Raw genomic sequence first — 115,343 nt, forward strand, 5'->3', positions numbered from 1 at the left:
TGGCAACGTGGTCGGCCGTGCGGCCGTGGCAGGGATCGAGGTGGTGGTGGCCGTCACTTGCCCGTCACCGATCGCAGGGCCGCAACGATGTCGGCGGGCGTGGGCGGGCATCCCGCGATCTCGACATCGACGGGCACCACCTCACCCACCGAACCGGCGACAGCATAGACGTCCTTGAACACGCCTCGGTTCAGGGCGCAATCCCCGCACGCAATCACCACGCGCGGGCGCGGGGTCGCCTCTAGGGTGTTGTGCAGCGGCTCGGCCATGTTGCGCGTCACCACACCGGTGACCAGCAGCGCATCGGCGTGCCGCGGCGACGCTACGAGCCGGGCACCGAACCGCTCGGCGTCGTACACGGGCCCGAACACGCCCGAGATCTCCACCTCACATCCGTTGCATGAACCTGCGTCGACGTGGCGGATCTGCAGGGAACCCCGCACTCCCCCCGGCGGTGGAATTGCCGGCGCCGGAGCCGCGGTCGCGGGCTCGACGACGCGACCGACGTGAAAGATCTTGGCAAGCCAGCCCATTGCGCTAACTCACGCTCCGGTCGGCACGCAGGTCCTCCAACACCGCCACCCGGTCGGCGAGCACTCTGGCGAGAACCGTGCGAGCTACCGCGAGCAGCTCGGCGATATCGGGCGAGGCAATCGAATACGTCACGACGTTGCCCTCGCGGTGCGCGATGACAACCCCCGCGCGACGCAGCACGGCCAGTTGCTGGGAGAGGTTGGACGCCTCGAGTCCGACGTCGGACACCAACAACTCCCCGACGGAGCGGTCCCGCTCTACCAGCAGCTCCAGAATCCTGATCCGCGCCGGATGCCCCAGGGTCTTGAAGAATTCAGCTTTGAGCTTGTAGAGGGGTTTTGATTCCACCTGAGCGCTCCCGAGGACTTCATCGTTGCCGCACTTTAACAATTGAAGAATTCATCATACCGCCGCCCGGCGTCGGGGGAGCACCGCTATCGAGCCAGCCCGCGCCGCTCTCGATAACCTGTCCCAATGCGACGCAGATGCGGTCTGGCGTGATCCGATTCCTGGCGCGCCGCTTCCTCAATTACGTCGTGCTGTTGGTGCTGGCGTCGTTCCTGACCTTCTGCCTGACGTCGGTGACGTTTCACCCGCTGGACAGCTTCGTGCAGCGCCACCCGCAGCCGCCGGCGGAGGCCATCCACGCCAAGGCCGCCTCGCTGGGCCTGGATAAACCGATACCCGTCCGGTACGCGAACTGGATTTCCGGCGCCGTCGCCGGTGACTTCGGCAAAACGGTGACCGGTCACCCCGTCTCGCAGGAGCTGTGGCGGCGGATCGGCGTCAGCCTGCGCCTGGTGGTGATCGGTTCGGTGCTGGGCACGCTGATCGGTGTTCTCGTCGGTGCGTGGGGAGCCGTCCGGCAATACCGGCTGAGCGACCGGGTGATCACCGTGTTGTCCCTGACCGTCCTGAGCATCCCGTCGTTCGTGTTGGCCAGCCTGCTGATACTGGTCGCGCTGCGTGTCAACATGTTCGCCGGGGTGGGAATCTTCCAGTACACCGGTGAGACCGCGCCGATTCCCCCGACGGGATGGTGGGATCAGCTTGTCGAGCGCCTGCAGCACATCGTGTTGCCCAGCGCGACGTTGGCGTTAGGCGCCATCGCGAGTTTCAGCCGGTACCAACGCAATGCGATGCTGGACGTGCTGAGCGAGGATTTCATCCGCACTGCCCGCGCCAAGGGCCTGACCCGGCGGCGCGCGTTGTTCAAGCACGGCCTGCGCACCGCGCTGATCCCGATGGCGACCCTGTTCGCCTACGGCGTCAGCGGACTGGTCGTCGGGGCGGTGTTCGTGGAGAAGATCTTTGGCTGGCACGGCATGGGCGAGTGGGTCGTGCTCGGCATTTCGACCCAGGACACCAACGTCGTCGCGGCGATCACCTTGTTCTCCGGGGCCGCCGTCCTGATCGGCGGATTGCTCTCCGACGTCATCTACGCCGCGCTGGATCCCCGGGTGCGGGTGTCATGACCACCCACGCCGGCGAGGAAGCAGAGCGCAGCGACGAGGAGCGGCGCCGATGACGCAGGACACCACCCAGACGGCGGCCAGATCGCGGGTCGACCAGGCGGGCTTCACGTCGCGCCGGGATCTGGTGCTGCGGCGGTTCATTCGCAACAAACCCGCGCTGGTCGCGTTGACCCTGCTGATGCTGGGCTTCGTCGGTTGCTACGCGCTGCCGCCGCTGCTCCCCTATGGCTACACCGAACTCGACTACACCGCGTTGCTGCAGCCACCGTCGCTTCGGCACTGGTTCGGCACCAACGCGCTCGGCCAGGATCTGTTGGCCCGAACGCTGCGCGGCATGCAGAAGTCGATGCTGATCGGGATCTGCGTCGCAGGGATCTCGACGACGATCGCCGCGACCGTCGGATCGGTCGCCGGGTACTTCGGCGGGTGGCGCGACCGGGCCCTGATGTGGTTGGTGGACCTGCTGTTGGTGGTGCCCAGCTTCCTGTTGATCGCGATCGTCACCCCACGCACCAAGCAGTCGAACAGCATCCTGTGGCTGATCGTGCTACTTGCCGCGTTCGGCTGGATGGTCAGCTCGCGAATGGTGCGCGGTCTGACAATGAGCCTGCGAGACCGCGAATTCGTCCGTGCGGCAAGGTATATGGGAGTGAGCAGCCGCCAGGTGATCATGCGCCACGTCGTGCCGAACGTTGCGTCGATCCTAATCATCGACGCAACGCTCAACGTCGGCTATGCGATTCTGGCCGAAACCGGATTGAGCTTCCTGGGGTTCGGCGTCCAGCCGCCCGACGTGTCGTTGGGCACGCTGATCGCGGACGGCACCCCGTCGGCCACCACCTTTGCGTGGGTGTTCCTGTTTCCGGCCGGCGCGCTGGTGCTGATCGTGTTGTGCGCCAACCTGACCGGCGACGGCCTGCGCGACGCGTTCGATCCCGGCAGCCGGCAAGGACGCCGCAGGAAGCGACGGACATGACCGCCCTGCTGGAAGTCAAGGACCTCGACGTCACTTTCGAGACATCGGACGTTGCCGTGCCCGCCGTGCGGAGCATGAACTACCGCATCGACGCCGGCGAAGTAGTCGCTCTGGTGGGCGAATCGGGTTCGGGCAAAAGCACTGCCGCGATGGCCGTGGTGGGCCTGCTGCCCGAATACACCGACGTGTCGGGATCGGTGCGGCTGCACGGCGAGGAACTGCTCGGGCTGCCCGACCAGGCGATGTCACGGATTCGCGGCAAGTCGATCGGCACCGTGTTCCAAGACCCGATGTCGGCGCTGACGCCCGTCTACACCGTCGGCTCCCAGATCGCCGAGGCCATCGAAGTGCACAACCGCGGCATCAGGCGGGCCGACGCCCACAAGCGGGCGGTCGAGCTGCTGGAACTGGTCGGGATCGCCCAACCCGAGCGCCGTGCCAAGGCGTTTCCGCACGAGCTGTCCGGTGGCGAGCGCCAGCGGGTGGTGATCGCCATCGCCATCGCCAACGATCCCGACCTGCTGATCTGCGACGAACCGACCACCGCACTCGACGTCACCGTGCAGGCGCAAATCCTGGACGTGTTGCGAACGGCGCGCGATGTCACCGGTGCCGGGGTGCTGATCATCACGCACGATCTCGGTGTCGTCTCCGAATTCGCCGACCGGGCAATCGTGATGTACGCCGGGCGCGGAGTCGAGATCGGCACGGTCGACGAGCTCTACCGTGACCGCCGAATGCCGTACACCGCGGGCCTGCTGGGCTCGGTGCCGCGACTGGACGCACCGCAGGGCACCCGCCTGATTCCCATTCCCGGCGCGCCGCCAAGCGTGTCCGCGCTGTCGCCCCACGCCTGCCCGTTTGCTCCGCGCTGTCCGCTGGTGATCGACGAATGCCGCTCGGCGGAGCCTGATCTCGTCGCCGTCGGCGACGGACACTGGGCGGCCTGCATTCGTACCGAGGACGTCGCCGGGCGCAGTGCCGCCGAAATCTTCGGCGCATCAACGCAACCGGATCCCGTGGATGCGGACGGCGGGGCGGCCGGGGAAGCCGCGGTGGTGCTGCGGGTCGCCGGCCTCACCAAAACCTTCCAACTCACCAAGGGTGTGCTGTTGCGCAGGCAGGTCGGTGAGGTGCGAGCGGTGGACGGCATCAGCTTCGCCCTGGAGCAGGGCCGCACCCTGGGCATTGTCGGCGAATCCGGTTCGGGCAAATCGACCACGCTGAGCCAGATCCTCGAACTCACCGCACCCCAGGCGGGCGCGATCGAGATTCTCGGCGACGACGTCGCGACGCTCGACGCGGTCGCCCGCCGCCGACTACGGACCAAGCTGCAGGTGGTCTTTCAGGACCCCGTCGCATCCCTGGACCCCCGGCTTCCGGTGTTCGATGTCATCGCCGAGCCGTTGGCCGCCAACGGATTCGATCGACGGCGCTCCGAAGACCGGGTCGCGGAGCTGCTGACGATCGTCGGGCTCGACCGAAGCGTCGCCGGTCGGTATCCGACCGAATTCTCCGGCGGCCAGAAGCAGCGGATCGGCATTGCGCGAGCGCTGGCGTTGCAGCCGAAGATTCTCCTCCTCGACGAGCCGCTGTCCGCGCTCGACGTGTCGATTCAGGCGGGCATCATCAACCTGCTGCTGGACTTGCAGCAGCGGTTCAGGCTATCCTATCTCTTTGTCTCACATGACCTTTCGGTGGTCAAACACCTGGCGCACCGGGTGGCCGTGATGTATCGGGGAACGATCGTCGAACAAGGCGACAACGACCAGGTGTTCGGAGATCCCCAACACGAGTACACCCAGCGGCTGTTGGCCGCCGTCCCGCGGGCGCACCCCGATGTCGCCGGTCGCTAGCATCGGCCGGGTGAGGCACCCGGTTCGCAGGCTCGCCGCGCTGACGTTGGCGCTCGCGGTGAGCGTGACCGGTTGCTCGAGTGGGTATCGCGACCTGCCACAGGCGCACGCCGCGCGGTTCGGCAGCACCAGCGACATCAACCCGCGCGATCCCGCGACGCTGCGCGACGGTGGCAACCTGCGGCTCCCGCTGTCGCTGTTTCCGGACAATTTCAACGAATTGAACATCGACGGCAACTCCGCCGACACCGGTGAAGTCATTGCGCCCACGCTGCCCGGCGCCTTCAACACCCAGCCCGACGGCACGCTGAAGCTCAACACCGATTACTTCACCGGCGTCGAGCTGACCAGCACCAACCCGCAGGTCGTCACCTACACCATCAACCCGAAGGCAACCTGGAACGACGGTTCCCCGATGACGTGGGAAGACCTCGAGGCCGAGGTCAACGCGTCCAGCGGTCGCGACAAGCGATACCTGATCGCCAGCAGGGCCGGGTTCGAGCGAGTGAAGTCGGTCACCAGGGGCGTCGACGACCGGCAGGCCGTGATCACCTTCGACAAGCCGTACGCCGAATGGCGCGGCATGTTCGCCGGCGGAATCCAGCCCCGCAGCATGACTTCGGATCCCGAGACCTTCAACAGCGGACAGCTCGAAGCGCCGGGCCCGTCGGCCGGACCGTTCGTGGTGTCGACGATCGACCGATCCGCGCAGCGCATCGTGCTGACCCGCAATCCGCGGTGGTGGGGCGCCAAGCCGCGGCTGGACTCCATCACGTTCCTGGTGCTCGACCCCGCCGCCGTCATCCCCGCGCTGCAGAACAAGGCGGTCGACGCGGCGGGTGTGGGCACCCTCGACGACGCGGTCATCGCCGAGCGCACACCGGGAATCGTGATCCGGCGCGCGCCCGCACCCACCTGGTCCCACTTCACCTTCAACGGCGCGCCCGGGTCGATCCTCGCCGACGACAGGCTGCGGTTGGCGATCTGCCGGGGCATCAACCGGCAAGCCATCGTCGACGTCGTCCAGCACGGCCTGACGCCGCACCCGGTGCCGTTGAACAACCACGTCTTCGTCGACGGCCAGGTCGGCTACCAAAACAACAGCGCGCCGGGTGACTACAACCCCGAACAGGCCCGCAAGGATCTGGACGCCCTGGGCTGGAAACTCAACGGCTCGGTGCGAGAGAAGGACGGCAGGCAGCTGGCGGTGCGCGACGTGTTCTACGACGCGCAATCGAATCGGCAGGTTGCCATGGTCGCCCAGAACAATTTGGCGCAGATCGGCGTCAAGCTGGTACTGGACGCAAAGTCGGGCAACGGCTTCTTCAGCCAGTATGTCAGCGTCGGCGACTTCGACGTGACTCAATTCAGTTGGGTGGGTGGTGCTTTCCCGCTCTCGGCGCTACCCCAGATCTACACCTCGGACGGCGACAGTAACTTCGGCAAGATCGGCAACGACGCGATCGACGCCAAGATCGACCAGACGCTGTCCGAGCTGGACCCGGACAAGGCGCGTGCGCTCGCCAACCAGGTGGACGCAATGCTGTGGCAGGAGAGCTTCAGCCTGCCGCTGTTCCAGACGCCGGGCAACATGGCGGTACGCAGCGACCTGGCGAACTACGGGGCGCATGGAATCGCCGATATCGATTACACAGCAATCGGATTCACCAAGAGCTGACTCGACACGGCGTCAGCCGTCGCCAGGGCCGTGCCAGCGACGGCAAGGACGGTAGCGTTCCCTCGGCAATGGCCGCCACCTCGACCGCCTTCCACAGCAGGCGCACGGCGGGGCGGGCCGGAAGCGCGTCCAGCATCGAGACCTGGTCGGCAAGCTCGTCGATCTCGCCGCGGCACACTGCCCCCGCAATGGCCAGCGCGGCGGGCTCACGAAAGTCCAGCGCACTGTGCCCCATCGTCGGTAATGCCAGCAGCATCGACTGCGGCACCAACGCTGCCACTTTTTCTGCCACCGACCGCGGGGTGACCAAGTCCCGACCGCCGGAAATCAACACCGTCGGCCACGTGAATTTCGGCATCTCGGCCACCAGGTCATATGGCTCGGCCTCGAACGTCTCTGTGCTGCTCATGATTTCGCGTATCGCCGCGGCCGGATCGAACGGCAGACCGTCGGGCTCGGCGGCGTAGTCCAGTTCACGAAAGGCGATGCGGCCGACCAGATCGATCTCGTAGTGGTAGGGAACCTTGCGACTGACCACCGCGCTGAACCGGGACAATATGTGCCACAACAGGGTTCGGCCGGAGAGCAACAAGTCGAGTTCGCGATTCAGCAGCGGGGCCCCGCCGTAGGCGTAGATGGTCGCGGCAACTTCCCCCGCCAGCGGGGCCATCAGCCCGGCGTCGATGAGCTTGCGGATCTTGGGGGCCAACGCGGCGGTCTCCGGGGCGGTGCCGTCAAGGAGCAAGCCGCGAATCGCCTCGCGGACGAGCGTGATGTCGTGGTGCGACAGCAGCGGTGAATCCAGGATCATGGCGTGCACCCGGCCGGGATGCCGCACCCCGAGCCCGGCCGCGATGTAGGTGCCATACGACGTTCCGTAGACGACGGCCGAGTCCACGTGCGCGTCGTCCAGCACGGCGGCGACATCGTCGACCACCTGGTCGACGGTGAGCGCGGCCGGCGGCAGATCCGCCCCGGCGTCGTCGTGCCGCGACATTCCCACACCGCGGTGCTCGATCATGATGACGTCGAGCCCGGCCTCAGCCGCGCGCCGCCGCAGCCCCTTGTAGACCTGCATCGACGCCACCCCCGGGCCGCCCGGGATGATGACCAGCGGATGGGCGGACTTGTGGCCGGTCCGGACGTAGTACAGGTCGAACTCGGCGATGCCGTCGGGTGAAACCGGCCTGCGCACGGGACGAACTCCGGGCATGCCCGCCAACTTTTCCTGCACCCGGCGGCGTCTCGCGTTCATCGTCATCGGTATCGGCCCGCCATGACCCCATTCTGCCGACGTCGAACCTCGTCAGCAGCGCGGGAGGTGGTCCGCCGGCTACTTGTGGCGCTACACGCGCAGATCGATGCGGTGCGCGCCGCGCACACCGTCGTAACGGTCGGGACTGCAGGTCAGCACGATCACCTGCCCGTGAGCGCCGACGGTGTCGAAGACCTCGCCCATCTTGGCCAGCCGGTCCGGATCGGTGAACCCGAGCGCGTCGTCGACCACGACCGGCACGGCGTCCTCCTTGGCGACCAGCGCGGCGCCGGCCAGTCGGGCCAGGATGCCGAGCTGTTCCTTGGCTCCACCCGACAGCGACTCGTAGGGCACGGTGACGCCGGCCAGGGTGCGGCTGCGGATGCACAGATCGCTGTCGACGTCGACCTCGAACGTGGGCCCGAATACCGGGCGACCGAGGCGCTGCAGTTCGGTGCGGTACGGCTCGACGTAACGCAGCCGGGTGCTGTCGCGGTGGCGTGCCATCACCGATCTCAACAGTTGCGCGGCGCGGGCGCGTCCGCCGACCCGGGAGTGGGCGCTGGCGGCGTGCTCGCGTTCTATCTCCGCGGCGTCGAGCTTGCCCTGGCGGCCCTCGCCGCCGAAGACCGACAGCTCGATGCTGACCTCACGCAGCGCGGCGGCGGCTTCTTCGTAGCGGTCGCGCAGCGACTCGACCGCCTCGGTGGCCTCCGCCAACTCGGCGGTCACCGTGTCCGGCGTCGCGGCGGCTAGGGCTTCAGTCAGCTCGGCGGCCCGCCGCTCCGCCGCCGCTGCGGCCTGGGCCTCGGCATTCGCCGACAATGCCAGCTGTTCGTCGGCGGCCAACGCGCGCTCCTGGGCGAGTTGCGCAGTGGCCCTGTCGAGTTCGGCTCGCTGAGTGGCCGCTTCGCTCTTCAATACCGTTGCCCGGGTAAATATCGCGGACAGGCGCGACTCGGCGTTCGCCGCGGCCTGCCGATCGGCGTCGCATTCGGCCTCGGCCGCCACGCGCGCCGCCTCCGCGGCGTCGAGCTCGGCACGGGCGGCGGTGATATCCGGCAGCAGACCGGCTTCGGCCGGCTGATCGGCCCGCAGCCGCGCCAGGCGGGTCCGGATCTCGTCCAGCTGTTCGCCACCAGACAGGCCGGACAACGTCGCACTCAATTGGTCTCGGCTTCCTTGCAACTCGCGCCGGCGCCGGTCCTCGGCCCGCGCCGCTTCGAGGTCCGCGACCTGGCCTGCCGACAGGCCCAAGGCGAGCTCTTCTTGTGCTGCAGCATATTTCCCCTGAACATCCAGCGCCGTCGTCGCCGGGGTGATCCGGGCGGACAGAACACCGGGAACCTCGACTGCGGTGGTGCCCGTGACGGTGGTCGACCAGCTCTGCCCCGCTGCCAGCGAAACCCGATGCTCGCCGAGGGCGAGTTCGATGTCGGCGGCCGCGGTGAACTCCACAGTGGTCGAGATCAGTGCCAGCTGATCCCCGGCGCGATCGACTGCGGCGGCGGCCTTCTCGATTCGCTGCATGAGCTCTTCGCTCAGCACCACGGCGGCGAGCTCGGCGCAGACCCTGTCGTGGTCACCCCGGACGGCCTCGATTCTGGCGAGCCGCGCGCTCAACCGGTCGATCTCGTCACGTTCGGCGATGTGGTTGACGGTGCGCCGCGCGGATTCGGCATGACGTTGCCGCTCGGCGAGGGCGGACAGCGATTCGGCCACCGCGGCGCGGGACGCTTCAGCCTCTTCCTGTGCCGCCTCGCGAGCCTCGGCAGCCTCCCGGGCCTCAGCCTCGGCTGTGGTGACAGTGGTTGTACGGGAGTCGATTTCGGTGAGAAGACGCAGGCGACCGTTGTGTGCGCTTGTCGCCGCGGTGCTCGTCGCCGCCGCGGCGGCCGCGACGAGCTCGGCTTCGCGTGCCTGACGGGCGAGTTCCTCGATCTTGTCGGCGGCGGTTTGCGCGGCGACGAGCCGGGGCTCGGCGGCCAGCCGCAGCTGTGCAAGCTCGGCCACCTGATCGGTCAGTTCGGCATGCCGGCGCACCCGCTCGTCGACCTCGGCGACGGCAGCCACACGCTCGGCCAGCACCGACTCGGCGTCGGCCAATCGCGAGATCGCCGCGGCCCATTCCCCGGTGGGGCGCCCGGTGGGGGTGAAGTAACGCGCGTACTCGGAATCGATTCGCTCGATGAGCAACGGCTCGGTGCCGGTCAGCGCGGCGACGTCACCGGCCGCCACGTCGAGCGCGCGCGACAGCGCATCGCATCCGGACAGATCCACGGCAGCTGTCGACGTGGCCTGCAGCACCCGCTGGGCATGCCAGAGGTCGTTGTCGACCGTCTCGGCCAGCATGGACCGCACCCGTTCGTGGGCTTCATCGCCGGTGAGCTGTTCGCGGCGCGGCGTCAGCACCGTCAACTCCGTCTCGGGCCTTTTGTGGAAGCGCTTCCGGTAGATGAAACGGTATGCGCCGCAGCTGATTTCAGCGGTGACCTCGGAGCCGACATCGCTGTTGGTGGGTTTGGCCTGCTTGACTTCCTTCTTCGTCGAGCGGTCCCTCGACTCCAGCAGCAGGTCCAGTGCCTCGATCATCGACGACTTGCCGATCTCGTTGGCACCGCACACCACCACGACGCCGTGGTCGGGAAATTCGATCTCCCGGTGGGCGATACCGCGATAGTTGGTCAACACCAACCGGTGTAGCTTCACGCCGCACCGCGATCGGTCAACCGCAACAGCAGCGCCAGCGCCGCCTGCGCGTCGACGGCGGATTCCGTGTCACCCTCGCGCGCGGTGGTGACCAGCTCGTCGACGGCCGCCGCGGCGAACCCTCCGATGCCGAGGTCGGTGAATTCGCCGTCGGCCGGAATCACCGCGAGATCCGTGTGGCGTTCCCACAGGCCGAGGTGAGCGAACAGCCGCGCGTACCGATCCAGGCACGCGTCCAGCGCCGCGCGGTCGGTGACCGACAGCGAACCCGTCAGTGCCAGCCGCACCACCGTGCGGTCCTTGTCGGTCATCAAATCGAGATTCATGTCGAGGTCCGCGATGTCGCGGCTGTCGTCGACCTGCCGGTGCAGGGTGACGAACCGCCAGCGGCCCACGTGCCGTGCCGTCACGGAGACGGTGGCACGCGGGTCGCCGTCGTCGATGTCGACTACCAATATGTGGCCGGGGTCGGATTCGACGTCGTCGAAATTGGTGACCTCCGGTGAACCGGAGTACCAGACCCGACCGGTGTCGCCGACCTGGGTGAGCGAATGCTTGTCGCCGAGTGCGACATAGTGCACCGCGCCGCGGGCCAGCGCGTCATCGAGTTGCGCCCGCCGGATGAGCGACGGCTTGTCGCGATCGGGGTCGAGGACGTCGACGCCGCCGTGGGCGACCAGAACCCGGATGGCCGGGCCTGGTTCGAGGTCTTCGAGAACGTCGGCCACCAGGTCGGTGGTCGGGGCCTTGGATCGCCACGGCGCGGAGACGATCTCGAGTCCCGGCCGCACCTCGTGAATCCCGGCCCGATCCAGCACGTGAACGTTGTCGGGACGTTCGGCGGTGAACAGCGCGCTGGTGTACACCGACGACGCGTCCAACGGATCGTGATTGCCCGGCAGCAGGTAGACGGGAATGCCGATGGCGCGCATGGCTTCCAGCGACTGGCCGATCACCTGTGGGGCAAGCTGGTTGTGTTCGAAGACATCGCCGGCCACGACGACGAACTCCGCGCCCACCTCGGCAGCCAGCGCGCCCAGGCCGGCCACGGCGTCCCGCCGCGCAGCCGAATACCGCGGCTGGGCATCGCCGGCGAGGAAGTGTCGGGTCATGCCCAGCTGCCAGTCGGCGGTGTGCAGGAATCGCATCCCGGACCCCCTTTCGAAGGTGTGTGGCTGGCAGGCACTGCGAGTCTATGGCGGCGCACCGACAACACCGGGGAAGCGCACCGGCATGCCACGACCTGGGATTCGGACCATCCAGACTCCCGCTGCCGATGCGCCGCCAGATCTCGACCAGCCTCGGCATATTGCGGTCCACTTCTTCCTCTATGCCGGGTCAGTGTCGGATCCCGGAGATGTGTCGTTGTGCCCGCCTCTGAGCGACAATGGTGGGCAGTCAAAACTCTTGTGTCACTGTGGTTTCAGTGGTTTCTGGGCGGGGGTTTTTGTCGGTGGGTGTCGCTAGCTTGACGGTATGAGTTCAGCGGATGACCAGGAAGCCACGGCGGCCTTCGACGCCCTGGACAAGGCGCTGGACACCGTGGCCGGGCTCAACTTCGCGGCATCCAACACCCGAAACCGGCTCGCCTCGCTGCGGCGCTGCGAGCAGATTCGTCGTCGCCTGCCAGCGGTGGAACATGCGCTGATCAACCAGCTTGGCCGCGAGGCCACTCCCGAGGAGTTGGGGGCACGCTGACGCACGCGGTGGCCGAGGCGGCGTTGATCAGCCGGGCCGCGACCTCCCGGCGGGTGCGCGAAGCCGCCGACCTCGGCGCGCGGTGCGGGTTGACCGGCCGAACCCCTAGCGCCCGTGTTAGCCGCGACGGCCGCCGGGCAGCGGGAAGGCCGGTTGGGTGCGGGGCAGGTGGCGGTGATCCGCCGCTGCTATCACCAGCTGCCCGGGTTCATCGACGCCGACACCCGCGCGGCCCCCGAAGCCCACCTGGCCGCACTCGGTGTCTGCCACCGGCCCGAGGACCTGGCCGGGCTCGCCCAGCACCTGATGGACTGCCTGAACCCTGACGGCAACTACACCGACGATGACCGCGCCCGCCGCCGCGGCCTCACCCTGGGCACCCAGCAGGCCGACGGCATGTCGGCGCTGCGTGGCTGGCTCACCCCCGAAGCCCGCGCCACCCTGGAAGCCGTCCTGGCCAAACTCGCCGCCCCCGGCATGGGCAACCCAGACGACGAGCAGCCCCTGCGTGGACGGAAGTCCCAGTGAGCAGGCCATCGAGCAGGATTCACGCAGCGCGGGGCAGCGCAATCACGACGCACTCAACGCCGCCCTGCGCGCGGTATTGGCCTCCGGAGACTTGGGGCAGCACAACGGATTACCCGCGGCGATCATCGTCTCCACCACCCTGACCGAACTGGCGGCAGCCGTCGGGCAAGGGGTTACCGGCGGGGGCACCCGGCTACCCATCAGCGACGTCATCCGCCTGGCCCGCCACGCCCACCACTACCTCGCCGTCTTCGACAACAGTAAGGCGGTGGCGCTGTATCACACCAAACGCCTGGCCTCACCAGGGCAACGAATTGTGTTGTACGCCACGGACCGCGGCTGCAGCGCTCCCGGCTGCACCGTGGGCGGTTACTACTGCGAAGTTCATCGCATCACCGACTACGCCCAATGTCGCAGCACCGACATCGACGAGCTGACCTTCGCCTGCGGGCCGCATCACCGACTCCTCCGACCAAAGGGCTGGACCACCCGAAAACACCCCAACGGCAAAACCCAATGGATCCCCCCACCACACCTCGACCACGGTCAACCCCGCACCAACACCCACCACCACCCCGAACAGATGCTCCTCGAGGAAAATGACGACGAAGCCGCATAGCGCACCCGACCACCCGCTAGCGTGACTCGGGTGAGCGAATTCCGGCGCACCCTGCTGCTCATGCGGCATGCGAAATCCGCGTACCCGCCCGACGTTTTCGACCACGAGCGCCCGCTGGCGCCTCGCGGCATTCGGGAAGCCGGGCTGGCCGGTGATTGGCTGCGCGCCAACGCGCCCCGCATCGACGCTGTGCTGTGCTCCACGGCCACGCGCACGCGGCAGACCCTGGCCGAGGCCGGCATTGACGCCCCGGTGCAATACCGCGAGCGCCTCTACGGCGCTGCCCCCGGGACGATGATCGACGAAATCAACGGAGTCGCCGACGAAGTCGCCACCTTGCTGGTAGTCGGGCACGAACCGACGCTGTCGGAGGTCACCCTGGGGCTGGCGGGGGCCAACGGCACCGATGCCGAAGCATTGCAACGCCTTTCGGAGAAGTTCCCGACGTCGGCGATCGCGGTGTTCACGGTGACCGGCGGCTGGGCTGGCGTGGAACTCGGCAGCGCCGCGCTAGTCGAGTTCCACGTCCCGCGCTGAAAGCAACAGCTAGGAGTTGGTGGACAGCGTCAGCTCCATGAGCTTGAGGGCCTGCGCGCACGCGTCGATGCCCGGGGCCTGGGGATTGACCCACCAGCCGACCACGCCCGCCGCGTCGCTGGCCACGCCGCAGGCACCGTTCGGGTCGTCGGTGCGCATCACGATGGACGCCACGCCCGCGATGGCGCGCTGCTCGACCTTGTACTTCAGGAAGTCGGCGACCTTGCGCTCCTCGCTCAGGCTGCCCTGCTCGAACCAGAACCGGGTGATGTCGATCAGCCCGGCGGGGTTGGCCGCCTGCCACCGACAGATCGCACCGACGAACGTGCTCTGGATGTCCAGTGGATCGGCGCCCACGGTCTTGGCCAGGATGTCACTGGTCAGGACTTCGCATTCCTTGAGCAGGTTCGGATACTGCTGCTGCGAGTTGTTGTTGCGCGGGACGTTGCCACCGGCCTTGACCGCCTTGCCGCCAATGGATTCCGAACAACCGGTCAGCACCGCCAGCGCGGTGATCACCGCGGCCGCACAGCGCGCACCACGCCACGTCATTTCGAATTCGCAATCGACTGGCGGGCCAGCTCTTTGGCGATATCGCACGGAGGCGGGAACGGCTTCTGGCTGAAGCTGATCGACCATTCGATGAAGTCGTCCTGGAACTGGATCCCAACCTCGCACAGCGAGTCACCCAGGTTGGGCTCGTTTCCGACCGCGATGAAGCCGCTGTGCCCGTTGATGTTGATGTCGTCGACGCTGGCGCGCGATAGTTCCTCGGTCTTGCGTTCCCGTCCGATGGGGCTGCCGCGATACCAGGAAAACGAGAAGTGCGGGCCGAGGATGCCACCGCCAGCCAGCCACTGGCATCCGACGGAGTTGCGGGCGGTGTTGTTCAGCCCCGACACCTTGGTCAGTTGCGCCACCGTCTGATCGTTGATGCCGCCACATTGCGGGAACATCGGTCCGTGGTGGCCCTCGGAATCGCCGGGCGCCGCCGACGTCGTCGCTCCGGGCTTGTTGTCACCGGAACTCGAGCAGCCGGCAAGGACCAAAATCGTGGCCAACGCCGCGAGGGCCAGCGCCAGTCGGTTACGCCGCACCACTACCCCGCTTCGCCTCAGCCCGTCGCTGGTCCACACGATGCACTGTAGCGGCCGCCCAGCGGGTCAACCACCGACGCGCCAGCTGAGCAGGCATTTCAATGGTTTCGCCGGATGCGGTCGGAGCGCGCAACCCGGCGGCGCCGCTCCAGCCCGCGTCGGCGACAGTGTGCGACAGTTACCAAATGCTCCTGGCACTGCTGCGCCAGTACATCCGGCCCTACCGCCGGCTGGTCGCGGCGCTGATGGCGCTCCAGCTGATCAGCACCCTGGCGTCGCTGTACCTGCCGACGGTCAACGCCGCGATCATCGACGACGGCGTCTCCAAGGGCGACGCGGCGACGATCGTCCGCCTCGGCGGGGTGATGCTGGCAGTCACCGGACTGCAGGCATTGTGCGCGGTCGGGGCCGTCTACTTCGGGTCGCGGACCGGGATGGGGTTCGGGCGCGATCTGCGGTGGGCGATGTTCGAACACGTCACCACGTTCTCCGAGCCGGAGACCGCCCGGTTCGGCGCGCCGACCTTGCTGACCCGCACCACCAACGACGTCCGGCAAATTCAATACCTGGTCCAGATCGGGGCCACCGTCCTGGTGACCGCGCCGATCATGTGCGTCGGCGGAATCTTCATGGCCATCCACCAGGAGGCCGCGTTGACGTGGCTGCTGGTGGTCAGCGTTCCAGTGCTGGGCATCACCAACTACTTGATCATGTCCCGCATGCTGCCCTTGTTCCGCAGCATGCAGAGCCTGATCGACGGCATCAACCGGGTACTTCGCGACCAGCTGGCCGGCGTGCGCGTGGTGCGGGCGTTCACCCGCGAGGGCTTCGAACGCGACCGGTTCGCCCGCGCCAATGCGGCGCTGTCGGACGCCTCGCTGACCGCCGGCACATGGCAGGCGCTGATGCTGCCGGTGACCACGCTGACCATCAACGTGTCCAGCGTCGCGCTGATCTGGTTCGGCGGGCTGCGCATCGACCGCGGCCAGATGCAGGTCGGCTCGCTGACCGCCTTCCTGGCCTACTTCACCCAGATCCTGATGGCGGTGTTGATGGCGACGATGACGCTGGTGGTGCTGCCGCGGGCGTCGGTGTGCGCCGACCGGATCACCGAAGTGCTGTCGACCCGCCCCGCCATCGGCAGCCCACAACGACCCCAGTTCCCCGCCGCCGGGATCACCGGCGCGCTGCGTGTGGACGGCGTGGGCTTCCGCTACTTCGGTGCCGATCGCCCTGTGCTGCAGGGCATCTCGTTCACCGCGCGGCCCGGGACCACGACAGCGGTGGTGGGCAGCACGGGTTCGGGCAAGTCGACGCTGCTTTCGCTGATCTGCCGGCTCTACGACGTGACGGCCGGCGCGGTCGTCGTCGACGGCGTCGACGTCCGCGAATACCAGACCGAGCGGCTGTGGTCGGCGATCGGGCTGGTCCCCCAGCGCGGCTATCTGTTCTCCGGGACCGTCGCGGAAAACCTGCGCTACGGCGCGGCCCCGGGCCAGGTGCTCACCGACGACCAGATGTGGGAGGCGCTGCGCATCGCCGCCGCCGACGACTTCGTGCGGGCCGACAAAGACCGGCTGCAGATGCGGGTGGCCCAGGGCGGGGGCAACTTCTCCGGTGGACAACGGCAACGGCTGGCCATCGCGCGCGCCGTCATCCGCCGCCCCGCCATCTATCTGTTCGACGACGCCTTCTCCGCCCTGGACGTGCACACCGACTCCCGGGTCCGTGCCGCGCTGCGCGAAATATCCGGTGACGCGACGATCATCGTTGTCACCCAACGCATTGCGACCGCCGCCGAAGCCGACCAGGTCATCGTCATCGACAACGGGCGCCTCGTCGGCGCGGGCACGCACGAATCGCTGCTGGCCGACTGCCCCACCTACGCGGAATTCGCCGACTCCCAGACGGTGGAAGTCGGGCGTGCACCGTGACGGACTTCTGGGAATCGGCGATCCGACTGGTCAAAAGGCTTGCACCACAACGAAACCTGGCGCTGTCCGTCATCGCGTTGGGCATCACCGGGACGGCGATCGGCGTCGTGGTGCCGCGAATCCTGGGCCACGCGACCGATCTGCTGTTCAACGGAGTGATCGGGCGCAGGCTGCCCGCGGGGATCACCAAAGCCCAGGCCGTCGCCGCGGCCCGGTCGCACGGCGACAACGCCTTCGCCGACTTGCTGTCCGGGATGAACGTGGTACCCGGACGCGGCGTGGACTTCGGCGCGGTCGCGCGCACCCTGATGCTCGCTCTGGCCCTGTATCTTGTTGCTGCGCTGCTTATTTGGGCGCAGGCCCGGCTGCTCAACGTCACCCTACAGCGCACGATCCTCGCGTTGCGGTCCGACGTCGAAGACAAGATCCATCGGCTGCCGCTGTCCTACTTCGACGGGCGTCAGCGCGGCGAGCTGCTCAGTCGGGTGACCAACGACATCGACAACCTCCAGTCGTCGCTGTCGATGACGATCAGCCAGCTGTTGACGTCGACTCTCACCGTGGTGGCCGTGCTCGCCATGATGGTCTTGATCTCGCCGCTGCTGGCGCTGATCACCGTGCTGGCCGTGCCAATTTCGCTCGCGGTCACGCGGGCAATCGCACGCCGTTCGCGTCGGCTGTTCGTGGCGCAGTGGACCAGCACCGGGCGGCTCAACGCGCACATCGAAGAGACTTACAGCGGATTCACCATCGTCAAGACGTTCGGCCATCAGGCCGCGGCGCGCGAAAAGTTCCGCAGGTTCAACGACGACGTATACCACGCGAGTTTCGGCTCTCAGTTCTTTTCCGGTCTCATCGCACCGGCCACGGCGTTCGTCGGCAACCTCGGTTACGTCGCGGTCGCCGTCATCGGTGGCCTGCAGATCGCCGGCGGCCACATCACTCTGGGCAACATCCAGGCGTTCATCCAATACGTGCGGCAGTTCAACACGCCGCTGGGCCAGGTGGCTGGCATGTACAACACCCTGCAGTCCGGGGTGGCCAGCGCCGAGCGGGTGTTCGACCTACTCGACCAGCCCGAGGAGGCGGCGGACCGGCAACCGGTTGCCGGTCCGCCGGGACCCCCGCCGAACGGCCAGCGCGCGCCGCTACCCGGCCGCGTCGAATTCGAGCACGTGGACTTCGCTTATCGCCCGGGCACCCCGGTGATCGAGGACCTGTCGTTGGTGGCCGAGCCCGGCCGCACGATCGCGATCGTCGGTCCGACGGGGGCCGGCAAGACCACCCTGGTGAACCTGCTCATGCGGTTCTATGACGTCGATTCCGGCCGGATCCTGCTCGACGGCGTCGACATCACCGCGATGAGCCGCCAGGACCTGCGATCGCGCATCGGCATGGTGCTGCAGGACACGTGGCTCTTCGAGGGGACGATCGCGGAGAACATCGCGTACGGACGACCGGACGCCACGGAAGAAGAGGTGATGGCCGCCGCAGCGGCCGCCTACGTGGACCGGTTCGTCGAGACCCTGCCGGCCGGCTACCGGACCCGGGTCAGCGGGGACGGCGCGACCATCAGCACCGGCGAGAAGCAACTCATCACGATCGCGCGCGCATTTCTCGCCCGCCCGCAGTTGTTAATCCTCGACGAGGCAACCAGCTCGGTCGACACCCGCACCGAGGCCCTGATCCAGCGCGCGATGGGCGAGTTGCGACAGGACCGGACGAGTTTCATCATCGCGCACCGCCTTTCGACCATTCGCGAGGCCGACCGCATCCTGGTGATGCAGGCCGGCCGCATCGTCGAACAGGGCACTCATGACGAGCTCCTCGCCCGGCACGGCGCCTACCATGCCATGCTTCGGGCCTAGTCACGCGGCGTGCGGGCCGGAAACCGGCCAGTAATCTCACCTAATCAGTTTCCGCACAACGGAATTAAAATCCAGGAGGTCCTATATCGGGACCGGCTGCAGCGACGCGTCACGCCCGAATCATGCGGTTTTACTATCGAATCCACGCGGGTGGTATCACAATTGGTATCGGGCCTGGAATCAGGCCGACATTCGGCCAGACCGGGAAGGGGTGATGGGCGGCGATGGCAGACAGACGCCTCGAGTTCGGCCTGCTCGGCCCGTTGGAGATGCGTGTCGACGGTGCCTTGGTGCCGCTTGGCACCCCGAAGCAGCGCGCGGTGCTGGCCATATTGCTGATGAACCGCAACAGTCCGGTCGGCGTCGAGCGGCTTATCAGCGCGTTGTGGGCGGGCCAACCGCCCTCGGGGGCGAGGGCGAGTATCCACTCCTACGTCTCGAATCTACGCAAGCTGCTCAGCGGCGAAGGAATCGACCCGCGCGTCACGTTAGCCGCGGCACCGCCGGGATACCGCCTTAGTGTTGCCGAAAACAGTTGTGATCTCGGGCGTTTCATCGCCGAAAAGACCGCCGGCATCCACATGGCCGCGGCCAGTCGCTTCGAGGACGCCAGCCGGCACCTGTCCGCCGCCCTGGCGCAATGGCGCGGGCCGGTGCTGGAGGACTTGAGCGACTTCGAATTCGTCGAGACCTTCGCCACCGCTCTCGTCGAGGAGAAAATGCTGATCCACACCGCGCTGGCCGAGGCCGAAATCGCTTGCGGGCGTGCATCCGGCGTGATCTCCGAACTCGAAGCGCTGATCGCCGAACACCCGTACCGCGAGCCGCTGTGGGTCCAGCTGATCACGGCCTATTACCTCACCGACCGCCAATCCGACGCCCTGTCCGCCTACCGGCGCGTGAAGACGCTGCTGGCCGACGAACTCGGGATCGACCCGGGACAGACCTTGCGCACCCTCAATGAGCGGATCCTTCGCCAAGAGCCGCTCGACGCAAAGAAATCGGCCAAGACCACGGCCGCTCATACGATTACCGTGCTCGACAAACACACCCAGGTGTCGGAGCGCTCGGCGGTGGCGTTCCTGCACGAAACCTCCGGCCGCAGCTACCCACTGCAGGCGACGGCGACCCGGATCGGGCGCCTGTCCGACAACGACATCGTGCTGGACAGCGCGAATGTCAGCCGTCACCACGCCGTCATCATCGACACGGGCACCAACTACATCCTCAACGACTTGCGGTCGTCCAACGGAGTGCACGTCCGGCACCAGCGGGTCCGTTCGGCGGCCATGTTGAACGACGGCGATCACGTCCGGATCTGTGACCACGAGTTCACCTTCCAGATCGTCCCGGGCGGCGGCGCCACGACGGTGCACTAGGCCTTGGCTGCGCGCCGGCCCGCGCGCAGAATGTTTGCCGTTCTCGGCCGGGCAAGCCGCCGGGCGCCCCGCGTCCGGAATGCCCGCCCCGGGCGGGCCGCGTTGATATTGTCGGCTGGTCTCGGGTTGGTTTGGAGGATCGGCATGAGCGACGAGCAGGCCTCACGCATAGGGTCGATGTTCGGCCCCTACCACCTGAAACGACTGTTGGGCCGCGGCGGAATGGGCGAGGTCTACGAGGCCGAGCACACCGTCAAAGAGTGGACCGTGGCGGTCAAGCTGATGTCGGATCAGTTCAGCCAGGACCCAGTGTTCCGCGAGCGGATGAAGCGCGAGGCGCGAATCGCCGGCGGTTTGCAGGAGCCCCACGTCGTACCGATCCACGAGTATGGCGAGATCGACGGCAAGATGTTCATGGAGATGCGCCTCGTCGAGGGCACCGACCTGGAGAGCCTGCTTAAGCGGTTCGGCCCACTGACCCCACCACGCGCGGTGGCCATCATCAGCCAGATCGCGTCGGCGCTCGACGCCGCGCATGCGGCCGGGGTCATGCACCGGGACGTCAAGCCGCCCAACATCCTGGTCACCCGGGACGATTTCGCCTACCTGGTCGACTTCGGCATCGCCAGCGCCACCACCGATGAAAAGCTCACCCAGCTCGGAACCGCGGTGGGCACCTGGAAATACATGGCGCCGGAACGATTCCGCAATGGCGAGGTGACCTACCGCGCGGACATCTACGCGCTGGCCTGCGTGCTGTTCGAGTGTCTCACCGGGGCGCCGCCGTATCGAGCCGACAGCGCCGGCGTCCTGGTCAACGCCCACATGACCGGCCCCATCCCGGAGCCCAGCGCGGTGCGGTCGGGCATCCCGAAAGGCTTCGATGCGGTCGTCGCGCGCGGCATGGCCAAGAACCCCGATGACCGCTACGCCAGCGCGGGCGATCTGGCCGCCGCCGCGCACGAGGCACTGAGCGACCCCGACCAAGACCACGCCGTCGACATCCTGCGCCGCAGTCGGGAAGCGACGATGCCCGGCACCGTGCAGATGAGCGCCGGAGTGCCGCTGCGGCCCCAGCCGCCGCCACAGCCACCGGCCGGCCAGCCCTGGGCACCCAGCAGTGGGCCGGTCCCCACGCCGAGCTACGCCGTTCCCACGCCGCAGTACCAGACCGGCGGGAACTGGGGTGGACCGCCGCCGAGTATTCCTGTGCCACAACATCTTTCCGGTCCAAATCCATGGAACCAGGGCCCGCCCGCCAAGCGCAAACGCAACCCATGGCCGATCGTGGCCGCGGTGGTGCTGGTGTTCTTCGTCGCTGTCGGTGGCGTGGGCATCTGGTTTGCCACCCGACCCGATCCGGCACCGCCGCCGCTGGATCCGGTACCGCCCGAACGCCTCAGCGCCCTGCTGCTCAACCCCGTGGACATGAACTCCGTCATGGGTTCCTCGACCATGGAGCCGGGCAAGCCTATCTTGTCGATGGATAGCTCCCCGGTGACGCTGTCGCTGCCCAGCTGCCAGGGCGCGCTCTACACGAGCCAGGATCCGGTGTACTCCGGCAGCGGCTACACGGGCGTGAGCGGACTGGTGTCCTCGGAACCGGGCGACAACTACGACCACTGGGTCAATCAGGCCGTGGTGCTGTTTCCGTCGGCAGACAAGGCCAACTCGTTCCTGCAGACGTCGGTGGAGAAGTGGAAGAACTGTGCCAGCAGGACGGTGTCCGTCACGAACAAGAGCAAGAACAAGACCTACCGGTGGACGTTCGCGCAACTCGCGGGGACGCCACCGAAGATCTCGGTGATGGAGACCCAGGAAGGCGCCGACGGCTGGGAGTGCCAGCGGTCCATGGGCGTCGCCAACAATGTGATCATCGATATCAACGCGTGCGGCTACCACATCACCAATCAGGGCGACCAGATCATCGACAAGATCGCGGCAAAGGTCAACAGCGAGTAGCGGTTTCGTCAGGAACCTAGATCGGGGCCTTCCGCGCGCAGGTCGTCGACCGCCGACATCGCGTCGCGCAGCTTGGCCAGCCACTCCTCGGTGTGCTCACCGACCAGCTTGACCGACCACGCGAGCGCGTCAGCGCGGGACCGCGCGACGCCGGCATCGACCAGCGTGTCGAGCACCTGACGTTCGGGTTGCTTGAGGCGCGTCATCACCGGTACGGCGATGTGGGTGAACAGGATTCGCTCGGTACCGACCTCGACACCCCAGGAAACCTTGCGGCCGTAGCGGTCCTGCGCTTCGTCGGCGATATGCATTCGCTCCGAACGGGTTTCCTCGCGGAAGCGCGAGACCCGGCCCGCCGCGCGGGCTTCGCTCTCGTCGTTTCCGGTCGAGTCGGATTCGGCCAGCTTTCCGATGACCGTGATCTCTTCACGGTCGACGATGACCGTCGGGTCGCCGTCGAACCAGGCTTCGGGTAGGCGTCCGGCGAACCATTCCGGCGCGTCGCCGGCGTCGGGCTGCTGCGCCTGCTGCCAACCCCCGGGGCGGCCGTAACGCCGGTTGGAGTGATGTGATTTCATAATTACATGATTACATGATTACAGCTGCAACGACAGCTCGTTTCGCCCCGGGCGAACACACCCTGCCGCGGTGCCGGGTTCAGGCTGAGAAGACCGTTGATATGTGCTGATCGCAGGCGTATTTTTGAACACGAAGCAGGCCCGGAAGCGACCAATTCAAAGCGCCGGAGAAGGGGAAGTAAGCCGGCCGCGTAAGACCCGCGCAAGACGGAGTTGACGCCCCCCAAGGTCGCCCGGGCCTGCCCTATGGCGTCGCGGCCCCTATCCGATCGCGGGGTCGCCGCCGCGGCGAACCCGAAACAGCTTGACGTCGGCCTTGATGCCTTTGAGGCGCCGCGCAGCAACGAACGACCCGTGAAACTCGCCGCTGCCGCTGACGGCATCCCACACCGAATCCGCTACCAGCACCGTGCCCGGGCGCGCCACCCCGGTGACCCGGCTCGCCAGGTTGACCGGGCTGCCGAACCAGTCGCCGGCCCGGCTCACGGCCATCCCCGACGCCGCCCCCGCCCGCAGCCGGGGAAAGTCGTTGTCACCGTCGACGATGTCGACCAGCTTCACGACGACGTCCAGCAATGGCGCCGGCTCGGGACAGACGAACATGACCGCGTCACCGATCGTCTTGATGAACCGCACCGGCGGTGCGGTCACGTCGCGGGCGAGGTCGGCCAGCCGGTTGGCCAGCTGTCCCAGCTCCTCGGCCGACACCACCTCACCGAGCCTGGTGAAGCCGACCAGGTCGGCGAAGGCCACCGTGACCTGACGCGCTCCCGGAAGCGGCTTACCGGCGGCCCGCTCGCCGGCGTTGACGGCCTCGGTCTCCATCATGTGGCGCAGGTGCATGAACAGCATGTCCTGAATCATCGGGCCGAGCATCGGGGCGATCTGGCCGACCAGCGCCTTGGACGCCTGGGCGATCTCGACCTCGGTGGCGCCCGGACGCATGATCGCCGACAGCGCGGTGAAGCGCATGACCTCGGCCGCGCGCGACAGGCCCTCGGCCAGCACCCGCACCACGAGCACCACCTGATCCGGGTTGAGGCCGAACTCGACGAAACGCTGCGCGTAGGCCGCGGTTTCGCCGTCGGCCCGCATGTGCACCACCGCGTCGGGATCGTCCACCCGGGCCAGGCCGATGGCGCGCTGGACGCGCTGCAGCAGGTCCAGGTCGATGCCGTACGTCTCGCTGATTTCGCGGGTCGATACGTAGGTGCCGTCGTCGCCGACGAGGTGGCGGCTGGCCAGCAGCAGCGGCGGATTGGTCACCCGGATCTCGTCGGCGGTGATGCCCTGTTCGAACAGCCACGCCACCAACTCGGCGCGTTCGGCGCGCGCGGCGCCGTCCAGCCCCTCAAGCAGATCGTCGATATCGCGATGACTGCCTTGGACACCGTCGCCCATCTGGCCAACGTACAGCGCCGCCGAGCGATCAGGTGCAAGCGATGATGGACAGCGATGATCACCGCGCTGCTCCAAGGATTCCCACCGGTCGTCGACGATCGCGCCAGGGTGCTGATCCTCGGCTCGTTCCCCAGCGTCCAATCACTGGCGACCCGGCAGTACTACGCCAATCCGCGAAATGCGTTCTGGGCAATCGCCGGCGAGCTGTTCGGATTCGACGCCACCGCACCCTACGACGACCGGCTAAGGACGCTGCGCTCCCGGCATGTCGCTCTCTGGGATGTCCTGCGCCAGTGCCGCCGCGTCGGCAGCTCGGATTCCGCGATCGATCCGAAAAGCTTGGTGGTCAACGACTTTGGCGCGCTGTTCGCCGACTACCCGACCATCTCGCGGGTGTACTTCAACGGCGCCAAGGCCGCCGAGCTCTACCGCAGGCTGGTACCCGCACAGCAGCGACTCGACTTCCAGCGCCTGCCGTCCACCAGCCCGGCGCACGCCGCGCGCCCGGGCGTCAAGCTGGCCGCCTGGCGGGCGATAGCGCAGTAAACCCCGTCACGACACCGGCGGTCGGCGGTGCCCCCACGGTCGGGCCCGTTCGATCTGCGCGCTGAGCGACAACAGCGTCGCTTCGTCGCGGGGCCGCCCGACCAGCTGCACGGCGACCGGAAGTCCGTCGCCGTCGAGGTCCCACGGCACGACCGCGGCGGGCTGACCGGTCAAGTTCCACACCGGGAAGAACGGAACGCGTTGCGCCACCAGTAAAAGCGTCGACACCGCGCCGCGACGCCGGTAGGCGCCGATGCGTGACGGGCCCTCGGCGGTCGCCGGGGTGAGGACCACGTCGACGTCGTCGAAGATCGACTGGATCCGCGCGGCCACCGATTCCTCTGCCGCCCGGACGGCGGCCATGCGCCGATCCGAGAAGAACGAGCCGAGGCGGGCCATGTTGCGGGTGCGCGGTTCCAGCCGTTCCGGGTGCGCCTGCGCGCCGGCGTCGTCGCTGATGCCGCGCAAATAACGCGGCAGGAAGTTCGCGTAGATCGCGGCCCTGGGGTACCGGGGATCGCGGGCGATCACCTCGTGGCCCAGGTCGCGCAGCAGCGCACCGGCCTGCTCGACTGCCGTCAACTCTTCCTTGCCGACCCGCACCGGAGCCGTTGGAACGCTGGTGCTCAAGGCAATTCGCAGCTTTCCCGGCCCGCGGGTGGCAGCAGCGACGAACTCGCCCTCCGGGGCGCCCACGGTGGACGTCGCGTCGAGAAACACCGCCGCGTCCAGCACGGAACGCGCGATCGGGCCGTCGACGCTCAACCCGTACCACGCGTTCTCGCGGGGCTCCAGCGACACCCGATCGCGTTGCGGCTTGAGCCCGAACAGGCCGGACCACGCCGACGGGATGCGGATCGAGCCACCGCCGTCGGAACCCAGTGCCAGCGGAGCCAGCCCGGCGGCCACCGCGGCGGCACTGCCGCCGCTACTCCCCCCGGGCGTCCGTCCAGGATTCCACGGATTGCGGGTGGCCCCGAACGTCAGCGACTCGGTGAAGGGAAAGATCATCAGTTCCGGCGTGTTGGTTTTGCCGAGGATGACGGCGCCCGCGGCGCGCAGTCGCCGCACCACCTCCGCGTCGGCGGTGGCGGCCGGACCGTGGCCGCCGCTGCCGTAGGCGGTCACCTGGCCGGCGATGTCGACGTCGTCCTTGATCGCGATCGGCACGCCGAGCAGCGGCAGCCGCTCGCCGGCGTCGAGCCGGTCCTGGGCCGCATAGGCCTCGTCGCGAGCGCTGTCGGTCAACACCACGCGATAGCAACCGAGCTGGTTATCCAGCCGCGCGATCCGTTCCAGGTAGACCTCGAGCAGCTCTGGTGCGGTCAGCGCGCCGTCGGCCAGGAGCTGCGCCTGCGCGGCCGCGCCGGCAAAAGCAAGGTCGCGAGCGTCCACTGCGGCAGCGTATCCCCCGCCCAGTACCGTGGCGGCATGTCCTGCGTTTTCTGCGCGATCGTCGCCGGCGAAGCTCCGGCCATCCGAATCTACGAAGACGACGGCTACCTGGCCATCCTCGACATCCGCCCGTTCACCCGGGGCCACACCCTGGTGATGCCCAAGCGGCACACCGTCGACCTCACCGACACCCCGCCACAAACATTGGGCGAGATGGCGACCATCGGCCAGCGGATCGCCCTGGCGGCCCGCAGCACGGAATTGGCCGACGCGACAAATATCGGCATCAACGACGGTCGCGCCGCCTTTCAGAGCGTGTTCCACATTCATCTGCATGTACTGCCGCGCCGCAACGGCGACAAGCTTTCGGTCGCCAAGGGGGTGGTGCTGCGCCGGGATCCGGACCGCGAGGCCACCGGTCAGATCCTGCGCGCTGCGCTGGCACGCATCGACGCCGGTCAGTAAGCCCGCAGAAAGCGCTGGCAAACGCAATCCGGCGGTCTATCCTGCGTTAACGTGGTGAAGCTTAGTGCGGTCACCGCCAGGCGTTGACGGGGTGGCTGCTATGACACGCGGGAGAAGGAATCCGTGGCGGCGATTCCGGCTGCCCGCCCGCGTCGGCTGGCTCATCCTCGGGTTCTACTCGCTGGCGGCCGGGCTGGTCGTGGCCTCCTCCTTCTGGGGCTGGGAGGGCACCTACGAGATCCGGCCGGTCGACGACATCGCCGTGGTGTTGTGTCTGGTGTTCACCGCGGCGTGTGCCGGTCACGCGGCCCGCTGTGCGGTCGGCCGCGCCAGACTCGGCTGGCTGGCACTGGTGACGGGCGTACTGGGGTGGGCGGTCGGTCAGGTCATCTGGGCCGTCTACGAGGCGCGGCCGGACCTGGAACACGCCACCCACCCGGCGGCCGCCGAGATCGTGCTCTGCCTGTGGCCCCTCGGCGCCATGGCGTCGCTGGTCCTGCTGTCCCAGGCCTCCTGGCACAGCCCGCGGCGCCTACTACTGGACGGCTTGATCGTCACGACGTCGTTGTTCGTGGTCTCGTGGGTCTTCGTACTGGACAAGCAGCTGCGCGAGCACAGCGATTCGCGACCCGCGACCGTGGTGCATGTCTTCAACGACGTCATCTTGCTGACGATCGCGATCCTGTTGCTGTCGCGCCGCCGCCCCAACGACCCGCCGAGCCGGAGCCTGCTCGCCGGCGGGACGGCCACAATCAACATTTCCGACATCCTGACGGTGTTTCACACCGGCGTGGGCAGCTATCACGCCACCGCGCTGGCCGACCTGGGCCGGGTGGCCGGGCTGGGAATGCTCGCGGTGGCCGCGCTGTCCAGTGTGAAAGAGCCGCGGTCGTCGGCATCCCAAACCGAGAATTTGTCGCGGCCCCTGCTGTGGCTGCCCTATCTGCCGCTGGTGTTGGCCGCCGGCGTCGGGTTGGGGCACGCGGTCGGCCTGATGAAACACGGCCCGATGCTGATGGCGTCGGGCATCCTGGTCGCCGCGGTGCTCGCCCGGCAATTCGTCGTGCTCGTGGAAAACCAGAAGTTGTTGAAGGAAGTCGCGCGGGAAGCGTTTCGCGACAGCCTGACCGGACTGCCCAATCGCGCGCACTTCCTGCACCGTCTCGACGAAGCGGTCACTCGAAACGGCCACGAGGTCAAGTCGCTCGGCGTGCTGTGGCTCGACCTCGACAACTTCAAATCGGTCAACGACGCATTGGGCCACCCCGCCGGGGACGAGCTACTGGTCTGGGTGGCCGGGCGCCTGACCGGTGCGGTCGGCGACCTGGGCACCGTTGCGCGCCTGGGCGGTGATGAATTCGCCGTCCTCGTCGAAGGTTCCGTCGAACAGACGCAGGCGACCGCACACCGCGTCCTCGAGGCGTTCCGGACCGAGATAGTGATCGAAAACGTCCCGATAGTGGTGCGGCCCAGCATCGGCTTCACGGTGGCCAGCATGGCGTCCAACAGCTCCGCCGACCAATTGATGCGCCACGCCGACTTAGCCATGTATGCCGCCAAGCGCGAAGGCGGCCAATGCATCCGCAGCTTCATCCCCGACGCGAGCCTGCCCTACCCGCCTGCGCCGTCGGACGCCGCAGAACCGGTTCCGGCCGGCCGACCCGCCGGGCGTACGCCCAGCACGTCGCCGCCGCGGGCGCCACGCCCGATCGCCCAGCTGGCGATCTCGACCGGACGCCCGCCGAGTGAAGCACCCGGGGGCATTCAGTGGCCGTCGCCGGCGATCCGATTTTCCCTGGCGCTGTTGGCAGTTGGCGTGATCGTCTTCGCCATCATGGGCGTCCTCGACCCGCAGCTCAGTCAGACTGCGTTCGTCGCCAAATTCTTGTACTCGGCGTTGAACGTGTTGGCGGCGGCGCTCATTGCCGTCCGCGCATATCGGGTCGGGGCCGATCGTCTGGCGTGGGGGTTGATCGCGGCAGGCATGCTGTGCTCGGCCATGGGCGACATCGTCTATGCCTTGTGGGTGCCGGACGGTCGGTCGCCCTCGCTGGCCGATCCGGAATATCTGGCGTTCTATCCGCTTGTCTACCTAGGCCTACTGCTGCTCATCGGGGTGCGCCTGAAATGGGCGAACCTTTCGGTCCGGCTCGATTCGCTGGTGTGCGGGTTGGCGGTGGCCGCGCTGGCGGCAGCGCTGCGGGCGGGGCCCCTGCACGCGGCCGCGACGCGCGCGCCGGCGACCGTACTGGTGGGCCTGGCCTATCCCTGGGGCGATCTGGTCTTGTTGATTCTGGCCGCCGGAATGCTGCCAATCCCGTTCTGGCGCAATGAATTCCGATTGGCCTTGCTGATCGCGGGGCTCGCCGGGTTCGCGGTGGCGGACATGGCATATCTGTTCGAAACCGCCGCGGGCTCATACCGGGTCGGCACCACCCTGGACGCCGTCTGGCCCGCTTCGTCGCTGTTGGTGGCGACGGCCAGTTGGGCGCCTCGCTCGTCGGCGCCACCCCCGGCGCGGCGCGGCCTGCGTTCCTCTGCCGTCCCGCTGATGTGCACCGCTATAGCCTTGGGAATCATTGTCCTGAGCCACAATTCGGTCCTCGCCGACATCCTGGCCGCCCTGACCGTGATCGCGGTCGCGGTACGCTTCTCGGCAACCCTGCGCGACGTCAGCATGGTGGCCGAAACACACAAGAGCGCAATGACCGACGAGCTGATGGCGCTGCCCAATCGGCGGTCGCTGGCGACCTCCCTGACAACGCTGTCCGGCCCCCCGCCGGCGGAACCGGAGTCGCCCCTGCGGGAGTCGACGCGCACCGCACTGCTGTTGATCAACTTCTACGAAATCCACGAGATCAACGACTCGATCGACCCCCGTTTCGCCGATGAGCTGTTGCGCCACATCGCAAATCGACTCGCCAACTGCGTGCGCCGCGAGGACGTATTGGCCCGCGTGGGGGACGACGAATTCGCGATCCTACTGGCCGAGGAAGCGGACCTGATCAGCGCACGCGCGCAGGCGACGAGTCTGCTCGAGGCCCTGCGCGAGCCGTTCGCACTGGACGCGATCACCGTCCGACTCGAGGCGTGTGTCGGCATTGCGCTGTGCCCCGACCATTGCGATCATCCGCAGGAGCTGCTGAGCCGCGCCGAAACCGCCATTCCCTACGCCAAATTCGCCCTCAGCAAGATCGCGGTGTACGACGGCGCATTCGACTCGCACCGGGAAAACGACCCGAACTTCATCGACGAACTGCGCACCGCGCTGGTCAAAGGCAACGAGCCGACGCTGTATTACCAACCCAAGATCAACGCGTTCGACGGCAGCGTGCACAGCGTCGAGGCGCTGCTGCGGTGGAACCACCCCACCCGCGGATTGCTGCATCCCGAGGAGATCCTGCCCGCCGCCGAACGCGCCGGCCTGATGCGCAAGCTGGCCAACCGCACGCTCAAACTCGCGCTCGAACAGATCCAGGTCTGGCGCCAACAAGGCATCGCCTCGTCCGTCGCGGTGAACCTGTCGACGACCAACCTGATCGACCTGGACCTGGTCGGCACGATCGACTGGCTGCTGTGGACGCACAACCTGCCCGCGGACGCCCTCATCATCGAAATCACCGAAAGCGCGCTGGTCGACTCGGCGCGCTCGCGCAACACCGTGGCCGAGTTGCAGCGCCGCGGTGTCCGCATCTCGCTCGACGACTACGGCACCGGGTGGTCTTCGCTGGCCCGGCTGCAGGATATCTCGGTCGACGAGTTGAAACTCGACCGGGTATTCGTCGCTCGGCTGGCCCACGACCCGCGCTCGGTCGCCATCGTTCGCTCCACGGTGGCGCTGGCGCACAGCCTCGGCGCCGACCTGGTCGCCGAGGGGGTCGAGGACGAATTCACGCTGAGCGCGTTGCGCCGCTACGGCTGCACGATCACGCAGGGCTTCGTGCACAGTCCGCCGGTGCCGTCGGCCGAGTTGGAGGAATGGATCGCGGCGCACGCGGTCGATCCCCGCTCGCGACAGGCCGAGCAGACCGGCGCGTGGGATTGAGCGGCTAGAACAATTCCTTGGCCAGCAGCTCCAGCGTCGCGACCCGGGCCGGCGCGGTGGCCGGGTCGGTGCCGCGCCGGGCTGACGCGACCGGGTTGACCATCACCTCGTCGACGCCGAAGTGTTCGGCGAGGTCCCGCAGCTGGCCTGCGGCCTCCGCGGGCGTACCCAGCACGGCGCGCCGCAGCCCGCTGTCCACGATGTGTTGCTGCTGCTCCGTCAGCTGCGCGACCGCGGCCTCTTCGACCAGCGGCACCGGCCCCAGCGGCTGACCGGTGCGCAGCCGCGCCATCATCTGCAGGTTGGGCAGCATCAATGCCGTTGCCTCGTCCCAGGTTTCGGCCACCGCGGCGTTGACCGTCAGAAACGTCACGGGTTCCGGCGTGGCGGCGCTGGGCCTGAAGCCGGACCGATAGGCCTCGAGTGCTTCCTCGGTGCCCTGGCCGGAGAAGTGGTGGGCGAACACGTAGGGCAGCCCCTTTGCGGCGGCTAGATGCGCCGAATACATCGACGAACCGAGCAGCCACAGGCGGGGTTCGCCCACGGCTGCGGGCGTCGCCCGCAACCGGTAGTCCCCGGAGCGCAGCGGGACGCGCACGCCGCGCGCACTCATCAGCGCGGCGACGTCGTCGAGATACTCGGGGAAGTTCTCAATGTCGCGGTCGTCCCGGCCGCCCCGCAACGCGTACGAGGTCACCGGGTCGGAGCCCGGGGCGCGCCCGATGCCGAGGTCGATCCGGCCCGGCGCGGCGGCTTCCAGCAGGGCGAACTGCTCGGCGACGGCCAGTGGCGCGTGATTGGGCAGCATCACCCCGCCGGAACCGAGCCACACCTGCGTGGTCTGCGCGGCCAGATAGGCCAGCACTACCGGCGGGCTGGTGGCGCCGACGGCCGGCATGTTGTGGTGTTCGGCGACCCAGTAGCGGGTGAAGCCCAGGCGGTCGGCGGTCTGGGCCAGCTGCACGGTGGCCGCGAGCGCGTCACCGGTCGACTGGTCGGTGCGCACCGGGACGAGGTCAAGGACGGAGAGGCGCACGAAGACCTCAACGCCCGCTCCGGCGAGAACGTTCCCGTCCGGCGCTCAGTAGTCCAGCGGCCTGATCGAGCGCACGATCGCGTCGAACTGCTCCTGCGAGATCGGCGCACCCCCCGGAATGTTGTCGGTGGCCAGGAATTGGGTGCGTTCGATGTAGCTGTGGAAACGCTTGAAGTAGTTGATGAAGCCGCGGCCGTGGTCGATCCATTCGCCCTGGGTGGCCATCTTGAGCTCGCCGGCCAGGATGTAGGCGCCGAGCAGGGCGACGCTGGTGCCCTGGCCCGACAGCGGCGAGCAGCAGTACGCGGCGTCGCCGACCAAGGCCACCCTGCCGATCGACCAGTGATCCAGCACGATCTGCGACATCTCGTCGAAGTAGAAGTCCGGCGCGGTCCGCATGTACTGCAGCAGTTGCGGCCGGATCCAGCCGTCGTCGGTCATCCGCCGCTCCAGCTCCGCGAAGTGCCCCTCGGTGTCGCGGTAGGCGATGCGAAGTTCGCTGTCCATGAACCCCAACATCGCCCGCGCCTCGGAGTTGTTGCGCGCGCTGTACACCCCGGCCATCGTGTTGTCGCCGTAGTGCCACACCTGCCAGTGGTCCAAGTTCAGGAAGTTGGGAATGGTGAAAATGGCCGCGTAGGTGCCCAGTCTCTTGATGAAGCGATCCTCCGGCCCGAAGACCAGCCGACGCACGTTGGAGTGCAAGCCATCGGCGCCGATGACCAGGTCGAATCGGCGGGTCGACCCGCTCTCGAAGGTGACGCCGACGAATTCACCGCGGTTGTCCAGCGCGGCGACGCTGTCCCCGAACAGATACTCGGTCCTGGGCAGCGTCGCCTCGTAGAGCAGCTCGACCAAATCGTCACGCAACAGCTCGATGTCGGGGTTGTCGATGGGGCCGCCGGTCGGCGTCGACTCGGTGTCGCGGGACAGCTCGTTGCCGTCGCGGTCGACGACCGACGACCCGCGAATTCCGGTCTTGCGCTCGGCGGCGGCGGCCAGCAACCCCATGCGTTCGAGCACTTTGAGCGCTGGGCCCCGCACGTCGATCGCTTGCCCGCCGGGCCGCAGCCCGGGGTGGCTTTCCACGACCGTGGCCGAATACCCATGCTGTCCAAGCCAATACGCCAACGCAGTACCGGCGACACTGGCACCGGAGATCAAGATTTCAGTCACCGAATCCCTGCCTGCTTCCTGGCGGTGCGAAATACATCGTCGAGCATTGCCGGAGTCAACCTACCGGTAAACATGTTCTGCTGGCTGGGGTGGTAGCAACCGAGCAACCGGACGCCGGACGGCAGCTCGGCGAGCACGCCGTGCCCGAACCGCGGCTTGGGGGCCGCGGCGAGACCGGGCAGGCACAGCGCGACCTGCCAGGCGAATCCGCCCAGCGCCACGATGCAGCGGACGTGCTCGGCGACCAACCGCCATTCGGCATCCAGCCACGGCGAGCAGGTCACCCGTTCCGCCGGGGTCGGTGCGTTGCCCGGCGGCGCGCAGCGAACCGGTGCTACGACACGAATCTGCTTGGCGCGCAAGCCATCCGCCGCGTCGACGCTGGTTGCTTGGTTCACCAGGCCCGCCCGGTACAGGGCGGCATACAACTGGTCGCCGGACCGGTCGCCGGTGAACATGCGTCCGGTGCGGTTGGCGCCGTTGGCGGCGGGCGCCAATCCGACGATCAGCAGCCGGGGCCGCTCGGACCCCCAGCCCGGCACCGGGCGTCCCCAGTACGGCTGGTCGGCGAAGCTTCGGCGCTTGACTCCGGCCACCTCTTCGCGCCAGCTGACCAGCCGCGGGCAGGCCCGGCAAACGCTACTCTGCGCATCGAGTTCGGCGATGGAACCGACCCGGCCGGCCAGCGTGGAAACCTGCGCGGCGTCGGCGGCAACCGCGGTTCGCGAAGTGGCCGGATCGCCCGGCCATCCGGTACCGGGCTCGACGGGCGAGTCGAACAACTGGCCGGTACGCGGGTGAGCGAGCACATGAACATCCTGCATTCAGCGGACCGTGATGGTGAAATCCGGTGGTCGCAACGGCACTTGGGAGCTAGATTCAGCCGCGATGTCCGGTCAAGAACAGCACATGGAAAACCGATGAAAAGCACCAGCCGCGGCCCGGCCACCCTCATCCTGTTCGCCACGCTGATGGCGACCGCGGGTACGGGCATTTCGCTGATCGCCTTCCCGTGGCTGGCGTTGCAGCAACACGACCCCGCGAGCGACGCGTCGATCGTGGCCGCCTCCATGACGCTGCCCCTGGTGGTATCGACCCTCGTCGCCGGCACCGCGGTCGACTTCTTCGGCCGCCGCCGGGTTTCACTGGTCTCCGATGCACTGTCGGGCACGGCGGTCGCCACGGTCCCGGTGCTCGCCTGGTGCATCGGGGCCGACGCGATCAACGTCGCCGAGCTGGCCGTGTTGGCTGCCCTGTCAGCCGCTTTCGACCCGGCCGGCACGACGGCGCGCCAATCGATGCTGCCCGAGGCCGCTTCCCGCGCCGGCTGGTCGCTGGACCGCACCAACAGCGTCTACGAGGCGATCCTGAACCTGGCCTACATCTTGGGTCCGGGCATCGGCGGTTTGATGATCGCCGCGGTCGGCGGCATCAACACGATGTGGGTCACGGCGGGCTGTTTCGGGCTGTCGTTCTTGGCAATTGTGGCGCTTCGGCTCGACGGCATCGGCAAGCCGCACCACGCGAGCAGACCCGACGGTCTGGTGTCCGGGGTCGCCGAAGGATTGCGATTCGTCTGGAACCTGCGGGTGCTGCGCACGCTCGCTCTGATCGACCTCGTCGTCACCGCCCTGTACCTGCCGATGGAAAGCGTGCTGTTTCCGAAATACTTCAGCGACCATCAGCAACCCCAGCAGTTGGGCTGGGCGTTGGCTGCGCTCGGCGTCGGCGGCGTGGCGGGCGCGCTCGGCTACGCGGTGCTGTCGAGGCACACGCGGCGCCGCACCGCGGTGCTGACCGCGACGCTGGCCTTCGGCGCGGCGTCAGTCGGCATCGCGTTCCTGCCGCCGTTGCCGGTCATCCTGATGCTGTGCGGGGTGACCGGCCTGGTCTACGGGCCGATCCAGCCGATCTACAACTACGTGATGCAGACCCGGGCTCCGCAACATCTGCGCGGTCGGGTCGTCGGCGCGATGACGGGGCTGATGTTTGCGGCGGGACCACTGGGCTTGCTGGTGGCCGGTCCCCTGGCCGACGCGGCCGGGTTGCGGGTCGCCTTCCTGACGCTCGCGGTGCCCATCCTGGCGATCGGGCTCGTCGCGTGCAGGCTGCCGTCGCTGCGAGAATTGGATCGCGAGCCGGAAGTCGCCGCGGATTCGCCGGCGTGACTCGTCAGTCGCCGAGTATTTTGCGCTTCTGCTGCTCGAATTCCTCGTCGGTGAGCAGCCCGCGGTCCTTCAGCGCGGCCAGCCTCTCGAGCCGGTCAAGCGGGTCCTGCTGGGCGGGCTGGGCTTGCGCCGCCTGCGCCGCCCCGAGCGCCTGCTGTTGCATCTCGGCGCCGCGCCGCATCATCTCGTCGCGGAATCGGCCGGGATCCGCGACGGCCTGGCGGATGACATCGCCCATCGGCATCCCCATGACCTGAGCGCCCGCCAGGTCGGGGCGGGCCGCGGTCACGGCGTCGATCGCCACGTCGGCCGTGCCGGCCGGCCGATGGTCGATTTGAACCCGGCCGTGGTCCTTCGGGTCGTAGAGCACCGCCAGCCTGGTGCCCGGGCGTGGCGCGCTCAGCTGGGGCAGCAGCGCGGCGACGCTGGCCTCGAACGGCGGTTTGCCGTCGGGCGTGACCCGCAGGCGCAGCTTCCAGCGAACCTCGGTGTTCCCAACCAGATTCGGGTTGCCGACGGTTACCGAAATCGCCGACTGCTCCGCGGCGAGGACGTCCGCGAACGCGCGGACGCCGACTTTGCTGAGATCTCTGCGCCCGAACACCGTGCCCCTTCCAAGATCGGTCAACTGTACAGCGCCGCAGCGCCCGTAGGATCGGTTCGTGATTGCCGATGCCCTGGCCGAGCTGATCGCCAAGCTGCCCGACGGGATGGTCGTCACCGATCCGGCGATCACCGAGGGCTACCGGCAGGACCGCGCCTTCGACCCGTCGGCCGGCACCCCGCTGGCCGTGGTGCGGCCGCGCTGCACCGAGGACGTCCAGACCGTCATGCGCTGGGCCAGCGTCCATCGCGTGCCGGTGGTGCCCCGGGGCGCCGGCAGCGGCCTGTCCGGCGGTGCGACCGCGCTAGCCAACGGCATCGTGCTGTCGACGGAGAAGATGCGCGACATCACCGTCGACCCGGTCACCCGCACCGCGGTCTGCCAGCCCGGACTGTTCAACGCCGAGGTCAAGAAGGCCGTCGCCGAATACGGCCTGTGGTATCCGCCCGACCCGTCGTCATTCGAGATCTGCAGCATCGGCGGAAACATCGCCACCAACGCCGGCGGGCTGTGCTGCGTGAAGTACGGCGTCACCACCGATTACGTGCTGGGCATGCAAGTGGTGCTGGCCGACGGCACGCCGGTGCGGCTCGGCGGCCCGCGGCTCAAGGACGTGGCGGGGCTCTCGCTGACGAAGCTGTTCGTCGGCAGCGAGGGCACGCTGGGCATCGTCACCGAGGTGACGCTGCGACTGCTGCCCGCACAGAACGCGTCCAGCGTCGTGGTGGCCACCTTCGGCTCCGTCGAGGCGGCCGTCGACGCGGTGCTCGGAGTCGCCGCGCGGCTGCGGCCCGCGATGTTGGAGTTCATGGACTCGGTGGCGATCAACGCCGTCGAGGACACGCTGCGCATGGAACTGGACCGCGGGGCGGCGGCCATGCTGGTGGCCGGCTCCGATGAACGGGGCGGCGCCGGGGCCGCGGACGCCGAGTTGATGGCATCGGTGTTCGCCGAGAACGGCGCGCTTGACGTGTTCTGCACCGACGACGCCGACGAGGGCGAGGCGTTCGTGGCCGCGCGCCGCTTCTGCATCCCCGCGGTCGAGGCCAAGGGGTCGCTGCTGCTCGAGGACGTCGGGGTGCCGCTGCCGGCGCTGGGCCGGCTGGTCACCGGCATCGCGGACATCGCCGCCGAGCGCGACCTGATGATCTCGGTGATCGCGCACGCCGGCGACGGCAACACGCACCCGCTGATCGTCTACGACCCCACCGACGCCGCGATGACCGAGCGGGCGCACCTCGCGTTCGGCGAGATCATGGATCTGGCCGTCGACCTGGGCGGCACGATCACCGGCGAGCACGGCGTCGGCCGCCTGAAGCGGCCATGGCTGGACGGCTATCTCGGGCCCGAGGTGATGGCGCTGAACCAGCGCATCAAGCAGGCGCTGGACCCACTGGGCATCCTGAATCCTGGTGCGGCGATCTAACTTTCGTTTGAGTGCGGCGGGCGAAGCCTCGCGAGCGTTACGGATGCCCCACTTGATGACGCCCTTGGTGAGCACCCTGGACAGTCGCACCCCCATCAGGGACACGGTGTCGAAGACCAGGGCGAGAGCGGTCGATGCGATATTGGATGGTCATTGGTCCGAACTCGCCCTTATTCACGTGGTCAGTCGGGCGACGCTGCCATGATCACCCGTCCCGCGGTGCCGTCGACCGCGACGATTACCCCCGGTTCGAACCGGGTGACCGCGTCGGGCACGCAAGTGACCGTCGGTACGCCGTACTCGCGGGCCAGGATCGCGCCGTGACTGAGAATGCCTCCGGTCTCGGTCACCAGGCCAGAGATCATCGGGAACACTGACGTCCAACCCGGATCGATGTTCGCAGCAACGAGAATGTCGCCAGGCCGAACGTCGGCTAGATCGGCAAGCGATCGGACCACGCGGACCGGGCCCGACCCCCGGCCGGCTGCGGCCGCCAGGCCGCTAATTGCTCCATCGACGAGTTCGGCGGCTGGCGGCTGCTCACCGGCTTCCGTGGGCACGTCGTCAAAACGATAGGTGGCGGGCAGCCGAGAGGCGTGATGCTCACGGTGGCGCTTGGCTGCTGCGACGACCTCTCGGATCCGCGCCACGTCGTCGTGGCATTCGTGCCGGTCAACCAACAGCCAGAATTCCTGGCTAGGCAACAGGAAGACGTCCTCGACTGCTTCTAGCGCGCCGCGTGCAGCCGCCCGCCGCCCCTGCTCGAGCACCAGCTGACGCAAATGGTTGAGCAGGTAGTCGAGGTAGTAGCGCTGATTCTCCCGAGCGACGGTGAATTGTTGGGTGCGCCCGATCACCCAACGCAAGATCCTGCGTTTGACCGGACCGGCGGCGGCGAGCGCAGCGGCCTCGGCTCGCCGCCGCTGCGACTCGCACCGCTGCTCGATCGCGGAAGGGTCTCCGGGAGCCTCAGCCGCCCGTACCTGGGCGCGCATCAAACCCAAGACCAGGTCAGGCTGTTCGTGCCACCGCGCGGCATCGATGGTTCTCGTCGACGAACGATGGCCGTGGCGGCGCACGAAACCATCGAAGGCGACCCAAAATCGTGAGTCCTGTGTCACCGCACGCACATCGGCGTACTGTCCGTCGCCGCGGAGCTGGGCGACGAGGTCCGGGTCCGCACGCGCCAACAGGCCGAGCTCGTAGACGTCCCGGTTGATCTCCGCGGTGCGGGTTCCGGGCAGGCCGCTGATCATCGCTTGATACGCCTCGCCGGTGGCGTCATCGGCCCACCTCGTCAAAAGCTTGGCCAGCACGTCGTGGAACAGCATGTTGTACTGACCCATAGTCCAGCGGATGATGCGGAAATGGTCGAGCCCGAATGCTTCGACCTCGCGGTACTGTTCGCGCCATTCGGCATCCGACAGCCTGGTCAGGTCCTGTCCGGCCCAGGTTCTGATGCGCCCGGAAACACGCCGGCAGTGCGCGTCGAGCGCCGGCAAGTTATCCCGCAGTCGGCCCCGCCCCTTGTCACGCGCGGGTGAGCGCATGCTGTTCAGGAATAGCCACGGCGAGAACGGCTCGGCCATGATTGTCGCCATCCACGCCGCCGGCAACCACTGCTCGATCGTGGAGCCGGCGCGCTGTACGCGCGGGACCCCTCGCATCATGTCGCGAATGTATGTGCCGCTGAAGTAGACGTGCCCGTCGAACAGCTGCATCGTGGGCCTGCCCCGTAACTCCGGTCGCCCGTCAAGGACACATCTTTCCTCGAACATGGGGATGGTGAGCCAGTGGCGGGTCAGGTCGTAGCAGAGCTGCGCTTGATAGTCGGCAAGGTACTCATCGCCGAAACGGCGGGTCCACACCTCCTTCGGATCGGCGCTGGGGAGCCCCGTGATCGGGCGGTCTTGCAGCACGTAGAGGTGGTCATCCTCGATCGTCCACTCCAGGTCGCGGCGTTCGCCGATGGAATCGACGACCCTGTCCGCGAGTGTGCGCAGGGCGAGGAGGTCGCCGTCATCGAGGCATCGCACCGTGCGGCGTTCGTGAGGTACGTCCCGGACGGTGATTCCTTCGTCGTATACATGCTCGACCTGTTTGGCCCCGATCCGCTCCGAGACCATGATGCCGGTCGAGCGTTCGATTACGACGTGGTCGGGGTCGGTAGCGCCCGACACCACTGCCTCACCCAGGCCCCAGGCGGCGTCGATGACCAGCTGACCGGCAAACGGCGCCAGAGGGTTCTCGGTGAGAAGCACCCCTGAGACGCGGGGCTCGATCAGCCGCTGCAGGACCAGGGCGATCCCGGGATCCTCGAGCCCCCGTGCAATGCGGTATACACGTGCGCGCTCATCGGCGATCGCTGCCCAGCATTCGGACACCGCGCTGCGGATCCCGGCCAGCGAGGCCAGCCCTAGCTTGGTCTCGTAGACCCCGGCGAACGATGCGTCGTCCAGATCCTCGGCCACCGCTGAGGAGCGCACCGCCCAGCGGCAGGTGGGGAACTGGCGTGTGACGTTGCCCCACCAGTCCGCCAGCGTGGCGCCCAGCATTTCGTGACGTTGCTCGGCGTTCATCGAGACCGATGCTGGGATGACCCATGCCTCGGGCACATCGAGTCCGGCATCGAGAAGGCGCAGCAGCCCACATGCCTTGCCGCCGATTCTGCTGACATCTTGGGCTTGGCCGGCCAAGAGGCGCTCGATCATTTCGCGCCGCGAAGCGCCAATGCCACCACGGGCAGTACCCGGTGAAGTCGCCGCAGAGTGCCAAGTGCGCCCACGTGGTACGCGTGTTCCACCACGCCGTGGCCGACACGGCTCTGACCGTCGATATCCCATTCCCACGCGGTGTGAGTCTCTTCGATCCACAACCCTGACGCGGCAAGGGGGACCCGGCCTCCCAGCGCTCGACCACGGATCCGGTAGGTCTGGCCGTCGACATCGCGCATGTCGACCACCGCTGTGGCGGGTCGGTGGGGCTTGTCCCAGGTGTAGGTGATCTTGACGCGGTCGATTGGGCGGACTCGGCCACCGGCAAACACGTATCCGGTTGAGACGCGCTGACCGTGGATATCGGTCCAGGTGGCGTTGAACGCGAGATCTTCGCCGAATTGGCCAACCAGCCAGTCCCAGCCTTCGAGGCCGTTCCAGTCACGCAATCCCCAGGACTTGTCCCGCTGACCCAGACATCTGACCTTGATCTGCTCGCCGCGGACTGTCATCGTCCCTTCCACCACGCCCGACTGCTCGAAATGCTCCTGAATCCGCGGCCCGTCGATGTGCTCGTGGAAGTCGATCGCCGGCGTGTACGCCATCCAGCTCAGGTCGAACGCGCTCGCCGTCGCCAAGGTCAGGCGCCAGCGGTGTAGGGGCTCTTCCAACGAGTAGGTCACTGCACCGACTCGCAGACCCCGTCCGAACAATTCCCCTGGGGAACGCCCCTTGAGGGACACTCGGGAGAAGTGGACAAGCGCAGCTTTTCTGTTTTCCATCACGATGACCAACGCGTTGGCCTGCTCGGTGTACCAGTTGAGTCCGATCCGTGTCAGGCCGAAGTACCGCCCTCCCTCGTCGGCCCAATTGAAGTAGAAACTCTCCTGCCAGTGTCGGTCGCCCGAGGGGGCATGCAGGTCTTCGTCGCGTGGTTCGATCACAGCCATCTCGTTCGGATCGTGTGTCGGTGGTCGGTGCGATCTTCAGTGAGTTACGTGTCACTTGTCAAGTATCAAAGGGGACGACTGTCTAGAAACTCGTCGCTACGCAGCCTTCGTTCACCTGCGAGTGGTGTTCAATAAACGCAAAGACACTGCACGACAATCCGTTTACGGAGGGCTCGATGAGACCGCGCACGATCGACGACGGCGAGTTGCTCGACATGCTGTTGTCAGCGTTTGCCGACCTGGGCTACGAAGGCACCTCAGTTCGCGCCCTGTGCCGCCATCTCGGGGTGAGCCACAGCATGATCCACCATCGTTACCAATCCAAAGAGCAAGCATGGTACGCGGCGGTCGACCACGCGTTCGGGCGACTCAACGCACAGCTCACCGAAGACTTGCCCGACGCCGAGCCGCTCGAGATCCTCCGCGAGGTCATGACCCGTTTCGCGAAAGAGACAATCGAGCGCCCCGCGCTTGCCCGAATCATTCACGCCGAGGCCGCCCGACCCGGCCCGCGCTTCGACTACTTGTTCGACGCTTACATGCTGCCGATCCAGCAGCGCGTGGCCACCGGCCTGCGCACCCTCCAAAAGGAAGGCATCGTACGGAGCGGACCGGTCGACGTGGCCTTCCTGTTCACCACCACCTGGGGCCTGGGCGGGCTCGCCGCCTCACGCGAAGTCGTCGAACGAGCTGCCTCCCGCCGCACAAACCATTTCAAGTCAGCCGAACTCACCATTGACATCATCATCAGCGGACTCGCCGCGCGATGCGGCTCGGCTTGACGGGCGATCGATGGCCTTCGAACCGCCGAGCGCGGGCATAGTGCCGGATCCTCCTATGAAGATCGGAACAAAACCTGGAGTGGTTCAGTCCGAATGGACGTCGGGTCAGACGGACCGTTTGGGGACCACGGGAAAGATGATGCGCGATGGCCGGTCCGCATCATGGGCGATCTGTTGTTGTGCGCTACGCATGTTCGATTTGTCCCCGATTGGCTCGCCGGTGTTGAGGTTGCGAGCCCATCGGGGAAAGTTGCTGGATGTGACGTGTACCCGGATGCAGTGTCCTGCGCGGAAGACGTGGCTGGTGCCCGAACCGGATAGCCCTTGGAGATCATCATTTGACGATCAGTGGGCTACCGCGCCGACGTCTCCGCCCGCACCGGTGACCAGGACCGCTGCTTGCCGAGTCATCGCGTCTGGGCGCCTGACGTTACGGTGACCAAGAAGTCGCCGCGATGCTCACGGATGAATTCGACGAATCTGGTGGGCGGCCGACCGAGCAAGTGAGAGAGCCGGTTGGGGTCCGTCTCCGCCATCGCCCGGAACCTGTCGCCGTCCTCACGCCACATCTTGGTCGTCGCCGACAAATGCTGCACGGTGGTGGCATCGGCAGCCTTCCCCAGAATCGCCAGCTGCTGGTTCCATTCATCTTCTGACAGCGGCCGATAGCTGATCGACTGAGATGTCTCTCTTCCGATCATTGCGGCTACCTCAGCGTGGGTCATCAGCTCGGCGCTGGGAATGAGCGGTGTGCGCTCGGCGCCGAAGAGCTGCGGATCCAACAAGGCCCGAACGCATACTTCTGCGGCGTCCCGCCCAGCCATCCACTGGATGGGAGAGTCACCGTGGTAGCTCGCGAACTGGCTCGTCTCTCGGATCGCGTGGCCGAAGAACACGTTGACCATCTCGTAGAAGTGGGCAGCGAACTTCAACGCCACCGCGCTACGTAACGAACTGGTGATCAGCTCGTCGGCGACGAACTGGTCGCGTCCGTAGCCGCTGGGGCTGTCGGCCTCGCTCGCCGTGCCCATCGAGCAGACGACCACATGCGGGTCATTTCCGACTTCCCGGATTGCCGAGACGAGGTTGGCCGCCGCAGCAATCACACCCGCGGCGACGGGATGCGTGAACTGCACCGCGCTGACGTTCTCGAGCGCCGGTACCAAGGTGCGCCGGTCGGCGAAGTCCCCGAACACCACCTCGGAGCCTTGTTCCCGCAATGACTGGGCACGCTCGTCGTCATGCCTAACGAGCGTGCGCACCCTGCGGCCGCGCTCCCGCAGCAACGTGACGACGGCGGCAGCGGTCCCCGTGGCCCTGCCGGTGGCGCCAAATACCAAAATCAAGTCGTTTTGACCGTTCTGCTCGCTCACGGTGCCGACTCCCCATCTATGGCGACATGTGGCCAGTGGGACCGTCGCAGCGTGTGGCGCGGCCCAAGTCCAGCGTGCCGCAGCCGGTTACTTGTAGTTCGCAAGTGACCAGTGAATGTACTCATGACGAGTTCACTTGTAAACTTAGAGTATGTCTGCGAGACGGTCGGGTTCCCGAGATGAACCGCACGCGAGGCGGTCCGAGTGCGCGATCGCCGGTGTCCTGGATATCGTCGGCGATCGCTGGTCGCTGCTCATCGTGCGCGATCTATGGCTGCGCGGAAAGCTACGCTTCCAAGACTTCGCGTCCATGGTTGGGCAAGAATCCATCCCCACCAACACGCTGGCCGCACGGCTTCGCCTTCTTGAAGAGGCCGGGATACTCAGCCGCGAGAAATACCAAGACCATCCCGAGCGGTTTGCCTACGAACTGACGAGCAATGGCAGCGCGCTCGTGCCAGTCCTTGAATCGATGGCGGAATGGGGAGTTGCCCACATCCCGCACACCCGCGGATTCCTCTGAGCGATCGCGGTTTCCGCCATATCAATGTGGCACGGAGCGGGAAGGAAACACGCCGGCCCCCCTCGAGCCGAACCTACAACCCATGCGGTTGCGCACCTCTTGATCGTCATGACAACGAACGGTGCGTCACGGCAAGTGATTGTCCCGCAACGGGTTTAGGGATGGATCATTGTCATTATCCATGAACTGAACAGATCAGGTAGCGGGGCGTTGACGGCCCGCCGACGGGCTTGTGCGGCGTCGATCAGCCTGTAAGCCATGGCAATCCCGGCGTCGCAGGATACCGAGGAAGGTGCGCCAACATTCTGCGATCTGATCGCCTGTCATTTTGTCGCATGAGTCGCAGGTGTGTGCACCCATTCTCTGATGGCGGGGGCCAGCCAGCGTCGCAGATAACCGCGTAGCTCGTCGGGCGTTCGTGGCGGGTCGCCCGGGTTCGACATAAACGACTGAACGGCGCGAAGTGCCCACTCAACCAATTCGTCGAGAGTGTCTGATTCCAGCGACGTTTCGCTCCAGTTGATGGACGTGCTCTGCGTCAGGACCGTACGACCGATCCGGCGAGCGGTATCCGATGTGATTCTACGCAGCAGCGTGTGGGACGGCTCGTCGAGGAGCAACTGCAGGTACGGCTCTTCGGCCACAGCCGTGACGGTTACGACGACACCTTCGACAACGGCCTCGGCGACATCGTCGAAGGAACTTAACCGCTCGCCAAATCTTTCCAGAAATAGGCGTGTGCCCTCCGCGGCGGCAGCCTCAAGCAAAGCGGTTGTGCTTGGAAAATAGCGATAGACCGTCTTTCTGCTGACGCCGAGTTCGTTGGCCACGTCGGCGATGGTGGTCTGGCCTCCGCGTCGGCGCACGCACCGATCTGCCGCTGCGACGATGCGCTCGGTGGCTTCCTCGTCTGTGCGCGGGGGCGCCCCCCGCCAGCCGTGCGTGCGCATACCTGCAATGTAGCGGGTCGCCTGGGCCAATCGCTGGCCTCTGGACATGACGATACATTGATGATATCAATGTATCGTCAGACGTTCAGTAACTGCGACGAGTGGATAGTGTCCACGCACTGGTTTATGTCGCGGTGTGCTTCATCCTCGCCAGTGCGATGACGGTATCGGTGTCGGCGCCCCCTCACCCAGAACGCCGTACAGAGCAGATCACCTACCCCAATACCTTCGAAATACCCAGTGAGGCAACCCGATGACCGATTTGGAGATTCGACGCATCCGCTTCGACCTCGATGGGGATGTGCCGTTCAACTGGAACGCGGACAATCCCGCCTTCTCGACCTACATGAATATGGTGTCGATCATGGCGATCTGCTTCGAAAAGATGATCGTCGCGGCAGTCAAAGAAGCCATGCCGCTCATCGACGACACCGGCGTAGCCGAAGAAGCCGAAGCCTTCCTCCGTCAAGAAGCTCAACACGCCAGTGCCCACCGCCAACACCTGCGGGCACTGATCAGGCGCCATCCCGGCCTTCAACAGACCCTCGACGAAGCCGTTGCGTCCTATGACGAGCTCACAAGCACGACCCCGCTGAACTACCGGCTGGCCTACATCGCAGACCTCGAAGCGACCTTCACGCCGTTCTTCAAGATGCTGCTCGACAACGAATCAACCCTGTTTCGACCCGGAGACGAGCGAGTGTCATCGCTACTGCTATGGCACTTCGTCGAAGAAGTCGAACACCGCAGCTCCGCGCTGATCATCTACGACGTTGTCGTTGGCAGCAAGATGTACCGCACGCGTGTACTGCCCCGAGTGGTCAAACACCTAATGAAGGTGTCAACCATCGTGTTCGACGGACTGAACACCCACGTGCCACTGGTGGAACGCGGAATCGATGCACGCGACTTCAGCCCACTTAGCGGCATCATCAGGTCGATCCGCCGCCGAACGGTCGACCGCAACGATCCGACACCACGCGCCAAATCCGCACTCCATACCGTGCCCCGGAAACAAAAGTTCACCGCAACGGCTCGCGTGCTTATGAGTCAGATACCGGCCCACGACCCCGCGAAAGAACCCATCCCCGCGTTTGCCTACCGGTGGTTCGAGCGCTACGACCGCGGCGACGACGTATGCCACTGGTACACCGCTATTTCCGCCTAGCCGACGGCTTTGGGGCTCCCGCCTGGAGAGCTAAAATCGTTGAATGACAAGCGCTTCCGTCCGGGGTAGCTCGCGCCGCTATCGCGACTCAGCAGCGCCGCACACCTGCTGAACTGCCATCCGTCAACGCGCTGACGGCTTCTTCGTCTGCGAACTCCCATTCGACTCGTCCACATCGAGAAGGTCCGCACACGTCGCATTCGAGGATGCGCAGCATGTCTACGGGATAAGTAGTGCTTACGAGCTAGCGCGATCTTTCGTCAGGGGCTCCCACATCCTCGACATCGACGGTTGACACTGCCCCGGGATTGTCGTACGAATGAGACATGACTGCAGTTTTGTCTCACGACGCACCGGCCAGCTTCGAGCTGGCCAACGCCGACACCTGGTCGAATCCCTGGCCGATGTATCGCGCTTTGCGCGACCACGACCCAGTGCACCACGTCGTGCCCTCGAATCACCCCGAGCACGACTACTACGTGCTCTCGCGCCACGCCGACGTCTGGTCTGCCGCGCGCGACCACGAGACGTTCTCGTCCGCCCAGGGCTTGACGGTGAACTACAACGACCTGGAACTGATTGGGCTGCGGGATAATCCGCCTTTCGTGATGCAGGATCCCCCGGTGCATACCGAGTTCCGCAAGCTGGTGTCACGCGGCTTCACCCCGCGGCAGGTCGAGGCGGTGGAGCCGAAGGTCCGCGAGTTCGTCGTAGAGCGCATCGAAAAGCTGCGCGCCGAGGGCGGCGGCGATATCGTCACCGAGCTGTTCAAACCGCTGCCGTCGATGGTCGTCGCGCATTACCTCGGTGTGCCCGAAGAGGACTGGGCTCAGTTCGACGGTTGGACGCAGGCCATCGTCGCGGCCAACACCGCCGAGGGCGGGGTCGCTGGCGCGCTGGAAACCGTCGGCGACGCGGTCGGCTCGATGATGGCCTACTTCGCCGGCCTGATCGAGCGGCGCCGCACCGAGCTCGCGGACGACACGATTTCACATTTGGTCGCGGCGGGGGTGGGGGCCGACGGTGACATCTCCGGGACGCTGTCGATCCTGGCGTTCACCTTCACGATGGTCACCGGCGGAAACGATACCGTGACCGGAATGCTCGGCGGCTCAATGCCGTTGCTGCATCAGCGCCCCGACCAGCGCCGGCTGCTCATCGACGATCCGGGTCGCATCCCGGATGCGGTCGAGGAGCTGCTGCGGCTGACGTCCCCGGTGCAGGGGCTAGCGCGCACGACCACGCGCGACGTGACCATCGGCGACACCACGATCCCGGCGGGTCGCCGGGTGCTGCTGCTCTACGGCTCGGGCAACCGCGACGAACGCCAATATGGCTCGGAAGCAAGTGAACTCGACGTGACCCGGTGCCCGCGCAACATCCTGACCTTCAGCCACGGCGCGCATCACTGCCTGGGCGCGGCGGCCGCCCGCATGCAATCCCGCGTCGCGCTGACCGAGCTGCTGGACCGTTGCCCGGATTTCGAGGTCGACGAGTCGGCCATCGTCTGGGCCGGCGGCAGCTACGTCCGGCGTCCGTTGTCGGTGCCGATTCGCGTGCGGCCGTGATACCAGGCCGAGATTGGCTGGCCGCACACCGCACCGAGGCCGCAGCCGACCGGATCCTCGACGCGGCCGAACGGCTCTACACCGAGCGCGATCACGCCTCCATCGGTATGAACGAAATAGCCAGGGCCGCAGGATGTTCCCGGGCCACACTGTACCGGTACTTCGAGAACCGGGAGGCGCTACAGACGGCCTACGTGCACCGGGAGACCCACCGGCTGGGCCGCGAGATCATCGCCCGCACCGGCGCCATCGACAACGCGCACGAACGGCTGATCGCGAGCGTCCTCGTCACATTGCGGATGGTCCGTGAGAGTCCCGCGCTGGCATCGTGGTTCGCCACCAGCCGGCCGCCCGTCGGTGGCGAATTGGCCGGGCGGTCCGACGTGATCGCGGCGCTGGCGGCAGCGTTCCTGCACTCGCTAGGACCCGACGATCCCGCCGTTGTCGAGCGCCGGGCGCGCTGGACGGTCCGCGTGATCGTCTCGCTGCTGATGTACCCGGGCCGCGACGAGGACGATGAACGGGCGATGATCGACGAATTCGTCGTGCCGATCCTCACGCCGGTCGCTAGGCAGGCACCCGGGTGAGCCGGTGCAGCAGCCAGGCCGGCGGGATCGTCAGCACCAGCGTCGCGACGTAAAGGTAGAGCATGGAGCCGGTGTATACGTGCGCCATCACCACGTAGTCCATCGCGAATTCCATTGTCACCAGGTGGATCAGGAAGATCTCGTAGGAGATCTCGCCCAGCCAGACCATCGGCCGCGAGGCCAGTAGCCGCGAATACCACCCTCGGTCCCCCAGGGCCAGCGGCGCCACCGCCAGCGTCGCGATCACGGTGTAGAACACGGTCTTCCACAGCGCCTCGGGCAGCGACGCGGGCGAGGTGGTGGGCGCGCCCGCGATCGGGGTGGAGACGATGAAATAGCTGATGATCGCCAGCGGTATGGCCACGAACGCGTAGCAGTGCACGCGCATCGCCTGCAGCACAGTCAGCGACATGCCGCCGAGGAACCACGCCAGGTAGGTGGGCAGCCACAGCCGGGCACCGTCCGGGAACCAGTGGTCGGTGTGCACCAGGACCAGCCACGCCGGGCTGATCAGCATCAGGGCGAGCAGGGACCCCAACAGCAGCCTCGGCCGCCAGCGCCGCCGACAGACGACCGCCAGTAGGAAGTACGACAGAAACGGCAGGGCGACGTAGAAGGACCCCTCCACCGCGAGGCTCCACATTTGAGTGAGCCCCTGGTGTAGATACTTGCCGAGATAGCCGTCGGTGTAGATCTGCGTCAGCGTCAGGTTGCGGATCAGCCCGAGCCAGCTGTGCCCGGGATTGGGACCGGCCTCGCGGAAGTGGTACAGCACGTAGGCGAACAGGACGGTGATGACGTAGGCCGGCATGATGCGCCGGATACGATGCCGCGCATAGCGACTCACGGACGGGGGCGGGCCGTCGGTGACCGTCGCCTTCACCCAGGGACGAAACAGCAGAAAACCGGACAACACGAAGAAGATCGGCACGCCGATCTCCATCCGGGCCCCGACAAGCCCCCAGTAGCCGTGGGTGTACTTCCCGGTCGTGTAGGCCGCATGGGTGCCGACGACCAGAAGTGCGGCTACCGCCCGGATGCCGGTGAGCGAGGCGACCCGGTCGACGCCAGAGACCTGCTCCAGGCCACCCCGGGCGTCCTGTTCTTCGGACAGGGTCATTCGCCGTGCTTTCTGCGCGGCTTGCCGGCCTTGAATTCGCCGGCGCGTTTGCCGGCCTCGGCGCGCTTGCCGCCTGACCGCTCGGGGCGGAGGTCGATCAGAACACCCGAAATACGGGTTTTTTCAAGCTTTTTCAGCGTCGTCTGGGGCAGTTTGGCGGGCAGTTCCACCAGCGAGAAATCCGGCCCGATGGAGATGTGCCCGAAGTCGCTGCGATGCAGCCCGCCCTCGTTGGCGATGGCACCGACGATCGCGCCCGGGCCGATCTTGTGCCGCTTGCCCACGGCGATCCGGTAGGTACTGAACGGCCTTGTACCCCTTGCCTTGTCTGGACGCTCCCGGCGTTCGGTCGGGCGCTCGAACCGCTCGCGTCGCTGCGGCGGGGGCTCCGGGGCCATCAGGAACGCCTCGCCGTCGCGGGATTGCAGCGCCAGGGCCGCGGCGATGTCGGCCATCGGGACGTTGTGCTCGCGTTCGTAGTCCTCGACCAGTCTGCGGAACAGCTCGATGCCCGAGCCGCCGAGCGCGCTGGTAATGGAGTCGGCGAACTTGGCCACCCGCTGCGCGTTCACATCTTCGACCGTGGGCAGTTCCGCCTCGGTGAGCTTTTGCCGCGTCGCCTTCTCGATCGCGTTGAGCAGGTGGCGCTCTCGCGGCGAGACGAACAGCAGCGCGGCTCCCGAACGTCCCGCCCGGCCAGTGCGCCCGATGCGGTGCACGTAAGACTCGGTGTCGTGCGGGATGTCGTAGTTCAGCACGTGCGAGATGCGCTCGACGTCCAGGCCCCGGGCCGCGACGTCGGTGGCGACCAGGATGTCGATGCCGCCGTCGCGCAACGCGGCGATGGTCCGCTCGCGCTGCGCCTGCGCGATATCGCCGTTGATGGCAGCGGCGGAAAACCCTCGCGCACGCAGCTTTTCGGCTACTTCTTCGGTCGCCTGCTTGGTGCGTACGAAGACGATCATCGCCTCGAACGGCTCGGTCTCCAGGACGCGGGTCAGCGCGTCCATCTTGCGGGGGCCCGCGACCTGGATGTAACGCTGCGAAATGTTCTCGGCCGTAGCTGTTTTCGCCTTGAACGTCACCTCGAGCGGGTCGTGCAGGTACTTGGTGGTGATCTTGCGGATCGCCGGCGGCATGGTCGCCGAAAACAGAGCCACCTGTTTGTATTCCGGCGTCTCGGACAAGATGCGGTCGACCTCTTCGGCGAAGCCCATGGTGAGCATCTCGTCGGCCTCGTCGAGCACCAGGTAGTCCACGTGCGACAGGTCGAGCGTCCCGCGTTCGAGGTGGTCGATGACCCGGCCGGGCGTGCCGACCACCACCTGGGCGCCCCGCCGGAGCCCTGCCAGTTGCACGCCGTAGGACGAGCCGCCGTAGATCGGCAGCACGTTGATCTGCGGCAGGTGCGCACCGTAGCGGCTGAACGCCTCGGCGACCTGCAACGCCAGCTCTCGGGTGGGCGCCAGCACCAGAGCCTGGGTCGCCTTGTTGCTGACGTCGATCTTGGACAGGATCGGGATGGCGAACGCCGCCGTCTTTCCGGTGCCGGTCTGCGCCAGGCCCACCACGTCGGAGCCGGCCATCAGCGCCGGAATCGTGGCTGCCTGAATCGCCGTCGGCGACTCGTAGCCGACGTCGGCGATCGCCCGCATGACGGGGGCAGGAATCTGCAGCTCGGCAAACGTCGCAGAGGCAGCCGCAGGCGAGCTGTCCGGGAGGGTCATCGTCAGGCAAGCTTAGTGGTACGGCATGTCTGGCACACACCCGCGAGGCCGGTACCGGTACGGTTGCGCGATGTGTGGTCGCTACCCCGCCGTCCGAAGTCACTGATCGCTGCGGCCCTGCTCGCCGCCACCGTGAGCGGTTGCGGGTCCGGGGATTCCACGGTCACCAAGACGCCGCACGTCACGACGACCGCTACGCCGTCGATCACGGCCCCCGCCACACCATCGGCCCAAGCCGCCCCGACCAGCAGCGGGCCCGTCGACCCGTGCGCGGTCGATCTCGCGTCGCCGACGATCGCCAAGGTGGTCTCGGAGTTGCCGCGCGATCCGCGTAGTCAGCAGCCCTGGAACGCCGAGCCACTGGCCGGCAACTACAACCAGTGCGCCCAGTTGTCGGCGGTGATCATCAAGGCCAACACCAACGCGGTCAATCCGACCACCCGAGCCGTGCTGTTCCATCTCGGCCAGTTCATCCCGCAGGGCGTGCCCGACACCTACGGCTTCAACGGCATCGACCCGGCACAGACCACCGGTGACACCGTGGCGTTGACCTACCCCGGCGGCATCAACGGGCTGAATACCGACGTGCGCTTCCACTGGAACGGCAACGCCGTTGAGCTCATCGGGAACGCCCCGGGTCACTGACGGCGCACCATCGCCGAAACGCCGCAACGTCGGACCCCTGACCTACAGTTGCTGCTGTGTTCGTCACCGACGGCAGCCCCGAGCACAGGATTGTCTACAGCGCGTCGGACCTCGCCGCCGCCGCACGGTGCGAGTACGCCCTGCTGCGCGAGCTCGATGCAAAGCTCGGCCGCGGCCCTGCCGTCGCCGTCGCGGACGAACTGCTGGCGCGCACCGCGGCGCTGGGCAACGAGCACGAGCGGCGCGAACTCGACCGGTTGCGCGGCCAGTTCGGCGACGGCGTCGCGATCGGCCGCCCGGCCTACAGCATCGCCAGCTTCGCGGCCGCCGCCGAGGCCACGCAACGGGCCATCGCCCGGGCCGCCCCGGTGGTGTACCAGGCCGCCATGTTCGACGGGCGCTTCGTCGGATTCGCCGATTTCCTGGTCCGGGCCGGCGATCAGTACCGGCTCATCGACACGAAGCTGGCCCGCTCCCCCAAGGTCACCGCGTTGTTGCAGCTGGCCGCCTACGCCGACGCGCTGACCGCGGCGGGCGTCCCGGTCGCCCCGGAGGCCGAGCTGCGGCTGGGCGACGGCTCGGTGATGTCCTATCGGGTCGCCGACCTGATCCCGGTCTACCGATCCCAGCGCGCCCAGTTGCAGCGGTTGCTCGACGCGCACCAGGCTCGCGGCACAGCGGTGCGCTGGGAAGACGATGGGATCCGGGCGTGCTTCCGGTGCCCGCTCTGCGTCGAGCAGATACGCGCAACCGACGACCTGCTGCTGGTCGCCGGAATGCGAGTGAGCCAGCGCGACAAGCTCATTGACGCCGGTATCAGCACACTCGCCGATCTGGCGGCCCACGCGGGACCAGTGCCCGGCTTCGCGCCCAGCGCGCTGGGTAAACTGACCGCACAGGCCAAACTACAAGTGCGGCAACGGGACACCGGAACCCCGCAGTTCGAGGTAGCCGATCCGCAGCCGCTGGCCCTGCTGCCCGATCCCGACCCCGGTGACCTGTTCTTCGACTTCGAGGGCGACCCACTGTGGACCGCCGACGGGCACGACTGGGGCCTGGAATACCTGTTCGGCGTCCTGGAAGCCGGACCCACCGGCAAGTTCCGGCCGTTGTGGGCCCACAACCGGGTGAACGAGCGCAAGGCCCTGACCGACTTCCTGACCATGGTGGCCAAGCGCCGCAAGCGCCGGCCCAACATGCACATCTACCACTACGCGCCGTACGAGAAGACCGCGTTGCTGCGCCTTGCCGGACGCTACGGCGTCGGCGAGGACGAGGTCGACGAGCTGTTGCGCAGCGGCACGCTGGTCGACCTCTATCCCCTGGTGCGCAAAAGCATTCGCGCGGGCGCCGAATCGTTCGGCCTCAAGGCGCTGGAGCCGCTGTACATGGGGGCCCAGCTGCGCGCCGGTGAGGTCACCACGGCCACCGATTCGATCACGTCCTACGCGCGCTACTGCGAACTGCAGGCCGACGGCCGCGCCGACGAGGCCGCGACGCTGCTCAAGGAGATCGAGGACTACAACCGCTACGACTGCCGGTCGACGCAGGAGCTGCGCAACTGGCTCCTGGTGCGCGCCCTGGAGTCCGGCATCACACCCATTGGCGCCCAACCGGTTTCCGACAGCGGTGGGGTCGAGGACCACGACCGGTTGGCCGAGCGGTTGGCGGAGTTCACCGGTGACGTCGCCGTCGGCGACCGCACCCCCGAGCAGATCGCCGTCGCGCTGGTGGCCGCGGCCCGGGGTTATCACCGGCGCGAGGACAAGCCCTTCTGGTGGGCGCATTTCGACCGGCTGAACTTCCCGGTCGAGGAGTGGGCGGACAACACCGACGTCTTCGTCGCCGACGACGCGGTGCTGGTCGAAAAGTGGCATACCCCCCCGCGGGCCCGAAAGCCGCAGCGGCGGGTGCGGCTTCGCGGCGGGCTGGCCCGCGGCGACCTGACGCGGAACGTGTTCGCGCTCTACGAACCCCCGGCCCCGGCGAGCATGACCGACGACCCCGACCGCCGGGCGGCCGGACGCGCCGAGGTCTGCGAGGTCGACGACGCCGCGGCGCCCACCGAGGTGCTGATCGTCGAACGAGTCGGTGGCGACGGCAGGCCATTCCATCAGCTGCCGTTCGCGCTCACTCCCGGTCCGCCCGTTTCGACCGCGGCGCTGCGGGATTCGATCGAGTCGACCGCACAAGCGCTGGCCGCGGGGTTGCCGGCGCTGCCTCGCGACGCGATGGCCGACATCCTGCTGCGCCGCGCACCCCGCACCCGCAGCGGCAACGCGCTGCCCCACGACGGCGATACCGTCGACGACATCACCGCGGCGGTCATCGACCTCGACTCGTCGTATGTCGCGGTGCACGGACCGCCGGGGACCGGCAAGACCTACACCGCCGCCCAGGTGATAGCCCGCCTGGTCACGGGGCATGCCTGGCGCGTCGGCGTGGTGGCCCAGTCGCATGCGACGGTGGAAAACCTGCTGGGCGCGGTCATCGACGCCGGGCTGGACCCGGGGCGGGTCGCCAAGAAGCGGTACGACCACCAGGCCCCGCGGTGGCGCGAGATCGACAGCAACGATTACGCCGCGTTCATCGGCGACACCACCGGTTGTGTGATCGGCGGCACGGCTTGGGATTTCGCCAACGCCAACCGGGTGCGGCCGGGCAGCCTCGAGTTGCTGGTGATCGACGAGGCCGGCCAGTTCTGCCTGGCCAACACCGTCGCCGTGGCGCCCGCGGCCCGGAACCTGCTGCTGCTCGGGGACCCCCAGCAGCTGCCGCAGGTCAGTCAGGGTACCCATCCCGAACAGGTCGACACCTCCGCGCTGGACTGGCTGGTCGACGGCCAGCGCACGCTACCCGACGAGCGCGGTTACTTCCTGGACCGCTCCTACCGCATGCATCCGGCGGTCTGCGCGGCGGTTTCGGCGCTGGCCTACGAGGGCCGGCTGCAGTCGAACCTCGAACGCGCGGGCGCACGTCGCCTCGACGGCTACCAACCCGGCGTGCACGTGCATCTGGTTGGCCACCAAGGCAATTCGATCGAGAGTCCCGAAGAGGCCGACGCCGTCCTGGCCGAGATCCGGCGACTGCTGGGATCGGCTTGGACCGACGAGCGCGGCACGCGGCCGCTGGCCCCGTCCGACGTGCTGGTGCTGGCGCCGTACAACGCGCAGGTGGCGCTGGTGCGTCGGCGGCTGGCGGCGGCCGGGCTCGACGAGGTCCGGGTCGGCACCGTCGACAAGTTCCAGGGCGGGCAGGCCCCGGTGGTCTTCATCTCCATGACGGCGTCGTCGGTCGACGAGGTGCCGCGGGGAATGTCTTTCCTGCTCAACCGAAATCGGCTCAACGTCGCCGTCAGCCGGGCTCAGTACGCCGCGGTCGTGGTGCGCTCGGAACTGCTGACCGAGTATCTGCCCGGCACGCCGGCCGGCCTGACCGAGCTGGGCGCCTTTCTGGCCCTCACCTCGACCGGCGAGTCGGGTTAACATCGGCGACGCCGAAACCGTTGCGGGACAAGGGCGCCGGCTCCGCATCCGGTTCGCGACGAAGGACGAACTCGACGTAGTCGTCGTAATCGTCGTCGACGCCGTCGCCAACGTCAGGTCCGGGCGGCTCGGCTCGCCGGCCCGCGCGGGCCGGCCGCGACGGTGACGAGCCGAGCAGGAACAGCGCCGCGATGATGCCGAACAACGCGATGAACGCGGGCAGCAACACCGATTGCGCCATCGCGTCGGAGAACGGCTCGCGCAGGAAGGCGGGCAACTGCAGGCCGAGGCCGTCCTCGCTTTCGCCGGAGGCGGGCGGCAGCTCGGCGCCGATCCGTGCCGTCATGAACGCGGCCATGCCGGCACTACCGAGCACCGCCCCCAGCTGGCGAACGGTGTTGTACACTGCGGAACCCGCGCCGGCCAGCTCCGGCGGTAAGTTGCGGGTCGCCGTGGCCGTCAGCAGCGACCAGACGAACGCCATCCCGACGCCGACGGCGAAGAACGGCAGGGCCAGCCGCCAGATGGGTGTGCCCGGGTTCATCTCGAACGACAGCCAGGTCAGGGCGATCGCCAACACCGAGAAGCCGAAGCCCAGCACCGGGAGCGGGTGGGCGCGATCGACGATCCGCCCGACGAACGGCGCGAACACACCGTTGGCGACGGCCATCGGCGCGATCAGCAGCGCCGAGCGCGTCGGAGACAGCCCGCAGACGGCCTGCATGAAGAACGTCACCGGCAGCATCATCGACGTCGCCGCGAACGCGGTGACCGCGACTCCGAGGTTGCACAGGCTGAAGTCGCGGTCGGCGAAGATCTGCAGCGGGATCATCGGTTCGTGGGCGTTCACCGACTGCCAGTAGACGAACCCCGTCATGCATCCGATCCCCGCCACGATCAGCGCCCAGATCCAGGGCTGCCAGCGCGCGGTCTCGCCTTGCTGCAGGGCGAAGACGATCAGAAACATGCCCACGGTGGACAGCACGACGCCGATCACGTCGAACCGGTGGACCTGGGTGGGCAGCTCCGGGACCAGCCACACCGCCAGCGCGATCCCGGCGATGCCGATGGGGACGTTGACGAAGAAAATCCACTCCCATCCGAGGCCGTCGACGAGGATGCCCCCGGCCAGCGGTCCCACCAGGCTGGCCAACCCGGCGGTGGCACCCCACACGCTCACCGCCACGCCGCGCCGCTGCGCCGGGAAGATCCGGGTGATGGTGGACAGGGTCTGCGGCGTCAGCACCCCGGCGCCTACGCCCTGCACCACCCGGGCGGCGATCAGCATCGCGGCGCTGCCCGACAGCCCACACCACATCGAGGCCGCGGTGAACACCACTAGGCCGAGCAGGTAGAGATTCTTGGGTCCGAACCGGTCACCGAGCCGCCCCGCCACCAGCAGCACCACCACGTACCCCAGCAGGTAAGCGCTGGTCACCCAGACGACGGTGCCGTAACCGATGCGCAGCTCGGCCATGATGGTCGGGTTAGCGATGGCGACGATGGTCGAGTCGACCATGATCATGAAGAAGCCGATCATCATCGCCCACAGCGCGTACCACGGATTCCCGCGCCGGGCTCGCCCGGGCAGCCGCGACCTCGGCGTGGTCATCTGCCCCACCTCGTTTCGGCTCCCGACGATGCTGCCAGCGATACATGCGCGACACAGGGCCACGCCTGACCCGCGGCGCCCCGACCGCCTTGCATTATCCCGGGCGGCCGACCCGGCGGCACGGCCGCGGACCCCGATACCCGGAAACGCCGCAGCTCGACCCCGGTTTAGCAAACACGGGTTAGCCTGGAAGGGACCTTGATCCCAGGAGAGACCATTATGAGCGCTCGACGCACCGAGCGAAGCTCTGCTCCCGATCGGCAGCCGGGCGCCCCGACCGGTCGACCCAAGGCGTCCACGCGCGCATTGGCGCAGGTCATCGAGCGCAGCACGCGAATCCAGAATCCGGCCGCCGCGGCCTACGTCTCCCGGCTGCGGCGGGCACACCCAGGCGCCAGCCCCGCGGAGGTCGTGGCCATGCTGGAGAAGCGGTACCTGGCCGCGCTGACGGCCAGCGGCGCAGCGGTCGGTTCGGCGGCGACGTTCCCCGGCGTGGGCACACTCGCGGCGGTGTCCGCCGGGGCCGGCGAGACCATGTTCTTCATGGAGGCAACCGCCGTCTTCGTGCTGGCCAACGCGGTGGTGTACGGAATCCCCGCCGACCACCGGGAGCGGCGCCGCGCTCTGGTGCTGTCGGTGCTGGTGGGCGACGACAGCAGGCGGGCGATCGGCGAACTGATCGGGCCGGGCCGCACCAACGGCGGCTGGCTGGCCGAGGGAATGGCGTCGCTGCCGCTGTCGAGTCTGGGCCGATTGAACACCCGGATGCTCAAGTACTTCGTCAAGCGGTACGCCGTGCGACGCGGCGCGCTGATGTTCGGCAAGATGCTGCCGGTCGGCATCGGCGCGGCAATCGGCGGCGCCGGCAACCGCATCGTGGGCAAAAAGATCGTGAGCAATGCCCGCCAGGCGTTCGGCCCCCCACCGGCACGCTGGCCGAGTACCCTGCACGTGCTGCCGACGATCCACGGGGTCGGGTAGCGGTCCGCCGGCGGGGTTCATCTCCTCTCTCTGGCGGATTGACCGCGAAGCGATAGCCTTTATGGAGCGGAGCAGGACTGCAGCCGCCAACGGTGTGAGGTACTCCGCTGGGCGGGGTGTGGGAAAATCGCAGGCGCCGACCAAAGCGCTTGCAGAACAAAGGAATTGAGGCGAACAGCGGCCGTGAGCAACGTAAGTTCACCGTTCGGGCAAAACGAATGGCTGGTCGAAGAAATGTACCGCAAGTTCCGCGACGACCCGTCGTCGGTGGATCCCAGCTGGCACGAATTCCTGGTTGACTACAACCCCGAGTCCATCGCACCGGCGCAGGACACCCCGAGCGCCGCGAAGCCGCCGCAACCCCAGCCCGCCACACCGGCACAGCCCACGGCCGCGACACCCGCCCCGGCCAAGGCCGCACCCGCACCTGCAACCAGCGGCAACGGCGCCGCCGCCGCACCCGCCAAAGCCCCGACCCCCCCGCCCGCCGAGGGCGACGAGCTGCAGGTGCTGCGCGGCGCCGCCGCGGCCGTCGTCAGGAACATGTCCGCGTCCCTGGACGTGCCGACGGCGACCAGTGTCCGGGCCGTCCCGGCCAAGCTGATGATCGACAACCGGATCGTCATCAACAACCAGCTCAAGCGCACCCGCGGCGGCAAGATCTCGTTCACCCACCTGCTGGGCTACGCGCTGGTGCAGGCGGTCAAGGCGTTCCCCAACATGAACCGGCACTACGCCGAGGTCGACGGCAAACCCACCGCGGTCACCCCGGCGCACACCAACCTCGGCCTGGCCATCGACCTGCAGGGCAAGGACGGCAAGCGCTCGCTGGTGGTGGCCGGCATCAAGAAGTGCGAGGAGATGCGCTTCGCCGAATTCGTCTCGGCCTACGAAGACATCGTGCGGCGCGCCCGCGATGGCAAGCTGACCGCGGAAGACTTTGCCGGAGTGACGATTTCGCTGACCAACCCCGGCACCATCGGTACCGTGCACTCGGTGCCGCGGCTAATGGCCGGCCAGGGCGCGATCATCGGCGTCGGCGCGATGGAATACCCCGCGGAGTTCCAGGGCGCCAGCGAGGAACGCATCGCCGAGCTCGGCATCGGCAAGCTGATCACCCTGACCTCGACCTACGATCACCGCATCATCCAGGGCGCCGAGTCCGGCGACTTCCTGCGCACCATCCACGAGATGCTGCTCTCGGATGCGTTCTGGGACGAGATCTTCCGCGAACTGGGCAACCCGTACCTGCCGGTGCGGTGGAGCACCGACAACCCGGACTCGATCGTCGACAAAAACGCCCGCGTGATGGAGTTGATCGCGGCCTACCGCAACCGCGGCCACCTGATGGCCGACATCGACCCGCTGCGGCTGGACACCAGCCGGTTCCGCAGCCACCCGGACCTGGAGATCCTCAATCACGACCTGACGCTGTGGGATCTGGACCGGGTGTTCAAGGTCAACGGCTTCGGCGGCCGCGAGTACTCGAAGCTGCGCGACGTGCTGGGCCTGCTGCGCGACGCCTACTGCCGCCACATCGGCGTCGAGTACACCCACATCCTCGAGCCCGAACAGCAGCGCTGGCTCGAGGAGCGCATCGAAACCAAACACGTCAAACCCACTGTGGGCGAACAGAAGTACATCCTGAGCAAGCTCAACGCCGCCGAGGCCTTCGAAACCTTCCTGCAAACCAAATACGTTGGGCAGAAACGGTTCTCGCTGGAAGGTGCCGAGAGTCAGATCCCGCTGATGGATGCGGTGATCGACCAGTGCGCCGAGCACGGTCTGGACGAGGTGGTCATCGGGATGCCGCACCGGGGCCGGCTCAACGTGCTGGCCAACATCGTCGGCAAGCCCTACTCACAGATCTTCTCCGAGTTCGAGGGCAACCTGAACCCGTCGCAGGCGCACGGTTCCGGTGACGTCAAGTACCACCTGGGCGCCACCGGGGTCTACATACAGATGTTCGGCGACAACGACATTCAGGTGTCGCTGACCGCCAACCCGTCGCACCTGGAGGCCGTCGACCCGGTGTTGGAGGGGCTGGTGCGGGCCAGGCAGGACCTGCTGGACCGGGGCACCGACGACTACGGCGGCAAGAGCTTCGCGGTGGTGCCGCTGATGTTGCACGGCGACGCCGCCTTCGCCGGACAGGGCGTGGTCGCCGAGACGCTGAACCTGGCGCTGCTGCCGGGCTATCGCGTCGGCGGCACCATCCACGTGATCGTCAACAACCAGATCGGCTTCACCACCGCACCGGAGTTCTCCCGATCCAGCGAGTACTGCACCGATGTGGCGAAAATGATTGGTGCGCCGATCTTTCACGTCAACGGCGACGACCCGGAGGCGTGCGTGTGGGTGGCACGGCTGGCAGTGGACTTCCGGCAGAAGTTCCGCAAGGACGTCGTGATCGACATGCTGTGCTACCGCCGCCGCGGGCACAACGAAGGCGACGACCCGTCGATGACCAACCCGTACATGTACGACGTCGTCGACACCAAGCGCGGGGCCCGCAAGAGCTACACCGAAGCGCTGATCGGCCGCGGCGACATCTCGTTGAAGGAGGCCGAGGACGCGCTGCGCGACTACCAGGGCCAGCTGGAGCAGGTGTTCAACGAGGTGCGCGAGGTGGAAAAGCACGGCGTGCAACCGAGTTCGTCCGTCGAGGCTGACCAGGTGGTGCCCGCGGGGCTGTCCACCGCGGTCGACAAGTCGCTGCTGGCCCGCATCGGCGACGCGTTCCTGGCCGTTCCGGACGGATTCACCGTGCACCCGCGCGTCAAGCCGGTGCTCGAGAGGCGCCGCGAGATGGCCTACGAGGGCAAGATCGACTGGGCCTTCGGTGAGCTGCTTGCCCTGGGATCGCTTGTCGCCGAGGGCAAGCTGGTCCGGCTGTCCGGCCAGGACACCCGTCGCGGCACCTTCTCCCAGCGGCATTCGGTGATCATCGACAGGCACACCGGCGCGGAGTTCACCCCGTTGCAGCTGCTGGCGACCAACAAGGACGGCACCCCGTCCGGCGGCAAGTTCCTGGTCTACGACTCCCCGCTGTCCGAGTACGCCACCGTGGGCTTCGAATACGGCTACACCGTGGGCAACCCGGACGCACTCGTGTTGTGGGAGGCGCAGTTCGGCGACTTCGTCAACGGTGCCCAGTCGATCATCGACGAGTTCATCAGCTCCGGCGAGGCCAAGTGGGGCCAGCTGTCCAATGTGGTGTTGTTGCTGCCGCACGGCCACGAGGGGCAGGGACCCGACCACACCTCGGGCCGCATCGAACGCTTCCTGCAACTGTGGGCGGAGGGTTCGATGACGATCGCGGTTCCGTCGACGCCGTCGAACTACTTCCACCTATTGCGCCGGCACGCGCTGGACGGTGTGCAGCGCCCGCTGATCGTCTTCACCCCGAAGTCCATGCTGCGCAACAAGGCGGCCGTCAGCGACATCCGGGACTTCACCGAGATCAAGTTCCGTTCGGTGCTCGAGGAACCCACCTACGAGGACGGCATCGGCGATCGCGGCAAAGTCCGGCGGGTCCTGCTGACCAGCGGCAAGATCTACTACGAGCTGGTGGCACGCAAGGCCAAGGACAACCGCGACGACGTGGCGATCGTGCGGATCGAGCAGTTGGCGCCGCTGCCGAAGCGGCGGCTCAGCGAGACGCTGGACCGCTACGAGGACGCCCACGAGTTCTTCTGGGTCCAGGAGGAGCCGGCCAATCAGGGCGCGTGGCCGCGGTTCGGCCTGGAGCTGCCGGAGCTGCTGCCGGAAAAGCTGACGGGGATCAAGCGGATCTCCCGCCGGGCGATGTCGGCGCCGTCGTCGGGTTCGTCGAAGGTGCACGCGGTCGAGCAGCAGGAGATCCTCGACACGGCGTTCGGCTGAGGGACGAAGACGAACGGCCGGGTCGATGACGGACTGCGCACGGCGTTCGGCTGAGGGACGAAGACCCGGCGGTATCGGGGACCGCCGGTACCGGCTAACCTCGACGCAGTTGCTCAAGACGAGGGAGCGGGTACATGCAGAGGTTCGCAGGCAAGGTCGCGGTCGTCACCGGTGCCGGTTCGGGTATCGGGCAGGCGCTGGCCATCGAGCTGGGCCGCTCGGGTGCCAGCCTGGCGATCAGCGACGTCGACACCGAGGGCCTGGCGCACACCGAGGAGCAGCTCAAGGCGATCGGCGCCCCGGTCAAGGCCGACCGCCTGGACGTGACCGAACGCGAGGCGTTCCTGCTGTACGCCGACGCCGTCAAGGAGCATTTCGGCAAGGTCAACCAGATCTACAACAACGCCGGCATCGCCTTCACCGGCGACATCGAGGTCAGCCAGTTCAAGGACATCGAGCGGGTGATGGACGTCGACTTCTGGGGCGTCGTGAACGGCACCAAGGCCTTTCTGCCGCACCTGATCGCCTCGGGCGACGGCCACGTCATCAATATTTCCAGCATTTTCGGGCTGTTCTCGGTGCCGGGCCAGGCGGCGTACAACTCGGCCAAGTTCGCCGTCCGCGGCTTCACCGAGGCGCTGCGCCAGGAGATGATCCTGGCGAAGCACCCGGTGAAAGTGACCACCGTGCACCCCGGCGGCATCAAGACCGCGATCGCCCGCAACGCCACCGCCGCCGAGGGCCTCGACCCCGATCAACTGGCCAAGCTGTTCGACAAGCGGCTGGCGCGCACCAGCCCGGAGCAAGCCGCCCGCATCATCCTCGACGGCGTGCACAAGAACCGGGCGCGGGTGCTGGTGGGCGCCGACGCCAAGATCCTCGACATCATGGTCCGCCTGCTCGGCTCTGGCTATCAGCGCGTCGTCGGCTCGTCGATGGGACGGTTGATCCCGCGCTAGGGCTCAGCGGCCCAGCGGGTGCTCGCCGAGCCAGCCGCCGGCCACCACCTGCGGGTCCGCGCCGGACGCCACCTGACGGCGCATGTCGGCCAGGGCCGCGGTATCCAGCACGCCGGCCACTTCGTTGATCGCCAGCAACTGCCGGTCGGTCAGAGCGTTGCGCCGGTACAGCGGCACCACGTTCTCGGCCTGGATGAGCGTCGGCTTGCCATCGGCCAGCGAAACCAGGTCGCCGGGGATCGCCGGGTCGGCGGTGCTGGTCCACGCCGCGGTGAGCTGACCGGCCCGCACAGCATTGAACATCGTTGCCTCGTCCAGGAATTCGCGTGCCACGGGCAGCCGGCAACCGCGGATCGCCTCCGGCGCCCCGCGGCCGGCGACGATCCCGAGCACCAGCCCGTCGCAATGCTTGAGCACCAGGGAAAGATCCGCATTGCGGTCGTTGCCGCCCCACGCCTTGGCGGTCGATTGCGTCACCACCAACAGCGGTTTGTCCTCGGCCGCCGTGGTGTAGTCGCCCGCGGCGACCCCTTCCGGCAGCGCCGCGACCATCGTGCGGTAGACCTGCGTGTCGGACAGCGCCGCCGCGCCCGGCCGCAGGATTTGCAGCATCCGACCGGTGAAGGCCGGCACGACGGTGAACGCTCCCGAGTCCAGCTGGGCCATCGGACTGTCGCTCGTCTCGGTGCGGGCGGCGAAGCCGTAGGACCGCAGTGCCGCCGCGTAGATCGCGGCCAGCAGCGTCGACTCAGCGTCGCGCCCGGAACCGACCACCACCCCGGCCGGATGGCTGTTGCCGGGGTGGGTGGCGCAGCCGGCGCACGAGAGCATTCCCAACGCGGCGGCCACCAGCAGGGCGGCCAGCCTGCCGGCCCTCACCCGCGTGGCCCGCGGCCGGTCAGGCTTCCGCAGCCTGAGCCACCGCCTTGGCCACCGCCTCGCCGACGCTGTGGTCCAGCGGGCTCGGGACGATTCGGTCGGGCGCGAGGTCGTCGCTGACGACGGAGTAAATCGCCTCGGCGGCCGCCACCATCATCTTCTCGGTGATCCGGCGCGCCCCGGCATCCAGGGCGCCGCGGAACACCCCCGGGAAGGCCAACACGTTGTTGATCTGGTTCGGGAAGTCGCTGCGGCCGGTCGCCACCACCGCGGCGTAGCGGGCCGCGATGTCGGGGTGGATCTCCGGGTCGGGGTTGGACAGCGCGAACACGATGCCGTTGGGCGCCATCGTGGCGATCAGCTCCTCGGGCACTACGCCCGCCGAAACCCCGAGGAACACGTCGGCGCCGCCGAGTGCCTCCACCATGCCCCCGGTGACGCCGCGGGGGTTGGTGAGGCGGGCCAGATCGGCCTTGACCGCGTTCATGTCGTCGCGGTCGCTGTGCAGGACGCCGCGCGAGTCGAGCACTGTGATATCCGAAACGCCTTCTGCCAGAAGTAGTTTAGAGCAGGCAACACCCGCAGCGCCGGCACCGGAGACCACCACCTTCAGCGAGCTCATGTCGCGGCCGAGCAACTTGGACGCACCCTTCATCGCCGCGAGCACCACGATCGCCGTGCCGTGCTGGTCGTCGTGCATCACCGGGCAGTCCAGCGCCTCGATTGCCCGTCGCTCGATCTCGAAACAGCGAGGGGCCGAGATGTCCTCGAGGTTGACCGCGCCGAACGTCGGCCGCAGCCGCACCAGTGTCTCGACGATCTCGTCGGGGTCCTTGGTAGCCAGCACGACCGGGATCGCGTCGAGCCCCGCGAACTCCTTGAACAGCGCGCTCTTGCCCTCCATCACCGGCAGCGCCGCGGCCGGGCCGATGTCGCCGAGGCCCAGCACTGCGCTCCCGTCGCTGACGACGGCCACCAGCCGGTTGGCCCAGGTGTAGCGGGCCGCGAGCGTGTGATCGGCGGCGATCGCCCGGCTGACCTGCGCGACGCCCGGGGTGTAGGCGATCGACAGGGCGCGCTTGGTGTCCAGCGGGGACTTGAGCTCTACGGAGAGCTTTCCCCCAGCGTGCGCCTCGAAGATCTCGTCATCGCCGATGACGAATTTTTCGGACTGCGCAATTTCTGACACCGCATCAGGGTACTGACTACTCATTAGTAGTCCTAATCGATGACGACCTCAGATCAGCTTCAACTCCGTGACGGCGGCCCGCTCGTCGACCAGCTCCGCGGTGGTCTTGTCGATGCGGCCCCGGGAGAACTCGTCGATGTCCAGGCCCTGCACGATCGACCAGTTGCCGTCCTTGGTGGTCACCGGGAACGAGGAGACGATTCCCTCGGGCACGCCGTAGCTGCCGTCGGAGTAGACCGCCATCGACACCCAGTCGCCATCGGGGCTGCCCAGCAGCCAGGAGCGGGCGGCGTCGACGGTGGCCGACGCGGCCGACGCGGCCGACGAGGCGCCTCGGGCGTCGATGATCGCCGCGCCGCGCTTGGCGACGGTGGGGATGAAGTCGTTCTCGATCCAGTTCTGGTCGTTGACGACCTCGGCCGCGTTCTTGCCGCCGACCTCGGCGTGGAAGATGTCCGGGTACTGGGTGGCCGAGTGGTTGCCCCAGATAGTCACCTTCTTGACGTCGGTGACCGCGACGCCGGTCTTCTTGGCCAGCTGCGAGATCGCCCGGTTGTGGTCCAGGCGGGTCAGCGCGGAGAACCGCTCCTTGGGAATGTCGGGGGCGTTGCTGAGCGCGATCAGCGCGTTGGTGTTGGCCGGGTTGCCGGTCACGCCGATGCGGATGTCGTCGGCGGCGACGGAGTTCAGCGCCTTGCCCTGGGCGGTGAAGATCGCGCCGTTGGCCTCCAGCAGGTCGCTGCGCTCCATACCCGGCCCGCGCGGGCGCGCGCCGACGAGCAGCGCGAGGTTGACGCCGTCGAAGATCTTGTTGGCGTCCGCACCGATCTCGACGCCGGACAGCAACGGGAAGGCACAGTCGTCCAGCTCCATCACGACGCCCTCGAGCGCCTTGAGCGCCGGCTCGATCTCGAGCAGCCGCAGCTCGATCGGACGGTCGGGACCCAGCAGCGAGCCGCTGGCCAGGCGGAACAACAGGCTGTAACCGATCTGGCCGGCAGCACCGGTCACGGCGACCTTCAGAGGACTTGGGCTCACTTCGATTTACTCCTTCGAGAGTTTCGGTCGTGGTCGAAACTAGCGCACCGGCCACATCCACCGGCGCGCGGCCACCGCGCCGTTGTCACGTGCTGTTCCGGCCGGACGCGTACGATGGACCACCGCTTGGCCAGGTCGGCGCCGCGAAAGGAGGTCGGTTTGTTCGAGGGTTTCGACGCCTTGCCCGAGGCGCTGCGGACCATCGCGCATGAACCGCGCGCGGAGCCGCCTCCGCCGCCGCCGCACGCCAGCCTGGTCGACTGCGCCGTCTACGCCGAGGGCCACCGGCTGCCCGGCAAGCCCGGCTACGCCGCCGCCCTCGACAAGGTCCGCCAGATCGAACAGCTCGGGCACGAGGCGTTCGTCTGGGTCGGATTGCACGAGCCGGCGTTGCACGAGATGCAGGACGTGGCGCGGGTTTTCGGGCTGCACCCGCTGGCCGTCGAAGACGCGGTGTGCGCGCATCAACGGCCGAAGCTGGAGCGCTACGACGACACGTTGTTCCTGGTCCTCAAGACCGTGAACTACGTGCCGCACGAATCGGTGGTGCTGGCCCGCGAGATCGTGGAAAGCGGCGAGATCATGGTCTTCGTCGGCCGGGATTTCGTGGTCACCGTGCGACACGGCGGACACGGCGGCCTGTCGGATGTGCGCAAGCGGATGGACACCGACATCGACCAAATGGGGCTGGGACCGTATGCGGTGATGCACGCCATCGCCGACCACGTGGTGGACCACTACCTCGAGGTGAGCCGCGCGATGGAGGCCGACATCGACAGCATCGAGGAAGTGGCGTTCGCCCCGGGCCGCAAGCTCGACGTCGAACCGATCTATCTCCTCAAGCGCGAGGTCGTCGAACTGCGGCGGTGCGTGGGCCCGCTGTCCGGCGCGTTCCACCGGATGCAGATCGAGAACAAGGACCTGATCTCCAAGGAGGTGCGGCGCTATCTGCGCGACGTCGCCGACCATCAGTCCGAGGCCGCCGACCAGATCGCCAGCTACGACGACATGCTCAACTCGCTGGTGCAGGCGGCGCTGGCCCGGGTCGGCATGCAGCAGAACAACGACATGCGCAAGATGGCGGCCTGGGCCGGTATCTTGGCGGTGCCCACCATGATCGCCGCGATCTACGGCATGAACTTCCACTTCATGCCCGAGCTGAACTGGACCTGGGGTTACCCGGGCATCATGGCCGCGACGAGCCTGGCCTGCCTGGCGCTGTACTTCCAATTCCGCAGGAACAACTGGCTTTAGGCCGTGCGGCGTGCGCGCCTGGGGCTTTGGTCGTGCGGTAGGGCCTTGGCTGTGCGATGAGGGATTTGAGAGTGCGCGCGGGACGGGATTTTCGCCATTTTGCCGCCGTGAGCGACACACCCAACGCCGTGAGCGCACACCCAAGGGCGTGAGCGCCCGCTCAATTCGGTTGCACCGCGCGGCGGTTGGGGTTCAGCACATCGACGCCGTCATTGCGCCATGCCTGTCGCATCGCCTCGGCGCCCTTGAGCCGCACCCAGGCGGCCTCAGTCGGCGTTATCGGCGTGGCGGACAGAAAGCGCACCGGATCGCGCGGCGACTCCAGCGGCAGATCGGCGATATCGCTGCGGCCCAACAACACCGCCGTGAACGCCACCCGCGCGTTCGGCCGCGCCCACAGCGGCGTGCCCAGATCGATCAGCGCGTCGGCCACCAGCACCACACCGTCGACGGCCGGCGCGGCCGCCAGGACCGCCAGGCTGCGGGCGATGCCGCTGACGAGCCCGGGATCCCGCAGGGTAAGCACCACCTCGGCGCGCGGGCCGCGCACCGAGGTGGTGACCAGTTCGGTCGGATCGGTCATCGGGTGCCGCGAGCAGCCCAGCGACACATAGTGCACCAATTGATCTGTACCCGAACGAAATCGCAGCACCTCGATGGCTTCGGTGCCCACAAACGTCACCCGCGCGGAGTCGGACTCCGCGCCGAAGTGGGCGTGCAGGTGCGCCCTCACCTGGTCCAGGGTCACCGCGCGGCAGGCACCGGGATCGTCAGGTTCACGCCCGAGTCGGCGTCGAAGACAGCCAGTTTGGTGGCGTCGAAAACCAGCTCCAGCGGCTGCCCGATCGCCGCCTTGGAAGCCGCGGGAACCCTTGCCACGAAATGGTTTTCGTGTGCGTCCGCCTCCGCGGCCAGCTCGTCCAATTGGGCCGCGTGCGCGTCCCAGCCCGCCGTGGAGAAGTACACATACTTGTCGGCGCCCAGCGATTCCACCAGGTCGACGTTGACCTCGAAGATCAGCGCCCCGATACGCTGATAGCCGTCGATCAATGTGGCATCGGCCAGGTGCTCGGGGCGCACCCCGACGATGACGTTCTTCGCGGTGTCATGCCCGGCGATGACCTCCTGGACGTCCGGGGCGAGCAGCACCTCCCCGAAGGGCAGCTTCAGCCCGGTCGCGGTCAGCGTGGCGGGGAAGAAGTTCATCGCCGGCGAGCCGATGAAGCCCGCGACGAATAGGTTGGCGGGCCGCTCGTAGAGCTCGGCGGGCGTGCCGATCTGCTGCGCAACACCGCCGTGCATGACCACCACGCGGTCCCCCAGCGTCATGGCCTCGGTCTGGTCGTGCGTTACGTAGACGGTGGTGGTGCCGAGCCGCTTTTGCAGCCGGGCGATCTCGCCGCGCATCTGCACTCGCAGCTTGGCGTCCAGGTTGGACAGCGGCTCGTCCATCAGAAAGGCTTTGGGCTGGCGCACGATTGCCCGGCCCATCGCCACCCGCTGCCGCTGGCCACCCGACAATTGAGAGGGCTTTCGATCCAGAAGTTCGGTCAGGTCAAGGATTTTGGCGGTTTCGGAGACCTTCTGCGCAATCTGCGCCTTCTTCATCTTCGCCAGCGTCAGCGGGAAGGCGATGTTCTGCCGCACCGTCATGTGCGGGTACAGCGCGTAGGACTGGAACACCATCGCGATGTCGCGGTCTTTGGGTGCCTTCTCGTTGACGCGTTCGCCGCCGATGCGCAATTCGCCCGACGAGATGTCCTCAAGGCCCGCAATCATATTCAACGTCGTGGTCTTGCCGCAGCCGGACGGGCCGACCAGGATCAGGAATTCGCCGTCGGCGATGGTGATGTTCAGGTCGGCGACCGCGATCGCCCCGTTGGGGTAGCTCTTGTTGACGTGCTCCAGCACAATCTCGGCCATCGCGCTATCCCTTCACAGCGCCAGAAGTCAACCCGGCGACAATCCGTCGTTGGAAGATTAGAACAAACACGACGATGGGGACCGTAATCACTATCGCCCCGGCCGCGATCGATCCCGTCGGCTCCTCGAACTGCGAAGTGCCGGGGAAGTTCACGATGGCCACCGGCGCGGTGACCGCCGCCCGGCTGGCGGTCAGCGACAGCGCCAGCAGCAGGTCGTTCCACGCGAAGATGAACACCAGGATCGCCGCGGTCACCAGGCCGGGCGCCGTGAGCGGGAGGATGACCTTGCGGAATGCCTGCCCCGGCGTGGCGCCGTCCATCTTGGCCGCCTTCTCCAGGTCCCACGGGACCTCGCGGAAAAAGGCCGACAGCGTGTAGATCGCCAAGGGCAGGGCGAAGGTGATGTAGGGCAGGATCAGACCCGGCCAGGTGTCGAACAAGCCCACCGCCCGCTCGATGTTGAACAGCGGCGTGACCAACGAGATCGCCGGGAACATGGTGATCAGCAGAGTGGCGCCGATCAGCAGCCGCTTGCCGGGAAAGTCAAGCCGGGCAATCGCATAGGCCGCCATCGCGCCCAGCACCACCGCGATCACTGTGGTAATCAAGCCGATTCCGATGGAGTTGACCAGCGCCGAGCTGAAAACGTCGCCCTGGAAGATGCCCCGGTAATTGTCCAGGGTCACTGACGACGGAATCAGCTTGCCGTCCTTGACCATTGACGTCGGCTTCAGCGACAGGCTCAGGATCCACAGCACCGGAAGCCCGGCGTACACCACGACCAGGGCGTCGACGACGGCCCACAGCGCGGCGCGCCGCCCGCGCGTCAACTCAGCGTCCATCGGCGTCACCACCGGGGGCGGCGACCCCGAACAGCTTGATGTACACCAGCGCGATGATGCCCGCGCACACGAAGACCAGCACGCTGATCGCCGAGCCGAGTCCCACGTCGAAGCCCTTGAACAGGTTGTTGTAGCCCAGGATCGACACCGAGTCGGTATCGGTGGCGCCCTGAGTCAGCACGTAGATGTTGTCGAAGATGCGGAACGCGTCCAGCGTCCGGAACAGCAGCGCCACCACGACGGCGGGCTTGATGATGGGCAGCGTGACCCGGAGCAACCGCCGCCAGGCGCCGGCGCCGTCCACCTGCGCGGCCTTCAGCAGGTCCTGCGGTACCAGGGCCAGCCCGGCCAGCAGCAGCAACGACATGAACGGCGTCGTCTTCCAGACCTCGGCGAGCACGACGACGCCCAGCGACGGGATCTGTTCGGTCAGCGGCGCGACACCGCGCGGCAACAGGTTGGCGAGGTAGCCGGTGCCCGGGGTCCACGCGTAGTACCAGCTGTAGGACGCGACGACGGTGACGATGCCGTACGGGATGAGTACGGCGGTGCGAACCAGGCCCCTGCCGACGAGGGTGTGGTGCATAACCAGCGCCAGCGCGAGGCCGACCACGAACTCGATCAGCACGGAAACCGTTGTGATGGAAACTGTTACGGCCAGCGCAGTCCACCAGTACCGGTCGGTCAGCACCGTCTGGTAGTTGCCGAGTCCGATGAATGTGGTGTCGTTCGGGGTGGCCAGATTGCTGCGCTGCAGGCTCAGCCAGATCGCATAGGCGATCGGATAGGCCGTCACCGCCAGCATCAGCAGCGCCGCGGGCGCGACGAGGATGAAGGCCAGTCGATGCTCGGCGGGAAGGCTGCGGACGCCCAGGCGCGCCGGCCACCCGCGCGTCACGGCAGCAACCCCTTTCGATCGATGGCCTTCTGGACTTGCTTGGTCAGCTCGTCGGCGGTGGAGTCCGGATCGATCTCGGTGATCGGGCTCAGTGCCGCGGCGAGCCTGATCGCCATCGCCTGATAGGCCGGGGTGACCGGACGCACAGCGGCATCGGTGAGTTGCTGGCGGATCACCATGTACATCGGGTACTTGGCCTGGAATTGCGGGTCGGAGTACAGCGAGGTGCGCACCGCCGGCAGTCCGCCGTTGAGGGACACGTATTTCTGGTTCTGCAGGCTGCGCAGGCAGCGCACGGCCTCGAACGCCTCGGCGCGATGACGCGTGGTGCTGGCCACCGCCAGGTTAGCGCCGCCGATCGTCACCTTGGCCGGCCGGCCGGGCAGCACGCCCGGGTACGGCTCGAATCCGAACACCTTCCGGCTGGCCGCGTATGCGGCTTGGAATTGCTCGTCGTTGGGGACGAAGCTGCCGTATTGGTTGATGCTGCCGGCCAACGCCGGATTCTGGTTGAGCGGCAGGAAGCTGACGCCGCCCTTCACGGCGTTCTCCAGCATCGAGGCCAGCACGAACGGCCAGTTGACCTCCAGCGCGGCCTGGCCCTGCTCGACCGCCAGCCGCGCGGTGGCCGCGTCGCTGCGGGTGATCGAGGGATCGGCACCGGGCGCGGTGGCCACCGCCTTGAGGATCCGCAGCGCAGTCACGGTCGCGGCCCGGTGCTCGGGGGTGTCGGTCAGCGTGACGTGGCTGCCGTCCTCGGAGAGCACCTGACCGCCCGCGCTTTCCAGCAGCGTGTTGAACCAGACCACCAGGCCCTCGCCCTCGTTGGCCTGCACCGCGATCCAGCTCGGCTCGCCGGCGGCGTGCAGCCGGGTCGCTTCGGCCACCATCTCATTCCAGTCGCGTGGCGGTTGCTTCACCAAATCCGGCCGGTACCAAAGCAATTGGGTGTTGGTGGTGACCGGTGCCGCATACAGTCTGTGCTTCCAGCGCGCTGTCGCGAGTGGGCCGGGCAGGGTGTCGACTCCCGCATCGGCCTCGGCCAAACCGGCCGGGTCGTCGGACAGCGGAAGCGCCCAGCCGGCCTCGGCGAACTCGGCCGTCCACACCACGTCGAGCGCCATCACGTCCAGGGTGCGGTCGTGACCGGTCAGGCGGCGGGCCAGCTGCAGGCGTTGCTCCCCCGGGGCCCGGGGCAGCCCGACCTGCGCGACGGCGAACCGGCCGCCGAATTGCGTGGTGCACGCCTGGGCCACCGCGGTGAACGTCGCGGAATCATCCGACGGTGTGTAGAAGCTGATGATCAGCCCGTGGCCGGCGGAGCCGCAGGCCGAAAGCGAGGCGACGATCAGCGTCGCCAGCACGATGACGCCGGCCCGGCGTGCGCGCCCGCGGTTCACCCGAACCTCAGTCTTTCGTCCGGCCTCAAATCGCCAGGCGGGCCAACAGATCCCGCGCCTTTTCGGCATTCTGCGGTTCGCAGAGCACGTCGTAGCGACCGGCGACCAGTTGCATGGTAGAACTGAAATCCCTTGTGCCGCGGGCCATTGCGTACGGAACGGCGGAGGTGATCAAGCCGAAGAACACCCCGGCGACCAAACCCGTCAGCAGCGCGCCCCACGGGCTGGGGCTGAAGAAGCCGAGCACCAAGCCGATGAACAGCCCGAGCCACGCCCCGCTGAGCACACCGCCGCCAAGCACCTTGGGCCACGTCAGCCGGCCGGTAACCCGTTCCACCTGCATCAGGTCGACGCCGACAATGGTCACCTGCTGGACCGGGAACTGCTGATCGGACAGGTAATCGACGGCACGCTGCGCCTCGGCGTAGGTGGGATACGACCCGACCGGCCAGCCCTTGGGCGGAGTCGGTAGACCGGGCGCGCTGCGCCGCCCCGCGACCGCGCCGCCGGGCGTTGCGCCGGGCACCTGCCCGGGCTGGAAAGGACTAGTCATCGGCGCCATTCTCCTCCGTCCGTGCCATCCTTTCACCCCACCCCCAATTCACGCTGAGGCGAAGTCCTCCGGTGCCCGCGAACGCCGGTCGCGGCCGCTAGGTTGAACAGCATGACAACTCCGGGCGGTGGTGGCGGCCAGGACCCCGAAAGGCCTGCCTGGGACGCCCCCTGGGAGCCGCCGGGCGGCTACCCGCCCCCCGGATATCCGCCCCCGGCCTTCGGCTACTCCGCACCGCCGCCCGGCTACGGCGGGCCGCCACCGGGCTACCGGCCCCCAGGCGACTACTACCCGGGGCAGGACTACCCAGGCGGTTACGGGCCCCCGCCGGGGACCAACGGGATGGCCATCGGCTCGCTGATCTCGTCGTTCACCGGATTGTTCTGCTGCATCGGCGGCATCGTCGCCATCGTCCTGGGCATCATCGCGCTCGACCAGATCAAGCGAACCCGGCAGGACGGTTACGCGATTGCCGTCGCCGGGATCGTGATCGGAATCGCCACTCTGGTCATCGCTTTGGTCGTCGGCATCTTTGCCATGCATTCGAGCTAGCGGCACGCGCCACGACGCTGCGGCTGCGCGCCCGGCTGCTTAGGCTCTTTGCCATGGCACCGGTCAACAGGGTGTACGTCGCGCGGCTCGCGCGGATGCTGGTGTTGGGTCCGCTCGGCGAGAACTACGGCCGGGTGCGCGACGTCGTGATCAGCATCAGCATCGTGCGCCAACAACCGCGCGTGTTGGGGCTCGTCGTCGATCTGGCGACGCATCGCAGCATCTTCATCCCGATCCTGCGGGTCGGGACGATCGAGCCCAACGCAGTCACGCTGAGCACCGGAAGCGTGTCGCTGCGCCACTTCGAGCAGCGGCCCGGCGAGGTGCTGGCGATGGGGCAGATCCTCGACACCCAGGTCAAGGTCAACGACCCCGAGCTGCCCGAGCTAGCCGGGCACGACGTCGTGATCACCGACCTGGGGATCGAGCAGTCCCGCACCCGCGACTGGCTGGTGACCCGGGTGGCGGTCCGACCCCAGCGGCGACTGGGACGGCGCGGGCCAGTGAACGTTGTGGACTGGCGCAGCGTGCAGGGGCTGACACCGTCGGCATTGGCGATGCCCGGCCAGGCGGTGGCCCAGCTGCTCAACCAATTCGAGGGGCGCCGCGCCGTCGACGTCGCAGATGCCATCCGTGGCCTGCCGCCCAAGCGGCGCCTCGAGGTGTTCAAGGCGCTGGGCGATTCGCGGCTGGCCGACATCCTGCAGGAGCTGCCGGAGTCGGAGCAGGCCGAGGCGCTGTCGCAGTTGGGCACCGAGCGCGCGGCCGACGTGCTCGAAAAGATGGATCCCGACGACGCCGCCGACCTGCTCGGCGAGATGAACCCGACTGACGCCGAGCTGCTGCTGACCCGGATGGACCCCGACGAGTCCGAACCGGTGCGCCGGCTGCTGACGCACTCGCCCGACACCGCGGGCGGGTTGATGACGTCGGATCCGCTGGTGCTGACCGCCGATACGACGGTCGCCGAGGCCCTGGCCCGGGCGCGCGACGGCGACCTCACCGCGGCGCTGTCGTCGATGGTGTTCGTGACGCGGCCGCCGACGGCCACCCCGACCGGGCGCTACCTGGGCTGCGTACACCTGCAGCGGCTGCTGCGCGAACCGCCGAGCGAACTCGTCGGCGGGATCGTCGACAACGACCTACTCGCCCTGGCCCCGGAGACGTCCCTGGCGTCGGTCACCCGGTATTTCGCCGCATACAACCTGGTCTGCGGCCCGGTGGTAGACGACGAGAACCACCTGCTGGGAGCGGTGACCGTGGACGACCTGCTCGACCACCTGCTGCCGCACGACTGGCGGGCCGACGCGCAGGAGCTGGACGCCGCGGCCGCCGCAACCGGAGGCACCCCGTGACCAAGCCGACGCCGCCGCGGCGGCTGTACACCCCGCGCACGTCGCGGGGCCTGTCGCTGCGGCTGGATCCCGAAACGATCGGGCAGAGCACCGAGGCCATCGCCCGCTTCTTCGGTACCGGTCGTTATCTGCTGATCCAGACCGTCGTCGTGATCGTCTGGATCGCCTTCAACCTCATCGCCGTCGAGCAGCGCTTCGACCCCTACCCCTTCATCCTGCTGAACCTGGCCTTCTCCACCCAGGCCGCCTACGCCGCCCCGTTGATCCTGCTAGCTCAGAACCGGCAGGAGAACCGGGACCGCGTCGCCCTCGACGAGGACCGCCGCCGCGCCGCGCAGACCAAGGCCGACACCGAGTTCCTGGCGCGCGAACTGGCCGCGCTGCGGTTGGCCATCGGCGAGGTCGTGACCCGCGAGTACCTGCGCGACGAGCTGGACGAACTACGCGATGTGCTGACCGCTCCGCCGCTGCACGCGCCGCAGGAAACCGACGTCCGCGGCGATAAAAACCTGGAGCAAACGGCCAAGAAATCCCTCTGAATATCAAATCCGCCATTGCGCCACTCCCGTCACGGGAGTTATGTATGTTGATCTAGTTCACGAAGCTAAGAAGAGGTTTCCGGCAGCTCACAGAACTTTTCCGGCAGCTCAACAACTTAGGACGGTCGAGTGCGCGTAGGGGGACGCTGGGGTGCACGCCAAGTCGACGCGGCGGCACCGAAACGGGTTGGCATAACACGCACGCCGGTATTCGGCGTAGCCGTGATCGCTCCCTTGGTACTCGCCGGAGCCGTCTCGGGCGCGCCGACCACGACGCACGGCGTCGCCAAGAGCCCGATCCCGTCGGTGCACGCCGTCATCACTCCGGTCGCCGCGGTTTCGCCGACGGTCCCCGATCTCAGCGGTCCCGTCGTCATCGGCCTGGACCACGCCCCGACGGCATTTCACATCGGTTCGGCCACCCGGTCCGCGCCACCGCCGCCGATGATCGTGAACGCGCCTGGTGCACTAGGCATTCCGACTATCGCCCTGTCGGCCTACCGCAACGCCGAACAGCGGATGGCCGTCGAGGCCCCGGGTTGCGGCGTCAGCTGGAACCTGCTGGCCGGGATCGGACGCATCGAGTCCGGCCACGCCGGCGGCGGCGCCGTCGACTCACGCGGCACCGCGGTCAACCCGATCTACGGCCCCGCGCTGGACGGCACACTGCCCGGCAACGAGGTCATCATCTCCAGCAGCGCCGGCAGTCGGGTCACCTACGCCCGCGCGATGGGGCCGATGCAGTTCCTGCCCGGCACCTGGGCGCGCTACGCCTCCGACGGCAAGGGCGACGGGACCGCCGACCCGCAGAACATCTTCGACGCCACCCTGGCCGCCGCCCGCTACCTGTGCAGCGGCGGGCTGAATCTGCGCGACCCGAACGGCGTGATGTCCGCGATCCTGCGCTACAACAACTCGATGCCGTACGCGCAGAACGTGCTGGGCTGGGCGGCCGCCTACGCCACCGGCGTCGTCCCGGTCGACCTGCCGCCGATCACCGGCCCTCCACCACCGCTCGGCAGCACGCACGACGAGCATCCGGAAGGCCTGGGCCCCGGTCTGCCGATGAACATCAACGGCCTGTCGATCAACGACCCGATGGCGCGGATGCCGCTGATCGACCTGACCGGCCAACAGCCGGCCGCCACGACACCGCCGATGTTCCCGTGGATGGCCCCGCCGACCCAGCAACCGCCCCAGGGCCACATGCCCGGCTGCACGCTGATCTGCATCAGCTCGCAGAACCCGCCGGCCGACGCCCCGCCACCGCCGTGGGCACCGCAGGCACCGCCGCCACCGCCGTGGGCGCCGCAGGCACCGCCGCCACCGCCGTGGGCACCGCAGGACGCGCCGCCGGCCGCCGCGCCCGCTCCGGCGTCACCGCCGTGGGCACCGCAGGACGCGCCGCCGGCCGCCGCGCCCGCTCCGGCGTCACCGCCGTGGGCACCGCAGGACGCGCCGCCGGCCGCCGCGCCCGCTCCGGCGTCACCGTTCGCCCACTGAGCTGCCTGCGGGCCGAGCGCAAAGCCGCGCCGCCTACACTCGGCGGTGATGCCTCGTCATGACTCTGCTGGACCCGAAGCCGACCTGAGCGCCGCCATCCGCACCGCACTGGGCAAGGTGATCGACCCCGAATTGCGGCGGCCCATCACCGAACTCGGCATGGTCAAGAGCATCGACGTCGCCCCCGACGGCGGCGTGCAGGTCGAGATCTACCTGACCACGGCCGCGTGCCCGAAGAAGACCGAGATCAGCGAACGCGTCACCGCGGCGGTCGCCGACGTCCCAGGCACCGGCGCGGTGCGGGTCACTCTCGACGTGATGAACGACGAACAACGCACGCAGTTGCGCAAGCAGCTGCGCGGCCCGAATTCTGGGGCCGCCGAGCCCGTCATCCCGTTCGCCCAGCCCAGCTCTCTCACCCGGGTGTACGCCGTCGCATCCGGCAAGGGCGGCGTCGGAAAGTCCACTGTCACAGTCAATTTGGCCGCAGCGATGGCCGCCCGGGGGCTGTCGGTGGGCGTGCTGGACGCCGACATCCACGGCCACTCCATCCCCCGGATGATGGGGACCACCGACCGGCCCACCCAGGTCGAGTCGATGATCCTGCCGCCGGTCGCCCACGACGTGAAGGTCATCTCGATCGCCCAATTCACCGAGGGCAACACTCCGGTGGTGTGGCGTGGGCCGATGCTGCACCGCGCGCTGCAGCAGTTTCTCGCCGACGTCTACTGGGGCGACCTGGACGTGCTGCTGCTCGATCTGCCGCCCGGCACCGGCGACATCGCCATCTCGGTGGCGCAGCTGATCCCCAACGCGGAGATCCTGGTGGTGACCACCCCGCAGCTCGCGGCCGCCGAGGTCGCCGAACGGGCGGGCAGCATCGCCTTGCAGACCCGCCAGCGCATCGTCGGCGTGGTGGAGAACATGTCGGGGCTGACCCTGCCGGACGGCTCCACGCTGCAGGTCTTCGGGGAGGGCGGCGGCGAGCAGGTCGCCGAGCGGCTGACGCGGGCCGTGGGCGCCGACGTGCCGCTGCTCGGGCAGATCCCGCTGGACCCCGCGCTGGTGGCCGCCGGAGATGCCGGCACGCCGATCGTCTTGAGCCGCCCCGATTCCCCGGTGGGCAAGGCGCTGCGCGCCGTGGCCGACGGCCTGTCCGCGCGCCGGCGCGGGCTGGCGGGCGTGTCGCTGGGGCTGGACCCTACCCGGAAGTAAGACCTGCGGCTCAGTCGCCGCGAGCGTAAGCCTGCTGCGATTTTTGGCCGCGGAATTAGCGGTGCGCTTACGCTCGTGGAATCCAGGGTGCTACGTCGCGTCGGTGTCGAACGGCGTTTGCCCTGGCGCGTGTTGGGGCACCTCTGCGTGGGCGCCGTTGCCCTGCCCGTTCGCCGGCTGCGCCGTCCCGTTGGCCGGCCGCTCGAAGTTGCCGGTGAGGAACGAATCGTCGCCGTCGAGCAGGTGCTTGGTCAGCGCGGCGCGCGGCGTCATGCCACGCAGCTTCTGCAGCTCGCTGAGCGGGGCACGCAGGTCGTCGAACTCGGGCCCGAGGTCCTGGCGCAGTTGGCTGGTCATGCCGCTGAGGTAGTCGCGCGCCTGGCGCAGCGCGTTCGACGTCCACCGGATGGCGCCCGGGAGCCGCTCCGGCCCGAGAATGACCAGGCCGACCACGACGAGCACCATGATGTGCTCCCAGCTGAGATTCGAAAACATCTAGCCGCCGTCAGCGTCGGGTTTCACCGTCAACGTCACGTTGCGGCCATCGCGGACCACCTCGATGGGAGCGTCCTGCCCGATGGTCAGCTGCCGTACGGCGACGACGAACTCGTCGGCGTCGGCGACCTTGCGGTTGCCGACTTTGACGATGACGTCGTTTTCCAGGATCCCGCCCTTCTGCGCGGGGCTGCCGGCCTTGACGTTGGCAACCTGCGCGCCGGACGCGATCGCGTTGCTCACCGACCGAGTGCTCACGCCGAGGGTCGGGTGCACGATCTTGCCGTCCTTGATCAGCGCCTGCGCCACCGACTTGACCTCGTTGACCGGGATCGCGAACCCGAGCCCACTTGCGCTGTCCGACAACGACTTACCGGCCGTATTGATGCCGATCACCTGTGAGTCCATGTCGATGAGCGGCCCACCGGAGTTCCCGTGGTTGATCGAGGCGTCGGTCTGCAGGGCGTCGATGACGGTGTCGGTGTCCGAGCCCTCACCGGACAGCGGGACGGGGCGATGCAGCGCGCTGATGATGCCGTGCGTCACGGTGCTGCGCAGCCCGAGCGGCGCGCCCGCGGCGAGCACCTCGTCGCCGACCCTGACCTTGTCGGAGTCGCCGAGCCGGGCCACGCTCATGTTGTCGACGTTGTCGACCTTGAGCACGGCCAGGTCGGTCTTCGGGTCGCGACCCACGAGGTTGGCGGGCACTTCTTTGCCGTCGTTGAACACCACCGTCGTCTTGAACTGGCTGGGGTTGTTGGCGGCCTCGGAGATCACGTGGTTGTTGGTCACGATGTAGCCGCGGCCGTCGATGACGACGCCGGATCCCTGCATGCCCTCCTGGTCGCTCTTCGACTCGATCGTCACGACCGCGTTGGCCGTGGCTGCGGCGACCTTCGCGAACCGCCCGGCGGGACCCTCGGTGTTGTTGTCGGTCGACAGCGTCACCTTCGACGTGGTGAACGCGTCGACGACCTCGGCCGTCTTGCGCCCGATCACCCCGCCGATCAGGCCGATGACCAGCGCGATCAGTAGCAGGACGGCCAGCGCGAGGTAGGACACCTTTCGGCCGAAGAGCACGTCGCGCACGCCCAGCTTGCCGCCGTAGCCCGACGGGGCGTGCGGGAACGACGGCGCGACGGCCGGGGTCCCCAGCGCTGCCGCGGCAGCCGGATCCCGCCACGGATCGTCCGGCTCGTCGGTGCCGGAGCCGTTTTTCTCGCCCGCCAGCGCGGCGGCGTCGATCGGGTGGCGTTGCAGGGTGTCGGTGACGCCGTCGGGTCGGCTGAACGCCTCCTGCAGGACGGGGTCGGCGGGTCGCTCGTGCGGCCGGAAATCGGCCTGATGCTGGAATCGGGACGGCCTAACCCGTTCGGCGACAAAGGATCCCTGCTGCCCCAGCGGACGTCCGAACGCTTGACGCGACGCGGAGTCGACCGGTGGCCGGGAAACGGGACGCGGCGCCAGGCGATTGTCCCCGTTGTTGCCGCTGTCCCGCGTCTGATCGAAGCCTTGGTCGGAGGTCACCTTGCCCCTTTAGAGGTCCCTTTGGAGGTCCCTTTGAATCCGCTACTGAGCGCTCGCGTGTCCACCCTAGTATCTATCGGCGCTTGCGCTGGTCGCGCGCGTCGCGCTCGGCCACCGTCGGCGGGGTGTCGTCGTGCGGATAGTGCGGAATCTCGGAGAGCAGCCCGAGCAACGCGCTGGGAATCCGGATCGGCCGCGAGTCGCGCAGCGCCGCGCGGGCACGGCCCTGGTCGTCGACCTCGCCCGCGCACTGCGGGCACAACGACAGGTGGTGTGCAGCGCGCAGATGCGCGTTCATCCGCAGCTCGCCGTCGACGAAGGCCGCGATGGCTTCCACGGACAGATGCTCGGTCGAGCTGAAGCGGCGCGGCGCGCCGACCGGCTCGCCGCTCTGCGAGGCGAACTGCGCCGGCAACCAGGAGAACGCGCGACGAAACACATGTCCTCGGTCGGCCATCACCCGTCCTTTCGCTGCCTCTACACCACGAATGTAGCGCGATGAGGTGCTCAATCGCTCGTGCACGGACCGCGAAACCCTGTTGAGTCGAGGCGCGACCGGCGCTATGCCGACTTCGAGTGCAGCACGTCGCCGCCGTGGTCGGAGTGCGCCGCAAGGTAGTCGCGCAACGCCTGGCGCCCACGGTGGATGCGGCTGCGGACGGTGCCCAGCTTCACGCCGAGGGTGGCACCGATCTCCTCGTAGGACAGGCCCTCGATGTCGCACAACACCACCGCGGCCCGGAATTCCGGCGGCAGCGAATCCAGCGCGGCCTGCAGATCGGGACCCAGCCGGGCGTCGTGGTAGATCTGCTCGGGGTTGGGCTCGTCGGCGGGCACTCGGTCGTAATCCTCGGGCAGCGCCTCCATCCGGATACGCGCGCGGCGCCGGACCATGTCGAGGAACAGGTTGGTGGTGATGCGATGCAACCAGCCCTCGAACGTGCCGGGCTGATAGTTCTGCACCGACCGGAACACCCGGATGAAGGTCTCCTGCGTGAGGTCCTCGGCGTCATGCTGGTTACCGGAGAGCCGATAGGCCAGCCGGTACACCCGGTCGGCGTGCTGGCGCACCAACTCGTCCCACGACGGCATCGTCGCCACGTCGCCCGTCGCGTCGAACACCGCGGTGCCCTGCAACGAGTCCGAGGTTTCCACCCAGGCGTCGTCGGGGCACTGCTGCGCGTGCGACATGCTGGTCGGACTCAAAAATGTGGTGATGGTCGGATCCTCCGAGTTTGCCCTGCCAAGGGTTGGCAATTCGTCGTTGGCGGCAACGCACAGCTGCCAGTCTGTATTCCCCACCCAGCGCCCTCCGCGTTCCATACGGTCACCGTCGCGCATTGGCGTATGCGCGACATAGGAGCAATCTGAGGTTTGGCTGAGAAACCAGATCGTTACCTTCGCTGACCAGCGCATACCCGAGTGGCGCGAGGTTAATCACTTCGGGCGCGCCGGGCGTGTCCGCAAACGCCGCGGCTGCCGCGCGCCTGTCGGACTGCGGGGCGATTTGGAATACGCTGCGGGCATGAACGGCACCGACGAAGAAACCCCCGGCCAGGCGGCCCCGAGTCGAGCCGAATCGCTCTCCGCCCATGCCGAGCAGTCGATCTCCGAGGACGAGATCCTGGCCGGCGCCCGCGAGCGCGCCGTCGACATCGGCGCCGGGGCGGTGACGCCCGCGGTCGGCGCGCTGCTGAGTCTGCTGACCAAGCTGAGCGGCGGCAAGGCCGTCGCCGAGGTGGGCACCGGCGCGGGCGTCAGCGGGCTCTGGTTGCTGTCGGGTATGAGCGACGACGGCGTCCTGACCACCATCGACATCGAGCCCGAGTACCTGCGCCTGGCCAAGCAGGCCTTCACCGAGGCCGGCATCGGGCCGTCGCGCACCCGGCTCATCAGCGGGCGGGCGCAGGAGGTCCTCACCCGGCTGGCCGACGAGTCCTACGACCTCGTCTTCATCGACGCCGACCCCATCGACCAGCCGGACTACGTCGTCGAGGGTGTGCGCCTGCTGCGCTCCGGCGGCGTGATCGTGGTGCATCGGGCGGCGCTGGGTGGCCGGGCCGGCGATCCGGCGGCACGCGACGCCGAGGTGGTCGCGGTCCGCGAGGCCGCCCGGCTGATCGCCGAGGACCAGCGGCTCACCCCCGCGCTGGTGCCGCTCGGCGACGGCATGCTGGCCGCCGTCCGCGATTAGCCCTTTTTCCAACAGTCGCGACTGCACCCAGCGCCGGCGGACATCTTTTCGAATTCGTTGCGCGGATCCGCCTTGACGCCGGACTGAACATCCGTTTAGCGTACTAAACATGCGTTCAGCCGACCTGACTGCCGCCGCCCGGATCCGCGATTCGGCGATCAGACAGTTCGGTGAGCACGGCTTCGGGGTCGGGCTGCGCACCATCGCCAAGGCGGCGGGTGTAAGCCCGGCGCTGGTCATTCACCACTTCGGCTCCAAGGAAGGGCTGCGCAAGGCCTGCGAGGACTACATCGCCGAAGAGATCTACAGCAGCAAGTCCGAGGCGATGCGGTCCAAAGACCCGGCCACCTGGTTCGCGCAGCTCGCCGAGATCGAGGCCTACGCGCCGCTGATGGCCTACCTGGTACGCAGCATGCAGGCGGGCGGCGAGCTGGCAAACATGCTGTGGCGCAGGATGATCGACAACGCCTACGCGTACCTGGAAGAGGGCGTGCGCGCCGGGACGATCAAGCCCAGCCGCGATCCCCAGGCCAGGGCCAGGTATCTGGGCATCACCGGCGGCGGCGGCCTGCTGCTGTACATCCAAATGCACCATACCCCAACGGATTTGCGGACGGTCCTGCGCGACTACGCCCGCGACATGGTGTTGCCCGCCCTCGAGATCTACACCGAGGGATTGATGACGGACCGGACGATGTACGACGCTTTCCTGGCCGCCAATGATCAAGGAGAATCGCATGGCAATTGACAACTCCACCCAGACCGCGCCCATCGAGATCCACGGCCTGGTCAAGAACTTCGGCGCCGTGCGGGCCCTGGACGGCCTCGACCTGACGGTGCGCGCCGGCGAAGTGCACGGATTCCTGGGCCCGAACGGCGCCGGGAAGTCGACCACGATCCGGATCCTGCTGGGCCTGGTCAAGGCCGACAGCGGGAGCGTCCGACTGCTCGGCGGCGACCCGTGGACGGACTCCGTCGAACTGCACCGCCAGATCGCTTACGTGCCAGGCGACGTCACGCTGTGGCCGTCGCTGACCGGTGGCGAGACCATCGATCTGCTGGCCCGGATGCGCGGCGGCGTCGACTACCGACGCCGTGTGGAGCTGATCGAGCGCTTCGACCTCGACCCGCACAAGAAGACCCGCACTTACTCAAAGGGCAACCGGCAGAAGGTCTCCCTGATCTCCGCCTTCTCCTCGCGGGCTGGGCTGCTGCTGCTGGATGAGCCCAGCAGCGGCCTGGACCCGTTGATGGAGAACATCTTTCAGCAGTGTGTGGCCGAGGCACGCGACCGCGGCGTGACCGTCCTGCTGTCCAGTCACATCCTGGCCGAGACCGAGGCCCTGTGCGAAAGAGTGACCATCATCCGGGCCGGCAAGACGGTCGAAAGCGGGTCGCTGGACTCGATGCGTCACCTCAGCCGCACGTCGATCAAGGCCGAAATGATCGGCGATCCAGGCGATCTCAGCCAGATCAGAGGTGTCGAGGATATCAGCGTCGACGGCAACACGCTGCGCGCCCAGGTCGACGGCGATAGCCTCGGGGAACTCATCCGGGTGCTCGGCGACGCGGGGGTGCGCAGCCTAGTCAGTCAGCCGCCGACACTCGAAGAGCTCTTCCTGCGCCACTACGACACTGGGCGCAGCGACACCAGGGCATCGGCGTGATGAGCACCGCAACACTGCAACGGCCCGGCACCCCGGCAAGCCATGGGCCACACCGCAGTTCGAACTTCGCCGGAACAATCGGAATGCTGCGCCTGTATCTGCGCCGCGACCGCGTGTCACTGCCGCTGTGGGTGCTGCTGCTGTCGCTCCCGCTGGCCACCGTCTACGTCGGCAGCGTGGACAAGGTCTACCCCACCCAGGCCGCCCGCGCCGGGTTCGCCGCCTCCATCATGGCCAGCCCCGCCCAGCGCGCGCTCTACGGGCAGGTCTACAACGACAGCCTGGGGGCGGTCGGCATGTGGAAGGCCGGCATGTTTCACGTGTTGATCGCCGTCGCCGTCATCCTCACGGTGATCCGGCACACCCGAGCCGACGAGGAAGCCGGACGCACCGAGCTGATGGACTCGACGGCGGTCGGACGCTACGCGAGCCTGTCCGCGGCACTCATCCTGTCGTGCGGGGCCGCTGTGGCCACCGGCGCCATCGGCGCGGCGGGATTGCTCAACACCAGCGTCCCCGCCCGCGGATCGCTGGCCTTCGGGGCCGCGTTGGCCGGCTCCGGCGTCGTGTTCACCGCCGTCGCCGCGGTGGCCGCCCAGCTCTCACCCAGCTCGCGCTCGTCGCGCGGCGCCGCGTTCGCCGCCCTGGCAACCGCATTCACGGTGCGCGCCATCGGCGATGCCGGCTCCGGCGGGCTGACCTGGCTCTCGCCGTTGGGGTGGTCCCTGAAGGTCCGGCCGTACGCCGGCGATCACTGGTGGGTGCTGCTGCTGCACGTGATCACCGCGGCCGTCCTCACCGCGACGGCCTACGGACTCCTGGCCCGCCGCGACGTCGGCGCGGGGCTGGTCGCCGAACGCGCCGGCCCCGGCCGCGCGGCCGCGGCGCTGCGCGGCGTCTTCGGGCTGACGTGGCGGTTGGACCGCGCCACCCTGCTGCTGTGGACCGTCGGCCTGACCCTGTTCGGCCTGCTGATGGGCAGCGTGGCGCACGGCGTCAGCGACGAGTTGGGCGACGGCGCGGCGCGTGACATCGTCGCGCGGATGGGCGGCACCGGCGCTGTGGAGGAGGCGTTCATCACGGTCGCCTTCACGATGATGGGCATGGTGGCGGCCGCCTTGGCCACCTCGCTCACCCTGCGGCTGCACCAGGAGGAGTCCGCCCGGCGCGCCGAGACGGCGCTGGCCGGTGCCGTTTCGCGAACCCGTTGGCTGGCAAGCCATGTGGTGAGCGCGCTGCTCGGTTCCGCGGTGGCGGTGCTGCTGGCCGGCGTCGCGGGCGGGTTCGTCTACGGCATGGCGGCCGGCGACGTGCCCGGCAAGCTCGGGTTCGTCGCCGCGAGCGCGGCGATACAATTGCCCGCCGTCTGGCTGTCGTCGGCGATCACCGTCGGATTGTTCGGTCTCACATCGCGATTCACGCCGGTGACATGGGGCGTGCTGGTCGGCTTCGTCTCGGTGTACCTGATCGGTTCCCTGGCGGACTTCCCGCAGTGGCTGCTCGATCTCGAACCGTTCGGGAATCTGCCGCGGGCCGGGAGTGACTTCACGGCCGTGCCGTTGCTGTGGCTGCTGGCCATCGACGCGGCGTTGATCGTTATCGGGGTCGTGGCGTTTCGTCGACGCGACCTGCGTGGTTAGCCGCCATGAACACCGGGATCCGCATCGCGGCGTCGTCGGTGCTGGGGACGGCCACCATGGCGGTGATCTTGTTCGCACCCGCCCGAACCCTGAACTATTGGCAGGCTTGGGTTTTCCTCGCCGTGTTCACGGCGGCCACGCTGCTCCCCAGCATTTATCTGGCCCGGACCAACCCCGCCGCGCTGCGGCGACGTATCCACGCCGGGCCGCGCGCGGAGACCCGACCGGCCCAGAAGATCATCATCGTCGCATCGTTTTTCAGCATGGTCGCGACGATGGCGTTCAGCGCGCTCGACCATCGGTTCGCCTGGTCGCCGGTGCCCGCATGGGTTTGCGTCCTCGGCGATGCGCTGGTGGTGGTCGGGCTGGGCGTCGCCCAGCTTGTGATCGTCCAAAACGGTTATGCCGCAGCCACCATCACCGTGGAAGCAGGCCAGACGTTGACCACCGACGGCCTCTACGGATTCGTGCGGCATCCGATGTATGCCGGGGACGTGGTCATGATGGTCGGGATGCCTCTGGCCCTCGGCTCGTACTGGGGGCTGATCTTCGTCATCCCGGGCGCCGTGGCGCTGGTACTGCGCATTCTGGACGAGGAAGAACTGCTCACTTCCGAACTGCCCGGATACCGCGAATACGCGCAACGAGTGCGCTATCGACTGCTGCCGTACGCGTGGTAGCGACGAGCGGGCTCTAGGGTGTTGGGCGTGGCGCGACACAAGCCGCCCGCCCTGGATGCGCCCTGGCGTCGCCCCGGCGCCCTGCGGTACGCGGTGCAGCGGATTCGCGGTTTCGCCCGCCCGCCCATCACGGTTACCGAGGCGCCGACCGACATCGTCATCGACCGCGACGTCGAAGTGCCAACCCGCGATGCGACGGTATTGCGGATCAACGTCTTTCGAAACGGAGACAACGCCAGGCCCGTCATTGTCAGCATCCATCCCTACCGCAAGGACAATCTGCCGGCTTGGCAGGGCAAGAGGTCGACATTCTCGATCCGCTACCGCGCGTTGCGCCAACCCACACCGGTCACCTTCTCCGCCCTGACCGGGTGGGAGGCCCCCGACCCGGCCTGGTGGGTGCCCCAGGGTTTCGTCGTGGTCAACGCCGACTCGCGCGGCTGCGGCCACTCCGAGGGCGCCGGCAAGCTGCTATCACAGCAGGAGGCGCGGGACACCTACGACCTGGTGCAGTGGATCGCCGAACAGCCCTGGTGTGACGGCAATGTCGTCATGCTCGGCGTGTCCTACCTGGCGATGAGCCAATACGCCGCCGCAGCCGAGCAACCGCCGGCGTTGCGCGCCATCTGCCCGTGGGAAGGGTTCACCGACGCCTACCGCGACCTGATGTTCCCCGGCGGCGTACGCGAGACCGGTTTCTCCCGGCTGTGGTCGGGCAGCCTGAGTCGCGCCACCCGGCAGACCTACGACTTGGCGCGCATGCAGGACGAGCACCCGCTACGCGACGACTTCTGGCGCTCGGTCACTCCCGACCTGTCAGCGATCACCGTGCCCATGCTGGTCTGCGGCAGCTTCTCGGACAACAACCTGCACAGCCGGGGATCGATGCGGGCATTCACCCGGGTCGGGTCCACGCACACCCGGCTGTACACCCACCGCGGCGGCAAGTGGACCACCTTCTACTCCGAGGCCGCCCGGGCCGAGCAGCTGACGTTCTTTCGCGCCGTGCTGGACGGCGCGCCGGCTTCGCGCAGTGTGCGGCTGGAGGTGCGCGAGGACCGCGACACCGTCACGGCCGTGCGCGAGGAAGCCGAGTGGCCGCTGGCCCGCACGCATTGGCGGCCTTTGTATCTCGCCGGTTCCGGAGTCCTGGCGCCCGAGATGCCGACCACCGCGGGCCACATCACCTTCCGAACCCGTTCTCGTGCGGCGGCATTCACGTGGACGGCCCCCGCCGATGTCGAGCTGACCGGACCGATGGCGGCGCGATTGTGGGTCGAGCTCGACGGCATCGAGGACGCGAACCTGTTCGTCGGCGTCGAGAAGTGGCGGGACGGAGAATTCGTCGAATTCGAGGGGTCCTACGGTTACAGCCGCGACCGGGTGACCGCCGGCTGGCAGCGGGTCGCTCTGCGCGCGCTGGACCCCGAAGTGTCGCGACGCTGGGAGCCGGTCCCGACTTGCACGCAGCCGCAGCCGGTGTCCGCCGGCGAGGTGGTGGCCGTCGACGTTGCGCTGGGCCCGTCGGCGACGCTGTTTCGCGCTGGCGAGCAACTGCGGCTCGTGGTCGCCGGGCGCTGGCTGTCCCCGCGCAACCCGCTGACCGGCCACTTTCCCGTGTCCTACGCCAGCTCCGAGCGCGGCCGCGTCACGCTGCGCTGGGGCCCGGGCCACGACGCCCAGCTGCTGGTCCCCGAGATCCCCGCACAGCGGAACGGCTAAACCCAGACGCCCTTGCCGACCGCGACCACGCCGCCGGAGCTGATCGCGAAGCGTTCCCGGTCTTTCTCCAGGTCAACTCCGACCATCTCGCCGGGCCCGATGACGACGTTCTTGTCCAGGATCGCGTGCCGCACCACCGCGCCGCGGCCGACCCGCGTGCCCGGCATGATCACGCTGCCCTCCACGATCGCCCCGTCGTCCACCACGACGTTCGAGGACAGCACCGAGTTGCGGACCGAGGCGGCCGAGATGATGCTGCCAGCTCCCACGACCGACTCCTGCGCGGAGCCGCCGTTGACAAATTTCGCCGGCGCCAGGTTCTCGGTCGCACCGCGAATCGGCCAGCGCCGGTTGTACAGGTTGAACACCGGATGCACCGACACCAGGTCCATGTGCGCGTCGTAGAAGGCGTCCAGGGTTCCCACGTCGCGCCAGTAGGCGCGGTCGCGGTCGGTGGCGCCGGGCACCTCGTTGTCGGAGAAGTCGTAGACCGCGGCGATCCCGTCGCCGACCAACCGCGGGATGATGTCGCCGCCCATGTCGTGGTCCGAGTGATCGTCGTCGGCGTCGGCGCGGATCGCGTCGATGAGCACCTTGGTGGTGAAGATGTAGTTGCCCATCGACACGAACGAGGTGTCCGGGTCGTCCGGCGTCCCGGGCGGCTCGAGCGGCTTCTCCAAGAAGTTTCTGATCCGACCGGACTCGTCGGCATCGATGCAGCCGAACGCGCTGGCCTCGCTGCGCGGGACCCGGATGCCTGCCACGGTCGCGCCGGCCCCGCTGTCGATGTGGAATTGGACCATCTGTTCGGGGTCCATCCGGTACACGTGGTCGGCGCCGAAAACGACTATGTAGTCGGGGTCTTCGTCGTAGATCAGGTTCAGCGACTGGTAGATCGCGTCGGCCGACCCCGTGTACCAGCGCGGGCCGAGCCGCTGCTGCGCCGGGACCGGGGTGATGTACTCGCCGGCCAGACCGGACAACCGCCAATTCTGCGAGATGTGACGGTCAAGTGAATGCGACTTGTATTGTGTGAGAACGCAGATTCGCAGGAAACGGGCGTTGACGAGGTTGGACAGCACGAAATCGATCAGCCGATAGGCGCCGCCGAACGGAACCGCGGGCTTGGCCCGGTCCGCCGTCAGCGGATACAGCCGCTTGCCCTCACCGCCGGCCAGGACGATGCCCAGCACGTGTGGCGCTTCCCTCATGGCGTCAAACCTAACGGCCGCCGCCAACCGCTGCCAGGGGGAACAGCGGATTGGCCGCCGGCCCGGCGTGCGTTGACGGGCTGTCCGTCAAGGTATTTGGCCGATTTCGACACGCCGGGCGCCGTGACGAAATGCCCGGGCCCGCCGCGCGCGCCGGGCCGCCGACAACTACGGTGCGGGTATGCGGGTGGCGATGATGACGCGGGAGTATCCACCGGATGTCTATGGCGGGGCCGGAGTACACGTCACCGAACTCGTGGCCCAGCTGCGCCGATTGTGTGCGGTCGACGTGCATTGCATGGGCGCGCCGCGCCCGGGTGCGTTCGCGTATCAACCCGACCCGCGCGTCGAGGACGCCAACGCCGCGCTGTCCACTCTGTCGACCGACCTGGTGATGGCCAATGCGACCGAGGGGGCGACGGTCGTGCATTCGCACACCTGGTACACCGGCCTGGCCGGGCATCTGGCCGCGATGCTCTATGGCATTCCGCACGTGCTGACGGCGCACTCGCTGGAACCGCTACGGCCGTGGAAGGCCGAGCAACTCGGCGGCGGCTACCGGGTGTCGGCGTGGGTGGAGCGCAACGCGGTGCTGGCCGCCGACGCCGTGATCGCGGTCAGCTCCGGGATGCGCGAGGACGTGCTGCGGGTCTACCCCACGCTGGACCCCAGCGCCGTGCATGTCATCCGCAACGGAGTCGACACCGACGTCTGGTACCCGGCCGGGCCGGTGCCCGGCGGGTCCATGCTGAGCGAGCTCGGCGTCGATCCCGACCGACCGATCGTGGCGTTCGTCGGGCGTATCACCCGGCAGAAAGGCGTCGCCCACCTGGTGGCCGCCGCGCATCACTTCAGCCCGGACGTCCAGGTAGTGCTGTGCGCCGGCGCGCCCGACACCCCGGAGATCGGCGAAGAGACACGGGCGGCGGTGGCCGAACTGGCTCGCGCCCGCACGGGCGTGTTCTGGGTCCGGGAGATGCTGCCGATCGCGGAGCTACGAGAAATACTCTCGGCGGCAATGGTTTTCGTGTGCCCGTCGGTGTACGAGCCGTTGGGCATTGTGAACTTGGAGGCGATGGCCTGCGCGACGGCGGTGGTGGCCTCCGACGTCGGCGGCATCCCCGAGGTGGTCGCCGACGGGATCACCGGCTCGCTGGTGCATTACGAGGCCACCGAGCCGGTCGGCTATCAGAAAAGGTTGGCCGCGGCGGTCAATGCGCTGGTGGCCGACCCGGAAAAGGCGGAGCGCTACGGCCGCGCCGGGCGCCAGCGCTGCATCGACGAATTCTCCTGGGCCCAGGTCGCCGAACAGACGCTGGACATCTACCGGAAGGTGTCCGCGTAGCCGACGCTGGCTCGCGACCTTCACGATTTGCTCAGCTCGTGACGCCCTTGAGTTCGTCGCCCAGGGCCGCGGCTTCGTCGGGCGTCAACTCGACGACAAGGCGACCACCACCCTCGAGTGGTACTCGCATTACGATGCCGCGCCCCTCCTTGGTTGCTTCCAGAGGACCGTCTCCGGTCCGGGGCTTCATCGCCGCCATCGAGTGCTCCCTCCAGATTCGAGCTGACCCGCCGCCGCGGACGTGGTCGGGGCCGGGCACGGCCCGTCAGTGAATGTCCAGCCATACCCGACGTTGAACTGCCAAATCACCCCTCTATTGTTCCCTATCCGGCTGGCCAAATGCACAAGACCCGGCCATCGGGGCCTCGGTGCGCCTCAACCGGCCCCCGACGGAACCCAGCAGGCGGCGATGTGGTCGTCGACCATCCCGGTCGCCTGCATCAGCGCATAGGCGGTGGTGGGCCCAACGAATCGGAAGCCACGGCGCTTGAGCTCGGCCGCCATCGCCTTCGATTCGGCGGTGGCCGCAGGGATTTCGGACGTCTCGGCGGGCCGCGGCCGCGGCGGCGGCGCGAACGACCACAGCAGGTCGGACAGGTCTTCGGACGACCCGAGCTCGGCGACCGCGCGCGCGTTGGCGATCGTCGCGTCGATCTTGGCCCGGTTGCGGACGATCCCCGCGTCCGCCATCAGCCGTGCCACGTCGGCGTCGGTGTACCGGGCGATCTTCTCCGCGTCGAACCCGTCGAAGGCCCGCCGGAAATTCTCCCGCTTGCGCAAGATCGTCAGCCAGGACAGCCCGCTCTGGAAGGCCTCCAGGCTCATCCGCTCGAACAGCGCCACCCCGCCGCGCAGCGGGCGGCCCCACTCCTGGTCGTGGTAGTTGCGGTACAGGTCGAAATCGGGGCCGGGCCGAAGATTGGCCCAGCTGCAGCGCACCCGATCGTCGTCGCTCACACTGAATCCTGACGGTCCTGGCTGTCGTCGAGTTCCACCGGATTGCTGCCGGCCTGGTCTTCGGGCGGGCCCTGGACCGCGGCCAGCTGGCCGCGCAGCGCCTCGAGCTCGCGGGCCAGCCGGTCCAGCACCCAGTCCACCTCGCTGGTCTTGTAGCCGCGCAGCACCTGGGTGAACTTCACCGCGTCGACGTCGGTTCCGGTGACTCCGTAGGCGGGCAACACGGTCGCGGTCGTCCCCCGGGGCAGAGGCGGCAACTGCTCGCCGCGACCGAACAGCAGGCTTGCCGCGCCGAACAGCACGATCGCGACGAGGACCAGTACGACCAGGTACAGCAACACCAGAGCCACGCCGCCATCTTGCCCTAAGGCAGCGACGGTTCAGCTGAGCGTGGGCCCTATAGCGGCTGGATGACGTTCATCGGCGGCCGGTCCACCAGCGACACCAGCGAGGTGCGTTGGGTGTAGCCCGAATCGCCGGGGCCGGCGGGCACGAACTGCGTCAACCCCACCCCGGAGTCGGGGATGCCGCAGCGCGACAGCAAGGTGGCGATGACCTGGCGGCTCATCACGCCCAGCTCGGCGAGCGGCCGGTTGCGGTGCGCCCGCACCCCGAGGTTGACCTGGGCGATCGCGTCCAGACCCAGCCGGTCGAAGATGTCGACCAGCAGGCCGATCTCCACGCCGTAGCCCGGCGCGAACGGCAGCGACCTCAGCAATTCCCGGCTGGCCGCGTACTCGCCGCCCAGGGGCTGTACCACGCAGCCGAGTTCGGGCCGCAGCGCCGAGAGTAACGGCCGGGCCACCAGCTCGGTGACCCGGCCACCGCCGGTGGCACTGACGTCGCCGCCGACATCCCCGACGTCGCTGAGCTCGCTGCCCCGCAGCGGCCGCCGGTAGAAGCTCTTGACCAGGTGAATGCCGTCGCCGGTGAGCAGCGGGCCGACCAGCCACGGCACGAACATCGGGTGCGGGTCGATCAGGTCGGAATCGACGAACACCACGATGTCGCCGCGGGCGGCCGCGAGCGAGCGCCACAACGCCTCCCCCTTGCCGGGCCGGATCGGCACCTCGGGCAAGGCCTGCTCGCGGCTGATCACGCGGGCACCGGCCGCGACGGCGCGGATCTCGGTGTCGTCGGTGGACCCGGAGTCCAACACGATCAGCTCGTCGACCAGGCCGTCGACCAGCGGCGAGATGCTTTCGATCACCGAGGCGATGGTGTCTTCCTCGTCGAGGGCCGGCAGCACCACCGAGATGGTCCGCCCCGCCTTCGCGGCTTCCAGTTCGGCGATGGTCCAGCCCGGACGGGTCCGCCGGTCGTCGGCCAGCCACACGTCCCCGGGGCGGGCGGCGATGGCGCCGCTGGCGAGATCGCGGGCGACCAGATCCGATGCGGTCATGCGAGCCCCCGCACGGTGCGCGTCGGCGGGCGCGTGCCCTGGATCGAGGCCACCATCTCCAAAACCCGCCGGGTGGCCGCGACCTCGTGCACCCGGAAAATCCGTACCCCGGCGGCGGCCGCCAGCGCGGTGGCGGCAAGTGTTCCCTCGAGCCGTTCGGTCAGTTCCACACCCAGAGTCTCCCCGACGAAGTCCTTGTTGCTCAAAGCCATCAGCACCGGCCACCCGGTCTTAACAAGGTCGGCCACGTGACGCAACAGCAGCAGCCCGTGAAAGGTGTTCTTGCCGAAGTCGTGGGTCGGGTCGATCAGCACCCGGTCGCGGGCGACGCCCGCGACGACCGCGCGCTCGGCGGCGGCGGTGACCTGGCGGATCACGTCGTCGACGACTCCGCGGGTGCTGGTTCCGTAGCTGATTCGGAAGGGCCGGGTGCGCGGCCGGGCGCCGCCGGTGTGCGAGCACACCAGGCCGGCACCGAATTCGGCGGCCACCTCGGGCAGCGCGGGGTCGACGCCGCCCCAGGTGTCGTTGATCAGGTCCGCGCCCGCCGCGCAGGCGACCTTGGCGACCTCGGCGCGCCAGGTGTCGGCGCTGATCAGCTGGTCCGGGTAGGCGTCACGCAGCCATTCGATGAACGGCACCAGACGGGCGATCTCGGTCTGCGGGTCGACGTCCTGTCCCGGCCCCGCCTTCACCCCGCCCACGTCGATGACGTCGGCCCCGTGCGCGACGGCCCGATGAACCGCGGCCTGGGCGGCTTCGTCGGCGAAGTGCGCACCCTTGTCGTAGAACGAGTCCGGCGTGCGATTGATGATCGCCATGATCAGCGCGCGATCGGCTGCGACCGGCCGGCCGCACAGATTTGACTGCACCCGTCCATGGTGCCTGGTCGCCGGAGGAACTTGGGATCCGGTCGGACCGACCTGGTTGACGGGCCATCCCTGCCGGGCCCTTGGCGTAGTCGGTGCAGTGTTCGGAGTCGCGGTGCTCGGCGCTGGTGTGGCGAGCGCCGATAGCCCGGTGCGGTTGAAAAGCCGATTCGGCGATGTCTGCCTGGACGTCTGTTGGGATCCGCTCGGGACCAGCTGGACCATCCAGCCCAACGGCTGGGTCACGAGTCAATTTACTTACGGGCTGCTTACTTACGGGCTGCCTCACCGTCCTCGGCGGCCCCGGTCCCGGGACTCTCGTGTCTACACGCCCTTGCAACGGCGATGGACCCGAGCAGGGGTGGAACAGCGTTCCGTAACCGGCTCAGCCCTGCGGTCGCTTACCGCCCGCAACTTCTTGCGGATACTCGTCGTAGTAGGGCACGTAGCCCTCATCGCGGCCGGCCAGGACGTAGAGCGGATCGGCCACGCCGGGGCCGTAGGCCTGTTCGCGCAGCTCGACCTTGCGGCTCTTGAAGGTCGTGGTGTGCTCCAGCGACTCCACCACCCGCACGAACAGCGGCAGCGCGTAGGAGGGCAGCTCGTCGTACACCGAGCGGGCCAGCGACTTGCCGTCGAACTCGGCGCCGTCGCGCAGCTTGACCGCGGCCATCCCGGCGCGGCCGCCGGTGTCCGGGATCTCGACGCCGAAGACCGTGCACTCCTCGACGGACTTGTTCGACGCCAGCGCCGCCTCGACCTGCGTGGTCGCGACGTTCTCGCCCTTCCAGCGGAAGGTGTCGCCGAGCCGGTCGACGAACGCGGCGTGTCCCATGCCCTGCGGACTCATCACGTCGCCGGAGTTGAACCAGCAGTCACCCTCACGAAAGGCGTTGCGCACCAACTTCTTTTCGCTGGACTCCCGGTCGGTGTAACCGTCGAACGGCTGCAGCCGGTTGACCGGGCTGAGCAGCAGGCCGGGTTGGCCGGCGGGCACCCGGACCACGCGGCCGTCGTCGTCGCGCAGCGGGGCGCCGGTGTCCGGGTCGTACTGCACGTAGGCCAGCGGCGTCGGCGAGACGCCGGTGGTCCGCGGCACGTTGAAGATGTTGATGAAGGCGGCATTGCCCTCGCTGGAGGCGTAGAACTCGCACACCCGCGCGATGCCGAACCGGTCGGTGAAGTCGTCCCAGATCTCCGGGCGCAGGCCGTTGCCCGCGACCAGCCGGACCTTGTGCCCGCGGTCGGTGGGCTTGACCGGCTGGTTGAGCAGATACCGGCAGATCTCCCCGATGTAGATGAACGCCGTGGCCTCGCCGGCGATCACCTCGTCCCAGAACCGGGAGGCCGAGAACGACTTGCCCAGGGCCAGCGTCGCGCCGGAGTTGATCACCGACGACACCGCGACCGTCAGGGCGTTGTTGTGGTACAGCGGCAGGCAGCTGTACAGCGTGTCGGAACTCCTCAGCCGCAAACCGAGTCCCCCGAACGCGGCCAGCGCGGCCAGCCAGCGCCGGTGCGTCATCACGCTGGCCTTCGGGTATCCGGTGGTGCCCGAGGTGAAGATGTAAAACGCCGGGTCGCGGGCCTGCACCGTCGACACCGACGCGGGATTGGCGGCCGGCGCGCCGACGGCGAAGCGGTCCAGGTCCTCGATGGTCAGCGTCGCGGTGACGGCCGGGGCGCCGCTCTCGGTGACGGCGCTGACCAAGTCGGTCTCGGCGACCAGCACCTTGGCGTTGAGCAGGCCGAGGCTGTGGGCCAGCACGTCGCCACGCTGGTGGTAGTTCAGCATCCCGGCGACGGCGCCGCACTTGACCGCGGCCAGCATGGCCAGCACCGTGTGCGGCGAATTGCGCAGCATGATCGCGACGACGTCGCCGTGCCCGACACCACGCGCGGCCAGGACGGCGGCGTAGCGGTTGGCGGCCGCGTTGGCTTCGCCGTAGGTCAGCTGCTGATCGCCGAAGCGCAGAAAGACCCGGTCGGCAAAGCGGGCGGCACGGTCCTGGAAGACCGCACCGATCGACTTGTGCGAACTCGGACGGGCCACCAGCCCGGTCAGTGCTCCCCGCACGATGGTCGGCAGGTCCGTCAGCACGCTCGGCAGCGCCGACGCGATGTCGGTCAGACCGACCGCCTTGCGCGCTCCCCCGTTGTGATCGGACACGTGATTCCTCGATTCCCGGTTACGCACCCGACTTCACGGCGCGCACGCCTCAAGCGCGGCACTCACCTTATCGACCAGCACCAGCCGGTCCATCGCCAACTGCGAGATGTACCCGTTGTCGAGCAGCCCGTTCAGCCAGAGCCACAGGCCTTCGTAGTGTCCCCAGGGATCCAGCATCACGACGGGCTTGTGGTGCATGCCCAGGTAGCCGGTCGTCCACGCCTCGAACAGCTCGTCGAGGGTGCCGACGCCGCCGGGCAGCACGATGAACGCGTCGGAGCGGTCTTCCATGATCCGCTTCCGGTCGCGCATGGTGTCGGTGACGATCAGCTCGTCGGCCGCGGCGTCGGCGATCTCGCGGCGCATCAACTGTTGCGGAATGACGCCGACGGTCCGCCCGCCGCGCGCCCGCGCCGCCGTCGACACCGCGCCCATCGCCGACACGTGGCCGCCGCCCCACACCAGCGTCCAGCCCCGCTCGGCTATCGCCTCGCCGAGTTCGCTGCTCAGTTCCAGCAATTCGGGGTGGGTGGGACCGGACGCGCAATACACGCAGACCGCCCATGTGCGTACGGAGTCGCGTTGCGCGGGCATATCCGCCAAAGGTAGACCAACCCTGACGGCCGTCGCCGGGTTGGGCACAAAAGCTGGGCAATAAAATCTGGCTGATGCCGATTCGATGGAACGTCCCCCAGCACGAGGCCGCCCTGGCCCAGCTCGACGCGGTGCTGGGTGACCCGGCCCGGCCGGGTGCGATCGTGCTCGGGCCCGACGGCATCGGCAAGTCCACGTTGGCGCGGTTGGCCGCCGAACACTTCAGCCAGCGCTACCCCGACACAATCGTGCGCTGGGTGACCGGAACCCCGACCGAGCGCGTGGTCCCGTTCGGCGCCTTTGGCCATCTGGTCGAGATCGCCGACATCGGCAAGCCAGCCGCGCTGTTGCGTGCCGCCCGGGCGTCGCTGGCCCGCGATCCGCAGAGCCGCGTGCTGCTGGTGGTCGACGACGCCCATGATCTGGACATCCTGTCGGCCACGCTGATCTACCAGTTCGCGCTGGCCGGCACCGTGCGGATGATCGTCACCGCCCGCGGCTCGGACCTAGCCGCGACGCCCGAGGCGATCGCGGCGCTGTGGTCCGACGGCCTGCTGGATCGCCTCGACATCGAGGCACCCGGCGACGCCACCAAGCCCGCGGACGCCGACGAGTTCATCGCCGAGTTACCCGCGCCGGCGCGGGCGGTGCTGAACTATCTGTGCGTGCAGGAGCCGCTGTCGGTCACCGATCTGATCATCCTGGCCGGCGACGGCGCGGTGTCCGAGGCGCAGGACTGGGGTGCGGTCGAGACCCGCGTGCGCGGCGACGACCCGGACGGCGCGGTGGTCTACACCGCTCATCCGTTGTTCGCCGAGCGGGCCCGCGCCGCGCTGGGCGCCGACGGTGCCCGGCGCTGCCGCACCGAGCTGGTCAACCGGCTCTCCCAGCACCCCACCGAGCGGCTCAGCGACCGGCTGCGGCTGGCCTCCCTGGCGGTCGACAGCGACGCCCCGCAACCGGTGGCCGACGTCGTCGCCGCGGCCGCGCAAGCGCTGCGGCTCGGCGACCTCGCCCTCGGGGAACGGCTGGCCCGATCGGCGTTCGACCGGTCGGGCGACGTGGCCGCGCGGCTGTTGCTGGCCAACACCCTGGCGTGGCGGGGCCGCGGCCGGGAGGCCGAGGCGCTGCTGGCCGCGCTCGACCCCGTGGGGCTCGCCGAACCCGAGCTGATGTCCTGGACGTTGCTGCGAGCGGCCAATCAGTTCTTCATGCTCAGCGAGCCGGAGCGGGCGACCGCGTTTCTGCAGACGATCCGCAATCGCGTCGCGGATGCCGGTCCGCGGATCACGCTGGACGCGTTGAGCGCCACCTTCGCGATGAACGCGGGCAGCCTCGGGCATGCCGTCGACCTCGCGGGCGAGGTGCTGGCGTCGCCGGCCGCCGACGATCAGGCGGTGGCGTGGGCGGCCAGCGCGGCCGCGCTGTGCGCGGCGCGGCAGGGCCGCTTCGGCGACGTCGAGTCGCTAGCGCAGCGCGTGGCCCACGCCGAGCACCCCGGGCTGCTGCGCTTCACCGTCGGCCTCGGCCAGACCACCACGTTGGTGATGGCCGGTCGGCTCGAGACGGCGGCCGAACTCGCGCGGGAGTTCACCGATTTTGCCGAGCTGCAGCAGCCGGGCCGCGCGATCGGTGAGGTGCTGCTGGCCCACGTGCTGGTCGCCGCCGGTGAATTCGACCGGGCCGCAACGCTGCTCGGCCCGGCAAGCGCGACATTGGAACGCACCGGGTACTCGTGGGGGCCGCTGTCGCTGATGCTGCTGGCCACCGCGCTGGCCCAGCAGGGAAAGATTGCCGCGGCCGCGAAAGCGTTGAGCAGGGCGGAATCTCGACACGGAACCAAGTCGGCGCTGTTCGGCCCGGAACTCGGCGTGGCGCGGGCATGGCGGTTGGCCGCGGCGCGCGATGGGCACGGCGCCATCGCCGCGGCCCGCGACGCGGCCCGGATGGCCGAGCGCGGCCGGCAGCGCGGCGTCGCGCTGCGCGCCTGGCACGAGGCCGTCCGGCTCGGGGACACCCGCGCGGTGGATCCGCTGACCCGGTTGTGCGGCGAGATCGACTGCGTCGTGGGCCGCGCCGCGCTCGCGCACGCGCAGGCGCTCGCGGCCCACGACGCCTCGGCGCTGCGGGCGGTGTCGCAGGACCTGGCGGCGCTGGGCCTGAGGGCGGCGGCCGCCGACGCGGCCGCACAAGCCGAATCGGCGGCCGCGCATTGAGGCGCGAGCCGCCGAGGACCCAGCACCGCGTTACTGTCGCGCCGTGCCCGTCGTCCGCTCCGCGCCGCGTTACTGGTTCTGGTCTCACGACGTCCTGCCCGACCAGGTGGCGGACCTGGCCATGCCCGGCATGCGATTACAGCGGCTGGTGAGCTACCGGCGCGGCGCACAGGCCAGTCGCCGATTCGCGGGGCTGTATTGGGACGACGACGGGGCGATCGCGGCCCCGTCACGCAGCTGGCTCGTTGACGCCGACGCCGACGTCGTGCCGGGTAGCGGGGCGGCTCGCTTCACATTGATTCTCGAGCCGCAACCCGCTCCGGCCCGGAGTTTTCATCCGGACCTCAGCGCCGCGGCCGTCGCCGAGCTGGTCGACGGCGGCTATGCGGTCGTGGACCTGGCCACCTACCTGCGGGGCGAGACCCGGGTATTCGCGGCGATCGTCGAATCGGGCACCGACCACCACGGCAGCTTCTTCCCCGCGTTGAGCGCCACCGAAGTGCGCAGGACGCTGGCCCCTCCGGCGTCCTGCCCACCCGGGTTCGCGCCTACCACTCGCCGGCCGGCTGGCGCCTCGCCGTCGTCGGGGAACGCGCTCGTGGCACCTCGTGGTCGGTACACGTCGACCTCGACGGCGACGACGTGTCCGCCACGCTGGAGCAACACCGCGCCTACCCGCTGGACCTGGACGCTGTCGGGCACGGGTTGAGCGTTCGGTTCGCGGTCGTCGCCGGGGCCTGATGCTGAAGGCCCGGCCCTAACCGCTCAGGTAGCGCCGCAGCATCGCGGCCGCCGCGGTGATCGCCGTGACGGACACGTGTTCGTCGCGGGTGTGCGCCAGGTTGGGGTCGCCGGGCCCGAAGTTGACCGCGGGGATGCCCAGCGCGGCGAACCGGGACACGTCTGTCCAGCCGTATTTCGCGCGGACCTGCCCACCGGCGGCGTCGACCAAGGCCTTGGCGGCCGGCTGCGACAAGCCGGGCAACGCGCCCGCGGCGGTGTCGGTCAGTTCGATCTCGACGTCGAGGCCGTCGAACACCTCGCGCACGTGTTGCAGCGCCGCGTCCGGTGAGCGGTCGGGGGCGAAGCGGTAGTTGACGGTGACGGCGGCGGTATCGGGAATCACGTTGCCGGCCACGCCGCCGTCGATGCGGACCGCCGACAGGCCCTCGCGGTACTCGCAGCCGTCGATGTCGACGGTGCGCGCCCGGTAAGCCGCCAGCCGGTCGACAACGGCGCCGAGCTTGTGAATTGCGTTGTCGCCCAGCCAGGAACGCGCCGAATGCGCGCGCGTGCCGGCGGCGCTGATCACCACGCGCAGCGTGCCTTGACAGCCCGCCTCGATGAAACCGCCGGTGGGCTCGCCCAAGATGGCCACATCGGCGGCCAGCCAGTCCGGCAGTTCGCGCTCGATGCGACCCAAACCGTTTGCCGCCGAATCGATTTCCTCACAGTCGTACATCACCAGGGTCAGGTCGTGCACGGGTTCGGCCACCGTGGCGACCAGATGTAGGAACACCGCGTCGCCGGATTTCATGTCGGCGGTTCCGCAGCCGTGCAGCACGCCGCGCTCGGCGCGGCCGGGCAGGTTGCCCGCCGCCGGGACGGTGTCCAGGTGGCCGGCCAGCAGGACCCGCGACGGCCGGTTGCGGTGCGTGCGGGCCAGCACGGCATTGCCGTTTCGGACGATCTCGAAACCCGAGGTCTGGGCGCGCAGCGCGGCCTCGACCTCGTCGGCGATGCGGGCTTCGTCCCGCGACTCGCTGGGGATGTCCACCAGCGCCGCCGTCAGCTCGATCGGATCGCCACGCAAGTCCAGCACGCCCCCAAGGTACCGTGACGACCGTGACTGGAGCTGCAAGTATCGGGCTAGCGACGCTGGCCGCCGACGGATCCGTCCTCGACACCTGGTTTCCCGCACCGGAACTGACCGACGGGGGCGGTAGCGACACGTCAACAACACAGCGCCTGGCGCTGTCCGACGTGCCGCCGGAGCTGGCCGCGCTGGTGAGCCGCGACGACGACCGCCACACCGAAACGATCGCCGTGCGCACCGTCATCGGCTCACTCGACGATGTGGCCGCCGACGCTTACGACGCCTACCTGCGGCTGCACTTGTTGTCGCATCGGCTGGTGGCGCCGCATGGGCTGAACGCCGGCGGCTTGTTCGGGGTATTGACCAACGTCGTGTGGACTAACCACGGGCCCTGCGCGGTCGAAGGATTCGAGGCGGTCCGCGCGCGGCTGCGCCGCAAGGCCCCGGTGGCGGTCTACGGCGTCGACAAGTTTCCCCGCATGGTCGACTACGTCCTGCCCACCGGGGTCCGCATCGCCGACGCCGACCGGGTGCGGCTGGGCGCGCACCTGGCGCCGGGCACCACGGTGATGCACGAGGGTTTCGTCAACTACAACGCCGGCACCCTGGGCGCGTCGATGGTCGAGGGCCGCATCTCGGCCGGCGTGGTGGTCGGCGACGGGTCGGACATCGGGGGCGGGGCGTCGATCATGGGCACGCTGTCCGGCGGTGGCACCGAGGTCATTTCGATCGGCAAGCGGTGCCTGCTGGGCGCCAATGCTGGCCTGGGGATTTCGCTGGGCGACGACTGCGTCGTGGAGGCGGGCCTGTACGTCACCGCAGGCACCAAAGTCCTGACGCCCGAAGGCAAGACGATGAAGGCGCTCGAGCTGTCCGGCGGCAACAACTTGTTGTTCCGCCGCAATTCGGTCAGCGGGGCCGTGGAAGTCGTCGCGCGCGGCGGCCACGGCATCGCGCTCAACGAGGAGCTGCACGCGAACTGAGGAACTACAGCTTCGTCTCCATGGTCTCGGGCAGCAGGTAGGTGCACACCAGGCTGATCAGGGCGAGACCGGCCAGCATCGCGCCGATCGACCAGGTGCCGTAGGCGCTCATCAGCGTTCCCGCGATCATCGGCGGAACGGCACCCCCGAGCACGCCGGCCAGGTTGATCGACAGCGCCGATCCCGTGTACCGGTAACGGGTGGCGAACAGTTCGGGGACGAAGGCGCCGACGGGCCCGCTCCCGATGCCGTTGATCGCGAAGGTGCCGACGATGGCGACCGCGTACCACACGGGTTTGCCGGTGTCGATCAGCGGCATCACGGCGAACGACCACGGCACCGAGGCCGCCCAACCCACCAGCATGAGCCGGCGGCGGCCCATTCGGTCGGACAGCACTGCCGAGACCACCAGGCACACGATGCTCGCGAGAGCTGCCAGCGCGCCGACCGACCAGATGAAGCTGCGGGGATAGCTCAGGTGCGAGTGGGCATACATGGCCAGATAGGTGTTGCCCATGTACACGAACGCCATCCCGCCCACCGAGGCACCCGCGGCGAGAACGATTTCCCGGCGCTGCAGGCGCAGCGCCTCGGCGACCGGCGCCTTTGGTACCAGGTTGCGGGATCTTTCCTCGACGAAGACCGGGGTCTCGTCGATGTTGAGCCGCACATACAGGGCCAACGCGATCAGCACCGCGCTGATCAGGAACGGGATCCGCCAACCCCACTGCAGGAATTCGGGACTGTACTCACCGATGGTGACGTTCACGCCCAGGAACGTCAGGCTGCTCAGGACGCCGGCGACGCCCCCGCCGAGCAGGGTGAACATGCCATACAGGCCGCGCCGGTTGGCGGGCGCGTACTCGGCGCTGAGCAGCACCGAGCCGGCCCACTCACCGCCCACGGCGAAACCTTGCAGCAGCCGCAGCACCATCAGGATCAGCGGCGCGGCCATCCCGATGGACACGGTGCTGGGCACCAGTCCCACGCTCACCGTCGACACGGCCATGATCAGCAGCGTCGCAACCAGGGTCTTCTTGCGGCCCAGCCGGTCCCCGTAGTAGCCGAACGCTGCCGCGCCGAGGGGCCGGGACAGAAACGCCGTGGCGAACGTCCCCATCGAGGCGATCATGGCCACGCCGGGGCTGAGGCCCGGGAAGAACACGGCGGGAAACACCAGCGCCGACGCGGTGCCGTAGATGAGGAAGTCGTAGAACTCGATTGCCGAACCCGTCAGGCACGAGAGGGCGATCCTTGCCATCGGCGGGCGGCGCGGTTCGGCCGTCAGCGTCGCAGCCGACCCCGCTGCGCGGGTCAACTCACTCATGACACATCCCTAACTGCCACCTTGATGTGTTGCCTGCATGTCCACAAACGAAGTTATGCGAAGGTCCGGGCTCTCGCTCGCCCGAAAACCTGGCAACATCCTGCGCGTGGCCCGAAATCCCAGCTGACGGCCCATGTTGTGATGCGTCGGTTACGCGATCGGTACCACGGCCTTAAACCTGCATACCAGAAACGGCGCGGCGTCTCATCCTTCGGACAGCAACTGCTTCTTGAGTACCTTGCCCATGGCGTTGCGCGGCAGCGCATCCACCATCCGCACCTCACGCGGTCGCTTGTGTACCGAAAGCTCTTGCGCCACATGATTAATCAGGACATCCGCGTCCAGGCCCGCCGCGCCGACGACGAAGGCGACGATGCGCTGGCCCAAGTCCTCGTCGGGCATACCCACCACGGCCACCTCCTGCACGCCCGGATGCCCGAGCAACGACGTCTCGATTTCGCCTGCCCCGACGCGATATCCACCCGATTTGATCAAGTCGACCGACTCGCGGCCCACGATGCGATACATACCCGAGCCGTCAACGACCGCGACATCGCCGGTGCGGTACCAGCCGCCGGCGTCGAAGGCCTCGGCGGTGGCGTCCGGCCGGTTGAGGTAGCCATCGAACATCGTGGGGCCCCGAACCTGAATCCTCCCAACGGTTTCCCCGTCTCGGGGCACCGAGTCGCCGGTGTCGTCGAGCAGTCTGCTCTGCACGCCGGCGACCGGCAGACCCACCCAGCCGGCACGGCGCTCGCCGTCGGCCCGCGTAGACAGCGTGATCAACGATTCCGAGGTGCCGTACCGCTCGATCGGTCGGTGGCCGGTGAGTTCGGCCAGCCGGTCGAAGACCGGCACCGGCAGCGGGGCGCTGCCGGACACCAGCAGCCGCGCGGGCCGCAGCGCCGCGGCGGCCGCCTGGTCGCCCGCCACGCGTGACCACACCGTGGGCACCCCGAAGAACAGCGACCCCCCGGCCGTGGCGCACGCTTGGGCGTATCCGTCCGGTGTAGGTCTTCCGGTGTGCACGAAGCGATTTCCGATCCGCAGCGACCCCAGCAGGCCCAGCACCAGGCCGTGCACGTGGAAGAGCGGCAGACCGTGGACCAGAACGTCGTCCGGCGTCCACTGCCAGGCCTGCGCCAGCGCGTCCAGGTCCGCTGCGATCGCCCGCCGGCTCAGCAGCACCCCTTTGGGCAGCCCGGTGGTGCCGGAGGTGTAGATGATCATCGCGGTGGCCTCGGGCGCCGGCTCGGCGTAGCGGTGCCAGGAACGAGCGTGCAGCCGAACCGGGATGTGCGGCAGCCCATCCGGGTCGTCCGGCTCCGGCCCCAGCCACGCTTGCGCGCGCGAATCGGTGAGCATGTGGCGGCGCTCGGCGGCGCCGACATCGGAGGGCACCGGGACGAACGGCACACCTGCGATCAGGCAGCCGGCGATCGCCAGCACCGTCGAGGCGGTCGGCTTGGCCAGCACCACAACCCGTTCGGCGCCGGCGACCCGCTCGGCCACCGATGTTGCGGCGCCGACCAGGTCGCTGCGGCTCAACACCGCGCCGTCGATGGTGACGGCGTCGGGGATGTCTCTGGCGGTCAGTGTCGAGGGATTCAGCGAAGCCAACAGCACGACCAGCAGGCTACCCGCCGCCCCGTCGCGCGCCGCTAATCAGGGTTGTTCGTCCCAGATCTTGGTCAGCGTGGAGAGAATTTCCTCGCCGCGGCCCAGCCCGCCGAGGTGACTCTCGCCGGGCAGCACGATCAGCTCGCAGTCGGGCAACAGGCTCACGACGTGCTGGCCGTGGGCGAACGGCACGATGTGGTCGCTGTCGCCGTGCCACCAGCGGACGGGGACCTGGACCTCGTTCAGCCGAAATCCCCAGTCCTGGGTGAACAGGATGACGTCGTTGAAGGGGGCGGCCAATTGCTTTCGGCTGCCGTTGAGCAGGTCATCGAGGAACATCGCCCCGAACTCGGGGCGGGTGAGCAGGCGCCGGTCGCCCTCGGGCGATACCGCGGCGTACAGATACAGCGCGGTGTTGGCCACCGGGCGGATCGAGCGGACCAGCAGGCTCGCGCCGATCCGCAGCGGGTCGCCGCCCAGCTTCAGCAGGGGCGCCACCCGTTTGCCCAGGTTCATCAGCCCGCTGGTGATCCCCTCGTCGCCGAGGAGCGGTGCGACGCCCCCCAGAATGCCGGCCGCCACCACCCGGTCGGGCATCGCCGCGGCCGCCGCCAGCGCGTACGGGCCGCCGCCGGACAGGCCGATGACGGCCATCTTGCCGATGCCGAGGATGTTGGCGATCGACTGCAGATCGTCGGCGAAGGCGACGATGTTCGGGTACCGATGCGGTGTCGACGAGCCGATCCCGGGGCGATCCAGGCCGATCAGTCGGATGGCGTGGTTCTTGGCGTAGACACGGGCCTCGGTGGGGATCTGCCGGCGGGCGCCGGGGGTGCCGTGCAGCCAGAAGAACGCCCGGCCCTGCGGATCGCCGAACTCGGCGAAGCCGATCTGGCGGTCCTCGCCGACCGCGACGTTTCCTTCGAGCTTCGGGCGCGCGATCTCGATGACCATCCCAGCAGCTTGGCATGTGACGCGCGGTTTACAAAGGGCTCACCTGGACGCCGGACGCCTTCGGTAAGGTGCTGCGGAACCGGGCCAGGAGGCTTTGCCATGCCAACGGCGTTTCCGCTGCACTCCCCCGACTTCTACGCAGGCAATCCCTATCCGGCCTACCGGGAGCTGCGCGCGACGGCGCCGGTGTGCTGGAACGACGTCTGCGGCTTCTGGGCGCTGGCGCGCTACGAAGACATCCGCGTCGTCGCGACCAACCCGGCCCTGTTCACCTCCACGCGGGGCATCACCATCCCCGTCCCGGGCATGCCCAACCCGGTGCAGCCGAGCAGCCTGATCTTCATGGATCCACCGCCGCACCGGCGGCTGCGCAAGCTGGTCAACTCCGGATTCACCCGCCGACAGCTGGCGCTGCGCGAACCGAAAGTCCGCGGCATCGTGTGCGGAATCCTCGACGGCATAGCACCGGACTCCACCCTCGATTTCGTCGACACGATCGCCGCGCCGTTGCCCGCTGACGTGATCGCCGAACTGCTCGGCGTTGCGCCCGACGACCGGGAGCAGTTCCGGGTCTGGACGGACGCGACGGTCGGGACCACCGGGACCGGTGGCGATCCGGACCCCATCGAGACCGTCGGCCGGCTCTACGGGTGCGTTCGTCACCTGGTCACCGCCGCGCGCACCCGTGCGCCCGACGACCTGCTGTCGATCCTGGGCGGCACGGAGGTCGACGGGGACCGACTCAGCGACGAAGAGCTGCTTGACTTTTCGTTCCTGCTGCTGGCTTCGGGCAACGAGACCACCCGCGCTCTGATCACGCTCGGGACGCTGGCCCTGATCGCCCACCCCGAGCAGCATCGGCTGCTGGTCGAAGATCGCACCCGGATCCCGCTGGCCGTCGAGGAGATGTTGCGCTGGACCAGCCCCGTGACACACATGGCCCGCACCGCCACGGCCGACGTCGAGATCCGCGGCCACCGGATCCGCGCCGGCGAGTCGGTGGTGATGCTCTACGGCTCAGCCAACCGCGACGAGGACATCTTCGGTCCCGACGCGGAGGACTTCAAAGTGACCCGCCACCCGAACCCGCACATCGCGTTCGGCTGCGGCGAACACTCCTGCGTCGGTGCGCAATTGGCCCGGGTAACGGCTCGCGCGTTGTTCGCGGAACTGCTGGCGCGGTTTCCCGGCCTTCAGCTCGCGGATGAGGTGGACAGGATGCCGGCGACGATGCTGCCGCTGGTCACCCGCATGCCGGTGCGGTTCGGGGGCGAACAGCTAAGCGCCCGGCACGCGCTCGCCGATGACGCGCGCGTCGCGCAGCGCGGCGATCTCGGGCCCGGAGAGTCCTAGACCGCCCAGGATTTCGTCGTTGTGCTGACCGAGCGTGGGCGCGGGCGCGCGGTGGTGCCGGGCCGGCCCGGGTGCGATGCGAAACGGCCAGCCCGGATAGCGGTGCGCTCCGGTGAACGGACGCTCGAACTCCTCGTAGAAGCCCCGCCCGTCGAGTTGGGGTATGTCGTACATCTGTTCGGCGGTGATCACCCGCTCGGCCGGAATATTTTGCCTCCTGAGGGTTTCCAAGATCACGGCGGGTGTCTGCGTGCGGGTCCAGCCGGCGACCATGTCGTCGAACACGTCGTGATCGACCGCACCGCCGTCGGGCACGGACAGCGCGACCCACACCTGGTCCTCGCTGGTCGGATACACGCCCTGCAGGTAGCCGCGTCGGCGATTCCCTTCGCGTTGCTGGACAACACCATTCATCGAATACGCGATCACCGGCTCGGCGGTCACGCACGCGGCGACCTCGATCTGCGCGACCTCAATCAACCGCCCCTGCCCGGTAAGGCGCCGGTGTTCCAGGGCGGCGAGCAGCGCGACGCCGGCATGCACGCCCACGACGGGATCGGCGGGCCCCTGCGGGTTGCAGGGCGGCCCGTCGGCGTACCCGGTGACGGCGGACATCCCAGCCGTCTGCTCGAAGTTCAACGCCCACCCGACGTAATCGCGCCAGGGGCCACGCAGACCGAAACCCGGCATCCGGACCAGAATCACGTCGGGCTTCAGCGCTACCAACGACTCGTAGTCCAAACCGAACTGCTCCACCACCCGCGGTGAGAAGTTTTCCACCACGACGTCGGCCTGAGCGGCCAGCCGCCGGGCGATCTCCAGGCCGCGTGGCGACGTCAGGTCCAGCGTCAGGTCCTTCTTGTTGAGGTTGGTGGCTTGCCACAACCCGCTGCGCTCGTACCAGTCGTCGCCCTCGAAGGGAAACGCGCCCGAGTAGCGAAAGCCGTCCGGCCGCTGGATGGATTCGACCTTGACGATGTCGGCGCCGAACGCCCCCAAGTAGCAAGTCAGGTAGGCGCCGGCCCAAAAGGTGCTCAGGTCAAACACTTTCAGGCCCGCAAAGGGTAGTGACGTCCCGCGGGGCGCCGGGACGGGGCGCGCCGAGGGGCCCGGCACGAACCGAAATGCCTTGCCCGGGTGCTGGAATCCCCCGCCATCGACGAAAAACTCGCGGTCGGCGTATTGCGGGCATGCCAAGACGGTGGCGCCGTCGTTGACCGGGGTAGCCGGAATGCGCAACGCCTGGCACAGGTCGACGATCTCCGCGACGGTTTTCTCAGCGAGCAAAGATTCTGCACGAGAATAGAATTCGGCGCGCTGCGGGCCGCCCATCATGATCGCGATCTGCTGCTCGGCGAACTCGGGCAGGCCGAGCATCGCGCAGACATCGAGCCAATGCTGGCCCGTCAGGCAGTTGATGCCCACCCAGCCGTCGGCGGCCCGGACCACCCCCAGCATCGGGGCGCCCCGCGCGTTAGTGGGCAAGCCGAGGCTTTGCATCTTCTGCGCCATCAGCATCGGATACGGCAGGGTGCACAGCAACGACTCGAACTCGGAAACGTCGACCTCACGCGGGTGTCCCGCGGGCTGCAGTCGCAGCGCGGTCAGCGCACCCAACGCGCCGTAGGCGCCCGCGACATATTCGGCGATGCGGGCGCCCACCTGCACCGGCGGTCGGTCCGGATCGCGGGCGCTGACCCAGCCCGATGCCGCCTGCACGGTCAGCGACGTGGCCGGCCGGTCGCGCCACGGCCCGAACTGCCCGAAGGCAGAGATGCGGAGCAGCAACAGGTTTGGGTTGATCTCGGCGAGGGTGTCGGCGTCGAATCCCCAGCCTTCCAGCGTCCCCGGTGCAAAATTCTCGATCAGCAGGTGCGCGTGCGCGAGCACCTCGCGGGTGTCGCGGAATGGGGCACGAAGCTTGCCCGCGTTGAGATACTCGAACAGGCCCGAGCGCTGCGGGTCTACCTTCCCCCCGGGAAAGGGGCCCCACCGCCGCAGCGAGTCTCCCCCCGGCGGCTCGATCTTGGTGACCTCGGCACCGAGGTCCACGAGCAGCTTCGCCGCGTAGGGACCTGATATCTCGGTTGCGATTTCGACAACGGACAGCCCGGTGAGGGGTCCCGTCACGCGGGAACCCCGATGGCCATCGGCTCCATGTATTGGTAGAGCCCCCCGATGCCACCGCCCTCGCGACCCAGCCCGCTAAGTTTGAACCCGCCGAACGGCGCACCGCCCGGCCCGACGCCGTTGACGGCGATCTGGCCGGTGCGGATGCGGCGCGCGACACCGACGGCGCGATCGACATCGCCGCCCCACACCGCGCCGGAGAGCCCGTATTGCGAGTTGTTCGCGATCGCGACCGCGTCATCGTCGTCGCGGTAGCGCAGCACCGTCAACACCGGGCCGAACACTTCCTCCTGCGCGATGGTCGAATTCGGTTGCACGCCGGACAGAATCGTCGGTTCGACGTAGTACCCGGTGTCCAGCCCGGGCGGGCGGCGGCCGCCGGTCACCAGCGTCGCCCCGTCCTGCAGCGCGCCGGCGATGTGCGCCTCGACGCGGTCGCGTTGTGCGGCGCTGATCAACGGGCCCATCTGCACGTCGGGGTCCGCCGGATCGCCCACCGTGACCTCGCGCGCCAAAGCCGCGAGCCGGTCGACGACGTCGTCGTGCAGCGAGTCGGGCAGCAGCAGCCGACTGTGCAGGATGCAGGCCTGCCCCGCGTGCAGCGAGCACGACTCGAACAGCATCTGCCGCAGCATCTCGTCGGTGACCTCGGCGTCGTCGAGGACGATGCTCGCCGACTTGCCGCCCAGCTCGAGCAGGATCCGCTTCATCGTGTCGGCGGCAGCGGACATGACCTCGCGGCCGACGACCGAGCTGCCGGTGAAGCTCACCATGTCGATCCGGGGATCGGTGGTGAGCAGCTTGGCCGCCTCGACGCCGGAGGGTGTGACGACATTGACGACGCCGGGCGGAATGTCGGTGTGCTCGTCGATGATCCGCGCGAGCGCCAACCCGGCCAGCGGGGTCAGCGGAGAAGGCTTGAGCACCAAGGTGTTTCCCGCCGCCAGGGCATGATTGAGCTTCATCACGTTGAGGCAGTGCGGGAAGTTCCACGGCGTCAGCACCGACACGACCCCCAGCGGCGCGTGGCGCAGCAGCGTGGTCCCGGCGCTCAGCCCGGTGACTTCCTGGTCGGTGAGCTGGGTGGCAAGCTGGGCGGCGTGCATGGACATGAACCCGGCGCCGTCGATCTGCATGCTGCGCTCGTTGCCGGTGCAGCCCCATTCCAGCTGGGCCAGCGCGAAGAAGTCGTCGGCGTGCTTGCTCAGGGCCTCGCCCAGTTGGTTGAGACAGGCGGCGCGGTGCTCGGCGCTCATCGTGCCCCACGGCCCGCTGTCGAAGGCGCGGCGTGCGGCCTCGATCGCCTCGCCGACCTGGGCGACGCTCGCGTCGGGCGCGCTGGCGATGACGGCCTCGGTGGACGGCGAGATGTCGTCGTAGCGGCCGCCGGCCGGCTCGACCCATTTCCCGTCGACGTAGAGCTGATAGGTCTGGACAAGAGCGGGCGAATCAGCCATGTGCTTCCTCCGGTCATCTGATCACTTGGTGTACACGCCCGTGCGGCGGCCGTCAATCATCAATCGCGCGAATTACGCGCTGCACCAATATTTTGGTGCAGCGTTGACAGCGCGCCGCGGTGCGGAGTAGACACATCACGCAAGACAGATTGCAACAATCTGTCGGATCGGGCGTCCTGCGAGAGGGTCTTGCCGTGCAAACTCACCTACCGCCCGACTTCCCGCTGCACTCCCCCGATTTCTATGCCGGCGACCCGTATCCGACCTACCGGGAGCTACGCGCGACGGCGCCGGTGTGCTGGAACGACGTCACCGACTTCTGGGCGCTGTTGAAATACGAAGACATCCGCTTCGTGTCGACCAACCCGGCCCTGTTCACGTCGACCAAGGGCATCACCATCCCCGATCCGGCGGTGCCGAGCCCGGTACAGGAGGGCAACCTCATCTTCAGCGACCCGCCCCGGCACCGGCAGCTGCGCAAGTTGGTCAACTCGGGCTTCACCCGCCGGCGGGTGGCGGTGCTCGAACCGAAGATCCGCGAGATCGTGCGCGGGATTCTCGACGGTATCGAACCGGGTTCTGTACACGAGTTCGCCGAGGAGATCGCCGCGCCGTTGCCCACCCGCATGATCGCCGAACTGATCGGCGCCCCGCCCGACGACTGGGAGCAATTCCGCGCGTGGTCGGACGCGGCCACCGGCACCGCCGATCCCGAGATCGAGCTCGACTCACTCGTGGCGATGGGCCAGCTCTTCGAGTACTTCCAGGAGCTGATCGCGGCGCGCCGGCTACAGCCCCGCGACGACCTGCTGTCGGTTCTGGCCGATGCCGAGATCGACGAACACCGCCTCACCGACGAAGACCTGCTCAACTTCGCGTTCCTGCTGCTGGTCGCGGGCAACGAGACCACCCGGAACCTGATCGCGCTCGGCACGCTGGCGCTGACCGCGCACCCCGACCAACGCCGGCTGCTGGTCGAAGATCGCACCCGGATCCCGCTGGCCGTCGAGGAGATGTTGCGCTGGACCAGCCCCGTGACACACATGGCCCGCACCGCCACGGCCGACGTCGAGATCCGCGGCCACCGGATCCGCGCCGGCGAGTCGGTGGTGATGCTCTACGGCTCAGCCAACCGCGACGAGGACATCTTCGGTCCCGACGCGGAGGACTTCAAAGTGACCCGCCACCCGAACCCGCACATCGCGTTCGGCTGCGGCGAACACTCCTGTGTGGGAGCGCAATTGGCGCGCCTCGAGGCGACCGTGCTGTTCGACGAGTTGCTGGGGCGCTTCCCCACGCTGGAGCTGGCCGGCGACGTGGACCGGATGCGGGCCACGATGGTGCCCGGGGTGAAGCGCATGCCGATGCGGCTGGGAACCTGAGGCAATGGACCTCGAGTACACCCCGGAGCAGGAGAAGCTGCGCGCGCAGATGCGCGCGACGCTCGAAGCGGTGATGACGCCCGAACGCATCGCCGCGGTCAGCGAGCATATGGAGGGCGGACCCGCGGTGCGCGAATGCGTCCGCGCCCTGGCCGCGGCCAACCTGCTGGGCGTGGGCTGGCCCAAAGAATACGGCGGGCAGGGATTTTCGGCGATCGAGCAGTTCATCTTCTCGGAGGAGGCGCGCCGCGTCAGCGCGCCGATCCCGTTGGTGACGCTCAACACCGTCGGGCCGACGTTGATGCACTTCGGCAGCGACGAGCAGAAGCAGAAGTTCTTGCCGTCGATCCTGGACGGCAGCGTGGAGTTCGCGATCGGCTACTCCGAGCCGGGTGCGGGCAGCGACCTGGCCTCGGTGCGGACGACAGCCGTCCGCCGAGCCTCGAAACAAGGTGACGAGTATGTGATCAACGGGCAGAAGATGTTCACCAGCGGCGCGGCCTACGCCGACTACATCTGGCTGGCCGTGCGCACCGACCCGGATGCCAAGAAGCACAAGGGCATCTCGATCCTCATCGTCCCGACCTCGTCGCCGGGCTTCACCTGGCAGCCGCTGCACACGATGCCGGGGATCTCGACGTTCTACACGTTCTACGACGACGTCCGAGTGCCGGTGAGCGCGCTGGTGGGCGCCGAGAATCAGGGCTGGCAGCTGATCACCACGCAGTTGAACTTCGAACGCGCGGCCCTGAGCAATCTCGGCGCGCTCGAGCCGCTGTTCGAGAAGACCCTGGACTGGGCCCGGGCGACCGAACTCGACGGCGGCCGGGTGGTCGACCAACCCTGGGTGCAATCGGCGCTGGCGCGGGTCGAAGCCCAGGTCGCCGCGTACAAACTCGTCAACGCACGGGTGAACGCGGCGATGACGAAGGGCGGAGCGAGCACGGGCCTGGATATGGGACAAGCGTCAGCGGCCAAGGTCTTCGGCACCGAGCTCACCGGACAGGTCGCCCGCGAGCTGCTCGAGGTGCTGGACGGCAACGGGGTGCGCCGGGGCTCCGACGCGCCGCTGCGCGGGGCGCTCGAGTCCGCCTACCGCCAGGCCGTCATCAACACCTTCGGCGGCGGGGCCAACGAAATCCAGCGTGACATCATCGCCATGGCCGGGTTGGGCATGCCACGGGCACCCCGCGACCTTCGCGCCAGCAATTAGTCAGGAGGACGAATCGACGTGACCGACTCAGAAACCATCAGCGCCAAGGTGCGCGCCCTCGTCGGCCAGCCGACCGGCGGCACCGGAAAACCCTCGGTGGCACCGGACCCGGTGAACCAGCCGATGATCCGGCACTGGGCCTACGCGATGGCCGACATGAACCCCGTCTACCTCGACCCGCAGTTCGCCGCCACGTCGCGGTTCGGCGGCATCGTGTCGCCGCCGGTGATGCTGCAGACCTGGACCATGCCGTCGCCGAAACTGGAGGGGATCGGCGAACGGGGCGGGGCGCCCGTCGAGATCCACAGCAATCCAACGGCATTCCTCGACGAGGCCGGCTACACCAGCACGGTGGCGACGAACTCGGAGTTCGAGATCGAGCGCTACCCGCGGCTCGGCGACGAGATCAGCGCGACCACCGTCTACGAATCGGTCTCCGACGAGAAGAAGACCGCGCTGGGCACCGGCTTCTTCCTCACCTGGCTGACCACCTACGCCGACCAGAACGGCGACGTGCTGGGGCGCCAGCGGTTCCGGGTGCTGCGCTTCAAGCCGGCCAGCTGATGGCCACCCGACTGGCGCCGGCGATCACGCCGGACACCGAATTCTTCTGGAATGGGTTGCGGGACAACAAACTGCTGATCCAGCGCTGCGGTGGCTGCGGCCAGTTGCGGCACCCACCTCGCCCGATGTGCCCGCACTGCCGTTCGCTGCAGTGGGAGCCGGTCGAGTCGTCGGGCCGCGGCACGGTGTACAGCTACGTGATACCGCACGAGCCCAAGTTTCCGTTTTTCGAGTATCCCTACGTGGTCGTCCTGGTGGAACTCGAGGAGGGCGTGCGGCTGGTTTCCAACCTGACCGGCATCGACCCGGCCGAGGTGACGGTCGGGATGCCGGTCGAGGTCTACTACCAGACCTTCGACGACGACCTGGTGCTGCACCAGTTCCGGCCGAGCGCGTAGCTCATGGACTTCAGCTTCACCGACGAGCAACAGACGATCGCCAAAATCGCCCGCGAGCTGTTCGAGCGCCGTGCCACCCCGGACCGGTTGACCGAACTGGAGGCCGGCGATGTCCGCTTCGACGCAGCCCTCTGGAAAGAGCTTGCGGCCATCGATCTTCTGGGCACCGCGCTGCCGGAATCGGTCGGCGGTACCGGTGGCGGCTTCGTCGAACTCGGCGTGCTGCTGGCCGAGGTCGGCTGGAGCGTGGCGCCGGTACCGGCCTACGCGACGCTGGTACTTGGTGCGGACCCGATCGCGCGGCACGGCACGCGCGAGCAGCAGCAACGGTTCCTGCCGGGCGTGGTCGCCGGAACCCGCATCCTGACCGCGGGGCTGGCCGAGCCCGGCCGCTCGGACCCGACGCGGCCCGTGACCACCGCGCGCCGTGACGGCGCGGGCTGGCGTCTCGACGGTGTCAAAGAGCTGGTGCCGGCCGCCCAACTCGCCGACACCGTGCTGATCCCGGCCGTTTGCGACGGCGACGTCGGGCTGTTCCTGCTCGCCACCGATGCCGGCGGCGTCGAGATTCGCCCGGTGCGAACCACCAACGGCGAGCCGCACGCCGACGTATTGCTCGACGGCGCAACGGTTTCCGATGAGGACAGGATCGCCGGAGCCCGGCTGGCCGAGTCGCTGTACACCCGCGCGCTGGTCGCGCTGTGCGCGATCCAGCTCGGTGTCGTGGAGCGGGCCCTGCGCATCGCGGCCGAATACACCACCGGCCGCGAGCAATTCGGCCGTCCGATCGGCAGCTTCCAGGCGGTGCAGCAGCGTATGGCCGACGCGTTCATCGACGTCGAGGCGATCCGGTGGACCACCTGGCAGGCGGCGTGGCTGACCGCCCACGGCCGTCCGGCCGACCGGGCCGCCCGCATCGCGAAATTCTGGGCGGCCGAGGCCGGCGCCCGCGTCGCCGCCACCACCCAACACGTGCACGGCGGCATCGGCATCGACACCACCTATCCCCTGCACCGCTACTTCTTGTGGGCCAAGCACAACGAGCTCAGCCTCGGTCCCGCGTCGGCGCAGCTGGCCCGACTCGGCGCCGCCTATTCGGAAGGACACGCATGACGACCACCGCTAGCCGCACCGATCCTTTGAAAACCCTTCAATGGCAAGATATTTCGGTAAGTGACGAGGTCACGCCGCTCGAGATCCCGATCACCACGACGATGATCGTTGCCGGCGCGATCGCCACCCGTGACTTCATGCCGGTGCATCACGACCGCGACTACGCCAAGCAGCAGGGCTCTCCCAACCTGTTCATGAACATCCTGACGACCAACGGCTACTGCGTGCGCTTCCTCACCGACTGGGCCGGACCCGAGGCCATGGTCAAGAAGCTGTCGATTCGCCTTGGCGTACCATGCTTTCCCGACGACCCGCTGCGGTTCACCGGCAGCGTCACCGGCAAGAGCGAAGGGTCGGGCGGCGAGAACTTCGTCGAGGTGACGTTCAAGGGTTCCAACAGCCTGGGCGACCACGTCTCCGGCACCGCGGTACTCAGCCTGCTCGACGGGGCGCGTTCATGAGCAGGACGGCGCCGGGCAGCCTTCCCGGTAGCTGTGCCATCGTCGGGATCGGCCAGACGGAGTTCTCCAAGGAATCCGGGCGCAGCGAGCTGCAATTGGCGTGTGAGGCGGTCAGCGCGGCGCTCGACGACGCGGGCCTGGCGCCCAGCGACGTCGACGGGATGGTGACGTTCACCATGGATTCCAGCGACGAAATCGACATCGCGCGCAACGTGGGCATCGGCGACTTGAGCTTCTTTTCCCGGGTTCATCACGGCGGCGGGGCGGCGTCGGGCACCGTGGTGCACGCGGCGATGGCGGTCGCCACCGGTGTGGCCGACGTGGTGGTGTGCTGGCGTGCTTTCAACGAACGGTCCGGCATGCGGTTCGGCGGCAGCGGACGCTCAGACCTGGGGACGCCGCTGTTCATGGCGCACTACGCGCCGTTCGGGTTACTCACGCCGGCGGCCTGGGTCGCGATGCACGCCCAGCGCTACATGTCCACGTACGGCGTCACCAACGCCGACTTCGGGCGGGTCGCGGTGGTCGACCGCAAGCATGCGGCAACCAACCCCGACGCCTGGTTCTACCAGCGTCCAATCACGCTGGAAGACCACCAGAATTCGCGGTGGATCGTCGAACCCGTGCTGCGCCTGCTGGATTGCTGTCAGGAGAGCGACGGCGGCGTCGCACTCGTGGTCACCAGCGCCGAACGGGCCCGCGACCTGCGGCAGCCGCCCGCCATCATCACCGCCGCGGCCCAGGGCGCCGCCTACAACGGCGAGATG

General features: G+C 68.1%; 95 protein-coding genes and 4 pseudogenes (1 of these 99 only partly in view). 50 read left to right on the forward strand and 49 right to left on the reverse strand.

Annotation, left to right across the window (positions count from 1 at the left end; genetic code table 11):
• Positions 1-53: 53 nt before the first annotated feature.
• Together MSG_RS18480 and MSG_RS18485 are read right to left on the reverse strand one after the other, a co-directional pair.
• On the reverse strand, positions 54-533 hold the full coding sequence (locus tag MSG_RS18480; protein WP_096441846.1) for an NADH-quinone oxidoreductase subunit B family protein: 480 nt from the start codon (positions 531-533) through the stop codon (positions 54-56).
• 4 nt (positions 534-537) lie between these two features.
• Positions 538-882, reverse strand: a complete 345-nt coding sequence (locus MSG_RS18485; RefSeq protein ID WP_096441848.1) for a lsr2/espR transcriptional regulator — start codon at positions 880-882, stop codon at positions 538-540.
• Positions 883-1,031: 149 nt separating this feature from the next.
• On the opposite strand from MSG_RS18485, the gene MSG_RS18490 reads away from it, so the two are divergent.
• From MSG_RS18490 to MSG_RS18505, 4 genes are read left to right on the forward strand one after another with little or no spacing between them, the layout of a single operon-like run.
• Complete coding sequence (locus MSG_RS18490) at positions 1,032-2,009, forward strand: ABC transporter permease (protein WP_096441849.1); 978 nt, start codon at positions 1,032-1,034, stop codon at positions 2,007-2,009.
• Between the two features lie 49 nt (positions 2,010-2,058).
• Positions 2,059-2,985, forward strand: a complete 927-nt coding sequence (locus tag MSG_RS18495) for an ABC transporter permease (protein WP_096441850.1) — start codon at positions 2,059-2,061, stop codon at positions 2,983-2,985.
• On the forward strand, positions 2,982-4,841 hold the full coding sequence (locus MSG_RS18500) for a dipeptide ABC transporter ATP-binding protein (protein ID WP_096441851.1): 1,860 nt from the start codon (positions 2,982-2,984) through the stop codon (positions 4,839-4,841). Before MSG_RS18495 ends, MSG_RS18500 begins: the two co-directional genes overlap by 4 nt.
• Positions 4,825-6,519, forward strand: a complete 1,695-nt coding sequence (locus tag MSG_RS18505) for an ABC transporter family substrate-binding protein (RefSeq protein WP_096441852.1) — start codon at positions 4,825-4,827, stop codon at positions 6,517-6,519. The genes MSG_RS18500 and MSG_RS18505 overlap by 17 nt, the downstream gene beginning before the upstream one ends.
• On the opposite strand, the gene MSG_RS18510 is transcribed toward MSG_RS18505, so the two are convergent.
• The 3 genes from MSG_RS18510 to MSG_RS18520 all read right to left on the reverse strand — a co-directional run bounded on the left by MSG_RS18510 (position 6,506) and on the right by MSG_RS18520 (position 11,631).
• Positions 6,506-7,780 (reverse strand): alpha/beta hydrolase, encoded by a 1,275-nt coding sequence (locus tag MSG_RS18510; RefSeq protein WP_096441853.1) that lies wholly within the window; start codon positions 7,778-7,780, stop codon positions 6,506-6,508. The genes MSG_RS18505 and MSG_RS18510 overlap by 14 nt on opposite strands.
• 84 nt (positions 7,781-7,864) lie before the next feature.
• On the reverse strand, positions 7,865-10,483 hold the full coding sequence (locus tag MSG_RS18515; RefSeq protein WP_096441854.1) for an AAA family ATPase: 2,619 nt from the start codon (positions 10,481-10,483) through the stop codon (positions 7,865-7,867).
• Positions 10,480-11,631: a metallophosphoesterase family protein gene (locus tag MSG_RS18520; RefSeq protein ID WP_096441855.1), complete on the reverse strand. Its 1,152-nt coding sequence runs from the start codon at positions 11,629-11,631 to the stop codon at positions 10,480-10,482. Before MSG_RS18520 ends, MSG_RS18515 begins: the two co-directional genes overlap by 4 nt.
• Before the next feature lie 328 nt (positions 11,632-11,959).
• Here MSG_RS18520 and MSG_RS18525 point away from each other — a divergent pair.
• Positions 11,960-13,328, forward strand: a pseudogene (locus MSG_RS18525) (HNH endonuclease signature motif containing protein).
• A gap of 60 nt (positions 13,329-13,388) precedes the next feature.
• Positions 13,389-13,865: a SixA phosphatase family protein gene (locus tag MSG_RS18530; RefSeq protein ID WP_096444652.1), complete on the forward strand. Its 477-nt coding sequence runs from the start codon at positions 13,389-13,391 to the stop codon at positions 13,863-13,865.
• Positions 13,866-13,874: 9 nt separating this feature from the next.
• Here MSG_RS18530 and MSG_RS18535 read toward each other — a convergent pair whose 3' ends face one another.
• Positions 13,875-14,417 (reverse strand): DUF3558 domain-containing protein, encoded by a 543-nt coding sequence (locus MSG_RS18535; RefSeq protein ID WP_096441856.1) that lies wholly within the window; start codon positions 14,415-14,417, stop codon positions 13,875-13,877.
• Positions 14,414-14,962: a DUF3558 domain-containing protein gene (locus tag MSG_RS18540; RefSeq protein WP_096444653.1), complete on the reverse strand. Its 549-nt coding sequence runs from the start codon at positions 14,960-14,962 to the stop codon at positions 14,414-14,416. Before MSG_RS18540 ends, MSG_RS18535 begins: the two co-directional genes overlap by 4 nt.
• Positions 14,963-15,147: 185 nt before the next feature.
• On the opposite strand from MSG_RS18540, the gene MSG_RS18545 reads away from it, so the two are divergent.
• The 4 genes from MSG_RS18545 to MSG_RS18560 all read left to right on the forward strand — a co-directional run bounded on the left by MSG_RS18545 (position 15,148) and on the right by MSG_RS18560 (position 22,105).
• Entirely contained in the window at positions 15,148-16,896 is a 1,749-nt protein-coding gene (locus MSG_RS18545) for an ABC transporter ATP-binding protein (RefSeq protein WP_096444654.1), read from the forward strand.
• On the forward strand, positions 16,854-18,764 hold the full coding sequence (locus MSG_RS18550; protein ID WP_232011310.1) for an ABC transporter ATP-binding protein: 1,911 nt from the start codon (positions 16,854-16,856) through the stop codon (positions 18,762-18,764). Before MSG_RS18545 ends, MSG_RS18550 begins: the two co-directional genes overlap by 43 nt.
• A 224-nt stretch (positions 18,765-18,988) precedes the next feature.
• Complete coding sequence (locus MSG_RS18555) at positions 18,989-20,143, forward strand: BTAD domain-containing putative transcriptional regulator (RefSeq protein WP_096441860.1); 1,155 nt, start codon at positions 18,989-18,991, stop codon at positions 20,141-20,143.
• Positions 20,144-20,287: 144 nt separating this feature from the next.
• On the forward strand, positions 20,288-22,105 hold the full coding sequence (locus tag MSG_RS18560; RefSeq protein WP_096441862.1) for a serine/threonine-protein kinase PknH/PknJ: 1,818 nt from the start codon (positions 20,288-20,290) through the stop codon (positions 22,103-22,105).
• Positions 22,106-22,113: 8 nt separating this feature from the next.
• Here MSG_RS18560 and MSG_RS18565 read toward each other — a convergent pair whose 3' ends face one another.
• On the reverse strand, positions 22,114-22,683 hold the full coding sequence (locus MSG_RS18565) for a hypothetical protein (RefSeq protein WP_096441864.1): 570 nt from the start codon (positions 22,681-22,683) through the stop codon (positions 22,114-22,116).
• A 261-nt stretch (positions 22,684-22,944) separates the two neighbouring features.
• Entirely contained in the window at positions 22,945-24,084 is a 1,140-nt protein-coding gene (locus MSG_RS18570; protein ID WP_096441866.1) for an adenylate/guanylate cyclase domain-containing protein, read from the reverse strand.
• A gap of 54 nt (positions 24,085-24,138) precedes the next feature.
• On the opposite strand from MSG_RS18570, the gene MSG_RS18575 reads away from it, so the two are divergent.
• Entirely contained in the window at positions 24,139-24,630 is a 492-nt protein-coding gene (locus tag MSG_RS18575) for a DNA-deoxyinosine glycosylase (RefSeq protein ID WP_096441868.1), read from the forward strand.
• 6 nt (positions 24,631-24,636) lie between these two features.
• Here MSG_RS18575 and MSG_RS18580 read toward each other — a convergent pair whose 3' ends face one another.
• On the reverse strand, positions 24,637-26,025 hold the full coding sequence (locus MSG_RS18580; protein ID WP_096441870.1) for an amidase: 1,389 nt from the start codon (positions 26,023-26,025) through the stop codon (positions 24,637-24,639).
• A 36-nt stretch (positions 26,026-26,061) separates the two neighbouring features.
• On the opposite strand from MSG_RS18580, the gene MSG_RS18585 reads away from it, so the two are divergent.
• Positions 26,062-26,490: an HIT family protein gene (locus MSG_RS18585; protein ID WP_096441872.1), complete on the forward strand. Its 429-nt coding sequence runs from the start codon at positions 26,062-26,064 to the stop codon at positions 26,488-26,490.
• A gap of 100 nt (positions 26,491-26,590) precedes the next feature.
• Entirely contained in the window at positions 26,591-30,535 is a 3,945-nt protein-coding gene (locus MSG_RS18590) for a diguanylate cyclase domain-containing protein (RefSeq protein ID WP_096441874.1), read from the forward strand.
• Positions 30,536-30,539: 4 nt separating this feature from the next.
• On the opposite strand, the gene MSG_RS18595 is transcribed toward MSG_RS18590, so the two are convergent.
• Genes MSG_RS18595 through MSG_RS18605 form a run of 3 tightly spaced genes read right to left on the reverse strand, consistent with a single transcriptional unit; the run spans position 30,540 to position 33,571 of the window.
• Positions 30,540-31,571, reverse strand: coding sequence for an LLM class flavin-dependent oxidoreductase (locus MSG_RS18595; RefSeq protein ID WP_096441876.1), 1,032 nt, complete (start codon positions 31,569-31,571; stop codon positions 30,540-30,542).
• 45 nt (positions 31,572-31,616) lie between these two features.
• Positions 31,617-32,747: an FAD-binding protein gene (locus MSG_RS18600; RefSeq protein WP_096441878.1), complete on the reverse strand. Its 1,131-nt coding sequence runs from the start codon at positions 32,745-32,747 to the stop codon at positions 31,617-31,619.
• Complete coding sequence (locus tag MSG_RS18605; RefSeq protein ID WP_096441880.1) at positions 32,744-33,571, reverse strand: uracil-DNA glycosylase; 828 nt, start codon at positions 33,569-33,571, stop codon at positions 32,744-32,746. Before MSG_RS18605 ends, MSG_RS18600 begins: the two co-directional genes overlap by 4 nt.
• A 96-nt stretch (positions 33,572-33,667) precedes the next feature.
• Here MSG_RS18605 and MSG_RS18610 point away from each other — a divergent pair, with 96 nt between their 5' ends.
• Positions 33,668-34,915 carry an MFS transporter gene (locus MSG_RS18610; protein WP_096441882.1) on the forward strand — a complete coding sequence of 416 codons (1,248 nt, stop codon included), beginning with the start codon at positions 33,668-33,670 and terminating at the stop codon, positions 34,913-34,915.
• 4 nt (positions 34,916-34,919) lie between these two features.
• Here MSG_RS18610 and MSG_RS25710 read toward each other — a convergent pair whose 3' ends face one another.
• Positions 34,920-35,519, reverse strand: coding sequence for an SHOCT domain-containing protein (locus tag MSG_RS25710; RefSeq protein WP_232011076.1), 600 nt, complete (start codon positions 35,517-35,519; stop codon positions 34,920-34,922).
• Between the two features lie 58 nt (positions 35,520-35,577).
• Here MSG_RS25710 and MSG_RS18620 point away from each other — a divergent pair, with 58 nt between their 5' ends.
• Complete coding sequence (locus MSG_RS18620; RefSeq protein ID WP_096441884.1) at positions 35,578-36,945, forward strand: FAD-binding oxidoreductase; 1,368 nt, start codon at positions 35,578-35,580, stop codon at positions 36,943-36,945.
• A 182-nt stretch (positions 36,946-37,127) separates the two neighbouring features.
• Here the strand turns inward: MSG_RS18620 and MSG_RS18625 are convergent, their stop codons facing one another.
• Positions 37,128-39,656 (reverse strand): PEP/pyruvate-binding domain-containing protein, encoded by a 2,529-nt coding sequence (locus MSG_RS18625; RefSeq protein WP_096441886.1) that lies wholly within the window; start codon positions 39,654-39,656, stop codon positions 37,128-37,130.
• Positions 39,653-40,603 (reverse strand): DUF7064 domain-containing protein, encoded by a 951-nt coding sequence (locus MSG_RS18630; RefSeq protein WP_142404500.1) that lies wholly within the window; start codon positions 40,601-40,603, stop codon positions 39,653-39,655. The genes MSG_RS18625 and MSG_RS18630 overlap by 4 nt, the downstream gene beginning before the upstream one ends.
• Before the next feature lie 182 nt (positions 40,604-40,785).
• Between MSG_RS18630 and MSG_RS18635 the strand changes: the two genes are divergently transcribed.
• Entirely contained in the window at positions 40,786-41,391 is a 606-nt protein-coding gene (locus tag MSG_RS18635) for a TetR/AcrR family transcriptional regulator (RefSeq protein WP_096441891.1), read from the forward strand.
• Between the two features lie 105 nt (positions 41,392-41,496).
• Here MSG_RS18635 and MSG_RS18640 read toward each other — a convergent pair.
• A pseudogene (locus MSG_RS18640) lies at positions 41,497-41,688 on the reverse strand (CocE/NonD family hydrolase C-terminal non-catalytic domain-containing protein); the annotation flags it as partial.
• A 110-nt stretch (positions 41,689-41,798) separates the two neighbouring features.
• Positions 41,799-42,764 (reverse strand): NmrA family NAD(P)-binding protein, encoded by a 966-nt coding sequence (locus MSG_RS18645; RefSeq protein ID WP_170063168.1) that lies wholly within the window; start codon positions 42,762-42,764, stop codon positions 41,799-41,801.
• A gap of 151 nt (positions 42,765-42,915) precedes the next feature.
• On the opposite strand from MSG_RS18645, the gene MSG_RS18650 reads away from it, so the two are divergent.
• Positions 42,916-43,287: a winged helix-turn-helix transcriptional regulator gene (locus MSG_RS18650; RefSeq protein WP_096441897.1), complete on the forward strand. Its 372-nt coding sequence runs from the start codon at positions 42,916-42,918 to the stop codon at positions 43,285-43,287.
• A gap of 323 nt (positions 43,288-43,610) precedes the next feature.
• Here MSG_RS18650 and MSG_RS18655 read toward each other — a convergent pair whose 3' ends face one another.
• Entirely contained in the window at positions 43,611-44,237 is a 627-nt protein-coding gene (locus MSG_RS18655) for a TetR/AcrR family transcriptional regulator (RefSeq protein ID WP_096441899.1), read from the reverse strand.
• A 253-nt stretch (positions 44,238-44,490) separates the two neighbouring features.
• Here MSG_RS18655 and MSG_RS18660 point away from each other — a divergent pair, with 253 nt between their 5' ends.
• The 3 genes from MSG_RS18660 to MSG_RS18670 all read left to right on the forward strand — a co-directional run bounded on the left by MSG_RS18660 (position 44,491) and on the right by MSG_RS18670 (position 47,560).
• Complete coding sequence (locus MSG_RS18660; RefSeq protein WP_096441901.1) at positions 44,491-45,405, forward strand: metal-dependent hydrolase; 915 nt, start codon at positions 44,491-44,493, stop codon at positions 45,403-45,405.
• A gap of 326 nt (positions 45,406-45,731) precedes the next feature.
• Positions 45,732-46,973: a cytochrome P450 gene (locus MSG_RS18665; RefSeq protein WP_096441903.1), complete on the forward strand. Its 1,242-nt coding sequence runs from the start codon at positions 45,732-45,734 to the stop codon at positions 46,971-46,973.
• Entirely contained in the window at positions 46,973-47,560 is a 588-nt protein-coding gene (locus MSG_RS18670; protein WP_096444656.1) for a TetR/AcrR family transcriptional regulator, read from the forward strand. The genes MSG_RS18665 and MSG_RS18670 overlap by 1 nt, the downstream gene beginning before the upstream one ends.
• On the opposite strand, the gene MSG_RS18675 is transcribed toward MSG_RS18670, so the two are convergent.
• Both MSG_RS18675 and MSG_RS18680 read right to left on the reverse strand, forming a co-directional pair.
• Positions 47,541-48,680, reverse strand: a complete 1,140-nt coding sequence (locus tag MSG_RS18675; protein ID WP_096441905.1) for an acyltransferase family protein — start codon at positions 48,678-48,680, stop codon at positions 47,541-47,543. The two genes, MSG_RS18670 and MSG_RS18675, sit on opposite strands and share 20 nt — an antisense overlap.
• Complete coding sequence (locus MSG_RS18680; protein WP_096441907.1) at positions 48,677-50,407, reverse strand: DEAD/DEAH box helicase; 1,731 nt, start codon at positions 50,405-50,407, stop codon at positions 48,677-48,679. The genes MSG_RS18675 and MSG_RS18680 overlap by 4 nt, the downstream gene beginning before the upstream one ends.
• Positions 50,408-50,470: 63 nt before the next feature.
• On the opposite strand from MSG_RS18680, the gene MSG_RS18685 reads away from it, so the two are divergent.
• Together MSG_RS18685 and MSG_RS18690 are read left to right on the forward strand one after the other, a co-directional pair.
• Positions 50,471-51,052, forward strand: coding sequence for an LppP/LprE family lipoprotein (locus MSG_RS18685; protein WP_096441909.1), 582 nt, complete (start codon positions 50,471-50,473; stop codon positions 51,050-51,052).
• Between the two features lie 56 nt (positions 51,053-51,108).
• Positions 51,109-54,537 (forward strand): TM0106 family RecB-like putative nuclease, encoded by a 3,429-nt coding sequence (locus MSG_RS18690; RefSeq protein WP_373421179.1) that lies wholly within the window; start codon positions 51,109-51,111, stop codon positions 54,535-54,537.
• On the opposite strand, the gene MSG_RS18695 is transcribed toward MSG_RS18690, so the two are convergent.
• On the reverse strand, positions 54,512-56,149 hold the full coding sequence (locus tag MSG_RS18695) for an MFS transporter (RefSeq protein ID WP_232011077.1): 1,638 nt from the start codon (positions 56,147-56,149) through the stop codon (positions 54,512-54,514). The genes MSG_RS18690 and MSG_RS18695 overlap by 26 nt on opposite strands.
• 219 nt (positions 56,150-56,368) lie before the next feature.
• On the opposite strand from MSG_RS18695, the gene MSG_RS18700 reads away from it, so the two are divergent.
• The 3 genes from MSG_RS18700 to MSG_RS18710 all read left to right on the forward strand — a co-directional run bounded on the left by MSG_RS18700 (position 56,369) and on the right by MSG_RS18710 (position 61,974).
• Entirely contained in the window at positions 56,369-57,130 is a 762-nt protein-coding gene (locus MSG_RS18700) for a hypothetical protein (protein ID WP_181159205.1), read from the forward strand.
• Positions 57,131-57,313: 183 nt separating this feature from the next.
• On the forward strand, positions 57,314-61,015 hold the full coding sequence (locus MSG_RS18705) for a multifunctional oxoglutarate decarboxylase/oxoglutarate dehydrogenase thiamine pyrophosphate-binding subunit/dihydrolipoyllysine-residue succinyltransferase subunit (protein WP_096441913.1): 3,702 nt from the start codon (positions 57,314-57,316) through the stop codon (positions 61,013-61,015).
• Between the two features lie 134 nt (positions 61,016-61,149).
• A complete protein-coding gene (locus tag MSG_RS18710) occupies positions 61,150-61,974 on the forward strand; it encodes an SDR family NAD(P)-dependent oxidoreductase (RefSeq protein WP_096441915.1) in 825 nt (274 codons plus the stop codon).
• Positions 61,975-61,977: 3 nt separating this feature from the next.
• On the opposite strand, the gene MSG_RS18715 is transcribed toward MSG_RS18710, so the two are convergent.
• The 3 genes from MSG_RS18715 to MSG_RS18725 are packed head-to-tail and all read right to left on the reverse strand — an operon-like array spanning position 61,978 to position 65,080.
• Positions 61,978-62,853, reverse strand: coding sequence for a glycine betaine ABC transporter substrate-binding protein (locus MSG_RS18715; protein WP_096441917.1), 876 nt, complete (start codon positions 62,851-62,853; stop codon positions 61,978-61,980).
• A 19-nt stretch (positions 62,854-62,872) separates the two neighbouring features.
• Entirely contained in the window at positions 62,873-64,066 is a 1,194-nt protein-coding gene (locus MSG_RS18720; RefSeq protein WP_096441919.1) for an NAD(P)-dependent malic enzyme, read from the reverse strand.
• Between the two features lie 24 nt (positions 64,067-64,090).
• Positions 64,091-65,080 carry a malate dehydrogenase gene (locus MSG_RS18725; protein ID WP_096441921.1) on the reverse strand — a complete coding sequence of 330 codons (990 nt, stop codon included), beginning with the start codon at positions 65,078-65,080 and terminating at the stop codon, positions 64,091-64,093.
• A gap of 159 nt (positions 65,081-65,239) precedes the next feature.
• Between MSG_RS18725 and MSG_RS18730 the strand changes: the two genes are divergently transcribed.
• Positions 65,240-66,334: a magnesium and cobalt transport protein CorA gene (locus MSG_RS18730; RefSeq protein WP_096444658.1), complete on the forward strand. Its 1,095-nt coding sequence runs from the start codon at positions 65,240-65,242 to the stop codon at positions 66,332-66,334.
• Between the two features lie 160 nt (positions 66,335-66,494).
• Here the strand turns inward: MSG_RS18730 and MSG_RS18735 are convergent, their stop codons facing one another.
• From MSG_RS18735 to MSG_RS18760, 6 genes are read right to left on the reverse strand one after another with little or no spacing between them, the layout of a single operon-like run.
• Positions 66,495-67,076: a suppressor of fused domain protein gene (locus MSG_RS18735; RefSeq protein WP_096444659.1), complete on the reverse strand. Its 582-nt coding sequence runs from the start codon at positions 67,074-67,076 to the stop codon at positions 66,495-66,497.
• A 2-nt stretch (positions 67,077-67,078) separates the two neighbouring features.
• Positions 67,079-68,257, reverse strand: coding sequence for an ABC transporter ATP-binding protein (locus tag MSG_RS18740; RefSeq protein WP_096441923.1), 1,179 nt, complete (start codon positions 68,255-68,257; stop codon positions 67,079-67,081).
• Positions 68,258-68,261: 4 nt separating this feature from the next.
• Positions 68,262-69,101, reverse strand: a complete 840-nt coding sequence (locus MSG_RS18745; protein WP_096441925.1) for a carbohydrate ABC transporter permease — start codon at positions 69,099-69,101, stop codon at positions 68,262-68,264.
• Positions 69,091-69,999, reverse strand: coding sequence for a carbohydrate ABC transporter permease (locus tag MSG_RS18750; RefSeq protein WP_232011079.1), 909 nt, complete (start codon positions 69,997-69,999; stop codon positions 69,091-69,093). Before MSG_RS18750 ends, MSG_RS18745 begins: the two co-directional genes overlap by 11 nt.
• Positions 69,996-71,399, reverse strand: a complete 1,404-nt coding sequence (locus MSG_RS18755) for an extracellular solute-binding protein (protein WP_269458606.1) — start codon at positions 71,397-71,399, stop codon at positions 69,996-69,998. The genes MSG_RS18750 and MSG_RS18755 overlap by 4 nt, the downstream gene beginning before the upstream one ends.
• A gap of 25 nt (positions 71,400-71,424) precedes the next feature.
• Entirely contained in the window at positions 71,425-71,952 is a 528-nt protein-coding gene (locus MSG_RS18760; RefSeq protein WP_096444661.1) for a general stress protein, read from the reverse strand.
• Positions 71,953-72,063: 111 nt separating this feature from the next.
• On the opposite strand from MSG_RS18760, the gene MSG_RS18765 reads away from it, so the two are divergent.
• The 5 genes from MSG_RS18765 to MSG_RS18785 all read left to right on the forward strand — a co-directional run bounded on the left by MSG_RS18765 (position 72,064) and on the right by MSG_RS18785 (position 77,116).
• Positions 72,064-72,504 carry a DUF4190 domain-containing protein gene (locus tag MSG_RS18765; protein WP_096441929.1) on the forward strand — a complete coding sequence of 147 codons (441 nt, stop codon included), beginning with the start codon at positions 72,064-72,066 and terminating at the stop codon, positions 72,502-72,504.
• A gap of 53 nt (positions 72,505-72,557) precedes the next feature.
• Positions 72,558-73,859 carry a magnesium transporter MgtE N-terminal domain-containing protein gene (locus MSG_RS18770; protein ID WP_096441931.1) on the forward strand — a complete coding sequence of 434 codons (1,302 nt, stop codon included), beginning with the start codon at positions 72,558-72,560 and terminating at the stop codon, positions 73,857-73,859.
• On the forward strand, positions 73,856-74,398 hold the full coding sequence (locus MSG_RS18775; protein ID WP_096441933.1) for a DUF1003 domain-containing protein: 543 nt from the start codon (positions 73,856-73,858) through the stop codon (positions 74,396-74,398). Before MSG_RS18770 ends, MSG_RS18775 begins: the two co-directional genes overlap by 4 nt.
• A 129-nt stretch (positions 74,399-74,527) precedes the next feature.
• Entirely contained in the window at positions 74,528-75,901 is a 1,374-nt protein-coding gene (locus MSG_RS18780; protein ID WP_096441935.1) for a lytic transglycosylase domain-containing protein, read from the forward strand.
• 48 nt (positions 75,902-75,949) lie between these two features.
• Complete coding sequence (locus tag MSG_RS18785; RefSeq protein ID WP_096441937.1) at positions 75,950-77,116, forward strand: Mrp/NBP35 family ATP-binding protein; 1,167 nt, start codon at positions 75,950-75,952, stop codon at positions 77,114-77,116.
• 90 nt (positions 77,117-77,206) lie between these two features.
• On the opposite strand, the gene tatB is transcribed toward MSG_RS18785, so the two are convergent.
• The 4 genes from tatB to sigE all read right to left on the reverse strand — a co-directional run bounded on the left by tatB (position 77,207) and on the right by sigE (position 80,461).
• Positions 77,207-77,611, reverse strand: coding sequence for a Sec-independent protein translocase protein TatB (gene tatB / locus MSG_RS18790; RefSeq protein ID WP_096441939.1), 405 nt, complete (start codon positions 77,609-77,611; stop codon positions 77,207-77,209).
• On the reverse strand, positions 77,612-79,138 hold the full coding sequence (gene htrA, locus MSG_RS18795) for a serine protease HtrA (RefSeq protein WP_096441941.1): 1,527 nt from the start codon (positions 79,136-79,138) through the stop codon (positions 77,612-77,614).
• Positions 79,139-79,211: 73 nt separating this feature from the next.
• Positions 79,212-79,595: an anti-sigma E factor RseA gene (gene rseA / locus MSG_RS18800; protein WP_096441943.1), complete on the reverse strand. Its 384-nt coding sequence runs from the start codon at positions 79,593-79,595 to the stop codon at positions 79,212-79,214.
• Between the two features lie 104 nt (positions 79,596-79,699).
• Positions 79,700-80,461, reverse strand: a complete 762-nt coding sequence (gene sigE / locus MSG_RS18805) for an RNA polymerase sigma factor SigE (RefSeq protein WP_096444662.1) — start codon at positions 80,459-80,461, stop codon at positions 79,700-79,702.
• Positions 80,462-80,663: 202 nt separating this feature from the next.
• Between sigE and MSG_RS18810 the strand changes: the two genes are divergently transcribed.
• The 6 genes from MSG_RS18810 to MSG_RS18835 all read left to right on the forward strand — a co-directional run bounded on the left by MSG_RS18810 (position 80,664) and on the right by MSG_RS18835 (position 87,041).
• Positions 80,664-81,332, forward strand: a complete 669-nt coding sequence (locus MSG_RS18810) for an O-methyltransferase (RefSeq protein ID WP_096441945.1) — start codon at positions 80,664-80,666, stop codon at positions 81,330-81,332.
• 109 nt (positions 81,333-81,441) lie between these two features.
• Positions 81,442-82,080 carry a TetR/AcrR family transcriptional regulator gene (locus tag MSG_RS18815; protein ID WP_096441947.1) on the forward strand — a complete coding sequence of 213 codons (639 nt, stop codon included), beginning with the start codon at positions 81,442-81,444 and terminating at the stop codon, positions 82,078-82,080.
• Positions 82,070-82,999 (forward strand): ABC transporter ATP-binding protein, encoded by a 930-nt coding sequence (locus MSG_RS18820; RefSeq protein ID WP_096441949.1) that lies wholly within the window; start codon positions 82,070-82,072, stop codon positions 82,997-82,999. Before MSG_RS18815 ends, MSG_RS18820 begins: the two co-directional genes overlap by 11 nt.
• A complete protein-coding gene (locus tag MSG_RS18825) occupies positions 82,999-84,639 on the forward strand; it encodes an ABC transporter permease (protein ID WP_181159206.1) in 1,641 nt (546 codons plus the stop codon). Before MSG_RS18820 ends, MSG_RS18825 begins: the two co-directional genes overlap by 1 nt.
• 5 nt (positions 84,640-84,644) lie before the next feature.
• The gene (locus tag MSG_RS18830; protein WP_096441953.1) at positions 84,645-85,319 is read left to right on the forward strand and encodes a methyltransferase family protein; all 675 of its coding nucleotides are present in this window, start codon (positions 84,645-84,647) and stop codon (positions 85,317-85,319) included.
• Between the two features lie 27 nt (positions 85,320-85,346).
• Entirely contained in the window at positions 85,347-87,041 is a 1,695-nt protein-coding gene (locus tag MSG_RS18835) for a CocE/NonD family hydrolase (protein WP_096441955.1), read from the forward strand.
• Here MSG_RS18835 and glgC read toward each other — a convergent pair.
• On the reverse strand, positions 87,038-88,252 hold the full coding sequence (gene glgC, locus MSG_RS18840) for a glucose-1-phosphate adenylyltransferase (protein WP_096441957.1): 1,215 nt from the start codon (positions 88,250-88,252) through the stop codon (positions 87,038-87,040). The genes MSG_RS18835 and glgC overlap by 4 nt on opposite strands.
• Before the next feature lie 181 nt (positions 88,253-88,433).
• On the opposite strand from glgC, the gene glgA reads away from it, so the two are divergent.
• Positions 88,434-89,597: a glycogen synthase gene (glgA, locus tag MSG_RS18845; protein ID WP_096441959.1), complete on the forward strand. Its 1,164-nt coding sequence runs from the start codon at positions 88,434-88,436 to the stop codon at positions 89,595-89,597.
• A gap of 31 nt (positions 89,598-89,628) precedes the next feature.
• Here the strand turns inward: glgA and MSG_RS18850 are convergent, their stop codons facing one another.
• From MSG_RS18850 to folP, 5 genes are all read right to left on the reverse strand, one after another.
• On the reverse strand, positions 89,629-89,796 hold the full coding sequence (locus tag MSG_RS18850) for a DUF3117 domain-containing protein (protein WP_003406247.1): 168 nt from the start codon (positions 89,794-89,796) through the stop codon (positions 89,629-89,631).
• 176 nt (positions 89,797-89,972) lie between these two features.
• The gene (locus MSG_RS18855; protein WP_096441961.1) at positions 89,973-90,554 is read right to left on the reverse strand and encodes a DNA-3-methyladenine glycosylase I; all 582 of its coding nucleotides are present in this window, start codon (positions 90,552-90,554) and stop codon (positions 89,973-89,975) included.
• Positions 90,551-90,904 carry a DivIVA domain-containing protein gene (locus tag MSG_RS18860; protein ID WP_096441963.1) on the reverse strand — a complete coding sequence of 118 codons (354 nt, stop codon included), beginning with the start codon at positions 90,902-90,904 and terminating at the stop codon, positions 90,551-90,553. Before MSG_RS18860 ends, MSG_RS18855 begins: the two co-directional genes overlap by 4 nt.
• A 47-nt stretch (positions 90,905-90,951) precedes the next feature.
• Complete coding sequence (locus MSG_RS18865; RefSeq protein WP_096441965.1) at positions 90,952-91,956, reverse strand: glucosyl-3-phosphoglycerate synthase; 1,005 nt, start codon at positions 91,954-91,956, stop codon at positions 90,952-90,954.
• Positions 91,953-92,828 carry a dihydropteroate synthase gene (folP, locus tag MSG_RS18870; RefSeq protein WP_096441967.1) on the reverse strand — a complete coding sequence of 292 codons (876 nt, stop codon included), beginning with the start codon at positions 92,826-92,828 and terminating at the stop codon, positions 91,953-91,955. Before folP ends, MSG_RS18865 begins: the two co-directional genes overlap by 4 nt.
• A gap of 13 nt (positions 92,829-92,841) precedes the next feature.
• Here folP and MSG_RS26030 point away from each other — a divergent pair.
• Positions 92,842-93,205, forward strand: a pseudogene (locus MSG_RS26030) (hypothetical protein).
• Positions 93,206-93,210: 5 nt separating this feature from the next.
• Here MSG_RS26030 and fadD6 read toward each other — a convergent pair.
• Both fadD6 and MSG_RS18885 read right to left on the reverse strand, forming a co-directional pair.
• Positions 93,211-94,995, reverse strand: a complete 1,785-nt coding sequence (gene fadD6, locus MSG_RS18880; RefSeq protein ID WP_096441969.1) for a long-chain-acyl-CoA synthetase FadD6 — start codon at positions 94,993-94,995, stop codon at positions 93,211-93,213.
• Between the two features lie 33 nt (positions 94,996-95,028).
• On the reverse strand, positions 95,029-95,589 hold the full coding sequence (locus MSG_RS18885; RefSeq protein WP_096441971.1) for a TIGR00730 family Rossman fold protein: 561 nt from the start codon (positions 95,587-95,589) through the stop codon (positions 95,029-95,031).
• 74 nt (positions 95,590-95,663) lie between these two features.
• Between MSG_RS18885 and MSG_RS18890 the strand changes: the two genes are divergently transcribed.
• Together MSG_RS18890 and MSG_RS18895 are read left to right on the forward strand one after the other, a co-directional pair.
• Positions 95,664-97,805: an AAA family ATPase gene (locus tag MSG_RS18890; protein ID WP_170063169.1), complete on the forward strand. Its 2,142-nt coding sequence runs from the start codon at positions 95,664-95,666 to the stop codon at positions 97,803-97,805.
• Between the two features lie 43 nt (positions 97,806-97,848).
• The gene (locus tag MSG_RS18895) at positions 97,849-98,514 is read left to right on the forward strand and encodes a hypothetical protein (RefSeq protein WP_096441973.1); all 666 of its coding nucleotides are present in this window, start codon (positions 97,849-97,851) and stop codon (positions 98,512-98,514) included.
• 48 nt (positions 98,515-98,562) lie between these two features.
• Here MSG_RS18895 and dapE read toward each other — a convergent pair whose 3' ends face one another.
• Positions 98,563-99,627 carry a succinyl-diaminopimelate desuccinylase gene (dapE, locus tag MSG_RS18900; protein WP_096441975.1) on the reverse strand — a complete coding sequence of 355 codons (1,065 nt, stop codon included), beginning with the start codon at positions 99,625-99,627 and terminating at the stop codon, positions 98,563-98,565.
• Positions 99,628-99,641: 14 nt separating this feature from the next.
• Here dapE and dapD point away from each other — a divergent pair, with 14 nt between their 5' ends.
• Positions 99,642-100,604, forward strand: coding sequence for a 2,3,4,5-tetrahydropyridine-2,6-dicarboxylate N-succinyltransferase (gene dapD / locus MSG_RS18905; protein WP_096441977.1), 963 nt, complete (start codon positions 99,642-99,644; stop codon positions 100,602-100,604).
• A 4-nt stretch (positions 100,605-100,608) separates the two neighbouring features.
• On the opposite strand, the gene MSG_RS18910 is transcribed toward dapD, so the two are convergent.
• The 3 genes from MSG_RS18910 to MSG_RS18920 all read right to left on the reverse strand — a co-directional run bounded on the left by MSG_RS18910 (position 100,609) and on the right by MSG_RS18920 (position 104,505).
• Positions 100,609-101,865, reverse strand: coding sequence for an MFS transporter (locus MSG_RS18910; RefSeq protein ID WP_096441979.1), 1,257 nt, complete (start codon positions 101,863-101,865; stop codon positions 100,609-100,611).
• A gap of 270 nt (positions 101,866-102,135) precedes the next feature.
• Positions 102,136-103,557 (reverse strand): acyl-CoA synthetase, encoded by a 1,422-nt coding sequence (locus tag MSG_RS18915; protein WP_096441981.1) that lies wholly within the window; start codon positions 103,555-103,557, stop codon positions 102,136-102,138.
• A gap of 39 nt (positions 103,558-103,596) precedes the next feature.
• Positions 103,597-104,505, reverse strand: a complete 909-nt coding sequence (locus tag MSG_RS18920; RefSeq protein WP_096441983.1) for an alpha/beta fold hydrolase — start codon at positions 104,503-104,505, stop codon at positions 103,597-103,599.
• 99 nt (positions 104,506-104,604) lie between these two features.
• Between MSG_RS18920 and MSG_RS18925 the strand changes: the two are divergent.
• A pseudogene (locus tag MSG_RS18925) lies at positions 104,605-105,774 on the forward strand (cytochrome P450); the annotation flags it as partial.
• 9 nt (positions 105,775-105,783) lie between these two features.
• On the opposite strand, the gene MSG_RS18930 reads toward MSG_RS18925, so the two are convergent.
• Both MSG_RS18930 and MSG_RS18935 read right to left on the reverse strand, forming a co-directional pair.
• The gene (locus MSG_RS18930; protein WP_096441987.1) at positions 105,784-107,988 is read right to left on the reverse strand and encodes a CaiB/BaiF CoA transferase family protein; all 2,205 of its coding nucleotides are present in this window, start codon (positions 107,986-107,988) and stop codon (positions 105,784-105,786) included.
• Positions 107,985-109,445, reverse strand: coding sequence for an aldehyde dehydrogenase family protein (locus tag MSG_RS18935; protein ID WP_096441989.1), 1,461 nt, complete (start codon positions 109,443-109,445; stop codon positions 107,985-107,987). The genes MSG_RS18930 and MSG_RS18935 overlap by 4 nt, the downstream gene beginning before the upstream one ends.
• 194 nt (positions 109,446-109,639) lie before the next feature.
• Here MSG_RS18935 and MSG_RS18940 point away from each other — a divergent pair, with 194 nt between their 5' ends.
• The 7 genes in view from MSG_RS18940 to MSG_RS18970 are tightly spaced (at most 18 nt apart) and all read left to right on the forward strand, a layout consistent with a single transcriptional unit that may run on beyond the window.
• Positions 109,640-110,827, forward strand: a complete 1,188-nt coding sequence (locus MSG_RS18940) for a cytochrome P450 (RefSeq protein ID WP_096441991.1) — start codon at positions 109,640-109,642, stop codon at positions 110,825-110,827.
• 4 nt (positions 110,828-110,831) lie between these two features.
• Positions 110,832-112,040, forward strand: coding sequence for an acyl-CoA dehydrogenase family protein (locus MSG_RS18945; RefSeq protein WP_096441993.1), 1,209 nt, complete (start codon positions 110,832-110,834; stop codon positions 112,038-112,040).
• 18 nt (positions 112,041-112,058) lie between these two features.
• Positions 112,059-112,604: an FAS1-like dehydratase domain-containing protein gene (locus MSG_RS18950; RefSeq protein WP_096441995.1), complete on the forward strand. Its 546-nt coding sequence runs from the start codon at positions 112,059-112,061 to the stop codon at positions 112,602-112,604.
• Positions 112,604-113,002 (forward strand): Zn-ribbon domain-containing OB-fold protein, encoded by a 399-nt coding sequence (locus tag MSG_RS18955; protein WP_096441997.1) that lies wholly within the window; start codon positions 112,604-112,606, stop codon positions 113,000-113,002. The genes MSG_RS18950 and MSG_RS18955 overlap by 1 nt, the downstream gene beginning before the upstream one ends.
• Positions 113,003-113,005: 3 nt before the next feature.
• Positions 113,006-114,115 carry an acyl-CoA dehydrogenase family protein gene (locus MSG_RS18960; RefSeq protein WP_096441999.1) on the forward strand — a complete coding sequence of 370 codons (1,110 nt, stop codon included), beginning with the start codon at positions 113,006-113,008 and terminating at the stop codon, positions 114,113-114,115.
• Positions 114,112-114,576, forward strand: a complete 465-nt coding sequence (locus MSG_RS18965; protein WP_096442001.1) for a MaoC family dehydratase — start codon at positions 114,112-114,114, stop codon at positions 114,574-114,576. The genes MSG_RS18960 and MSG_RS18965 overlap by 4 nt, the downstream gene beginning before the upstream one ends.
• Positions 114,573-115,343 carry the 5' portion of a lipid-transfer protein gene (locus MSG_RS18970; RefSeq protein ID WP_096442003.1) on the forward strand. 411 nt of this gene lie beyond the right edge of the window, so the window shows 771 of its 1,182 coding nt (coding positions 1-771); its start codon is at positions 114,573-114,575; the stop codon falls past the right edge of the window. The genes MSG_RS18965 and MSG_RS18970 overlap by 4 nt, the downstream gene beginning before the upstream one ends.

It is taken from the genome of Mycobacterium shigaense (assembly GCF_002356315.1).
Taxonomy (GTDB): domain Bacteria; phylum Actinomycetota; class Actinomycetes; order Mycobacteriales; family Mycobacteriaceae; genus Mycobacterium; species Mycobacterium shigaense.

Excerpts from the sequence above, each read along its gene's own strand:
- MSG_RS18560 (WP_096441862.1), top strand. The coding sequence starts at position 20,288 with ATGAGCGACGAGCAGGCCTCACGCATAGGGTCGATGTTCGGCCCCTAC.
- MSG_RS18495 (WP_096441850.1), top strand. The coding sequence starts at position 2,059 with ATGACGCAGGACACCACCCAGACGGCGGCCAGATCGCGGGTCGACCAG.
- MSG_RS18885 (WP_096441971.1), bottom strand. The coding sequence starts at position 95,589 with ATGCCCGCGCAACGCGACTCCGTACGCACATGGGCGGTCTGCGTGTAT.
- MSG_RS18605 (WP_096441880.1), bottom strand. The coding sequence starts at position 33,571 with ATGCAGGATGTTCATGTGCTCGCTCACCCGCGTACCGGCCAGTTGTTC.
- MSG_RS18785 (WP_096441937.1), top strand. The coding sequence starts at position 75,950 with ATGCCTCGTCATGACTCTGCTGGACCCGAAGCCGACCTGAGCGCCGCC.
- MSG_RS18660 (WP_096441901.1), top strand. The coding sequence starts at position 44,491 with ATGACCGATTTGGAGATTCGACGCATCCGCTTCGACCTCGATGGGGAT.
- rseA (WP_096441943.1), bottom strand. The coding sequence starts at position 79,595 with ATGGCCGACCGAGGACATGTGTTTCGTCGCGCGTTCTCCTGGTTGCCG.
- MSG_RS18510 (WP_096441853.1), bottom strand. The coding sequence starts at position 7,780 with ATGACGATGAACGCGAGACGCCGCCGGGTGCAGGAAAAGTTGGCGGGC.
- MSG_RS18965 (WP_096442001.1), top strand. The coding sequence starts at position 114,112 with ATGACGACCACCGCTAGCCGCACCGATCCTTTGAAAACCCTTCAATGG.
- MSG_RS18545 (WP_096444654.1), top strand. The coding sequence starts at position 15,148 with ATGCTCCTGGCACTGCTGCGCCAGTACATCCGGCCCTACCGCCGGCTG.
- MSG_RS18850 (WP_003406247.1), bottom strand. The coding sequence starts at position 89,796 with ATGGCGGCGATGAAGCCCCGGACCGGAGACGGTCCTCTGGAAGCAACC.
- MSG_RS18680 (WP_096441907.1), bottom strand. The coding sequence starts at position 50,407 with ATGACCCTCCCGGACAGCTCGCCTGCGGCTGCCTCTGCGACGTTTGCC.
- MSG_RS18760 (WP_096444661.1), bottom strand. The coding sequence starts at position 71,952 with ATGACTAGTCCTTTCCAGCCCGGGCAGGTGCCCGGCGCAACGCCCGGC.
- MSG_RS18500 (WP_096441851.1), top strand. The coding sequence starts at position 2,982 with ATGACCGCCCTGCTGGAAGTCAAGGACCTCGACGTCACTTTCGAGACA.
- MSG_RS18585 (WP_096441872.1), top strand. The coding sequence starts at position 26,062 with ATGTCCTGCGTTTTCTGCGCGATCGTCGCCGGCGAAGCTCCGGCCATC.
- MSG_RS18810 (WP_096441945.1), top strand. The coding sequence starts at position 80,664 with ATGAACGGCACCGACGAAGAAACCCCCGGCCAGGCGGCCCCGAGTCGA.
- MSG_RS18865 (WP_096441965.1), bottom strand. The coding sequence starts at position 91,956 with ATGACCGCATCGGATCTGGTCGCCCGCGATCTCGCCAGCGGCGCCATC.
- MSG_RS18555 (WP_096441860.1), top strand. The coding sequence starts at position 18,989 with ATGGCAGACAGACGCCTCGAGTTCGGCCTGCTCGGCCCGTTGGAGATG.
- MSG_RS18695 (WP_232011077.1), bottom strand. The coding sequence starts at position 56,149 with ATGACCACGCCGAGGTCGCGGCTGCCCGGGCGAGCCCGGCGCGGGAAT.
- MSG_RS18520 (WP_096441855.1), bottom strand. The coding sequence starts at position 11,631 with ATGCGATTCCTGCACACCGCCGACTGGCAGCTGGGCATGACCCGACAC.
- MSG_RS18480 (WP_096441846.1), bottom strand. The coding sequence starts at position 533 with ATGGGCTGGCTTGCCAAGATCTTTCACGTCGGTCGCGTCGTCGAGCCC.
- MSG_RS18830 (WP_096441953.1), top strand. The coding sequence starts at position 84,645 with ATGAACACCGGGATCCGCATCGCGGCGTCGTCGGTGCTGGGGACGGCC.
- MSG_RS18825 (WP_181159206.1), top strand. The coding sequence starts at position 82,999 with ATGAGCACCGCAACACTGCAACGGCCCGGCACCCCGGCAAGCCATGGG.
- MSG_RS18565 (WP_096441864.1), bottom strand. The coding sequence starts at position 22,683 with ATGAAATCACATCACTCCAACCGGCGTTACGGCCGCCCCGGGGGTTGG.
- MSG_RS18960 (WP_096441999.1), top strand. The coding sequence starts at position 113,006 with ATGGACTTCAGCTTCACCGACGAGCAACAGACGATCGCCAAAATCGCC.
- MSG_RS18740 (WP_096441923.1), bottom strand. The coding sequence starts at position 68,257 with ATGGCCGAGATTGTGCTGGAGCACGTCAACAAGAGCTACCCCAACGGG.
- sigE (WP_096444662.1), bottom strand. The coding sequence starts at position 80,461 with ATGGAACGCGGAGGGCGCTGGGTGGGGAATACAGACTGGCAGCTGTGC.
- MSG_RS18655 (WP_096441899.1), bottom strand. The coding sequence starts at position 44,237 with ATGCGCACGCACGGCTGGCGGGGGGCGCCCCCGCGCACAGACGAGGAA.
- MSG_RS18815 (WP_096441947.1), top strand. The coding sequence starts at position 81,442 with ATGCGTTCAGCCGACCTGACTGCCGCCGCCCGGATCCGCGATTCGGCG.
- MSG_RS18955 (WP_096441997.1), top strand. The coding sequence starts at position 112,604 with ATGGCCACCCGACTGGCGCCGGCGATCACGCCGGACACCGAATTCTTC.
- MSG_RS18770 (WP_096441931.1), top strand. The coding sequence starts at position 72,558 with ATGGCACCGGTCAACAGGGTGTACGTCGCGCGGCTCGCGCGGATGCTG.
- MSG_RS18720 (WP_096441919.1), bottom strand. The coding sequence starts at position 64,066 with ATGAGTAGTCAGTACCCTGATGCGGTGTCAGAAATTGCGCAGTCCGAA.
- MSG_RS18535 (WP_096441856.1), bottom strand. The coding sequence starts at position 14,417 with ATGACGTGGCGTGGTGCGCGCTGTGCGGCCGCGGTGATCACCGCGCTG.
- MSG_RS18575 (WP_096441868.1), top strand. The coding sequence starts at position 24,139 with ATGATCACCGCGCTGCTCCAAGGATTCCCACCGGTCGTCGACGATCGC.
- MSG_RS18910 (WP_096441979.1), bottom strand. The coding sequence starts at position 101,865 with ATGGCAAGGATCGCCCTCTCGTGCCTGACGGGTTCGGCAATCGAGTTC.
- MSG_RS18700 (WP_181159205.1), top strand. The coding sequence starts at position 56,369 with ATGAGCGCTCGACGCACCGAGCGAAGCTCTGCTCCCGATCGGCAGCCG.
- MSG_RS18570 (WP_096441866.1), bottom strand. The coding sequence starts at position 24,084 with ATGGGCGACGGTGTCCAAGGCAGTCATCGCGATATCGACGATCTGCTT.
- glgA (WP_096441959.1), top strand. The coding sequence starts at position 88,434 with ATGCGGGTGGCGATGATGACGCGGGAGTATCCACCGGATGTCTATGGC.
- MSG_RS18675 (WP_096441905.1), bottom strand. The coding sequence starts at position 48,680 with ATGACCCTGTCCGAAGAACAGGACGCCCGGGGTGGCCTGGAGCAGGTC.
- MSG_RS18635 (WP_096441891.1), top strand. The coding sequence starts at position 40,786 with ATGAGACCGCGCACGATCGACGACGGCGAGTTGCTCGACATGCTGTTG.
- MSG_RS18890 (WP_170063169.1), top strand. The coding sequence starts at position 95,664 with ATGCCGATTCGATGGAACGTCCCCCAGCACGAGGCCGCCCTGGCCCAG.
- MSG_RS18650 (WP_096441897.1), top strand. The coding sequence starts at position 42,916 with ATGTCTGCGAGACGGTCGGGTTCCCGAGATGAACCGCACGCGAGGCGG.
- MSG_RS18920 (WP_096441983.1), bottom strand. The coding sequence starts at position 104,505 with ATGGTCATCGAGATCGCGCGCCCGAAGCTCGAAGGAAACGTCGCGGTC.
- MSG_RS18610 (WP_096441882.1), top strand. The coding sequence starts at position 33,668 with ATGAAAAGCACCAGCCGCGGCCCGGCCACCCTCATCCTGTTCGCCACG.
- glgC (WP_096441957.1), bottom strand. The coding sequence starts at position 88,252 with ATGAGGGAAGCGCCACACGTGCTGGGCATCGTCCTGGCCGGCGGTGAG.
- MSG_RS18765 (WP_096441929.1), top strand. The coding sequence starts at position 72,064 with ATGACAACTCCGGGCGGTGGTGGCGGCCAGGACCCCGAAAGGCCTGCC.
- MSG_RS18530 (WP_096444652.1), top strand. The coding sequence starts at position 13,389 with ATGCGGCATGCGAAATCCGCGTACCCGCCCGACGTTTTCGACCACGAG.
- MSG_RS18505 (WP_096441852.1), top strand. The coding sequence starts at position 4,825 with ATGTCGCCGGTCGCTAGCATCGGCCGGGTGAGGCACCCGGTTCGCAGG.
- MSG_RS18745 (WP_096441925.1), bottom strand. The coding sequence starts at position 69,101 with ATGGACGCTGAGTTGACGCGCGGGCGGCGCGCCGCGCTGTGGGCCGTC.
- MSG_RS18945 (WP_096441993.1), top strand. The coding sequence starts at position 110,832 with ATGGACCTCGAGTACACCCCGGAGCAGGAGAAGCTGCGCGCGCAGATG.
- MSG_RS18590 (WP_096441874.1), top strand. The coding sequence starts at position 26,591 with ATGACACGCGGGAGAAGGAATCCGTGGCGGCGATTCCGGCTGCCCGCC.
- MSG_RS18665 (WP_096441903.1), top strand. The coding sequence starts at position 45,732 with ATGACTGCAGTTTTGTCTCACGACGCACCGGCCAGCTTCGAGCTGGCC.
- tatB (WP_096441939.1), bottom strand. The coding sequence starts at position 77,611 with ATGTTTTCGAATCTCAGCTGGGAGCACATCATGGTGCTCGTCGTGGTC.
- MSG_RS18820 (WP_096441949.1), top strand. The coding sequence starts at position 82,070 with ATGGCAATTGACAACTCCACCCAGACCGCGCCCATCGAGATCCACGGC.
- MSG_RS18935 (WP_096441989.1), bottom strand. The coding sequence starts at position 109,445 with ATGGCTGATTCGCCCGCTCTTGTCCAGACCTATCAGCTCTACGTCGAC.
- MSG_RS18710 (WP_096441915.1), top strand. The coding sequence starts at position 61,150 with ATGCAGAGGTTCGCAGGCAAGGTCGCGGTCGTCACCGGTGCCGGTTCG.
- MSG_RS18625 (WP_096441886.1), bottom strand. The coding sequence starts at position 39,656 with ATGATCGAGCGCCTCTTGGCCGGCCAAGCCCAAGATGTCAGCAGAATC.